Source organism: Crossiella sp. SN42 (assembly GCF_023897065.1).
In the GTDB taxonomy this organism is placed as follows: Bacteria; Actinomycetota; Actinomycetes; order Mycobacteriales; family Pseudonocardiaceae; genus Crossiella.
Window position 1 is genome coordinate 56190 of the sequence record NZ_JAMHIV010000026.1, and the last position, 109191, is coordinate 165380.

The 109191-nt window shown below is 71.5% G+C and carries 97 protein-coding genes; 44 read left to right on the forward strand and 53 right to left on the reverse strand.

Going from position 1 to position 109191, the window contains the following annotated elements:
* Positions 1-33: 33 nt before the first annotated feature.
* Positions 34-2808 carry a nitrate- and nitrite sensing domain-containing protein gene (locus M8C13_RS28990; protein WP_252483900.1) on the reverse strand — a complete coding sequence of 925 codons (2775 nt, stop codon included), beginning with the start codon at positions 2806-2808 and terminating at the stop codon, positions 34-36.
* A gap of 573 nt (positions 2809-3381) precedes the next feature.
* On the opposite strand from M8C13_RS28990, the gene M8C13_RS28995 reads away from it, so the two are divergent.
* Positions 3382-3774 carry a VOC family protein gene (locus M8C13_RS28995; protein ID WP_252483901.1) on the forward strand — a complete coding sequence of 131 codons (393 nt, stop codon included), beginning with the start codon at positions 3382-3384 and terminating at the stop codon, positions 3772-3774.
* A gap of 479 nt (positions 3775-4253) precedes the next feature.
* Here M8C13_RS28995 and M8C13_RS29000 read toward each other — a convergent pair whose 3' ends face one another.
* Entirely contained in the window at positions 4254-5186 is a 933-nt protein-coding gene (locus M8C13_RS29000; protein WP_252483902.1) for a glycoside hydrolase family 16 protein, read from the reverse strand.
* A gap of 159 nt (positions 5187-5345) precedes the next feature.
* Here M8C13_RS29000 and M8C13_RS29005 point away from each other — a divergent pair, with 159 nt between their 5' ends.
* Positions 5346-6056, forward strand: coding sequence for a GntR family transcriptional regulator (locus tag M8C13_RS29005; protein ID WP_252483903.1), 711 nt, complete (start codon positions 5346-5348; stop codon positions 6054-6056).
* Positions 6057-6120: 64 nt separating this feature from the next.
* Here M8C13_RS29005 and M8C13_RS29010 read toward each other — a convergent pair whose 3' ends face one another.
* The 3 genes from M8C13_RS29010 to M8C13_RS29020 all read right to left on the reverse strand — a co-directional run bounded on the left by M8C13_RS29010 (position 6121) and on the right by M8C13_RS29020 (position 9216).
* A complete protein-coding gene (locus tag M8C13_RS29010) occupies positions 6121-7311 on the reverse strand; it encodes a glycoside hydrolase family 64 protein (RefSeq protein ID WP_252483904.1) in 1191 nt (396 codons plus the stop codon).
* A 185-nt stretch (positions 7312-7496) separates the two neighbouring features.
* Positions 7497-8633 (reverse strand): S1 family peptidase, encoded by a 1137-nt coding sequence (locus M8C13_RS29015; RefSeq protein ID WP_252483905.1) that lies wholly within the window; start codon positions 8631-8633, stop codon positions 7497-7499.
* A 178-nt stretch (positions 8634-8811) separates the two neighbouring features.
* Positions 8812-9216 (reverse strand): discoidin domain-containing protein, encoded by a 405-nt coding sequence (locus M8C13_RS29020; RefSeq protein ID WP_252483906.1) that lies wholly within the window; start codon positions 9214-9216, stop codon positions 8812-8814.
* Between the two features lie 150 nt (positions 9217-9366).
* Between M8C13_RS29020 and M8C13_RS29025 the strand changes: the two genes are divergently transcribed.
* Positions 9367-9867, forward strand: coding sequence for a hypothetical protein (locus M8C13_RS29025; RefSeq protein ID WP_252483907.1), 501 nt, complete (start codon positions 9367-9369; stop codon positions 9865-9867).
* A gap of 50 nt (positions 9868-9917) precedes the next feature.
* Here M8C13_RS29025 and M8C13_RS29030 read toward each other — a convergent pair whose 3' ends face one another.
* The 5 genes from M8C13_RS29030 to M8C13_RS29050 all read right to left on the reverse strand — a co-directional run bounded on the left by M8C13_RS29030 (position 9918) and on the right by M8C13_RS29050 (position 15933).
* Positions 9918-11576 carry a glycoside hydrolase family 13 protein gene (locus tag M8C13_RS29030; protein ID WP_252483908.1) on the reverse strand — a complete coding sequence of 553 codons (1659 nt, stop codon included), beginning with the start codon at positions 11574-11576 and terminating at the stop codon, positions 9918-9920.
* Positions 11577-11602: 26 nt separating this feature from the next.
* Complete coding sequence (locus M8C13_RS29035) at positions 11603-12481, reverse strand: carbohydrate ABC transporter permease (protein ID WP_252483909.1); 879 nt, start codon at positions 12479-12481, stop codon at positions 11603-11605.
* A 1-nt stretch (position 12482) separates the two neighbouring features.
* The gene (locus M8C13_RS29040; RefSeq protein ID WP_252483910.1) at positions 12483-13406 is read right to left on the reverse strand and encodes a carbohydrate ABC transporter permease; all 924 of its coding nucleotides are present in this window, start codon (positions 13404-13406) and stop codon (positions 12483-12485) included.
* Entirely contained in the window at positions 13384-14745 is a 1362-nt protein-coding gene (locus tag M8C13_RS29045; RefSeq protein ID WP_374213191.1) for an ABC transporter substrate-binding protein, read from the reverse strand. Before M8C13_RS29045 ends, M8C13_RS29040 begins: the two co-directional genes overlap by 23 nt.
* Positions 14746-14883: 138 nt before the next feature.
* Positions 14884-15933 carry a LacI family DNA-binding transcriptional regulator gene (locus tag M8C13_RS29050; RefSeq protein WP_256509878.1) on the reverse strand — a complete coding sequence of 350 codons (1050 nt, stop codon included), beginning with the start codon at positions 15931-15933 and terminating at the stop codon, positions 14884-14886.
* A gap of 71 nt (positions 15934-16004) precedes the next feature.
* On the opposite strand from M8C13_RS29050, the gene M8C13_RS29055 reads away from it, so the two are divergent.
* Both M8C13_RS29055 and M8C13_RS29060 read left to right on the forward strand, forming a co-directional pair.
* Complete coding sequence (locus M8C13_RS29055) at positions 16005-16565, forward strand: hypothetical protein (RefSeq protein WP_252483912.1); 561 nt, start codon at positions 16005-16007, stop codon at positions 16563-16565.
* Positions 16553-17227 carry an endonuclease V gene (locus tag M8C13_RS29060; RefSeq protein ID WP_252483913.1) on the forward strand — a complete coding sequence of 225 codons (675 nt, stop codon included), beginning with the start codon at positions 16553-16555 and terminating at the stop codon, positions 17225-17227. The genes M8C13_RS29055 and M8C13_RS29060 overlap by 13 nt, the downstream gene beginning before the upstream one ends.
* Here the strand turns inward: M8C13_RS29060 and M8C13_RS29065 are convergent.
* From M8C13_RS29065 to M8C13_RS29080, 4 genes are all read right to left on the reverse strand, one after another.
* The gene (locus M8C13_RS29065) at positions 17224-17940 is read right to left on the reverse strand and encodes a fibronectin type III domain-containing protein (RefSeq protein WP_252483914.1); all 717 of its coding nucleotides are present in this window, start codon (positions 17938-17940) and stop codon (positions 17224-17226) included. The genes M8C13_RS29060 and M8C13_RS29065 overlap by 4 nt on opposite strands.
* Before the next feature lie 91 nt (positions 17941-18031).
* Complete coding sequence (locus tag M8C13_RS29070) at positions 18032-18634, reverse strand: hypothetical protein (protein ID WP_252483915.1); 603 nt, start codon at positions 18632-18634, stop codon at positions 18032-18034.
* Positions 18635-19048: 414 nt separating this feature from the next.
* Entirely contained in the window at positions 19049-19717 is a 669-nt protein-coding gene (locus M8C13_RS29075; RefSeq protein WP_252483916.1) for a TetR family transcriptional regulator, read from the reverse strand.
* A gap of 4 nt (positions 19718-19721) precedes the next feature.
* Positions 19722-20324 carry a TetR/AcrR family transcriptional regulator gene (locus tag M8C13_RS29080; protein ID WP_252483917.1) on the reverse strand — a complete coding sequence of 201 codons (603 nt, stop codon included), beginning with the start codon at positions 20322-20324 and terminating at the stop codon, positions 19722-19724.
* Between the two features lie 173 nt (positions 20325-20497).
* Between M8C13_RS29080 and M8C13_RS29085 the strand changes: the two genes are divergently transcribed.
* From M8C13_RS29085 to M8C13_RS29095, 3 genes are all read left to right on the forward strand, one after another.
* Positions 20498-21730: a cytochrome P450 gene (locus tag M8C13_RS29085; RefSeq protein WP_252483918.1), complete on the forward strand. Its 1233-nt coding sequence runs from the start codon at positions 20498-20500 to the stop codon at positions 21728-21730.
* Between the two features lie 44 nt (positions 21731-21774).
* Positions 21775-21969, forward strand: coding sequence for a ferredoxin (locus tag M8C13_RS29090; RefSeq protein WP_252483919.1), 195 nt, complete (start codon positions 21775-21777; stop codon positions 21967-21969).
* A 448-nt stretch (positions 21970-22417) separates the two neighbouring features.
* Positions 22418-23425: a phosphatidylinositol-specific phospholipase C domain-containing protein gene (locus tag M8C13_RS29095; RefSeq protein WP_252483920.1), complete on the forward strand. Its 1008-nt coding sequence runs from the start codon at positions 22418-22420 to the stop codon at positions 23423-23425.
* Between the two features lie 612 nt (positions 23426-24037).
* Here the strand turns inward: M8C13_RS29095 and M8C13_RS29100 are convergent.
* On the reverse strand, positions 24038-24961 hold the full coding sequence (locus tag M8C13_RS29100; protein WP_252483921.1) for a proteasome assembly chaperone family protein: 924 nt from the start codon (positions 24959-24961) through the stop codon (positions 24038-24040).
* A gap of 356 nt (positions 24962-25317) precedes the next feature.
* On the opposite strand from M8C13_RS29100, the gene M8C13_RS29105 reads away from it, so the two are divergent.
* Positions 25318-26520, forward strand: a complete 1203-nt coding sequence (locus M8C13_RS29105; RefSeq protein WP_252483922.1) for an HNH endonuclease signature motif containing protein — start codon at positions 25318-25320, stop codon at positions 26518-26520.
* 270 nt (positions 26521-26790) lie between these two features.
* Entirely contained in the window at positions 26791-27246 is a 456-nt protein-coding gene (locus M8C13_RS29110; RefSeq protein ID WP_252483923.1) for a helix-turn-helix domain-containing protein, read from the forward strand.
* Positions 27247-27503: 257 nt separating this feature from the next.
* On the opposite strand, the gene M8C13_RS29115 is transcribed toward M8C13_RS29110, so the two are convergent.
* Positions 27504-28724 carry a beta-ketoacyl synthase gene (locus M8C13_RS29115; RefSeq protein WP_252483924.1) on the reverse strand — a complete coding sequence of 407 codons (1221 nt, stop codon included), beginning with the start codon at positions 28722-28724 and terminating at the stop codon, positions 27504-27506.
* Complete coding sequence (locus tag M8C13_RS29120) at positions 28724-29800, reverse strand: epoxyqueuosine reductase (protein ID WP_252483925.1); 1077 nt, start codon at positions 29798-29800, stop codon at positions 28724-28726. Before M8C13_RS29120 ends, M8C13_RS29115 begins: the two co-directional genes overlap by 1 nt.
* A 93-nt stretch (positions 29801-29893) precedes the next feature.
* On the opposite strand from M8C13_RS29120, the gene M8C13_RS29125 reads away from it, so the two are divergent.
* Complete coding sequence (locus tag M8C13_RS29125) at positions 29894-30877, forward strand: YafY family protein (protein ID WP_252483926.1); 984 nt, start codon at positions 29894-29896, stop codon at positions 30875-30877.
* Between the two features lie 208 nt (positions 30878-31085).
* Here the strand turns inward: M8C13_RS29125 and M8C13_RS44735 are convergent, their stop codons facing one another.
* The 3 genes from M8C13_RS44735 to M8C13_RS29140 form a co-directional block, all read right to left on the reverse strand.
* Entirely contained in the window at positions 31086-31391 is a 306-nt protein-coding gene (locus M8C13_RS44735) for a DUF3040 domain-containing protein (protein WP_256509879.1), read from the reverse strand.
* A 313-nt stretch (positions 31392-31704) separates the two neighbouring features.
* Positions 31705-32553, reverse strand: a complete 849-nt coding sequence (locus tag M8C13_RS29135) for an HAD family phosphatase (protein WP_252483991.1) — start codon at positions 32551-32553, stop codon at positions 31705-31707.
* Between the two features lie 94 nt (positions 32554-32647).
* Positions 32648-34528, reverse strand: coding sequence for an ABC transporter ATP-binding protein (locus M8C13_RS29140; RefSeq protein WP_252483927.1), 1881 nt, complete (start codon positions 34526-34528; stop codon positions 32648-32650).
* A 173-nt stretch (positions 34529-34701) separates the two neighbouring features.
* Here M8C13_RS29140 and M8C13_RS29145 point away from each other — a divergent pair, with 173 nt between their 5' ends.
* Positions 34702-35103, forward strand: a complete 402-nt coding sequence (locus M8C13_RS29145; RefSeq protein ID WP_252483928.1) for a DUF2203 domain-containing protein — start codon at positions 34702-34704, stop codon at positions 35101-35103.
* Here the strand turns inward: M8C13_RS29145 and M8C13_RS29150 are convergent.
* On the reverse strand, positions 35100-35333 hold the full coding sequence (locus M8C13_RS29150) for a hypothetical protein (protein ID WP_252483992.1): 234 nt from the start codon (positions 35331-35333) through the stop codon (positions 35100-35102). The two genes, M8C13_RS29145 and M8C13_RS29150, sit on opposite strands and share 4 nt — an antisense overlap.
* 131 nt (positions 35334-35464) lie before the next feature.
* On the opposite strand from M8C13_RS29150, the gene M8C13_RS29155 reads away from it, so the two are divergent.
* Positions 35465-35962, forward strand: coding sequence for an ATP-binding protein (locus tag M8C13_RS29155; protein WP_252483929.1), 498 nt, complete (start codon positions 35465-35467; stop codon positions 35960-35962).
* 59 nt (positions 35963-36021) lie between these two features.
* Here the strand turns inward: M8C13_RS29155 and M8C13_RS29160 are convergent, their stop codons facing one another.
* Complete coding sequence (locus M8C13_RS29160; RefSeq protein WP_252483993.1) at positions 36022-38193, reverse strand: RICIN domain-containing protein; 2172 nt, start codon at positions 38191-38193, stop codon at positions 36022-36024.
* 314 nt (positions 38194-38507) lie between these two features.
* On the opposite strand from M8C13_RS29160, the gene M8C13_RS29165 reads away from it, so the two are divergent.
* Genes M8C13_RS29165 through M8C13_RS29175 form a run of 3 tightly spaced genes read left to right on the forward strand, consistent with a single transcriptional unit; the run spans position 38508 to position 42267 of the window.
* The gene (locus tag M8C13_RS29165; protein WP_374213192.1) at positions 38508-39122 is read left to right on the forward strand and encodes a (2Fe-2S)-binding protein; all 615 of its coding nucleotides are present in this window, start codon (positions 38508-38510) and stop codon (positions 39120-39122) included.
* A complete protein-coding gene (locus tag M8C13_RS29170; protein WP_252483930.1) occupies positions 39119-40099 on the forward strand; it encodes a xanthine dehydrogenase family protein subunit M in 981 nt (326 codons plus the stop codon). The genes M8C13_RS29165 and M8C13_RS29170 overlap by 4 nt, the downstream gene beginning before the upstream one ends.
* Positions 40096-42267 carry a xanthine dehydrogenase family protein molybdopterin-binding subunit gene (locus M8C13_RS29175; RefSeq protein WP_252483931.1) on the forward strand — a complete coding sequence of 724 codons (2172 nt, stop codon included), beginning with the start codon at positions 40096-40098 and terminating at the stop codon, positions 42265-42267. The genes M8C13_RS29170 and M8C13_RS29175 overlap by 4 nt, the downstream gene beginning before the upstream one ends.
* On the opposite strand, the gene M8C13_RS45575 is transcribed toward M8C13_RS29175, so the two are convergent.
* Both M8C13_RS45575 and M8C13_RS29185 read right to left on the reverse strand, forming a co-directional pair.
* Positions 42249-42863, reverse strand: a complete 615-nt coding sequence (locus M8C13_RS45575; protein WP_252483932.1) for a response regulator — start codon at positions 42861-42863, stop codon at positions 42249-42251. The two genes, M8C13_RS29175 and M8C13_RS45575, sit on opposite strands and share 19 nt — an antisense overlap.
* On the reverse strand, positions 42860-43939 hold the full coding sequence (locus tag M8C13_RS29185) for a sensor histidine kinase (protein ID WP_252483933.1): 1080 nt from the start codon (positions 43937-43939) through the stop codon (positions 42860-42862). Before M8C13_RS29185 ends, M8C13_RS45575 begins: the two co-directional genes overlap by 4 nt.
* Positions 43940-44171: 232 nt before the next feature.
* Here M8C13_RS29185 and M8C13_RS29190 point away from each other — a divergent pair, with 232 nt between their 5' ends.
* Positions 44172-45122, forward strand: a complete 951-nt coding sequence (locus M8C13_RS29190) for a pseudouridine synthase (RefSeq protein WP_252483934.1) — start codon at positions 44172-44174, stop codon at positions 45120-45122.
* Here the strand turns inward: M8C13_RS29190 and M8C13_RS29195 are convergent.
* Positions 45080-46315 carry an RNA polymerase sigma factor gene (locus tag M8C13_RS29195; protein ID WP_252483935.1) on the reverse strand — a complete coding sequence of 412 codons (1236 nt, stop codon included), beginning with the start codon at positions 46313-46315 and terminating at the stop codon, positions 45080-45082. The genes M8C13_RS29190 and M8C13_RS29195 overlap by 43 nt on opposite strands.
* Before the next feature lie 37 nt (positions 46316-46352).
* Positions 46353-46850, reverse strand: a complete 498-nt coding sequence (locus M8C13_RS29200; protein WP_252483936.1) for a MarR family winged helix-turn-helix transcriptional regulator — start codon at positions 46848-46850, stop codon at positions 46353-46355.
* Between the two features lie 85 nt (positions 46851-46935).
* Here M8C13_RS29200 and M8C13_RS29205 point away from each other — a divergent pair, with 85 nt between their 5' ends.
* Positions 46936-47196 (forward strand): cupin domain-containing protein, encoded by a 261-nt coding sequence (locus tag M8C13_RS29205; RefSeq protein WP_252483937.1) that lies wholly within the window; start codon positions 46936-46938, stop codon positions 47194-47196.
* A 10-nt stretch (positions 47197-47206) separates the two neighbouring features.
* Entirely contained in the window at positions 47207-48034 is an 828-nt protein-coding gene (locus tag M8C13_RS29210) for an arylamine N-acetyltransferase (RefSeq protein WP_252483938.1), read from the forward strand.
* Here the strand turns inward: M8C13_RS29210 and M8C13_RS29215 are convergent.
* From M8C13_RS29215 to M8C13_RS29235, 5 genes are all read right to left on the reverse strand, one after another.
* Positions 48007-48651 (reverse strand): DUF6518 family protein, encoded by a 645-nt coding sequence (locus tag M8C13_RS29215; protein ID WP_252483939.1) that lies wholly within the window; start codon positions 48649-48651, stop codon positions 48007-48009. The genes M8C13_RS29210 and M8C13_RS29215 overlap by 28 nt on opposite strands.
* An 8-nt stretch (positions 48652-48659) precedes the next feature.
* Positions 48660-51149, reverse strand: coding sequence for a DNA topoisomerase (ATP-hydrolyzing) subunit A (locus tag M8C13_RS29220; protein ID WP_252483940.1), 2490 nt, complete (start codon positions 51147-51149; stop codon positions 48660-48662).
* Positions 51150-51181: 32 nt separating this feature from the next.
* Positions 51182-53233: a type IIA DNA topoisomerase subunit B gene (locus M8C13_RS29225; RefSeq protein ID WP_252483941.1), complete on the reverse strand. Its 2052-nt coding sequence runs from the start codon at positions 53231-53233 to the stop codon at positions 51182-51184.
* 60 nt (positions 53234-53293) lie between these two features.
* A complete protein-coding gene (locus tag M8C13_RS29230; RefSeq protein WP_252483942.1) occupies positions 53294-54649 on the reverse strand; it encodes an MFS transporter in 1356 nt (451 codons plus the stop codon).
* 438 nt (positions 54650-55087) lie between these two features.
* The gene (locus M8C13_RS29235) at positions 55088-55435 is read right to left on the reverse strand and encodes a YciI family protein (RefSeq protein ID WP_252483943.1); all 348 of its coding nucleotides are present in this window, start codon (positions 55433-55435) and stop codon (positions 55088-55090) included.
* Positions 55436-55537: 102 nt separating this feature from the next.
* Here M8C13_RS29235 and M8C13_RS29240 point away from each other — a divergent pair, with 102 nt between their 5' ends.
* Positions 55538-55981, forward strand: coding sequence for a DUF6228 family protein (locus M8C13_RS29240; RefSeq protein ID WP_252483944.1), 444 nt, complete (start codon positions 55538-55540; stop codon positions 55979-55981).
* On the opposite strand, the gene M8C13_RS29245 is transcribed toward M8C13_RS29240, so the two are convergent.
* The 3 genes from M8C13_RS29245 to M8C13_RS44750 form a co-directional block, all read right to left on the reverse strand.
* Entirely contained in the window at positions 55978-57213 is a 1236-nt protein-coding gene (locus M8C13_RS29245; RefSeq protein WP_252483945.1) for a histidine kinase dimerization/phospho-acceptor domain-containing protein, read from the reverse strand. The two genes, M8C13_RS29240 and M8C13_RS29245, sit on opposite strands and share 4 nt — an antisense overlap.
* A complete protein-coding gene (locus tag M8C13_RS29250; protein ID WP_252483946.1) occupies positions 57203-57781 on the reverse strand; it encodes a response regulator transcription factor in 579 nt (192 codons plus the stop codon). Before M8C13_RS29250 ends, M8C13_RS29245 begins: the two co-directional genes overlap by 11 nt.
* A 93-nt stretch (positions 57782-57874) precedes the next feature.
* Positions 57875-58000 carry a hypothetical protein gene (locus tag M8C13_RS44750; protein WP_256509881.1) on the reverse strand — a complete coding sequence of 42 codons (126 nt, stop codon included), beginning with the start codon at positions 57998-58000 and terminating at the stop codon, positions 57875-57877.
* Positions 58001-58045: 45 nt separating this feature from the next.
* Between M8C13_RS44750 and M8C13_RS29255 the strand changes: the two genes are divergently transcribed.
* Positions 58046-58459, forward strand: a complete 414-nt coding sequence (locus M8C13_RS29255; protein ID WP_252483947.1) for a hypothetical protein — start codon at positions 58046-58048, stop codon at positions 58457-58459.
* A 66-nt stretch (positions 58460-58525) separates the two neighbouring features.
* Entirely contained in the window at positions 58526-59704 is a 1179-nt protein-coding gene (locus tag M8C13_RS29260) for a zinc-dependent alcohol dehydrogenase (RefSeq protein ID WP_252483948.1), read from the forward strand.
* 158 nt (positions 59705-59862) lie between these two features.
* Here M8C13_RS29260 and M8C13_RS29265 read toward each other — a convergent pair whose 3' ends face one another.
* A complete protein-coding gene (locus tag M8C13_RS29265) occupies positions 59863-60810 on the reverse strand; it encodes an aminoglycoside phosphotransferase family protein (protein WP_252483949.1) in 948 nt (315 codons plus the stop codon).
* An 83-nt stretch (positions 60811-60893) separates the two neighbouring features.
* Between M8C13_RS29265 and M8C13_RS29270 the strand changes: the two genes are divergently transcribed.
* The gene (locus M8C13_RS29270) at positions 60894-65696 is read left to right on the forward strand and encodes a tetratricopeptide repeat protein (protein ID WP_252483950.1); all 4803 of its coding nucleotides are present in this window, start codon (positions 60894-60896) and stop codon (positions 65694-65696) included.
* On the opposite strand, the gene M8C13_RS29275 is transcribed toward M8C13_RS29270, so the two are convergent.
* Genes M8C13_RS29275 through M8C13_RS29295 form a run of 5 tightly spaced genes read right to left on the reverse strand, consistent with a single transcriptional unit; the run spans position 65656 to position 69895 of the window.
* Positions 65656-66603: a hypothetical protein gene (locus M8C13_RS29275; protein WP_252483951.1), complete on the reverse strand. Its 948-nt coding sequence runs from the start codon at positions 66601-66603 to the stop codon at positions 65656-65658. The two genes, M8C13_RS29270 and M8C13_RS29275, sit on opposite strands and share 41 nt — an antisense overlap.
* On the reverse strand, positions 66600-66944 hold the full coding sequence (locus M8C13_RS29280; RefSeq protein WP_252483952.1) for a PadR family transcriptional regulator: 345 nt from the start codon (positions 66942-66944) through the stop codon (positions 66600-66602). The genes M8C13_RS29275 and M8C13_RS29280 overlap by 4 nt, the downstream gene beginning before the upstream one ends.
* Before the next feature lie 58 nt (positions 66945-67002).
* Positions 67003-68928: a beta-propeller domain-containing protein gene (locus tag M8C13_RS29285; protein ID WP_252483953.1), complete on the reverse strand. Its 1926-nt coding sequence runs from the start codon at positions 68926-68928 to the stop codon at positions 67003-67005.
* Positions 68929-68969: 41 nt separating this feature from the next.
* Positions 68970-69407, reverse strand: a complete 438-nt coding sequence (locus M8C13_RS29290) for a cytosine permease (RefSeq protein ID WP_252483954.1) — start codon at positions 69405-69407, stop codon at positions 68970-68972.
* Between the two features lie 59 nt (positions 69408-69466).
* On the reverse strand, positions 69467-69895 hold the full coding sequence (locus M8C13_RS29295; RefSeq protein WP_252483955.1) for a cytosine permease: 429 nt from the start codon (positions 69893-69895) through the stop codon (positions 69467-69469).
* A 46-nt stretch (positions 69896-69941) separates the two neighbouring features.
* Here M8C13_RS29295 and M8C13_RS29300 point away from each other — a divergent pair, with 46 nt between their 5' ends.
* The gene (locus M8C13_RS29300) at positions 69942-70403 is read left to right on the forward strand and encodes a PPOX class F420-dependent oxidoreductase (RefSeq protein WP_252483956.1); all 462 of its coding nucleotides are present in this window, start codon (positions 69942-69944) and stop codon (positions 70401-70403) included.
* Positions 70404-70406: 3 nt separating this feature from the next.
* Here the strand turns inward: M8C13_RS29300 and M8C13_RS29305 are convergent, their stop codons facing one another.
* A complete protein-coding gene (locus M8C13_RS29305) occupies positions 70407-70661 on the reverse strand; it encodes a hypothetical protein (RefSeq protein WP_252483957.1) in 255 nt (84 codons plus the stop codon).
* Complete coding sequence (locus M8C13_RS29310; RefSeq protein ID WP_252483958.1) at positions 70658-71674, reverse strand: LacI family DNA-binding transcriptional regulator; 1017 nt, start codon at positions 71672-71674, stop codon at positions 70658-70660. The genes M8C13_RS29305 and M8C13_RS29310 overlap by 4 nt, the downstream gene beginning before the upstream one ends.
* A 169-nt stretch (positions 71675-71843) precedes the next feature.
* Between M8C13_RS29310 and M8C13_RS29315 the strand changes: the two genes are divergently transcribed.
* The 9 genes from M8C13_RS29315 (at position 71844) to M8C13_RS29355 (ending at position 82491) form a co-directional block, all read left to right on the forward strand.
* Entirely contained in the window at positions 71844-73199 is a 1356-nt protein-coding gene (locus M8C13_RS29315; protein ID WP_252483959.1) for an extracellular solute-binding protein, read from the forward strand.
* A 44-nt stretch (positions 73200-73243) separates the two neighbouring features.
* On the forward strand, positions 73244-74116 hold the full coding sequence (locus M8C13_RS29320) for a carbohydrate ABC transporter permease (RefSeq protein WP_252483960.1): 873 nt from the start codon (positions 73244-73246) through the stop codon (positions 74114-74116).
* Positions 74113-74949, forward strand: a complete 837-nt coding sequence (locus M8C13_RS29325) for a carbohydrate ABC transporter permease (RefSeq protein ID WP_252483961.1) — start codon at positions 74113-74115, stop codon at positions 74947-74949. Before M8C13_RS29320 ends, M8C13_RS29325 begins: the two co-directional genes overlap by 4 nt.
* 12 nt (positions 74950-74961) lie before the next feature.
* Positions 74962-75351 (forward strand): VOC family protein, encoded by a 390-nt coding sequence (locus tag M8C13_RS29330; protein ID WP_252483962.1) that lies wholly within the window; start codon positions 74962-74964, stop codon positions 75349-75351.
* Positions 75352-75650: 299 nt separating this feature from the next.
* Positions 75651-76148 carry an OsmC family protein gene (locus M8C13_RS29335; RefSeq protein WP_252483963.1) on the forward strand — a complete coding sequence of 166 codons (498 nt, stop codon included), beginning with the start codon at positions 75651-75653 and terminating at the stop codon, positions 76146-76148.
* An 18-nt stretch (positions 76149-76166) separates the two neighbouring features.
* Positions 76167-77435, forward strand: a complete 1269-nt coding sequence (locus M8C13_RS29340; RefSeq protein ID WP_252483964.1) for an aminotransferase class I/II-fold pyridoxal phosphate-dependent enzyme — start codon at positions 76167-76169, stop codon at positions 77433-77435.
* A gap of 63 nt (positions 77436-77498) precedes the next feature.
* Positions 77499-78164, forward strand: coding sequence for an NAD(P)H-binding protein (locus M8C13_RS29345; protein WP_252483965.1), 666 nt, complete (start codon positions 77499-77501; stop codon positions 78162-78164).
* Positions 78165-78273: 109 nt separating this feature from the next.
* Positions 78274-80052, forward strand: coding sequence for a sigma-70 family RNA polymerase sigma factor (locus M8C13_RS29350; protein ID WP_252483966.1), 1779 nt, complete (start codon positions 78274-78276; stop codon positions 80050-80052).
* Positions 80053-80199: 147 nt separating this feature from the next.
* Complete coding sequence (locus tag M8C13_RS29355; RefSeq protein ID WP_252483967.1) at positions 80200-82491, forward strand: glycosyl hydrolase family 18 protein; 2292 nt, start codon at positions 80200-80202, stop codon at positions 82489-82491.
* Positions 82492-82539: 48 nt separating this feature from the next.
* On the opposite strand, the gene M8C13_RS29360 is transcribed toward M8C13_RS29355, so the two are convergent.
* On the reverse strand, positions 82540-83796 hold the full coding sequence (locus M8C13_RS29360; RefSeq protein WP_252483968.1) for a glycosyltransferase 87 family protein: 1257 nt from the start codon (positions 83794-83796) through the stop codon (positions 82540-82542).
* 261 nt (positions 83797-84057) lie between these two features.
* Here M8C13_RS29360 and M8C13_RS29365 point away from each other — a divergent pair, with 261 nt between their 5' ends.
* Together M8C13_RS29365 and M8C13_RS29370 are read left to right on the forward strand one after the other, a co-directional pair.
* Entirely contained in the window at positions 84058-84642 is a 585-nt protein-coding gene (locus tag M8C13_RS29365) for a DNA-binding protein (protein WP_185007607.1), read from the forward strand.
* A 62-nt stretch (positions 84643-84704) separates the two neighbouring features.
* A complete protein-coding gene (locus M8C13_RS29370) occupies positions 84705-85361 on the forward strand; it encodes an RES family NAD+ phosphorylase (protein ID WP_185007609.1) in 657 nt (218 codons plus the stop codon).
* Positions 85362-85403: 42 nt separating this feature from the next.
* Here M8C13_RS29370 and M8C13_RS29375 read toward each other — a convergent pair whose 3' ends face one another.
* The 4 genes from M8C13_RS29375 to M8C13_RS29390 are packed head-to-tail and all read right to left on the reverse strand — an operon-like array spanning position 85404 to position 90196.
* Positions 85404-85928, reverse strand: a complete 525-nt coding sequence (locus M8C13_RS29375) for a GNAT family N-acetyltransferase (protein ID WP_252483969.1) — start codon at positions 85926-85928, stop codon at positions 85404-85406.
* Complete coding sequence (locus M8C13_RS29380) at positions 85925-87187, reverse strand: glycosyltransferase 87 family protein (protein ID WP_252483970.1); 1263 nt, start codon at positions 87185-87187, stop codon at positions 85925-85927. The genes M8C13_RS29375 and M8C13_RS29380 overlap by 4 nt, the downstream gene beginning before the upstream one ends.
* Before the next feature lie 10 nt (positions 87188-87197).
* Positions 87198-89144 carry a S9 family peptidase gene (locus M8C13_RS29385; protein ID WP_252483971.1) on the reverse strand — a complete coding sequence of 649 codons (1947 nt, stop codon included), beginning with the start codon at positions 89142-89144 and terminating at the stop codon, positions 87198-87200.
* 53 nt (positions 89145-89197) lie between these two features.
* On the reverse strand, positions 89198-90196 hold the full coding sequence (locus M8C13_RS29390; RefSeq protein WP_252483972.1) for a TerC family protein: 999 nt from the start codon (positions 90194-90196) through the stop codon (positions 89198-89200).
* 245 nt (positions 90197-90441) lie between these two features.
* Here M8C13_RS29390 and M8C13_RS29395 point away from each other — a divergent pair, with 245 nt between their 5' ends.
* The 5 genes from M8C13_RS29395 (at position 90442) to M8C13_RS29415 (ending at position 98405) form a co-directional block, all read left to right on the forward strand.
* Entirely contained in the window at positions 90442-90720 is a 279-nt protein-coding gene (locus M8C13_RS29395) for an antibiotic biosynthesis monooxygenase (protein WP_252483973.1), read from the forward strand.
* Positions 90717-91022 carry an antibiotic biosynthesis monooxygenase gene (locus tag M8C13_RS29400; protein ID WP_252483974.1) on the forward strand — a complete coding sequence of 102 codons (306 nt, stop codon included), beginning with the start codon at positions 90717-90719 and terminating at the stop codon, positions 91020-91022. The genes M8C13_RS29395 and M8C13_RS29400 overlap by 4 nt, the downstream gene beginning before the upstream one ends.
* A 116-nt stretch (positions 91023-91138) precedes the next feature.
* A complete protein-coding gene (locus M8C13_RS29405) occupies positions 91139-94048 on the forward strand; it encodes an alpha/beta fold hydrolase (protein WP_252483975.1) in 2910 nt (969 codons plus the stop codon).
* Positions 94045-94938: an ABC transporter permease gene (locus M8C13_RS29410; protein ID WP_252483976.1), complete on the forward strand. Its 894-nt coding sequence runs from the start codon at positions 94045-94047 to the stop codon at positions 94936-94938. The genes M8C13_RS29405 and M8C13_RS29410 overlap by 4 nt, the downstream gene beginning before the upstream one ends.
* 323 nt (positions 94939-95261) lie before the next feature.
* Positions 95262-98405 (forward strand): BTAD domain-containing putative transcriptional regulator, encoded by a 3144-nt coding sequence (locus tag M8C13_RS29415; RefSeq protein WP_252483977.1) that lies wholly within the window; start codon positions 95262-95264, stop codon positions 98403-98405.
* A 49-nt stretch (positions 98406-98454) separates the two neighbouring features.
* Here M8C13_RS29415 and M8C13_RS29420 read toward each other — a convergent pair whose 3' ends face one another.
* Together M8C13_RS29420 and uvrB are read right to left on the reverse strand one after the other, a co-directional pair.
* Positions 98455-98883, reverse strand: a complete 429-nt coding sequence (locus M8C13_RS29420) for a VOC family protein (protein WP_252483978.1) — start codon at positions 98881-98883, stop codon at positions 98455-98457.
* 167 nt (positions 98884-99050) lie between these two features.
* Positions 99051-101192 (reverse strand): excinuclease ABC subunit UvrB, encoded by a 2142-nt coding sequence (gene uvrB / locus M8C13_RS29425; protein ID WP_308202874.1) that lies wholly within the window; start codon positions 101190-101192, stop codon positions 99051-99053.
* Between the two features lie 134 nt (positions 101193-101326).
* Between uvrB and M8C13_RS29430 the strand changes: the two genes are divergently transcribed.
* Together M8C13_RS29430 and M8C13_RS29435 are read left to right on the forward strand one after the other, a co-directional pair.
* Positions 101327-101884: a hypothetical protein gene (locus M8C13_RS29430; protein ID WP_252483979.1), complete on the forward strand. Its 558-nt coding sequence runs from the start codon at positions 101327-101329 to the stop codon at positions 101882-101884.
* Between the two features lie 130 nt (positions 101885-102014).
* Positions 102015-103535, forward strand: coding sequence for a collagen binding domain-containing protein (locus tag M8C13_RS29435; protein WP_252483980.1), 1521 nt, complete (start codon positions 102015-102017; stop codon positions 103533-103535).
* Positions 103536-103588: 53 nt separating this feature from the next.
* On the opposite strand, the gene M8C13_RS29440 is transcribed toward M8C13_RS29435, so the two are convergent.
* Positions 103589-104716 (reverse strand): DUF5685 family protein, encoded by a 1128-nt coding sequence (locus M8C13_RS29440; protein ID WP_252483981.1) that lies wholly within the window; start codon positions 104714-104716, stop codon positions 103589-103591.
* A gap of 15 nt (positions 104717-104731) precedes the next feature.
* A complete protein-coding gene (locus M8C13_RS29445; RefSeq protein WP_252483982.1) occupies positions 104732-105952 on the reverse strand; it encodes a DUF5685 family protein in 1221 nt (406 codons plus the stop codon).
* Positions 105953-106102: 150 nt separating this feature from the next.
* Between M8C13_RS29445 and M8C13_RS29450 the strand changes: the two genes are divergently transcribed.
* Together M8C13_RS29450 and M8C13_RS29455 are read left to right on the forward strand one after the other, a co-directional pair.
* Positions 106103-106639 (forward strand): DUF402 domain-containing protein, encoded by a 537-nt coding sequence (locus M8C13_RS29450; protein WP_252483983.1) that lies wholly within the window; start codon positions 106103-106105, stop codon positions 106637-106639.
* Between the two features lie 410 nt (positions 106640-107049).
* Positions 107050-107310 (forward strand): hypothetical protein, encoded by a 261-nt coding sequence (locus M8C13_RS29455; protein WP_252483984.1) that lies wholly within the window; start codon positions 107050-107052, stop codon positions 107308-107310.
* A gap of 1 nt (position 107311) precedes the next feature.
* Here M8C13_RS29455 and coaE read toward each other — a convergent pair whose 3' ends face one another.
* Together coaE and M8C13_RS29465 are read right to left on the reverse strand one after the other, a co-directional pair.
* Entirely contained in the window at positions 107312-108508 is a 1197-nt protein-coding gene (gene coaE, locus M8C13_RS29460; RefSeq protein WP_252483985.1) for a dephospho-CoA kinase, read from the reverse strand.
* Between the two features lie 19 nt (positions 108509-108527).
* Positions 108528-109191, reverse strand: a 664-nt coding sequence (locus M8C13_RS29465) for a hypothetical protein (RefSeq protein ID WP_252483986.1), incomplete at its 5' end; no start/stop codon positions are given.

Below are 109191 nucleotides of genomic sequence, written 5' to 3' on the forward strand. Positions count from 1 at the left end.
CGAGGCCGACGTCGGGCGGGCGGCGGCCATTGATCATCCTGGGAATGGGTCTGCGTCGCGTCCCTCGCGGGTCCCGCGCTGGAAGGCGGCCATGGTGTCGCGAACCTGCTCCGGCGAGCGTCCCGTGGTGGCCGGGACCTCGTTCTCACCGGTGTCGGCGGCGCCGGAGTCAGCGAGCAGCTGCGGTGCCAGGTTCTGCTGCGGCCGGCGGACCGGCAGCGCGGGCCGTTCTCCCGTGGGCGCACCGGTGCGGGCCGCTGGGGAGCTGGCGCCACGGACATCGCCCGCGGTGCCGTTGCGGGCATCCGCCCTGGTGCCGTTGCGGTCATCTGCCGCGGTGGCGGCGCGGGCGTTGACCACCGGGATCTCCCCCGTGGTGGCGTTGCGGTCGACCCCGGCCGGCACCTGGGGCTGCTGCCCGGTCGGCGTGTTGTGCGTGAGCAGTGGCGCGTGGGTGAGCAGCGCGCCCGGCCCGGTCTGCTCCAGCGGGAGCCCGCCGGTGCGCTCGGCAGGCTGTTCCGGCGGGGCCAGTTCCTCGTGCTGGTAGCGGTCCTCCGGGGTCGAGGGCTTCTCCTCCTGGATGCTGGCGAAGGTCGCCCCGCCGAGCAGGTTGATCGAACGGCCGGGGGTGTCCTCGCCGCTGCTGAGCGGGTCGGCCCAGAAGCTGTGCAGGTCCCGGCCGGGGCGGTCGTGCTCACCCTCGGCCTGCTCGTCGTCGTCCACCTGGTCTTCTTCTGCCGCGCGCTGCTGGTGGACCGGTCCGAGCGGCGTGCGAACGGGTTTTCCCGAGCTGGTCGCCCGCTCCCGCTTGGTCAGTTCGCGCAGGGTGTCCTCGGAGAGCTGGGTGCGCACGTCGGAGGCGAGGATCTCATTCGGCACCAGGATGACCGCCCTGGTGCCGCCGTAGGGCGAGTCGCGCAGCTCGACCCGCACGCCCAGGCGCAGCGCGAGCCGGGCGACCACGAACAGGCCGAGCCGGGAGTCGCCCTTGAGCGCCATCGCGTCGAACTCCGGCGGGTCGGCCAGCATCGCGTTGGCCCGGTCCCGGTCCTCCTCGCTCATGCCCAGGCCGTGGTCCTCGACCTCGACCACGACGCCCTTGGCCGCGATCGAGCCGTGCACCTGCACCTGGGAGCGCGGCGGGGAGAAGGAGGTGGCGTTGTCCACCAGCTCGGCGACCAGGTGGATGGTGTCGGCCACCGCGGAGCCGATGACCGCGGCGTCCGGGATCCGCTGCAGGCGGACGCGGGCGTAGTGCTCGGTCTCGGAGATGGCCGCGCGCAGCACGTCGACCAGCCGGATCGGCTTGCGCCAGCGGCGGCCGGGCTGCTCGCCGCCGAGGATGATCAGGTTCTCCGCGTTGCGGCGGGCCCGGGTGGCCAGGTGGTCGAGCTGGAAGAGGCCCTCGATCTGCTCGGGGTCCTCCTCGTGCCGCTCCATCCGGTCCAGGATCTTCAGCTGCCGGTGCACCAGGGCCTGGTTGCGGTGGGCGATGCCGAGGAAGACGTTGTTGACGCCCTCGCGGGCCTGGGCTTCCTGCACGGCCGCGGCGACCGCGGTGAGCTGGGCGGCGTTGAAGGCGCGGGCCACCTGGCCGATCTCGTCCCGGCCGTAGTCCAGGTCGGGCACCTCGACCGAGACGTCCACCGGCTCGCCCTTGCGCAGGCGGCGGACGATGTCGGGCAGCCGTTCGTGCGCGAGCTCCAGCGCGTCCCGCCGCAGGCTGTCCAGGCGCACCACCAGCGCCCGGTCCACCAGTTTCCGGGAGACCTTGAGCGCGACCATGATCGCCACCACGGCCAGGATGAGCGCGATGAGCGAGCCGATGAGCGCGTTGGTCAGCGAGTCGGCGCCGTCCTGCAATGCCCGGCCGGAGACCAGCTCGGCCTGCTGGATGGTGAGCTTGGCCAGCTGGTCGGCCACGCCGACGGTCAGCCGCTGCCACTCCTCCTCGCTGATACTCACCGCGCCCTGGCTGCCCCGGCCGCTGCGGGCGACCCACGGGCCGTTGCTGATCAGGGCGTTCTCAACCTCGGCGAGCCTTTTCCAGGAATCGCTGTCGCGCAACTGGCGATAACTGTCCTGGACCTCCTGACGAGCAAAGGGGATTGCGCTCTCCAGCTCGGAGTGGTATGCGCTGACCAGGTTGGTGAACTCAAGGTGGTCGGCCGCCGGAAGGCTACCGGTGGCGATGGCGCCGGCCATCAGCGAACCGGCCCTGGACATGCGGTCACCGGACCGGAAAATTGCCGTCGCGCCGATACCGCCCTGGGTGGAGGTGACATCGGGCACGATACGGGCCTGGGTGTCGAACAACCGGGCGGCGGAATCCAGCAGCCGGTTGTAGAAGGCGTAGACCTGCGCCTTGTCGATACCGGAGGACTCGATCCTGGTGCGAATCCGGGGCAGCTCCTCCAGCAGGGAGTTGAGCTGGTTGATGCGGTCGACCACCGCGGGCGGGGCGTTGCTCACCACCGGCGGCAGGGCGGCCTTCATGACCCCGAGCGCCTCGTCGGTCTGCTGCTGCACCATGCGCAGCTCGGTGGTCAGCCCCGTGGCGGGTTTGCCCAGGTAGACCATGCCGAGCTGGCGTTCTTTCTGGGCCGAGGCGAGCGCGTTGACCGCGGGGATGGACACCGCGCGCACACCGGCGGCGACCTCACGCAGGTAGTACCCGTCGAAGATCAGGTAGGACGAGCCGGACACCCACATGACGAGCAGGGCCACACTCGGGATCAGCACGGCGCCGGTCAGCCGTGTCCTGATCGACCGGTGGCTCTTCTGAGAACCGCTTTCTTCCGAGCTCACGACGCTCCACTGCTTGTGAAAGACCACCCCGGGAAACCGCGGCGGAAATTCACCGCGCCGCTATCCACCAGGGGAAGTTGGACCGGAGGGGACGGTAACGAGTTCCTGGTTGAATACGACACCTTCCATACCGAGGAGTTCTCCCGCCCAAGCGCGGGGAGATTAACACGGACGCTGGCTTCGTTACCAGCCCCAACGAATGCGCATTAACGCAGAAGACGCGAAACCTTACCAGCGCGAGCACCCGCAAGCCCAGACCCGATTGACGGGGATTGGACTGTAAGTGCCGTCACCTGCGCTTTTTCCGCGAGTAACCTACCTCACTCCAGGTCATCACCCGACCCCGGCCCGTGTCGATCACCACCAAGGTCCCCCGGACGGCGGTCGCGCCCCGCCCAGGGGCCCTACTCACCCGGCTCGGCCGCCGATGCCCGAACGGGCGCTAGCACAATGCGCAGGACGCGAGCGTGACCACGATCACGAACCAAGAGAGAATCACCACCGGCTGTTCTCCACACCCTTTCCGAATAAAACGTGAGCAGTTTTCAAGTCTCTTTGCGAGGATCCCGCACCATGAAGTCCGTCATCCGCCACATCACCGTCAACTGCGCCCCACCCCTGGAGCCCTACACCCTGGCCGAGTTCTGGAGCGCCACCCTCGGCCACCCGATCCACCCCGACGACACCCCGGGCGACGACGAGGTCCTGATCGAGCTCCCCGACTCCCCCGGCCTGCTCTTCATCCGGGTCCCCGACCCCAAGTCCCCCACCACCCGCAACCGCCTGCACCTCGACCTCCAGCCAGAACAACCAAGAGACGAAGAGGTCACCCGCCTCCTGACCCTGGGCGCCACCTTCGTCGACGACCAGCGCACCGAAGACGGCCGAGGCTGGGTGGTCCTGGCCGACCCAGCAGGCAACGAGTTCTGCGTCGAACGCAGCGATGCGGAACGCACCACGCCGTAGCCCGCACACCGTCCGGCCCGCCACCCGGCCCGCCCGATGCCCAGCCCGCACACCGCCCAAGCCGGCCGCCTCTGTCGGCTGCCTGGGCGCCCGCTGCCTGGGTCGCCCGTCGCCTGGGTCGCCCGTCGCCTGGGTCGCCCCCGTTCCAGCCCGCCTCCTGCCCGCACCACCCGCGCTCGCACCCCGGGCGCGTGCGGTGACTGTGCGAAACCGCGGTATGCTGCGGATGTGATCAGCGCAGCTCAGAGCGCTGCCCACAGCCCGCCGACACCGCCGCTTCACCCGTCCGAGTGCTTAGCCAAAACACGAAGGCAACCAAAACGCGGGTTCGAGCGTTCCGCAGAGGAACGGTGGCGGCGGCGGGGCAGAGCCGGACCAGCACCCAGCCGGCCCCGCCCCAGGAAACAAGCAGCCAAGCCCAACGGGCCAGCCCAGCGAGCCGGTCCGGTCCCGGGCGGCGGGAGCGGGGCGGGCTGGGGTCAGGTGGCCGGGACCGTGTCGATGAACTCGGTGCCGTTGGCCCGGTGGGTGTCGACCTGCTGGCGGACCTGGGCTGGGGTCAGGACCTGGTTGCGGGCGAAGTAGACCCAGTCGGCCTGTTGGTGGTACCTGCGTTCCGGGCCCGCGTCGTTGAGGTCGATGAACCAGTGGTTGAAGTTGATCAGCATGGGGGTCTCGGGGTAGTACTTGTCGCCGTGGTCGGCGATGAGCTGGCCGTCGATGTAGTACTTCATGCGACCGTTGGCGACCTGCAGGACCAGGTCGTGCCAGCCGGCGAAGCTGCGGTGGGAGCGGGTTGAGGTGTTGTCGGCCCACCACGGGTCCGCCTGGTAGGTCTCCCACGAGGTCAGGAACATGGTGTTGGCCTGTTCGCCCCAGCCGCCGTTGGGCAGGTACTCGAAGTCCTGTTCGCCGTAGTCCGGGTCGCGGTCGTGGCGGAGCGGGGTGATCGTGTAGAAGGTCTGCACCACGTGGTCGCCGTCGGGGCCGTAGGCCGGTGCGTCGGTCATGTGGAAGCGGGTGGCGTAGGTGCCCTCGAAGAACTTGCGGCCGGTGTTGAGCTGCGACTGCCTTGTGCCGCTTGGGGTTCCGTTGGTCTGGGCGCTCAGTTGGGCGACCTGCTGACCATCGACGGTGGGGAAGCTGACCAGGTTCGGGTCCCAGGTCGCGCCGCCGACTCCTGGGCCGCCGGTGCCGGAGCGGACGGTCCAGCCGCGTTGGGGCAGGCGGGGGTCGGCGCTGCCGGTGTAGTTGAAGTCGTCGAAGAGGACCTGGGTTGGCTGGGTGGCGGTGGGGCCGTGTTGGAGCGCCGGCTGGGGTGGGGCGGCGGCGCTCGCGGGCAGGGTGGTCAGGCCGAGGGTGACCAGGGTGGACAGGCCGGCGGACAGCAGCCGGATTCGTTGCGGGGACACGACTTCCTCCTCAACACCGCGGGGATGTGCGGGGTGGCGGCGGTGTCGGGCATCCTGACTTGACCAATTGGTAAGTTCAGTGACGTGAACGACCGTTGCACAGAAGCCCGGCGGCGTCAACCGGTGGCCGGGTCCGGTCGGCGTGGTCATACTGGGCCGGTGCCGAGACCGGTGGCGCGCAAGCGCGAACGCGTGCGCGACTACCTGCTGGAGCTGGTCGAGACCCGGCCGCAGGGCACCGCGATCCCCTCCGAGCGCACCCTCTGCACGCTGCTGTCGGTCTCCCGGCCCACGTTGCGCTCGGCGGTGGACGAACTGGTCAGCTCCGGGCTGCTGGTGCGCGAGCACGGGCGCGGCATGTTCGTGGCGCGGGGCAAGGTGACGCAGGAACTCCTCGGCGAGCAGGTGCCGCTGGCCGTGCCCAAGGCGGAGGGCGACTGGTCAAGTCGGGTGCTGGAACTGGTCAGGATTCCGGCTGGGGCCAGGATCGGGCGCAAGCTGGAACTGTCGCCCCGGGCCGAGATCACCTACGTGGCCCGGTTGCGACTTGTGGACGGTATGCCGATCGCGTTGGAGCAGCTGCACATCCCGGTCGCGGTGGCCCCTGATCTGTCCACAGTGGACTTTGAGCGGCCTGGACTGCACGCCGCGTTGCGGAAACGCGGGGTGGTGGTGCACGAGGCGGTGCAGTCGATCGAGCCGACGGTGACCGATGAGACCGAGTCCGAGTTGCTCGGCGTGCCGCTGCTGACGCCGGCGCTGCTGTTCGACCGGCGCACCACGGACGCCGACGGCCGTGCGGTGGAGTACGCGCGCTCGATCTACCGCGGCGACCGCTACCGGATCGTCTCCCGCCTGTCGCTGGCGTGACCCGGCCGGCCACCGCAGCAGGGGTGGCGGTGGCCGGACGGGCGCACGTTGTGGTGTGACGGGATCAGCGGAGGCGCTTGACGTCGACGGTGAGCGTGCCCGGGTCGCCGGAGCGGGTGGCGCCGCTGAAGTCCGGGCCCGGGGAGACGTCGTCGTAGGGGAAGGCGTAGCCGCGGTTGTCCGGCAGGCGCTCGTGCACGATCCGGGCGTAGTGGTTGGTGGCCGGGGTGCGGTAGAAGTTGCTCGCCACCTCGCCGTGCGGCTGGTTCGGGTTGGACAGCAACGTGGTGCGGTTCAGCGCCGCGGCCAGCCGCGGGATGATCGCCTTGCGCACCTCGCTGGCCCCGGCCAGGCTGAACGGACCGGAGTCGCAGCTGAACACGTCAGCGGTGCTGGGCTTGGTGAAGGTCTCGCCGTTGTTGAAGCGCAGCACCCCGCCGCTGACCCGGCCGGTGAGCCTGCCCGCACCGCTCTGGGTGTCCACCACCAGGTCGGTGCCCGCGTACTTGGCCCAGCACTGGTCGATGTAGCCGCCCAGGTAGTTGGCGAACGCGCTCGCCTTGTAGTGCGCGCTCATCGCCCGCAGGTTGCGGCCGTCCGGACCCTTCTGGATCAGCTGGTTCCAGGCCGAGCCCTCCTTGGACGCCTGGGCTTGCAGCGCCGCGCAGATCCCGTCCAGCGCGCCGGCCGGCAGGCCCGGCACGGTCTCCACCCGGCCGGAGAGCGAGCGCAGCGAGAGGCCCAGCGGCGCGGCCACGAAGTCCACGTAGCTGATGTTGGCGAACAGCTCGGCCTCGTTGAAGGTGAACTCGGCGAAGGTCCAGTTCTTGTTGATGTTGGGGTCGCCCGGGTTGAGGAAGCTGGGGTGCACGATGTGCGGGCCTGGGTTGACGAAGAAGTTGAGCTTCGCCCCGGTCACCACGTAGATCCGCGCGCCGTACATGCGCGGGATGGACACCGTGGTGGAGGAACCGGGACCGCCCAGGGCGATCGAGGGGTCCTCGCCCAGCGGGGTGACCGGCGAGCCGGGCGAGGGCGGGTAGTAGGAGCTGCCGTCCCGGCGGACGAACAGCGGGCGGTTGCCGGACAGGCCCACGACGTAGGCGTAGGCGGTGGCCGATCCGGAGTTGTTGACCAGGTTCAGGGTGAATCTCTGCGGCGTCGCGGCAGTGGTGGCGTGCGCGGCGAGCTGGCCGAGGGCAGGGGTGGCCAGAGCTGTCGCGGACGCGCCGAGGAAGAGGCGACGAGAGATCATGAACTTTCCTCCACGTCGAGGAAGCTGATCCATGCCACTGGCGGCTGCGACCTGGAAACTCAGCTGGTAGGGATACAGGGGGTGTGCGTGAGAGCGCTCTCGCACACCCCCTACGGTGGCCCTGGATCCCGAGGAAAGTCAAGGTGTTCAGATGGGGAACATATTCTGGGCCGCGTTATATACCGTCACGCGGTATGCAACGCCAATCCGTATACGGAGAGGATCTCGTTGATCGGCTGGAACCAGGTCCGCCCGCCGCCGCGGCAGTCGCCGTAGCCGCCGGAAGTGACGCCCTGGGCCTGGTCGCCGGTGATGAACGAGCCGCCGGAGTCACCGCCCTCGGCGCACACGCTGGTGCCGGTCATCTGGTGCACCGCGCCCTGGGCGTAGTTGATGGTCTCGTTGTGCGACAACACCTGTCCGCAGTGCCACTTGGTGGTGGAACCGGACCGGCACACCGAGGTCCCGACCGGCGCCACCCAGGAGCCGCGGACCAGGGCGTCGGAGACGGTGCCCCAGCCGAGCACCACGGGCACCGTCCACCAGCCACCGCCGGTGCGCACGAAGGCGTAGTCGTTGCCGGGGAAGGAGGAGCCGGCGAAGGTGCCCATCCAGGAGCGGTCCCAGCCATTGACCTGGGCCCCGGTCCCCGCGCAGTGCCCGGCGGTGACGAAGCCGCCGTGCACGGAGAAGCCGATGGAGCAGCGCACGTTCCCGGTGTAGTACGGGTCGCCGCCGACCACCCCGGCCGCGTAGGTGCGCGGGGTCCGGACCCCGGCGCGGTGCACGGTCACCGGGCCGCTGGCGCGGGCCTGGTCGAGGAAGTCGCGGACGGAGGCCTCCTCGGCGTCCTCGACCACGTTGACCACCACCGTGTTGGCGCGCGGGTCGACGTGCCAGCTGACCACCCCGGCAGGGGCGCGCTTGGCCGCGGCCAGCTGGTCGAGGGCGTCCTTGGTGCCCGCCAGGGCTTTCGCGGTGTGGGTGACCGGCACGGCTTCGGCTCCGGTGGCGCGCACGGCCCCGGCCTTGGCCGGGTCGGTGATCGCCACCACGAGCCTGCCGCGGCCGGGGTCGAACCAGGAGCCGCCCAGTGCCGCGCCCGCGGCGGCCTCGGCGGCCGGGACCAGCCGGGAGGCCTGGTTCTCCTGGCGGACTCGGAGTGCGGCCTGCGCCGCGGTGAGTCCGAGGTCCTGCCGCATGGCGGGCAGCAGGCCGGGTGAGAGGACGGGATCGGCCAGGGCCGCGGGCGCGACTCCGGCGGCGACGGACAGGGCGAGTGACACGGCGAGGCCCAACCGGCCTGCTGCGCTGCGGTGCATCTGAGTCTCCTTGTGGCGGAAGGAAATGTGACCCAACTGCGTGGCGGCGGACGCTCAACGTGACACGGTCGTCCAGACCGGTCAAGGGATCGGGTGCGGCTGACCGGTTCTGGACAGATGCGGGCGCGGACACCACAGGACCCCCGCCCGAACGGACAGGGCCCGGTGGCGCAGGGAATCAGGCCGGGTACACGCGCAGCTCGGCCAGCTGACCCGCCGGCCAGCCGGTGTTGCCGGTGAACCGCACCCGCAGGTACCGCGCACCGGTGGCGGCGAAGTTCGCGGTGGCGGTGTTGCCGGAGCCGGGATCGAAAGCGTAGCCGCGGGAGCCGGCTAGCTCCGTGTAGCCGGAGCCGTTGGCGCTGCCCAGGATGGCCGCGGTCTGGGTGCGGGCGCCCCAGGCCGGGTGGGGCGGCAGGGCCAGGGTGACCCGGTTGACCTGGTGGGTGGCGCCGAGGTCGACGGTGATCTCCTGCGGGAAGGCGTGGTTCGCGCTTTCCCAGTAGCTGTCGGCGTTGCCGTCCACCGCGCGGGCGGCGGTCAGGTCGTGCACGTGGCTGATCGCCTTGCCCTGCTTGCGCAAGAGTTGCACAATCGGGCCTGCGGCTCGCGTGAACCTAGTAACGCGACGCAAGGGGCTTGCTCGGATCGGCGCAAGCGGCTTGCGCGGGCCGAACGGGGTAACCGCGGCCCGGGACTGAACCGAACCCGGGTGCCGGTGCGTTGCCCGGACATGGACCACGTCGTCGAACCGCCTCGCGCCGCCTCGGTCTGGACGCCCTACCCCGACGCGGAGGACGGTCCGCGCGACCCGGCGCGGGATGTGCTGTGGCGGATCAGCGAGCTGCTGGTCGCGCACGGCGTGGCCAGCGCCGATGTGCACCTGCTGCTACCGCCGGAGCGGCAGGTGCGCACCGCGCTGCGCTGCCAGGAGGCGCGCAGGCAGGATGCCGCGCTGGCCGCCGACCTGTCGGTGTGCGAGTCCTTCGCCGCGATCTGCCCGGTGCACGATCCGTTGGTGCGCAGGGTGTTCCGCGGTCGCGGGCTGCGCTGCACCGGTCGCAGGGACAGCTGCCCGTGGCGCGGGGAAGGCTGGCGGCGGCACTGCGCGGCGCCGATGGCCGCGGTGGTGGAGCACCCGGTCACCGGCGAGCGACGGCGGTGGTGCCTGGTGCACCTGGAGGTCGAGCGGGCGATGAACCCCGGGCTACGGGTGGTCGCGGCGGCGCACTGACCTGGCCGGCTCGAGAGATGGACTTCCCGAGCCGGTCAGGCGCTGGGTCATCAGGCCAGCCAGACCGCGGTGTCGGCGGGCAGTTCGCCCTGCCCGGTCAGCGGCCCGCTGGCCAGCAGCACCCGCTCGTGCGCGGGCAGCGGGACCGGCGCGGCGGAGAGGTTCAGCACGCAGGTGAAGCCGGGCGGGCGGTGGAAGGCGAGGACCTGCTCGCCACGGTCCAGCCAGCGCATCGGGCCGTCGCCGAGCGCGGGCAGTTCCCGGCGCAGCCGCAGCGCCTCCCGGTACAGCGCGTGCATCGAGCCCGGATCCCGTTGCTGCGCCTCGGCGGTGTAGCCCGCCCACTCCTCCGGCTGTGGCAACCAGGGCCGGGAGCCCTCGGGGCCGAAGCCGAACGGGGCGGCCTGCCCGGCCCACGGGATGGGCACCCGGCAGCCGTCCCGGCCGGGGTCCGCGCCCTGGGTGCGCGCGAACACCGGGTCCTGGCGCAGCTCGTCCGGCACGTCCTCGATCTCCCACAGGCCGAGCTCTTCCCCTTGGTACACATAGGCTCCGCCGGGCAGGGACAGGCTGAGCAGGGCGGCCGCGCGGGCCCGCCGGGTGCCCAGCTCGCGGTCCACCGGGGTGCCGTGGCGGCGGTCGGCGAAGGTGAAGCCGGTGTCGCCGGCCCGGCCGTAGCGGGTGACGTGGCGGGTCACGTCGTGGTTGGACAGCACCCAGGTGGGCGGCGCGCCCACCGGCGCATGACTGTCCACAGTGGACTGGACGATGGCCTTGAGCTGTCCGGCTTCCCATGGGCAGGACAGGAAGTCGAAGTTGAAGGCGGAGTGCAGCTCGTCCGGCCGGAGGTAGCGGGCGAAACGCTCGGGGTCGGGCAGCCACATCTCACCGACGAAGATCCGGTCCGGGCCGTACTCCTCGGCGATCCGCCGCCAGGCCCGGTAGATCTCGTGCACGCCGTCCAGGTCGGAGAACGGCAGCTGCCCGTTGGCCCCGGCCACATCGGGCAGGCCGGGCGCCTTGACCAGGCCGTCGGCCACGTCGATGCGCAGGCCGTCCACGCCGCGGTCGAACCAGAACCGGAGGATGTCGGCGAACTCGGCGTGCACCTCGGGGCTGGTCCAGTTGAGGTCGGGCTGCTCGGCGGCGTAGAGGTGCAGGTACCACTCCCCCGGCGTGCCGTCGGCGTTGACGGTCCTGGTCCAGGCCGGGCCGCCGAAGCGGGACTGCCAGTCGTTCGGCGGTTCGGCGCCGTCGGCGCCCCGGCCGGGCCGGAACCAGAACCGTTGCCGCGCGGGCGATCCCGGTGCCGCGGCCAGCGCCTCGGCGAACCAGGGGTGCTGGTCGGAGCAGTGGTTGGGCACGATGTCGATGATGATCCGGATGCCCAGCCGGTGCGCCTCGGCGATGAACTCCTCGGCCTGGGCCAGGGTGCCGAAGACCGGTTCGATGTCCTGGTAGTCGGCCACGTCGTAGCCGCCGTCGGCCATCGGCGAGGGGTACCACGGGCAGAACCAGATCGCGTCGATGCCCAGCTCCGCCAGGTAGGGCAGCTTCGCGCGGGCCCCGGTGAGATCACCGATCCCGTCCCCGTCGCCGTCGGCGAAGCTGCGCAGGTACACCTGGTAGATCGCCGCCCCGCGCCACCAGGACGCCGAGTTACCGTCCACAGTGGACGAAGTGGTTGTGGTGCGCTCGGAGGAGATCACGATGCCGCCTTCCAGACAGGTGGGGTCTAGCCCTTGAGGCTGCCGGCGGTGAGGCCGGCCAGGATCTGGCGTTGGAAGATGAGGAACAGCACGATCATCGGGATGCTGGCCAGCACCAGTCCCGCGGTGAGCACGTTGAGCGCGGTGTCCGGCGCGACGCGTTCCAGTGCCACGCTGAGGGTCTGTTCGTTCGGGTCGGAGAACACCAGCAGCGGCCAGATGAAGTCCTTCCACGCGGTGACCAGCGCGAGGATGGACACCACCGCCAGGATCGGCCGGGAGATCGGCAGCACGATGCTGATCAGCACCCGCACCGGGCCCGCCCCGTCCATCCTGGCCGCTTCCAGCAGTTCGCCGGGGATCTCGTCGAAGAACCGCTTGAGCAGGTAGATGTTGAACGCGCTGGCCGCCGCGGGCAGCCAGATCCCGGCCGGGTTGTTGAGCAGGTTCACCCCGAGCAGCGGCACGTCCGCGATGGTCAGGTACGTGGGCACCAGCAGCGCCGAGGCCGGCAGCATCAGGGTGGCCAGCATCAGGCCGAGGATCACGTTGCCCAGCACCGGTCGCAGCTTGGACAGCGCGTAGGCGGCAGGCACGCACACCGCCAGCTGCACCAGCACCGCGCCGCCGGCCACGACGAAGGTGTTGAGGAAGTACCGGCTCAGGTCCAGTTCCTGCCAGGCCTGCCAGAAGGTCTCCGGGAACCAGGTCTCCGGCACCACCGACGGCGGGGTCCTGGCCAGCTCCACCGGCGACTTCATCGCCCCGGTCACCGCCCAGTACAGCGGGAAGACGAAGGCCAGCAGGAACACCACCAGGACCAGGCCGAAAACCAGCCAGTACAAGGCTTTCCCGCGCGGGGAGCGCAGGGCCGCCGGGGAGACCAGGGTGCGGGTGGACGACATGTCAGCTCCTCGTCCTGGTCAGGCGCACGTAGGTGGCGGAGAAGACGCCGAGCACCACGAACAGCAGCAGGCTCAGCGCGCTGGCCGTGCCGAAGTCGTTGTAGTAGAAGGCATACCGGTACAGCAGGAGCAGCACGGTGACGGTGGCGTCCTCGGGTCCGCCGCCGGTCATCACGTACGGTTCGGTGAAGACCTGCATGGTGGCCACCACCTGCAACAGCAGCAGCACCAGCAGCACGAACCGGGTCTGCGGGATGGTGACGTGCACCAGCCGCCGCCACAGGCTCGCGCCGTCGAGCTCGGCCGCCTCGTACAACTCGCCGGGGATGGTCTGCAACGCGGCCAGGTAGATCAGCGTGGTGCTGCCCATGTTGGCCCAGGTGGAGACCAGCACCAGCGAGATCATGGCGGTACTGCTGGAGTCCAGCCAGCTCAGCCCGGACAGGCCGACCGCGCGCAGGCCCTCGTTGAACAGGCCGGGACCGGGGTTGTAGAACCACTTCCACAGCAGCGCGGTCACCACCGGCGGCAGCATCACCGGCAGGTACACCGCGATCCGGAAGAACGAGCGGGCGTGCCGCAGCTCGTTGAGCACCACCGCGGTCAGGAACGGCACCGCGAAACCCAGCAGCAGCGCCAATCCGGTGAACAGCAGGGTGTTCCGCCAGGCCGCGCCGAAGAGCGGGTCGTTGAACAGCCGCTCGAAGTTGTCGAACCCGACCCAGGTCGGCGGGTTGACGAAGTCGACCTGCTGGAAGCTGAGCAGCACGCCGCGGATCAGCGGCCACCAGGAGAACAGCGCGAAGACCACCAGCGCGCCGGCGAGCAGTCCGTAGGCGGTGAGGTTCTCGCTGAGCTTGCGGCGCCACCGGCCCGGCACCGGTGGCGCCGCCGCGCTCAGCTCACCGGAGCTGCGCAAGAACACCGTTGACCTTGGTTTCCGCCTCGGCGAGCACCTGGTCGATGTTGACGTCCTTGTTGGTCAGCACCGCCTGCATCACCGTGTCCAGCGCGGCGTAGACCTGTTGCGCGTTCGGCGGTTCCAGGTTGCCCTTCAGGCTGGGCGCGGCGGTGATGTAGGGCTGGTAGTTGGCCACCGGGATGGTCGCGTTGGCGGCCTTGACCTTCTCCTGCTGCTCGCGCACCGGGCCGACCCAGACGTCGGCGGCCGGTGGCACGGGCAGGCCGATCGGCTGCTTCTGCTCGGCGTAGCGCTTGAGGTTGCTCTCGATCCTGGCCGGGTCGAGGAACTTCCAGCGCAGCCAGGTGAGTCCGGCCTTGATCTTCGCCGGGGTGGCCTTGGGGTTGATCATGTAGCCCTCGCCGCCGATCAGTGTGCCCTGGCCGCCGGGCAGCGGGGCCAGGCCGTAGTCCTCGTACTTGCCGTTGAACTGGTTGACCAGCACCGGCACGTTGTCCGGCGCGGCGATGTACATGCCGAGCTGCCCGGCGCCCATCAGCCGTTGCAGGTCGGGGATCTCCAGCAGTTGCTTGCTGCCCATGGAGTCATCGGTCCAGCGCATGTCGTGCAGGTGCCGCAGGACGGCCTTGCCCTTGTCGTTGTTGAAGTCGGCCTTCCAGCTCTCGCCGTCCTGGCGGGCCACCGCGCCGCCGACGGAGTTGAGCCAGCTGGTCAGGTGCCAGCCGCCCTGGTTGTTCTTGCTCAGCTCGCCGAAGCCGACCACGCCGCCGCCCAGCGCGCTGATCTTCTTGGCGGCCGTGCGCACCTCCTCCCAGGTGGCCGGCGGCTTGTCCGGGTCCAGTCCGGCCTTGCTGAACAAAGTGCGGTTGTAGAGCAGGCCCATCGAATAGTTGGCGGTGGGCAGGCCGTACTGGCGGCCCCTGCCGTCCTTGAACACCTGCACCAGCTGCGGGTTGAGCTCACCGGCGAGCGGGACGTCCTTGAGGTGGTCGGTGATGTCGGCGGCCTGGCGGCGGGCGATGATCTGCGCCGGGTCGGTGAGGTAGACGTAGTAGACGTCCTCCAACTGGCCGCCGGAAAGCTTGGTGGCGAAGGTCTTCGGGTCCATGAAGCCTTCGTGCGGCTCGATGTCGATGTCCGGGTTGGCCGCCTCGAACGCGGCCACGTCCTCGTCGAAGATCTTGCGCTGGAAGGCCTGGGTGCCCGGCGGCTGCCCGTTGACCGAGATCCTGACCTTGCCGCCTGCCGCAGGCGGGGTGTCGCCGCCGCACCCGGCCATGGTCAGGCCGAGTCCGGCGACGAGCAGCGCGCCAAGGGCGCCGCGGGTACGAGGTCTCATCATCGCTCGTGCCTCTTCTCGGTGGGAGGTCGCTCCGGCGGGACCTGTGGCGCGGCTCACGATAGGAGCCCGGTCCGCCGGAGCGCAATATCCCGATGAGATTGAGCAAGAAGTCGACTGAGCCTTGTTATGTACTGACGGTCACTTCTCCGGGGCGGGCGCGGTGGAGCCGCGCACCACCAGCTCCGGCTCGAACAGCAGCTCCTCGGCGGTGACCTCGGCGCCGTTGATCTGCGCGGCCAGCAGGTCCACCGCGGCCCGGCCCATCGCCTCAATGGGCTGGCGGATGGTAGTCAGGGGCGGGTCGGTGCAGTTCATGAACGCGGAGTCGTCGTAGCCGATCACCGAGACGTCGGCGGGCACCGCCATACCGCGCCGCCGCACCGCGCGCACCGTGCCCAGCGCGAGCGGGTCGGAGGCGCAGACGATGCCGGTGACCCCGCGTTCGATCAGCCGCGCGGCCGCCGCCTGCCCGCCCTCCAGGGAGAACATGGCGTGCCCTACCCATTCGGCAGGCACGCTGAGCTTGGCCTTGGCCGCCGCGGCGGTGAAGGCGGCCAGCTTGCGCCGTGAGGGCAGGTGGTCCGGCGGGCCGAGCACCATGCCGACCTTGGTGTGTCCGAGGGAGAGCAGGTGGGTCAGCGCCTGTTCCGCGGCGACCGCATCGTCGCAGGAGACCCGGGGGAAACCGAGCTCATCGATGCCCGCGTTGATCAGCACGGTGGGCAGCTGGCGCTCGACCAGGCGGCGGTAGTGCTCATGCGAGGCGTCGGCCTGGGCGTAGCTGCCGCCGGCGAACAGCACCCCGGAGACGTGCTGGGCGAGCAGCAGCTCGACGTAGTCGGCCTCGGAGACACCACCGGCGGTGCGGGTGCACAGCACCGGGGTGAAACCCTGCTGCGCCAACGCGTTGCCCATGATCTCGGCGAAGGCGGGGAAGATCGGGTTCTGCAGTTCGGGCAGCACCAGGCCGACCAGCCGGGCGCGTTCGCCGCGCAGCTGGGTGGGGCGCTCGTAGCCCAGCACGTCGAGGGCGGTGAGCACGGCGTTGCGGGTGGACTCCGAGACGCCGGGCTTGCCGTTGAGCACCCGGCTGACCGTCGCCTCACTCACCCCGACCTTGCGCGCCACCTCGGCGAGTCGTCGAGTCATGAGGCAATGATGACGCAAGTGAGCGCAAAATGCATACATTTCTTGCAGCTGGCTTGCAGCGTGTCGATTCCGCTCCGCAGGGTCACGGTCCCGTGCGAAAATCCCAGGCGATGTCCGAGAACAACGGTCGCCTGGCCATCGCCCTGAGCGCCATCGGCGTGGTCGCCGCGATCATTTCCGCGTCCACCGACCTGTTCGGGCTGCTCAAGGACGATCCGGCGCCGCCTGCCGCGCCCCCGGCCACGCCGAGCGGTCAGCCCGCCGCCACCGCTCCCGCGTCGAGCACCTCGGCCAAGCCGGTCCCGGAGCCGAAGGAGTACGCGTTCGTGCTCGACTTCGGGGACAACGGCGTGGACCTGGACACCGACCCGCCGGACCGCAAGCCGGACCTGAACAGGTTCGACATCCGGGACTTCTACCTCCAGCGGAGCACGGTCGAGCTGACCAGCGTCAAGATCAGCCACCGGAACGTGGTCCAGTGGACCGGGAGCCACAGCCCCACCCTGCAGGAGTGCACGGAGTTGCTGGGCGCCGAGTCCGTGCGCAGCGCGAAGCTGCACCCGGACCGCAAGTTCTGCGTGCGCACGGTGAGCGGCCGGATCGGCCTGCTGACCGCGGTCGGCCCCAAGGGCGACGGCTGGGCCATGACAGCCAAGATGTGGCCGCCCTGAACCCGCACCCCTGGCCGGAGACCGCCGACCAGGCCCGCGCGATCCAGGACCAGCTGCGCACCCAGGTCGACATCACCGGCCCCGGCCCGCAGGCCCCGGCCACCGTCGCGGGCCTGGACGTCGCCTACGCCAAGGACGACCGCACCCTGGCCGCCGCCGTGGTCCTGCTCGACTTCGCCACCCACGAGGTCCTGGCCGAGTCCACCGCCACCGGTGCCCCGGCCTTCGACTACGTCCCCGGCCTGTTCGCCTTCCGCGAGCTGCCCACCCTGCTCACCGCGCTGTCCAGTCTCCCGGCCACCCCTGACCTGCTCGTCGTCGACGGCCACGGCCTGGCCCACCCGCACCGCTTCGGCCTGGCCTGCCACCTGGGCGTGCTCACCGGGCTGCCGGTCTTCGGCGTCGGCAAGACCCGGCTCATCGGCGCCGCCCCGGAACCCGGCCCGGACCGCGGCGCCGCGGCCGACCTGGTCGATGACGGCGAGGTGGTCGGGCGGGTGCTGCGCACGCGGCGCGGGGTGAAACCGGTGTACGTCTCCGCGGGGCACCTGATCGACCTGGACACCGCCTGCGCGCACACGCTGGCGCTGACCCCGCGCTACCGGCTGCCGGAGACCACCCGCGCCGCCGACCAGGCCTGCCGCCGCGCGCTGTCCGCCTAGGACTTCCCGCGCCCGGTCCGCAGGTCCACCAGGTTGGAGGCGGGCCCGTAGTAGAACGCGCGCACCCGGTAGGCCGCGGTGCGCTCCTCCGGCAGGGTCACCAGACCGAAGGAGTTGATGTCAGGGTCCAGCAGTGCCGCGGTCCCCCACTGCGCCGCGCCCGCCGCCTTCGACTCGATCGCGTAGTGGTCCTCGTCGGTGGCGTTGTCCCGCCAGGTGAACCGGATGCCCTGGCTGGTCATCACGGTCGCCTTGACCTCGGTCGGCGCCGAGGCCGAAGCGTTGGCGCGCAAGGACTGCGTGGCCGCGGGCGCGCCGGGCAGGGTCTGCGGCACGGCCCACTCGTGCGAGTCCTCCTCCGGCTTGTCCCCCGGCTTCGGCTCGGGCATGGTCACCGACTGCTCCGGCGAGGCGGCGCCGTGGTAGGGCCGGAGCCGGTAGTAGAACCGGGTTTCCGGGATCAGGTCGGCGTGCCGGTAGCTGGTCTCCTCCGGGGCGAGGAACTTCAGCACGGTGTAGTCGCCGTTGGGCTCGTGCGAGTACTCGATCACCCGCCCGGCCACCGGCGGCCCGGAGTTCCGCCAGCGCAGCGTGATGTCCACCGGAGTGTCCAGCTGCCCGGTGAGCTGATCGGCCGGGGGCGCGGATTCCGTTGGGGCGCAAGCGCAGAGCAGCAGGGCGAGCGCGGGCAGCACGGCGCGGAGCTTGGTCACGGCGGGCCTCGAGAGGTCGGAGGGCACGCGGTCGTCCCGGCGGGTGGCACCGGGACGACCGCGCGGGTCAGGGCTGGGTGTCAGCGCGAAATCACTTGCGCCAGAAGCGGATTCCGCTCCACACCACGGTGGCCGGACCCTGACCGCTGCTGGTGCGGTAGGCGCCGAACTTGTCGTAGAACTGGCTGCCGGAGCTGGCGTAGCTGTGCCGCAGGGAACCGTTGATGTAGGTGCGGTGCTCGCTGCCGACCTGGTGCACGGTGTTGACCCGCACGGTCGCGCCGACGGTGGCCCCGGAGGCGATGGTCGCGCCGCCGTGCACCGCGTACATCCGCCCGCCGCGCTCCACCGCGAGCATGAAGAACGGTCCGGCGGTGGGACCTTCGCGGAAGGTCTGCTTCAGCGAGATCCGGGTGCCGCCCAGGCTCTGCACCCGGAAGGACCCCTCGAACTGGTAGGTGCCACCTCCATAGGTGTCGTACCTGCGTTCCGCGCGCTGATCCCCGCTCGCGGTGGAGCAGGTCAGGGTGAAGGTCAGGTTGTTCACCTGGCCGCAGCCGCGCTGCTGGACGTTGAAGCCAGGGGAACGGGAGGACCAGCCACCGCCCTCGACCTGGGCCTGCGCGGCAGGGGCGGTGAGCACCAGCCCACCCAGGACCGCGAGCACAGCAAGGACACGGCGTTTTCTCGGCATTCCAACCTCCAAGAAAAGGCGCGTACGAACGAGGAATACCGACGTTTGCAGGGGCCGGTATCAGCGTTCGAAAGCGCTTACCAGGTTGGCGGGGTGACGTCACATTAGGACACGGAACGTAGTCCGACAAGGCTTTCACATATGCGACCAGAAAGGGCCGGGAGAGCCTCCGGGCGGGTGTGGCCGACGGGCGTGGCGAAACTCCACGACGGCCTCCGGAGGCTCTCCCTTCCTCGACCCGGACCGGACTCGCCGGCGGAGAAAGGACCGACACTGCCCGCCCTGGGATCCCCGCCGCCACACCGGCCGGGGAGAATTGATCCCCAGCGTTGACGAACGCTTGTTCAGTAAGTTGCCGCGCCGATGCTAGGCAGGCGGTTACCCGCCCCAGGCTCGTTTGTGGCGCAGGTCACCTCAGAGGCTGAACGCGGTCGGCTGCACGCTGCGCTCGAACACCAGCGACATCAGCTCGGTGACGAACTCCGGCACGCTCGCCCCGTCGTAGTGCCCCCGGCTGGCCTGCGCCAGCACCACCCGGCCGAGTGCCCCGACCAGGATGAGCTGGCAGGCCAGCTGTGGCGGCACCCGCAGCGGATGGCCTGCGGCGGCGCAGGCCTCCAGCGCCTCGATGACGATCAGGCCGATCTCCATGCCGGGGCGGGTGGTCGCGCTGTCGCTCCAGGAGACGCCAACGCCCTTGGGGAAGCTCAGCAGCACGCGCTGGTGCGCCGGGTTGCCGGTGGCGAAGCACAGGTAGGCCCGCATGATCGCGCCCAGCCTGGCCAGCGGATCACCCGGCTCCGCCTCGTCCCTGGCCTGTGCCATCACCTCGGCCATCCGCCGCAGCTGATCGGCCAGCAGCGCGCCGACCAGCTCGGTCAGGTCGCCGAAGTGCGGGTAGATGCTGGCGGGCGCGATCCCGGCGGCCCTGGCCACGCCGCGAATGGTCAGCGCGTCGTCGGTGTCCAGCTCGCCGAGCAGCCGCTCGGTGGCGCACAGGATCTCCTGCCGCAGGCGGTCGCCGTGGCCCCACGGGTTGCGGACCCGCCGCGGCGGACACGACTGCTCGGAGACCTCGTCCACGGTGTCAGCGTCCCTGTTGTTCCGGTAGCGGGACCGCGCCCGCGTGCAGGAGCTTGAGCGCGTCGCGGGTGATCTCCGACAGTGGCCGGGTGCCGCCGCCGTCCACCCACTCCCGCAGCACCACCTCGATCAGCCCCATGGCGGTGGCCGCGGCCAGCGCGGCCACCAGGCGGACCGAGGGCCCGCCGATCCTGGCGGCGATCTCGGTGGCCAGCTCGTCGCGCCAGCGCCAGGTCTGCTCGGCCAGCCTGGCCTGCAGCGAGTCGGTGTGCCTGGCCAGCGCGTACACCGCGACGACCCGGTCGGAGTCCTCGGTGACCACCCGCATCAACCGGGCCAGCACCGCGTGCAGCGCCTCGGGCAGCGGGCGGTCCGCGGGCTGGGCGCGCATGACCTCGAGGGAGTCGGTGAGGTGCTCCTCGACGAAGCCCGCGATCAGCGACTCCTTGGTCGGGAAGTAGCGGTAGAGCGTGCGGGTGCCGACCTCGGCCGCGGCGGCGACCTGTTCGATCGTGGTCGCCTCGAAGCCCTGCGCCGCGAACAGCTCCAGTGCCTTGTCGGCGATCAGCAGCCGGGTGCGCTGCATCTTCACCTCGCGCAGCCCCATCGGCGCACCTCCTGACCAGCCCCTCTTCGCCCGGAGGCTAACAGCACGGACCGCACCCGCCAGGTGTTCGACACACGTGGCATAGTGGCAGCGTTGGCATAGTGGCAGTAACTGCCAGTTTTATACACATGCCCCGACGCTCGACTCCCCCCACCGAGAGGACTCCCCCGGTCATGACCGAGACCGCCGGCGCGCCCGCCACCGCCGCCTTCCCCGACACCCGGCCCCCGGGCTGTCCGTTCGACCCCGCCGCGGAGTACCGGGAGCTGCGGGAGAGCGCCCCGGTGAGCAAGGTGAGCTGCCCGGTCGGCGTGGACGCGTGGCTGGTCACCCGGTACGAGGACGTGCGCAGCGTGCTGGCCGACCCCCGGCTGAACTCGCGGGCCGCCTCGCCGTCCAACCACGTCAACACCGAGGCCGACCTCGACGCCCCGGCCAACCCCGGCTCGATCCTGCACCACGACGGCCCCGAGCACTCCCGGCTGCGCAGGCTGCTGACCCCGGAGTTCACCGTCAAGCGCATCCAGGCGATGCGGCCCTACATCGCCGAGTTGGTGGACCAGCACCTCGACGCGATGCTGGCGGGCACCGAGGCTGACCTGTACCACGACTTCGGCCTGCCGATCCCGTCGCTGGTGATCTGCGAGCTGCTCGGCGTGCCCTACGCCGACCGGGAGATGTTCCAGGCGGCCAGCGGCGTGCTGCTCAAGGTCGACATCACCCAGGAGCAGCGGCTGGCGGCCAGTGGTCAGATCCAGGGCTACATGGCCCAGCTGGTCATGACGAAGCTGGCCAACCCGACCGATGAGGACCTGCTCGGCAGGCTGATCCAGCGCGCCAACGCCTCCGGCACGCCGCTGACCGTGGAAGAGCTGGTCACTCTCGGCATCTCGCTGCTGATCGCCGGGCACGAGACCACCGCGAACATGATCGCACTCAGCGCCGCCGCGCTGCTGCGGCACCCGGACCGGCTGGCCGAGCTGCGCGCCGACCCGTCGATCGCCCCCGCCGCGGTCGAGGAGATGCTGCGGTACCTGTCGGTGGTGCAGTTCGGCGTGTTCCGCCGGGTGGTGGAGGACCTGCCGGTGGGCAACGTGGTGTTCAAGGAGGGCGAGTTCGTCATCGCCGCGCTGTCCTCCGGCAACCGGCAGGAGTCGGTGTTCGACCGCCCCGACGAGATCGACTTCAGCCGCAACGCCAGCGCGCACCTGACCTTCGGCTACGGCGCCCACCAGTGCCTCGGCCAGCAGCTCGCCCGGGTGGAGCTGCAGGAAGTCTTCGCCAGGCTCTTCACGAGGATCCCGACGCTGCGTCTGGGAATTCCCTTCGAGAAAATCGAGTTCAAGCACGACGCTCTCGTGTACGGCGTACGTTCGTTGCCGGTCACCTGGGACGTCCAGGCCTGACCGGCCGGCGGCCGCGACCCACCACCGCACAACAGGAGTTGGAAATGCGCGTCAACATCGACGAAGAAGCCTGCGTCGGCGCCGGCCAGTGCGTGCTGGCCGCCGGCGAGGTGTTCGACCAGCGGGACGAGGACGGCGTGGTCGTGCTGCTCCAGGCGGAGCCGCCGGCCGAACTGGGTGAGGCGGTGCGCGAGGCCGCGGTGCTGTGTCCCGCGATGGCCATCCACGTCGAGGACTGAATTCTCCAGCGGGTCACATATCTGAACCGACCGGCGCGCGCAGACAATTGCCGCGCCGGTCGGCGCCCAATTGCCCAAGGCAATTCCATCGCCTCCCCGGCACCGCACTCCCGGTCGCACCGTCGACATTCCACCCATCCGGCCCTAGCCATTCGGCCACACCCATTGGGCCGTAGCCGCGCGACCCGTCAATCCGCCGCGCCCGCCCTACCGGTCCGCCAGCCCTCGCCCCGGCCCCGCCTCGGACCCGGCCCCGGACCCGGCCACCGCCAATCCGCTGCCCCGCTGTCGCCAATCCGTCGGGCCCCGGCCTGCCCCGCCCCCGCCGCGGCGGAAACAGCCGCTCCCAGTGATCAAGAAACCGGCCATCCAGCGGACATCCCGCGCACATCTGACCCGGCTAGTTTCTCCTCATCCACCACCGGGTTTCGGTTTGAGGAGCGCAACGATGCATCGCCCACTCGCTCGCGCGGCCACCGCCGTCGGCGCGGCCCTGCTGGCCCTGGCCGCCACCGCCCTTCCCGCCCAGGCGAGCACCGCGACCGGAGCCACCACGGTCGGCGTGCACAACGCCTACATCCAGTCCACCTTCCCGTATCTGGTGGACGCCCTGGACTCCGGCGCGGGCATGCTCGAACTGGACGTCTGGACGAACTTCTTCGGCACCAGGGACTTCAAGGTCAGCCACGATCCCGGCAACAGCAACAACTGCGCCGCCGCGGACACCTACCAGCAGCTGCGCACCGGCGCCCGCGACCAGAACCTGGCCACCTGTCTGCGCAACATCCGCCTGTGGCACGAGAACCAGCCGAACCACCCCCTGGTCGTGCTCAAGCTGGAGATGAAGAACGGCTTCGACGGCCGCGGCGGCTTCGGCCCCGCGGAACTCGACCGCCTCATCGCAGACAACCTGGGCGCTGCCAACGTCTTCGGCCCCGCCCAGCTCAAGGGCGACCACCCCACCCTGGACGCCGCCGCCCAGTCCGGAGCCTGGCCTGCCCGCGCCGCCCTCACCGGCAAGTTCCTGCTCCTGGTCGAACGCGGCACCCTGGAGGCCGCGAACCCCTTCGACCGCTACCACACCGACGTGGAGTACGCCGACCGCCTGATCAACGCCAACAGCACCGGAACCCTGGCCACCACCATGGCCTTCCCGGCGATCAACGGCGCCGCGCCGTCCGACCCGCGCACCGGCGACCGCGGCGGCAACCGCGCGCCCTGGATCGTCGCCTTCGACGGCGACGCCAGTGCCTACGCCGGCTACCCCGGCACGTACCTGGGCGGCAAGTACTTCGTGGTCATGACCGACGCCCACCGCGTGGCCCCGGCGATCGACGGCGTGAACCCACCGGTCCCCGACGCCCAGGCCAGGGTCCGCGACCTGTCCGCCAAGGGCGCCACCATCGTCTCCAGCGACTGGCGCGCCCCAGCCATCGTCGCCTACATCACCGGCTGACCCACACCGCCCGGCGGCTCCCCGCCCACAACGGAGCCGCTCAGGCGCACGCCCGTCACCGCGTCCGAGTCCGGCATCGGACGTTGTCACCGCTTCGGCCCAATCGTAGGATGATTGGTGTCCGCACCAGCGGCCGTGGACGTTGTGCGGGCCGGCCCGCCGCCCTGGCCCGCACAGCCCGCGCCCGGGATCCCGGACCGCAAGCCGCACCAGCCATCGCGACCGGCCTCGCTCACTAGCCGCTTACCCGTTCTGCCCAAACGGATCGCGTACCGGCGGTGCGAAGTGCGACGCCCGAACCGCTACCGGGCCGCCACGGGGCAGCGACCAGCCGCCCGCGCCAGCGGTGCCGGTCACCCCAGCCACGCCGATGACGTCGGCTACCCAGCCGTCAGCACCAGTTGCCGACCACACCGGTCACACCAGGCATGCTCACTGCCCGGCCCTGCCAGTGTCGCCAACCGTGCAGTGCCGCCAACCGCGTTGTCTCGGCCTGCCCAGCCCCTGCCGCCCTCTGCGCTACCTCGGCCTGACCGGTCATCCCGGCCCAGCCGCCATCGCGCCAACCCGTTGCCCGGCCTTGGCGGCCGAACAGTCGAGGCGAGCTCGTGTTCAGTTGTCCCGGGGATCGGTGAAGCCCTGCTGCTCGGCCAGGAACCGCTCGACCTCGGCGCCCAGTTCCTCGGCGCTCGGCATGTCCTCGGCCGTTTCCAGCAGCAGGCTCTCCTTGCCCGCGGCTTCGGCGAACGCGTCGTACTGCCGCTCCAGTGCGCCCACCACCTGCGCGATCTCCTCCGACTCCACGACCTGCCGCTGCACCTCGGCGTCAGCCCGGCGCGCGGTCTCCCGCAACGAGTCCGCGGGCAGCACCAGCCCGGTGGCGCGCACCACGTGGTCGAGCAGGGTCATCGCGACCGCCGGATAGGTCGACTGCGCGAGGTAGTGCGGCACCTGCGCGGCGAACCCGATGGCGTCGTGACCGCTCTCGCCGAGGCGCAGTTCCAGCAACGCGCTCACGTTGCCGGGTACCTGCACCCGGTTGAAGAACGGCTGGTGTTCGGAGATCAGTTCCCGGCGCGTCGCGTGGGCCACCACGCCCAGCGGTCGCGTGTGCGGAACCCCCATGGGAATCCCGTGGAAACCGACGGTCAGCCGGACGCCCCACCGTTCGATCAGGCTGCGCACAGCCTGGGTGAAAGCTTCCCACCGCACATCCGGCTCAGGCCCAGTGAGCAAGAGGAACGGGGTGCCGATGCCGTCGTGCAACAGATACACCACGAGCTCGGGTCCGGCAAAATCGGCCCACCGGTCCGTCGAGTAGGTCATCAGGGGCCGCCGTGAGCGGTAGTCGATCAGGCCGTCCACGTCGAACCGCGCGATCTCGCGGTGCTCGTAGTTCTCCAGCAGGTGCTCGACCAGCACCCGACCGGCCGCGCCCGCGTCCATGAACCCGTCGAAGTGGTGCAGCAGTACCGCTCCGGTCAGGTCCGGGACATCGGAGTCCACCTCGTACAGGTTCTCCGGATTCAGCACCACAGCCTCCTGCTCGTCTTACCGTGCGTCTGTATCGAGAACGCCCAACCGGGTGACACCATTCCCGTCAGATCAATTTGACGCACCAGATACTCAAGCGGTTATATGCCATGCATGGCACCCAGAACCGCGGCGCCCCCGTCGCCAGCCCCCACCCGGCAGTCGCCCGCACCCCGGGACGCGAGCTCAGGCCTCGCCTCCCGGCAGCACCGCCACAGCTTCGAACACAGCGTCAAAAATCGCTCGTTTGTCAGCGTTTTTTCGTTACCTGACAACACAATTCACTGACCAATGGGCCACACGTTTCGCCCGTGGTGAACCTGCCATTCCCGCCCCATTCCCCACGCTGGGCTGATGCCATGTTCGAGCAGCTCGCCGTGCTCGACGCACCTCAGCCCCGGTCTGTTGACGCCACGATGGGCGCCCTCTCCGCTGATATGTCCACTTTGGACGACGACGCGTTGCTCGATCGTTTGCAGGACTGCCAACGGATCAAGGCTTTCGTCGAGTCGGTCGAGATGCAGGCCCTGGCCAGGTTCGCCGAACACCGAACCCATGACAAGTACGGAATCCACGAGTTCGTCGAGGACGAGATCGCCGCGGCGCTGGGCTGGAGCCCACGCGCGGCCGCGGTCAGGCTGGCCACCGCCCTCGACCTCCGCCGCCTGCCCAGAACCCTGGACGCGTTGACGGAAGGCCGGATCGACTACATGAAAGCCAAGGCGATCGCCGAAGCCGTGGCGCCACTCGCCGACGACCAGGCGGCCACGGTCGAGGACCGGGTGCTGCCCGACGCGCGGTCCCGCAGCGTGGGCAGCCTGCGTTCGATGCTGCGCCGCGCGGTCATCCGCGCCGACCCCGGCGCCGCCCGCAAGAGAGAGGAAAAGGCAGCGGAGTCCCGGCAGCTGTCGCTGTGGGCCGAGGACGACGGCATGGCCGTGCTCTCGGTGAAGGCGCCTGCCCCGCAGACCCAGGCCGCCTTCCGCTACGTCGACAAGCTCGCCCGAACGGTGCGGGACGAGGAGCGGACACTCGACCAGACCCGCACCGATGTGGCGCTGGACCTGTTGTCCGGCAAGGCGAACGGCGGTTCGGTCAGCACCGAGATCCGGGTGACCGTGCCGATCACCACCCTGCTCGGCGACGACGAGCCCGCCGAGCTGGCCGACCACGGTCCCATCACCGCCGAGACGGCCCGCGAACTGGCCATGGACGCCAACATCAAACGACTGCTCACCGGGCCGGACGGCTCGGTGGTCGGCTACGACGCCCGGCGCTACAAACCGCCGACCTGGATGACCGAGCTGGTCAAGGCGCGCAACCCGCGTTGCACCTTCCCCGGTTGTCGTCGCAAGGCCCACGACTCGGACCTCGACCACACCATCCCGCACGAGAACGGAGGTCCCACCAGTCCCGACAACCTCGGTCCGCTGTGCCGTCACCACCACCGGCTCAAGCAGACCACCGCCTGGCCCTGGCGGCTGAACCAGCATCCGGGTGGCCGCTTCACCTGGACCTCGCCCACCAACCGCGTCTACCACACCTCCCCGGAGCCGCGATGACCTGAACCGCAAGCCCCGCCTCGCCACCGGCCCGCGGCCCACGGCGCCGAGGGCAGGGCGGATCGCCAACCACCGCGTGCCCCGCTCAGCACGCGGAGGCCGCCGGGCACCTCACGCCGGCATGAGGTGCCACCGGCACTGTCCACAAAGGAAAGTCCACCACCAGAAGGCCGGACCGAGAAAAAGCCCGGCCAACCAGGTCAGAGCCCTGGGAGGTTCACTGGAAGCTAGAGCATTGGGTATCCAAACGGTCTCGTCTACCGTGGAGCTATGAGTTCGCCACGCCCATGTTCCATCGCCGCCACGCTGGCCGTGGTCGGTGAGAAGTACTCGTTGCTGGTGCTGCGTGAGGTGTTCTACGGGGTGTGCCGGTTCGATGGCATGGTCCGGAACATCGGGGCACCGCGCGACATTCTCGCCGCCCGGCTGCGAAAGCTGGTCGATGCGGGTGTGCTGGAACGTGTCCAGTACAGCGAGCGGCCGCCGCGGTTCGAGTATCACGCCACGGAGGCGGGACTGGAGCTACGCGGAGTGCTGCACCTGTTGCGGCAGTGGGGTGACCAGCACCTCATGGACGTCGCGCCGGTGACGTTCGAGCACAGCTGCGGTGCGGACCTGGAGACCGTGCCGACCTGCCGGTCCTGCGGCGCCGAACCGGCCGTTGGCGAACTACGCGCGAGGTTCGCCAGTCCGGAGTGGACGGCGCAGGGCCGGACGGTCGACTGAGTCGCTCGGCCGGGCGGCTGGCGTCCCCGGCGCCCCGCACGCTGTGCTCGAACCGCTCCGGGGACAGGCCTGGAGGCAGGCAACGACCGCAAGGCCGAGGCGGCCCAGGCACCTTGCACCTGAGTCTGGGCGTGGGCCTGGCTCTGGGCCGGAACGTCGGCCCGGATATGCCCTGGGGCAGCCGGTTCAGGTCTCGCTGTCCGGCTGCCCCAGGGCACGATCCCGGGGCTGGCCCGGTTGGCTCGGGCCGGGGCTGGTCAGGGCTTGCGGAAGACCAACGCGGTGTTGTGGCCGCCAAAACCGAAGGAGTTCGACAATGCGGCGTTGATGGGCAGGTTGACCGGGGTGTCCCTGGTGACCTGGATCTGGAGGGCGTCCTCCGGGTTCTCCAGGTTGCGGGTCGGCGGGGCCACGTCGTGGTGGATGGCCAGGACGGTGAACACCGCTTCCAAGGCGCCGGCCGCGCCGAGGAGGTGGCCGGTCATGGACTTGGTGGCCGAGACCAGGGGCTGGTCGCCGAAGACGTCGTAGATGGCCTTCGCTTCCAGCATGTCGCCGCCCGGGGTGCCGGTGGAGTGGGCGTTGACGTGGTGGATGTCCTTGGCGGACAAGCCCGCTTCGCGCAGGGCCGTCTCCATGGCGCGGATCTGGCCGTCGCCCTGGGGGTGCAGGCCGACCATGTCGTAGGCGTCGGAGGTGATGGCGGCGCCGGCGAAGGTGGCGTACGGGGTGCGGCCCCTGGCGGCGGCGACGTCGGCGCGTTCGATGACCAGGACGGCGGCGCCCTCGCCGAGGACGAAGCCGTCGCGGCCCTTGTCGTAGGGCCGGGAGGCGCGGTGCGGCTCGTCGTTGCGGGTGGACATGGCCTGGGCCTGGGCGAAGCCGGCCATGGTCACCGAGCGGACGCAGGCCTCGGTGCCACCGGTGACCACGACGTCGGCGCGGCCCAGCCGGATCAGGTCCAGGGCGTGGGCCAGGGCCTCGGCGCCGGTGGCGCAGGCGCTGGCTGGGCAGATGGCGCCGGCGCGGGCGTCCAGGTCGATGCTGACCGTGGCGGCGGCGCTGTTGGGCATGATCATCTGGACCATGCGCGGGGAGACCCGGCGGTAGCCGCGGCCGAGGAGCGCGTCGTAGTTGTCCAGCAGGGTGCCGACACCGCCGATGCCGGTGCCCAGGACGACCGCGACCCGGTTCGGGTCGACCGCGCCCTTCTCCAGGCCGGCGTCGGCCCACGCCTGACGGGCGGCGACCAGGGCGGCCTGGGTGGACCGGTCCATCCGGCGGGCCTGCACGCGTTCGAGCTGACTGGCCGGGTCGACCGCCATCCGGGCGGCGAGCCGGGCGGGCAGTTCCTGCGCCCAGTCGTCGGTGAGCGTCTCGACCCCGGACTGGCCCGCCAGCAGCGCGGACCAGGTGTCGGCCGTGGTGCCGCCCAGGGGGCTCAACGTGCCGAGCCCGGTGATCACAACCTCGGTCATCAACCGTCCTTCTCTTCCTGCTCTTCCTGCCGCGGCCTGGTGACGGGCAGTCCGTTGCCGACCACCTTCACCGGCTTGTGCGGGAACCGGCGTCGGGCGTAGTCCCCGGCTGGTGAGCCGGGAGTGACGTAGAGCGTCTCCACCTTGTCCTGCAAGGGCTTCACCACGGTGCTCATGAAGTCCTTCCGATCGGCGAGGTAGGGCGCGAGTACATCCTCCCCTGCCGGGCAGACGGCCAGGCAGTAGGCCGCCTTGTAGTTGGGCTTGAACGCCAGGCTCTGCCACATGGACGCGCTCTCACCCGGGCTGACGCGGGCACGGTACTCCTCGGCGTCGGCACTGTCCGCGATCGTCTCCACCCAGTCGGTGAAGCCGCCCATGAACTCGCGGTAGTTGTGCGTGGCGCAGGCGCGGAAGTCGAACTCTCCGTTCTTGCCGATTGCCCCGATCGGGCAAGCCGCGACGCACAGTTTGCACTCCAGGCAGGGGTTGTAGTCCAGCTCAGCCCCGTACGCGCTGACCTCGGCGTCCACCAGCAGGGTGGCCAGCAGGACGAAGCTGCCGAAGCGCGGGTGGATCACGTTGCGGTGGATGCCCATGGCGCCCAGGCCCGCGGCCACCGCGACCGGCTTGTGCGCGACCACCCAGATCCGGCCGGGGTAGTTCTCCATCTCCATCGGGAAGGTGGCGGAGGGGTTGAGCGCGCGGTGCCCGGCGTCTTCCAGGGCGCGGACGATGGTGCGCGCGGCCTCGTTGATGATCTCGCCGGTGCGGTGGAACTCCTGGTTGGCGACGCTGCGCGCGGGTGAGCGGACGTTGTCCCGGTTCATCCGCACCACCAGCGAGATCAGGCTCCGGGTGCCGGGCAGGGCGTGCAGGGCGGGCTCGCGTTCGCTGGCCAGGTCGGGATGGTCGAGGGGGACCACGCCCATGTCGTCGGCGCCCGCGGCCAGGCAGAGCTCGCGCAGCCAGGCCGCGTCGATGACCCGGGGTTCGCGGGGGCCGGTGGCAGCCTGCCGCTCGCGGACCGCGCGCACCGACGGGTGGCCGGCGAGACGGGCCGGAAGTCTTGCCATCACACGCTCCCAAGGTCAGGCGGAAAAGCAAACTCACCATGTCATCCGGTGAGTTTGAAATCAAGACTTACTTGGTCGCGGCAGAATGGGGCGGTGAAGGAGACCTCGGCGCGGCTGCTCCGGCTGCTGACTCTGCTGCAGATGCGACGCGAGTGGTCGGGTTCGGAGCTGGCCGAACGGCTGGGCGTGACCGGCCGCACGGTGCGGCGGGACGTCGAGAAGCTGCGGGACCTGGACTACCCGGTCGAGTCGACCAAGGGCATCGCCGGTGGTTACCGGCTGGGTGCGGGGGCGGACCTGCCGCCGCTGCTGCTCGACGACGAGGAAGCGGTGGCGGTGGCGATCGGGCTGCGCACCGCGACCAACGGCAGCGTCGAGGGCATCGGCGAGGCTTCGCTGCGGGCGCTGGTGAAGCTGGAACAGGTGTTGCCGTCCCGGTTGCGGCACCGGGTGGCGGCGTTGCAGATCTCGACCGTGCCGAGCCGGTCCTCGATGCCGACGGTGGCCGCGGACACCCTGACCGCGATCGCCGCGGCCTGCCGGGACCACCAGCGGCTGCGGTTCGACTACCGCAACCACGACGGCACCGAGAGCCTGCGCGAGACCGAGCCGCACCGCCTGGTGACCTGGGGCCGCCGCTGGTACCTGGTGGCCTGGGACGTGCACCGGTCGGACTGGCGGACCTTCCGGGTGGATCGGTTGCGGCCCAAGGTGCCGACCGGTCCCCGGTTCACCCCGCGCGAGCTGCCCACCGACGACGCGGGGGCGTTCGTGGCCGAGCGGGTGGCCCGGTTGTGGCAGTACCAGTCCACGGTGCGGCTGCCGGTGCCCGCGGACGCGCCGGAGGCGCAGAACTTCGCCGGGATCGGGCGGGTGGAGCCGGAAGGGCCGGAGAGTTGCCTGCTGCACGTGGGTGCGACGGATGTGCGGCAGCTGGCGTGGATGCTGGGCGCGATGGAGATCGAGTTCGAGGTGGTGGACGCGCCGGAGCTGGCCGCGAACCTGCTGGCGATGGCGGAGCGGTTGCAGCGGGCGGTGCCCGAGGCGGCGCGGGGGCAGGCGCGGACGAGCGACTAGCGGCCACGCGGGGAGGATGCGGGCGCGGTGGCCAGAAGCCGCGGGGCAAGCGCAGGCGCGGCGGCTGGGAAGCCGTGCGGGCGCGGTGGCTTGAAGCAGCGCGGGGCATCGCCGGGGCGGTGGCTTGGTAGTGCGGTGGTAAGGCGGGTGGGCGAAGGCGTGCGGCAGGCGGGGTGGTGGGGCGGCAGTTCGGCGGGGTGGGGTGGGGTCAGCTCAGGCGGCGCCATTGGGGGCGGGTGGTCCAGTGGTGGGCTCGGCGGACGCGTTCGCGGTAGGCGGTGACGGACCAGCCCAGGCCGAACAGGGCGACGAACAGCAGGGGCAGGGACAGGGTTGCCATGGCGATGAGGAAGGCCGTGGCGGCGATGAGGCCGGTGGCGATGACCGGCCAGCGGCGGTCGTCGCTGGGCGGGGCTGGGCGGCCGGCGCGCAGGCCCTCGGCGAAGGCGGGGTCTTCGGCTTCCAGCTGGCTCGCCAGTTCCTCCAGCCGGCGGCGGTCACCCTGGCTGAGCATGGCGGTCCTCCCGCTTGTGCGTCTGGTTTCCGCCGTGCGGGGCGGGCGCTGGGACGGCAGCGCAGGTACCGGATTTCCGCTACTGGGCCTGACCAAACGCCGGGGCGCGCCTCGTCAGACGCGGGGCGGGCCTCGTCGAACGCGGGGACCGGGGCTCGTCAGACGCGGGGGCGGACCTCGCCAAACGCGGGGACCGGGGCTCGTCAGACGCGGGGGCGGACCTCGCCAAGCGCGGGGGCGGGCTCGTCAGACGCCGGGGGCGGGGCTCATCAGACGCGGGGGCAGGCCTAGCCAAGAGCGGGGGCGGGCCTAATCAGACGCGGGGGCAGGCCTCGCCAAGCGCGGGGGGCGGGGCTTGCCAGGTGCGGCGGCGGCCGGCTACGGCGGCGGTGATCGCGGCGGCCAGGGCGCAGGTGGCCAGGATGGTGGGGAGGCCGATCTTCATCGCTTTGCGGCCGGTGCGGAAGTCGCGGATCTCCCAGCCCCGGGCGCGGGCGATCTCGCGCAGGCCGGAGTCGGGGTTGACCGCGATGGCGGTGCCCACCGCGGAGAGCATCGGCAGGTCGTTGTGCGAGTCGGAGTAGGCCACGCAGTTGGCCAGGTTCAGGCCCTCCCGCTCGGCCAGCACGCGCAGCGCGTCGGCCTTGGCCTGGCCGTGCATCAGGCCGCCGACGAGCTTGCCGGTGTAGACGCCGTTCTCGCGTTCGCCGACGGTGCCCAGCGCGCCGGTCAGGCCCAGGCGGCGGGCGATGATCTCGGCGAGCTCGACCGGGGCGGCGGTGACCAGCCAGACCCGTTGGCCCGCGGCCAGGTGCAGCTGGGCCAGGGAGCGGGTGCCGGGCCAGACGCGGGAGGCGATGCGGGAGTCGAAGATCTCCTCGCACAGGGCGGCCAGCTCGTCGGTGCGGCGACCGGCGACGAAGGAGAGGAGCTGTTCTCTGCTGTCCTCGATGCCCTGGTGGTCTTCGCGGCCCAGCACCCGGAACTTGACCTGTTTCCAGGCGAAGCCCAACAGGTCGGCGGTGCGGAAGAACTTGCGCTCGACCAGGCCGCGGGCCAGGTGGAAGATCGAGGCGCCCATGATCATGGTGTTGTCCACGTCGAAGAAGGCGGCCGCGGTGGGATCGGGGGCGGGCATCCGCTCGACCACCGTCTCGGTCATGCTGCCGACTTGCCGTCGCACCGACACCAGAACTCCTTTGTCCCCAACGTCCGCTCGCGGCGCCGCATCCGGGCGGCGCCGCGAGGCGTACAGGTTATCCAGCGATCACGGATTCCTTGCTGTCCGCGAACTGCGTGTTGTACAGCTCGGCGTAGCGGCCGCCCTTGGCCAGCAGCACCTCGTGCGTGCCGCGCTCGACCACCTCGCCGTTCTCCACCACCAGGATCAGGTTCGCCGCCCTGATGGTGGACAGCCGGTGCGCGATGACCAGCGAGGTCCGGCCGGCCAGCGCCTCCACCAGCGCTTCCTGCACCGCGGCCTCCGAGCTGGAGTCCAGGTGCGCGGTGGCCTCGTCCAGGATCACCACCCTGGGCTGGGCCAGCAGCAACCGCGCGATGGTCAGCCGTTGCCGCTCACCGCCGGAGAGCCGGTAGCCGCGCTCCCCCACCACGGTGTCCAGGCCGTCCGGCAGCGAGGCCACCAGGTCGTCGAGGCGGGCGCGGCGCAGCGCGTCCCACAGGTCCTCATCGCTGGCACCGGGCCGGGCCAGCCGCAGGTTCGCGCCGATGCTCTCGTGGAAGAGGTGGCCGTCCTGGGTGACCATGCCGACGGTGTCCCTGATCGCGTCGAAGGACAGGTCGCGCACGTCCACCCCGCCCAGCCGGATGCTGCCGGAGTCGGCGTCGTAAAGCCTTGGTGTCAGTGAGGCCAGAGTGGACTTGCCCGCGCCGGAGGAGCCGACCAGGGCGATCAGCTGACCGGGCTCGGCCCGGAAGGACACCCCGCGCAACACCTCCTCGCCGCCGCGACTGTCCAAAGTGGCCACTTCCTCCAACGAGGCGAGGGAGACCTTGTCCGCGGCCGGGTAGCTGAAGCGGACGTCGTCGAACTCCACCGACACCGGGCCTTCCGGCACCTCGCGGGCGTCCGGCTTCTCCTCGATCAGCGGCTTGAGGTCGAGCACCTCGAACACCCGGTCGAAGCTGACCAGCGCGGTCATCACGTCCAGCCGGGCCCCGGCCAGCGCGGTCAGCGGCGAGTACAGCCGGGTGATCAGCAGCGCCAGGGTGACCACGGTGCCCGCCTCCAACTGGCCGGTCAGCGCGAAGTAGCCGCCGAGGCCGTAGACCAGGGCCAGGGCCAGCGCGGAGACCAGGCCCAGCGCGACCATGAACACCCACTGCCGCACCGCGGTGCGCACGCCGATGTCGCGCACCCGCTGGGCCCGCTTGCCGAACTCGGCTTCCTCGTCGGCAGGCCTGCCGAACAGCTTGATCAGGGTGGCGCCCGGTGCGGAGAACCGCTCGGTCATCTGGGTGGTCATCGCCGAGTTGAGGTTGGCCGACTCGCGCTCCATCCCGGCCAGCCGCCGCCCGACCCGCCGGGCCGGGATCACGAAGACCGGCAACAGGATCAGCGCGAGCAGGGTGACCTGCCAGGACAGGCTGACCATGACCGCCACGGCCAGCACCAGCGCGATGATGTTGGTGACCACGCCGGAGAGCGTGCTGGAGAAGGCGCGCTGGGCGGCGATCACGTCGTTGTTGAGGCGGCTGACCAGCGCGCCGGTGCGGGTGCGGGTGAAGAAGGCCACCGGCATCCGCTGCACGTGCGCGAAGACCGACTCGCGCAGCCGCAGGATCAGGTCCTCGCCGACCCTGGAGGACTGCCAGCGCTCGGCCATGCTCAGCCCGGCCTCCACCACCGCGATCCCGGCGATGAGCACCGCCAGCCAGACCACGGTGTCCACCGGCTGCTTGTTCACGATCGCCTCGACCACCCAGCCCGCCAGCACCGGCGTGGCCACCGCGAGCACCGCGGCCAGCGCGCTGAGCACCAGCAGGATGGCCACCGCGCGGTGCTGCGGCTTGGCGAAGCGGGCGATGCGGCGCAGGGTGGCACGGGTGACCGTGCGCCCTGACTTGTCCTGCATCGCGCTTTCCAGCGCCATCCAGGCGTTCATGTCGATGTCCATGGCTCCCCACAGTGTCCGGGCCGGGGCGGTGCGTGAGGTGATGGTTGCGCACACCCCCGACAAAGTCGGCGTGAATTTCTCGCCGTGGTCCTTGCTGGACCGAAGTCGCTGATGAGGAGAGTGTGTTAGCTCGACTTAACTAGAGGTCAAGGGACTGTGGCAGGCTGGTCCGCATGGGACTGTTCACCGTGGCCGAGGCCCGGGCCGAGCTGGCCGCGCTGCTGCCGGTGCTGACCGAGGTCGTCGCGCTGCGCGCCGATGCCGCCGAGCTGGCCGTGGCGGTGGCGCCGGGTGGCGAGCCGAGTCCGCTGGGCGGGTTGCCGGAGTTCAAGGCGGCGCAGGCGCGGCTGGACGAGCTGATGACCCAGATCCAGCAGACCGGGGCGGAGCTGAAGGGGTTCGCGCCGCTGCTGGTGGACTTCCCGGCCGAGCTGGACGAGGTGCCAGTGCTGCTGTGCTGGCTGGAGGGCGACACCGAGCTGCTCTGGTACCACCGGCGGGACCTGGGGTTCGCCGGGCGCCGGCGGCCGAACCGGCGCGGCTATCGCGGGCGGGACTTTGCGGACACGCCCTAGTCGGCGCGGCGGCCGAACAGCGCGGTGCGGCCGTGCTTCTTGTGCACCGCCTGCTTGCTGACGCCCAGCGCCGCCGCCACCTCGGTCCAGGTCCGGCCCGCGACCCTGGCCCGGCGGACCAGCACAGCCTCCAGACGTTCGAGTTCGCGGCGTAGTTCCGCGGCGGCGGCAAGTCCCTCGATCGGGTCGTCCACGCCGGTCGCCCTGGTCAGCGTCATCAACCGGTCCATCTCCACCTGGTCATCCTAGGTTGACACCGGCAACAAAGTGGACGCGGAATCACCGGACGTCTACAGCGTGTGGCAGGATCCCCTATTCGAGTGACACCCGAGGCTCCCGAAATGGCGGAAGAAGGAACCCGGTGACCCCACAGACTGCACAGGTCGACGACATCCAGCTAGTCGCGCTCCCCACCGCGGTGAACTGCGCCGACCTGTTCGCTCAGTTCACCCTGCGCGAGTGGTCCCTGCGGCCGCTGTTGGAGGAGGCTTCGACCGCGGCGGGCCAGTTGGTGGCCGCGGTGGTGGAAAGCGCTGACCCGAAGCGGCCCGGCATGCTGACCGTGCGCCTGCGGATCAGCGGGGACAGCCTGGTGATCGAGGTGGCCGACGGCCGCCCGGCCGAGGCGACCCCGGACATGGAGGGCCCGAACCTGGGCGTGGTGGCCCTGGACCGGGGCCGGATGCTGTGGTGCGAGCTGCCGCTGCCGGGCGGGGTGACCGCCGAGGCGGTGCCGCTGCCGCGCCGGGAGCGCAGGCGCTCGCCCGAGGCCGAGCGGCTGGCCAACGACCCGCACGAGGTCGACCCCGAGGTGATGGAACGGCTCCTGACCGGGCTGAGCCGGGCCCAGCGCAACTGAGACCTGCCGACGGCCCGGGTCGCGCGGGTGCGACCCGGGCCGTTGGGGCTGCCGGGGAGCTACGGGTAGCTCACCAGGTTCTGCACCACCTGTCCCGGCCCCGCGGTGCCGCCGGAGTTGTTGATGACGCGGTTGATGGTGCCCGCGCCGCCGCCCAGTGACACCGTGACCATGTGCCGGAAGCGCACGTTCGGGTGGTTGGGCACCTCGAAGGCCCGCTCGGCCACCACGCCGCGGTTGACGTTGAAGAAGCAGTAGCTGCCCAGCCCGTGGGCCTCGTGGCTGGTGACGTGGTCGCCCACCTTGTAGGCCGCGTAGCCCCTGGTGGAGCCGTTCATCCAGGCCGCCTGGTCCGGCGGGTCGTAGGGCATCTCGTTCTGGTAGAAGAACGTCTTGCCGCCCTGGCCGTTCCAGATGGTCTGGTACTTCTGGTAGTGCTCGACGAAGAGCCCGTACATGCTCACGTTGTCGCCGTTGACCACCAGGCCCACGTCCGCGGTGTTGGTGTGCCAGCCGATGCCGTCGCCGTGGTCGCCGCGCCAGAGCCACAGGTGGTCGCCGATCACGTTGCGGCTGTTGATTACCAGGCTGGTGGTGGCCTTGCCCGCGACCATGCCGCCGATCCGGATGAACAGATCGTGCAGCGAGGTCGGGTTGGCCGCGTGGTTGCCCGCCGAGCCCTGCGGGCCGACCTCCATCAGCAGGGTGGAGTTGGTGGTGCCGGCGTCGATGAGCAGTCCGGCGATCTTCACCCCGGGCACGTCGGCCACGGTCAGCGCGGTGATCCCGTTATTGGGCATCAGGGTGGCCAGGCCCATGCCCAGCACCACGGTGTCCGGCCGGGTGACCCGCAGGGTCTCCTCCAGGCGGTAGATGCCGGGGGTGACGATCAGGTTCTTGCCCTCGGCCAGCGCCTGGTTCATCGCGGCGGCGCTGGTGCCGGGCTTGGCGATGAAGAAGGAGCTGATCGGCAGCGCCTGGCCGGGCTGGTTGCCGCTCTCCCAGGTGGTGCCGCGGGAGTTCTCGCGCAGCGCGGGCACGAAGACCTCATAGGCGCCGACGGCGTTGACCTGGAGGAACGGCTTCTCCCGGATCCGCGGGGTGTGGTCGATCCTGGTGTAGGGCGGGTTCGGGAAGGTGCCGGCGGGGGCGTTGTCGGCCCCGACGAAGACCATGTTCCAGTTGGACCCGTTCCAGCTGCCCCAGTTGGTGTTGCGGGACAACCACTGCTGCTGGCTGCCCGAGCGCACCTGGCCGTCGATCTTGCTGTCGGCCATGAACCCGCCGCTGGACCAGCCGTTGTCATCGAGTTGCAGGTCGCCGCGCACGTGCATGCGGCGGTAGGGCGCGGCCTGGGAGACCGCCCAGCGGTCCATGCCGCCGTTGGGGGTCACCGACAGGTTCTCCGCGGCCCGCCAGAAGTTGTGCGTGGCGTTGCCCTGGAACCAGTCCGCCTCCACGTGCACCGCGCCGCGGATGTTCACCTCGTCCGGATGCCTGCCCAGGCCGAGGACCTGGGTGTAGTAGCCGACGTTGACGTCCACGTCGTAGGTGCCCGGCTTGAACAACATGGCGTAGCGGTCCGGGCCGAACTGGGCCCGCTCCTGCCGCTGGAAGATCGTGTTCGCCCGGTTCTGGATGGTGGACCGCGGGGTGGACGGGTCGAAGACGAAGACGTTCGGGCCGAAGTCGGGGTCGCCGGGGCCGGGGTCGCCGCCGGCGAGCACCAGGGTGAAGGACTGGTTGGGTGAGCCCTCGAAGCAGGTCCACTGCTGGAACTGGACGCTGTCGGCCTGCGAGCCTTCGGTCAGGTCGAGGCACTTGCCGCTGTTGCGGTTGACCAGCCGGTGCGAGCCGTCGGCCTGTTGGACCGGCTGCCACTGCTGGTTCGCGCCACCGCCGTAGGTCCACAGGTGGGTCAGGCCGCCGTCGGCGGTGGAGCTCTCCGCCACGTCGATGACCTGGGCGGCGTCGACGCGGCTGTTCAGCCGGAAGAAGCCACCACCGCTCTCCTGGAACTGCCACTGCTGGGCGGTGGTGTCGTTGCAGGTGTACTGCTGCACGGCGGTGCCGTTGACCGCGGCCGCGCCGCGGGCGTCCACGCACTTGCCGCTGGCCTTGATCACCACCTTGTACCAGGCGCCGGGCGTGACCGCCGCGCCGGCGGCCGGTGCGGACACCAGGGTCAGCGAACTCGCGGCGACCACCGCGGCTGTCGCCGCCGTCGCCATCCGTCTCCACGTCACAGGGCACTCCTCTGCCACGATGCAGGGACGTGACACCCAGGCAGGGCAAGCGTTTTCCCGAGTGTCACGCAGGGGTGGCGGCGGCGAACTTGTCGGCGGGCCGAACGTAATGACGGCTACGGGCACAAGTCAATACATGGCTAAAAATAAGGCTTGAACATCGCATACGCAGTCTGCGACCGCGCTCGGCGTAGCACTGATAACACTTCGACCCTAGCGTCGCTAATGTCGGAGTGTTATCGTTGATCACATCGGTAGCGGATCACCGCTAACTAGAGAGCCACCGACAAGGAGGCACGGTGTCCGATCACCCACAGGTCCGGCCCAATCGAAGGACCGTGCTCAAGGCAGGCGGCGTCACCGCGGCGGGCGCGATCGCGGCGGGCGCCCTGCCCGCCACCGCGACCGCGGCACCGTCCACAGTGGATGGTGTGGAACCGGGGGCCGGCGTGCAGATCACGTTGCGCGTCAACGGCGCCGACCACCCGGTGTCGGTGGAACCCAGGGTCACCCTGCTGGACGCGTTGCGCGAACGGCTCGGGCTCACCGGGACGAAGAAGGGCTGCGACCGCGGCGAGTGCGGGGCCTGCACGGTGCTGGTGGACGGGCAGCGGATCAAGTCCTGCCTGACCCTGGCCGTGATGCGACAAGGCCAGCGGATCACCACGGTGGAGGGGCTGGCGCGGGACGGACAGCTACACCCGGTGCAGGCGGCCTTCATCCGCAGGGACGCCTTCCAGTGCGGGTTCTGCACGCCCGGACAGATCATGTCCGCGGTGGCCGCGATCGAGGAGGGGCACACCGGGTCGGACGCGGAGATCCGGGAGTGGATGAGCGGGAACCTGTGCCGGTGCAGCTGCTATCCCAACATCGTGGCCGCGGTGCGGGACGCGGCGAAGGAGGCGCGAGGATGAGGGCCTTCGGCTATGTCCGCCCTCGGGCGACCGAGGAAGCCGTGCGCGCCGCCGCGACTCCGGGAGCGGCGTACGTGGCCGGTGGCACCGAGCTGCTGAACCTGATGAAGGACGGCGTGCAGGCGCACGACCGGCTCATCGACATCAACGCCTTGCCGCTCAACGACATCCAGGTGCTGCCGGACCGGATCCGGATCGGCGCGCTGGCCCGGATGGCCGAGGTGGCCGCGCATCCCGCGGTGCGCACCCGGACGCCGGTGCTGGCCTCGGCGCTGCTCAACTCGGCCTCGCCGCAGATCCGGAACATGGCCGCGATCGGCGGGAACCTGTTGCAGCGCAACCGGTGCGGCTACTTCCGGGACAGCGGGTTCCCGTGCAACAAGCGGCAGCCCGGTAGCGGCTGCCCCGCCCAGGCCGGGCACAACCGGATGCACGCGCTCTTCGGCGGCAGCGCGCACTGCGTGGCGGTGCACGCCTCGGACCTCGCGGTCTCCCTCCAGGCGCTGGAGGCCACCGTGCTCACCCAGGGCGCGGCCGGGGCGCGGCGGATCGCCTTCGCCGAGCTCTACCGGCTGCCGGGTGACTCGCCGCAGGTGGAGCACGTGCTGCGGCCGGGTGAGCTGATCACCGGGGTGGAGGTGCCGACCGGGGCCCTCGCCGCGCGGTCGCGGTACCTGAAGCTGCGGGACCGGGAGAGCTTCGAGTTCGCGGTGGTGTCGGTGGCCGCCTGCCTGACCCAGCGCGGCGGGCGGGTGCGGGAGGTGCGGCTGGCCTTCGGCGGGGTGGCGCCGCTGCCCTGGCGGGTGCCGGAGGCCGAGGCGGTGCTGCGGGGCAGGCCACTGGACGGGCCGAGCCTGGCCGCGGCCGCCGATGCCGCGGTGCGCGGGGCCCGGCCGTTGGCGCACAACGGATTCAAGGTGGAGCTGATGCGCAGGGCGCTCACCGGGGTGCTCACCGAGCTGGGGAGGCAGCGATGAGCGGGGACCTGATCGGGCGGCCGGTGGACCGGGTGGACGGGCACGCCAAGGTCACCGGCGCCGCGACCTACGCCGCCGACCAGCGGATTCCCGGGCTGCTGCACGGCGTCCTGGTGCTCAGCACGATCGCCAGGGGCCGGCTCACCGGCATCGAGGTGGCCGCGGCCGAGCGGGCGACGGGGGTGGTGCGGGTGTTCACCCACCTCACCATGCCGCGGCTCACCGTGCCGGCCGCCGCCTACCGCAAGACCTACATCCCGGTGCAGGACGACCGGATCCACCACAGCGGCCAGCCGATCGCGCTGGTGGTGGCCAGGACCCTGGAGGAGGCCCAGCATGCCGCCACCCTGGTGACCGCCCAGTACCAGGCGGAGAAGCACCGCAGCGCGCTGCACGAGGCCGAGGGCGAGGAGTTCGTGCCGCCGGTGACCGGAGGCGAGCCCAACGAGAGCGTGCGCGGCAACCCCGAAGCCGGACTCGCCGAAGCGGATATCACGATCGACGGTATATACAGTTCGCCGATACATCTGCACAACCCGATGGAGCCGCACGCGAGCATCGCGCACTGGGCGGACGGGCAGCTCACGCTCTACGAGTCGACCCAGGCCGGCAACTTCGCCAAGACCGCGGTGGCCCAGGCGCTGGGCCTGCCGCCGGCCTCGGTGCGGGTGATCTCGCCGTACCTCGGCGGCGGGTTCGGCGCCAAGAGCGCGGCCTGGCCGCACCTGCTGCTCACCGCGGCCGCGGCCAGGGAGCTGGCGCGGCCGGTGAAGCTGGTGCTCTCCCGGGCGCAGACCTACACCGCGCACGGCCACCGCAGCGAGTTCCGGCAGCGGATCACCCTGGGCGCCAAGCGGGACGGCCGGATCACCGCGCTGGTGCACGTCTCCACCCAGCAGTGCTCGGCCACCGAGGACCGGATCTACAACGCCAGCCACTCCTCCCGCACCCTCTACGCCATCCCGAACCTGCGCATCCGGCAGCAGGCGGTGCGGCTGGACCTGCAGACCGGCAACTTCATCCGCTCCCCCGAACTGGCCGCCCACCACGGCCTGGAGACCGCGCTGGACGAGCTGAGCCACGAGCTGGGCATCGACCCGGTGGCGCTGCGGCTGCGCAACTACGCCGCCACGCACCCCGGCACCGGCCAGCGCTGGGGCAGCAAGCACCTGGACGAGTGCTACCGGATCGGCGCCCGCGCCTTCGGCTGGTCCCGGCGCGACCCCAGGGCCGGCTCGATGCGGGACGGGGACATCCGGATCGGCTGGGGCATGGCCACCGAGGCGCACTCCTGCACCGCGCTGCCCTCGGCCGCCCAGCTCACCCTGGGCACCGACGGCCGCGCCACGCTGCGCACCGGCGCGCACGACATCGGCACCGGGACCTACACCGTGCTCACCCAGGTCGCCGCGCAGGCGCTGGGCATGCCCCTGGCCGCGGTGACCACCCAGCTGGGCCACACCGACTACCCGGTGGCGACCGGCTCCTTCGGCTCGGCCACGGTGAACAGCGTGACCGGCGCGGTCGACCAGGCCGCGACCGCGGCCCGCGCCGAGGTCATCCGGCTGGCGGTGGCCGATCCGCGCTCACCGCTGCACGGCCTGCCGCCGGAGCGGATCGGCACCGAGCACGGGTTCCTGTTCGACCGGGACCGCCGTCGCCGGGACAGCTACCGCGATGTCCTTGCCCGGCACGGGAAACCGGTGACGGCCACCGGCAACAGCACGAACACGCCGAACTACACCACCGGCGCGGTGTTCGTGGAGGTGCGGGTGGATCCGCGCTACGGCAAGGTCTCGGTGAGCCGGGTGGTCGGCGCCTACGACCCCGGCCGGGTGCTCAACCGGCGCACCGCGCACAGCCAGGCCATCGGCGGCACGATCTGGGGCATCGGCTTCGCGCTGATGGAGCACGCGGTGGTGGACCCGGCGCACGCCCGGATCATGAACGCCACCCTGTCCACCTACCTGATGCCGGTGCACGCGGACGTGCCGGAGATCGAGACGCACTTCGTGGACAAGCCGGACCCGAGCAGTGCGGCGCTGGGCGCGCGGGGGTTCGGCGAGACACCGCTGACCGGGGTGCCGGCGGCGATCGGCAACGCGGTGTTCCACGCGACCGGGCGGCGGATCCGGGAGGTGCCGATCACTCAGGACAAGCTGTTGTAACCGGTCAGCCAGCCGTGGTCGGTGGCCAGGCGGATGGCGTCGACCTTGTTGCGCGCGCCGAGCTTGTCCAGCACCCGGGTCATGTGGTTCTGCACGGTGCCGGTGGCCAGGTTCAGCGCGCGGGCGACCTCCTTGGCGGTGTCGCCACGGGCCATCAGCTCCAGCACCGCCAGCTCGCGGCGGGTCAGCGGGCTGGGCGCGCCGATCCGGCCGTCGGAGGTGATCACCGTTTCGCCGCGGTGCACACGGCGGATCGCGTCCAGCACCACGGTCACCGACCGGCCCTTGGGCAGGAAGCCGTGCACGCCAAGGGAAAGAGCCTCCTGGAGCACGGCGGGGCGGTCCAGCACGCTGAGCAGCAGGAGACGGAGCCCGGGGGCGGTGGCGCGCAGCTGACGGGCCACGGTCAGGCCGTCCGCGCCGGGCAGTTCGATGTCCAGCAGCAGCACGTCCGGGCTGGTCCGCTCGACCAGCCCGGCCACGGTGTCGCCGCGGCCGGTCTCGGCGACCACCTCGATGTCGGGTTCCAGCCGGAACAGGCTGACCAGGGCCTCGCGCAGCACGGTCATGTCCTCGGCCACCGCGACCCGGATCACCGCGCCGCCACCGGCAGCTCGACCAGCAGGCGGAAACGGCGACCGCCGGCCGGTCCGGCCTCGATCCGGCCGCCGAGGGCGGTGATCCGCTCGGTGAGACCGGTCAGGCCGCTGCCGGGGCTGCCGGTGGCGGGGTGGACGCCGTCGTTGTCGACCGTCAGGCGGAACATGCCGTCCTTCTCCTCGGTGGTCACCACGCAGCGGCGCGCGGTGCTGTGCTTGAGCACGTTGGTGATCGCCTCGCGCAGCGCCCAGCTCGCCCCGGGCGGCGCGGGGGCGCGCAGGCGCAGCTCGGCGCGCACGCCGGAGTCCTCGAGCAAGGTCGTGCCGCGTTCGAGCTCCTCGTCGAACTCCGGGCACCAGAGACCGGTTGCGACCTGGCGGACGCCGTCGAGGGCGCGTTCGGTGGCGCGCTGCACGGCGAGCACCTGCTCGGCCGCGGCGGCCGGGTCGGTGGCGGTGAGGCGGGCGGCGAGCTCGGCGCGCAGGCCGGCCGCGGTGAGCTCCTGGCCGAGGGAGTCGTGCAGGTCCCTGGCCACCCGCAGCCGCTCCTCGGCGACCGCTAGACGGGCCAGCGCGTGCCGGTTGCGGGCCAGGCGCTGGGCCAGTTCGGCAGCGCGGATGGTGGCGAACAGGGCGATCGTGGCGACCAGGCCTACCGGCACCGTCTGCAGGATCAACGCCGGATGCTCCGGATTCAGGAAAAGGCAGGCCCCGGCCGCGACCACCAGGAAAGAAGTCCGGTCCCACGGTGCGGGGAGCACAACCAGCAGGGTGCAGGCGGTGAGCAGCATGGCGAAACAGCTCAGCAACGGAGACGGGATGATCAAGGCCGGGACCACGAGCTGGCCGCCGACAAAGGCGGCCGCCACAGCACGAGATGGTTGTCCACGCCGGATCCGGAACAGGATCGCACCACCCAGCAGCACCAGGCCGAGCAGAAAAACCCATTCCCGGATGACCATCGGACCGCGGTCGAAAAACACTATCGAACCGATTACCGGGAAACCGACCAGCAGCGGCACGGCGATCGCGAGCAGGCTGGTCAACAGGCCCGGCTGGACCGTTTTCGGCATGCGTTCCCCCTCCTCGGCGCACTACTAAGACGGCGCTGCCCGGCCGCGATGACGAAACCACGACAACATGAGAGCCAGGTCATAAGCAATCCATGACTTTCTCACGGTGGAATCGTGCCCAAATCCAGGCTGCCCAGTGCCGGAAATCGGTGCCAGTATCAGCCAGGGGGGAAACGGAGGGCGCGCGCCGGTGATTTCGCGGGGCGCGTCCTCCACCCCGTACGCTGACCCGATGCGTCGCAAAACCCCGCCCCCGCTACCGCAGCGCTTCGGCCTGGACCCGGCCCGGATGCGCCTGCCGGAGGACGGGAGCTGGGCGACCGTGCGCGCGCACCTGGCCGACCGGTTGCCGCTGGTCACCCCGGCGGTGCTGGACGCGATGTTCATCGAGCGGCGGATCGCCGACCTGAACGGGCCCCTGGAGCTGGACGCGCCGTACGTGCCCGGCGGGGTGGTGTGGTTCCACCGGGAGCTGCCGGTGGAGGCTCCGGTGCCTTACCCGATCGGGATCGTGCACCGGGACGAGCACCTGCTGGTGGTGGACAAGCCGCACTTCCTGGCCACCATCCCGCGCGGCAAGCACATCCAGCAGACCGCGCTGGTGAAGCTGCGCCGCGAGCTCGACCTGCCGGAGCTGAGCGCGGCGCACCGGCTGGACCGGGTGACCGCGGGGCTGGTGATGTTCGTGATCAACCGGGCCGACCGGGGCCGCTATCAGACGTTGTTCCGGGACCGGTTGGTGCACAAGGAATATGAGGCCGTCGCGCCGGTGAACCCCGGGCTGGTGCTGCCGATGACGGTGCGCAGCCGGATCCACAAGGAACGCGGGGTGATCACCGCGCAGGAGGTGGACGGGCCGCCGAACGCGGTGACCACACTGGAACTGCTGGAGCAGCGCGACGGGCTCGGCCGATATCGGCTGCTGCCGCTGACCGGGCGCACCCACCAGCTGCGGCTGCACCTGAGCAGGCTGGGCATCCCGATCCTGGGCGACGACTTCTACCCCGAGATCACCGACCGGCCCCTGGACGACTTCACCCGGCCGTTGCAGCTGCTGGCCAAGACGCTGCGGTTCACCGACCCGATCACCGGGGAGGACCGGCACCTGACCAGCCGGCAGTCCCTGGCCGCGTGGACCGACTACGCGTCCTGGGCCAGCGCGGCCAGCCTGCGCCCCAGGTAGCGGCGTTCCGCCTCGGCGGTGACCAGCTTGAGCGCGTCCCGGTAGGCCTGCGCGGCCTCGGCGTCGCGGCCCAGGCGGCGGAGCAGGTCCGCGCGGGTGGCCGGAAGCAGGTGGTAGCCCGCCAGCAGGCCCGACTCCTCCAGCTCCCGCACCAGCGCCAGGCCGGTGGCCGGGCCCTCGGCCATCGCGATCGCCACCGCCTGGTTGAGCCGCACCACCGGCGAGGGCACCCGGCGGGCCAGCTCGGCGTAGAGCCCGGCGATCTGCGGCCAGTCGGTCTCCGCCGCGGTCTTCGCGGTGGCGTGGCAGGCGCTGATCGCCGCCTGCAACTGGTACACCCCAGGGCGTCCCCTGCGCAGCGCGGTCTCCAGCAGCGCCGCGCCCTCGGCGATCTCCTCGGCGTCCCAGCGCTCCCGGTCCTGCTCCTCCAAGGTGACCAGGTCGCCATTGGCGTCCACCCTGGCGGCGCGGCGGGCGTCGTGCAGCAGCAGCAAAGCCAGCAGCCCCAACGCTTCCGGCTCATCCGGCATCAGTCCACACAGGACCCTGGCCAGCCGGATCGCCTCGCCGCTGAGGCCGCCGCGCAGCAGGTCCTCCCCCGCGGTGGCCGAGTAGCCCTCGTTGAACAGCAGGTACAGCACGCCGAGCACCGCGGTCAGCCGCTCCGGCAGCAGCTCGGCGGGCGGCACCCGGTACGGGATCCCGGCGTTGCGGATCTTGCGCTTGGCCCGGACCAGGCGCTGCGCCATGGTCGCCTCCGGCACCAGGAACGCCCTGGCGATCTCCGGGGTGGTCAGCCCGCACAGCGTGCGCAGGGTCAGCGCGACCCGGCCCTCCAGGGGCAGCGCCGGGTGGCAGCAGGTGAAGATCAGCCGGAGCTGGTCGTCGCGCACCCCGCTGTCCTCGGCGGGTTCGGGTTCCGGCGGCGGCAGGGCGGCCAGCTCGCGCAGCTTGGTCCGGCCGACCGCCTCGCGGCGCAGCCGGTCCATCGCCCGGTTGCGGCCCGCGGTGGTCAGCCAGGCGCCCGGCTTGCGCGGCACCCCGTCCCTCGGCCAGGTCTCCATGGCCTGGGCGAAGGCGTCCTGGGCGCACTCCTCGGCCAGGTCCCAGTCGCCGGTGACCCGGATCAGGGTGGCCACCACCTGCCCCCACTCGGTGCGGAAGGCATCGGCGAGGACCGTCTCCACCGTCATGGGCAGACGGTAGCCCGCACGGCCGACAGAAACCGGGTCAGCGCAGGCCGGCCAGCAGGGTGCGCATGACCTCGTCCAGCACCGCGCGCTGCTCGGGGGTGACCTTCGCGGTCAGCCGGTGCAGGTTGGCGATGTGCGCGGTGAAGGTCTCGTCGATGAGCTCGCGGCCGTGCTCGGTGAGCGCGATGAGGAAACTGCGCCGGTCGCCCGGATCCAGCCGCCGCTCCACATATCCGGCGCTCTCCAAGCGGTCCAGCCGGTTGGTCATCCCGGCGCGGGAGAGCATCAGCAGGTCGGCCAGCTCCGAGGGCGTCAGCGTGAACGGGGCGCCCGCCCGGCGCAGCGAGGTGAGCACGTCGAACTCGCCGCGGCGCAGCCCGTGCTCCAGGAAGACCTTCTCCACCTCGGCCCCCAGCAGCTGGGTGACCTGCAAGGTCCGGATGAACGGGGCCAGCGAGGACACGTCGAGGTCCGGCCGCTCCCGGCGCCAGGCCGCCAGGATCTCCTCCGCGTCGGCCATCCCGTCCATGCCCATGCGGGCACTCTAGTTTGCCCCAGGATAGTTTGGCTCCGTACTATCAGCTGTGGAACTAGTGTTCTCACAGGGGAGCCGATGACCCGTGCTGACCGCGGAGCGCACCACCCTCCCGCCCGCAACCGCCTGCCCGCCACGCCGCTCCAGGGCCTCCGTGCTGCTCTACGTGCGCTTCGGCGCGCTGGACGTGCGCCTGGGTGACCGGATGGCCTACCTGGCCAACGGCGACCAGCTGGCCATCCCGGCCGGGGTCGAGCACAGCTGGCGGACCCCGGTGGACAGCAGCGCGGACATCGTTGTGGTCACCGCGGAACTGCCCTTGACCTCCACCACGCTGGAGGTATGAGACTGCGGTCATGACTTCTCCGAAGCCACGGTCCGCCAACGACGAGTGGACCGTCGACGCGGTGGACGTGACCGCCTACCTCACCCGGATCGGCCACCCGCCGGTGCCGGCCCCGACCGTCGAGGCGCTGCGCACCCTGCACGCGGCGCACAGCCGGTCGATCCCGTTCGAGAACATCGACGTGCTGCTGGACCAGCACCCCGGCGTGGAACTGCCCGGCATCGTGGCCAAGCTGGTCGGCCGCAGGCGCGGCGGCTACTGCTACGAGCACGGCCTGCTCTTCGCCGCGGTGGCCACCCAGCTCGGCTACCAGGTGCGGCGGCGGATGTCCCGGATCGACCCGGAGAAGCCGAGCTTCCGCACCCACATGACCCTGGTGGTCACCGCCGAGGGCCAGGACTTCCTGGTGGACATCGGGTTCGGCGCGGGCATGTTCCAGCCGATGCCCTTGGTCGCCGGGCAGGTGACCGACCAGGCGGGGTGGAAGCACCGGCTGGTGCAGGACGGGCCGCTGTGGGTGCTGCAGAAGCAGGAGGCCGAGGGCTGGCGGTCGCTGCACGGGTTCGAAGAGCAGGAGCAGCGGCCGGTGGACTACCTGGTGGCGCACCACTTCGTGGCCACCCACCCGCGCTCGCCGTTCTCCCAGCAGCTGGTCGCGATGCGCCTGGAAGAGGGCGTCAGCCACCGCCTGGTCGGCGGGCAGCTGACCGTGGAGCGGGCGGACGGCAGCACCGAGACCCGGCCGGTGACCCCGGCCGAGGCGGTGGCCCTGCTGCCGGAGCTCGGCATCGAGCTGACCGAGACCGAACGTCAGTTGTTGTTGGACAGGATCAGCTGAAACAGCGGCGCGGCCGGGGCGCCGATCGCGGTCACCGCGGCGGCGACCCCGAGCGCGTACAGCCGGTCCTGGAAGGTGCGCGGCAGCAGCACAGCGGCCAGCACCCCGCAGCTGAGCATGGTGGAGCCCGCGATGACCTGCGTGTTGCCCGGCACGTCCGGGGCGATCACGAACAGCCGGTACAGGCCCTCCCACACCAGCACGCCGCCGATCACCCCGATGCCGAGGAAGGAAAAGGGCCCGAGGCAGTAGCGGCGGCAGGCCCCGGCGTAGCCGAACACCGCGCCGGCCACCGCGGCCGCGCCGAACCAGATCCCGGCCTCGCCCAGGGTGGACCAGTCGAACTCCCCGCGCACGGCCACCGACAGGTACCAGCAGGTCAGGCCGATCCACAGGGCGACGGCGCCGTAGAGCGGGGAGCGCCACAGGCTCCAGCCGGCGCACGCGCCCACCAGGTAGGCGGTGGTGGCCCAGCTGGCCGTGGAGTTGGCCAGCCAGCCGAGGTGGAACAGGTGGAACAGGAACGTCGCCCCGCCGAGCAGCAGCCCGGCGAGGGTGACGATCAACCAGTCACGGCCGACCCTGGCGGGTTCCCTGGTGGCGGCCGGAGCGAGCATCGCGGGCCTCAGTCGCGTTCGATCAGGTGTCCCACGACGTCCGGGCCGGGGTGCGCGTGCCCGGACCCGTCCCGCCGCGGATCCGCCTCGGGCAGCTCCACCGGCGACCCGTTGCGGCCCGCGCCCGCCGGGCGGGAGCCGATCCAGGCCATCAGCAGCTGGTGCTCGCCCTTGAGGAAGCGGTGCGAGCGGACCCCGCCGGTGGCGCGGCCCTTGGCCGGGTACTCCGCGAACGGGGTGACCTTGACGCTCTGCCCGGTGGAGGTGACCACCATCGGCTCGCCGTGCTCGTCGTCGTCGGTGCGGACCGCGCCGAAGAAGACCGCCTTGGCCTCCTTGCCCAGGTTGATGCCCGCCATGCCGCCGCCCTTGAGGCCCTGCGGCCGGACCAAGTTGGCCGGGTAGCGCAGCAGGGAGGAGTCGCTGGAGACGAAGGCGAGGGTCTCGCTGCCGTCGGTGAGCCAGGTGACGCCGACGACCTGGTCGCCGTCCTTGAGCGAGATGACCTCGAACTCATCGGAGCGGACCGGCCATTCCGGCGAGCACACCTTGACCACGCCCTGCTGGGTGCCGATGGCCAGGCCGGGCGAGCCGGCGGCCTGCTCGCCGAGCGGGGCGATGCCGATGACCTTCTCGCCCTTCTCCAGCGGCACCAGCTCGCTGGCGGCCATGCCGCCGGAGAGGGACACCGTGCCGGAGGCCTCCGGCAGCACCGGCAGCGGCAGCACGTCGGTCTTGAACGCCCGGCCCAGGCTGGTGACCAGCAGAACCTGGCCGCGGGCGGTGGAGTGCACCATGGCGGCGACCGCGTCGTGCTTGGTCCGGCCGTTGCGCCTGCGCGCCTCGGAGGCCTCCTCGGACTCCGCGGCGGTGCGCGCGACCAGGCCGGTGGCGGAGAGGATCACCTGGCACGGGTCGTCGGCGACCTCCAGCGGCCCGGCGGGCTTGGAGGCGGCCAGCACCTCCTTGAGGTCGCCGTCGATGAGCGCGGTGCGGCGCTCGAAGCCGAGGTCCTTGGCCACCTTGGCCAGCTCGGTGGAGACGACCTTCCGCAGCACCGACTCGTCGTCGAGGATCTTGGACAGCTCGGCGATCTCGGCTTCCAGCTTCTCCTGCTCGGCCTCCAGCTCGATCTTGTCGAACTTGGTGAGCCGGCGCAGCGGCGTGTCCAGGATGTAGGCGGCCTGGATCTCGGAGAGCTTGAACTGCTTCATCAGGCCGTCCTTGGCGGCCTGCGCGTTCTCGCTGTTGCGGATCAGCTTGATCACCTTGTCGATGTCCAGCAGCGCCCTGAGCAGGCCCTCGACCAGGTGCAGCCGTTCCTGCCGCTTGCGGCGGCGGAAGGAGGTGCGCCGGGTGACCACCTCGTACCGGTGCGCCAGGAAGACCTCCAGGAGCTGCTTGAGCCCCAGGGTCTGCGGCTGGCCGTCGACCAGGACGAGGTTGTTGATGCCGAAGGACTGCTCCAGCGGGGTGAGCCGGTACAGGTCGGCCAGCAGCGCCTGCGGGTTGACCCCGACCTTGCACTCGATCACCAGGCGGGTGCCGTTCTCCCGGTCGGTGAGGTCCTTGACGTCGGCGATCCCGGTGAGCCGCTTGGACTTGTTCACCTCGTCGGTGATCTTCTCGATGATCTTCTCCGGGCCGACGCCGTAGGGCAGCTCGGTGACCGTGATCGCCTGCCTGCCGCGGCTGCCCTCCAGCGGGCCGGTCTCGACCTTGGCGCGCATCCGGACCACGCCGCGGCCGGTCTCATAGGCCTTGCGGACCTCGTCAAGGCCGAGCAGCATGCCGCCGGTGGGCAGGTCCGGGCCGGGCACGAACTCCATCAGCTTGTCCAGGCTCGCGCCGGGATGGGTGATCAGGTGGCGCGCGGCGGCCACCACCTCGCCCAGGTTGTGCGGGATCATGTTGGTGGCCATGCCGACCGCGATCCCCGAGGTGCCGTTGACCAGCAGGTTCGGGAACGCCGCCGGCAGCACCGTGGGCTCTTCGAGGGAGCCGTCGTAGTTGGGGCGGAAGTCGACGGTGTCCTCGCCGAGCTCGCCGACCAGCAGCATCGCCTCCGGGGACATCCGCGCCTCGGTGTAACGCGAGGCGGCGGGTCCGTCGTCGGGGGAGCCGAAGTTGCCGTGCCCGTCGACCAGCGGCGCGTTGAGCGCGAAGTCCTGGGCCATCCGCACCATCGCGTCGTAGATGGCGGTGTCGCCGTGCGGGTGGTACTTGCCCATGCAGTCGCCGACCACGCGGGAGGACTTCACGTAGGCGTGGCTGGGCCGGTAGCCCTGCTCGTTCATGGAGAACAGGATGCGGCGGTGCACCGGCTTGAGGCCGTCCCTGGCATCGGGCAGGGCGCGGGCGTGGATGACCGAGTAGGCGTACTCGAGGTAGGAGTCCTCGATCTCGGTCTTGAGCGAGTTGTCGAAGACCTTGGCGCCTGCCCGGTCGAAGGCGGCCGGGTCGACCTTGCTGCTCGTGCTGCCCTTGCGGCGTGCCATAGCTGTCTGGCTCCTCTGACGAAAACGTGCGCTCAGGCGTCGATCGCGGCCCGGTCGACCCGCGCTGCCGAGTCGACCAGCCAGTTGCGCCTGGGCTCGACCTTCTCCCCCATCAGCAGCTCAAGGGCCGCTTCGGCGGCCTCGGCGTCGTCGAGGGTGATGCGGCGGACCGAGCGGGTGGCCGGGTTCATCGTGGTGTCCCACAGCTCGTCGGCGTCCATCTCGCCGAGGCCCTTGAACCGGGGCACCGGCGTGACGATCTGCTTGCCGGCCTTCTCCAGCTTGGTGACGGTGTTCTCCATCTCCCGCTGGGTGAAGGTGAAGATGGTCTCGCTGTTGCGGCCCTTGGTGGTGATCTTGTGCAGCGGCGGCATGGCGGCGTAGAGCCTGCCGTCCTCGATCACCGGTCGCATGTACTTGGCGAACAGGGTGATCAACAGGGTGCGGATGTGCGAGCCGTCCACGTCGGCGTCGGCCATCAGGATCACCCGGCCGTAGCGCATGGTGCTCAGGTCGAAGGTGCGGCCGCTGCCCGCGCCGAGGACTTGCACGATGGAGGAGATCTCGGCGTTGCGCAGGGTGTCGGCCAGGCTGGCCTTCTGCACGTTGAGGATCTTGCCGCGCAGCGGGAGCAGCGCCTGGTACTCCGAGACCCGCGCCATCCGGGCCGAGCCCAGCGCGCTGTCGCCCTCGACCAGGAACAGCTCGCTGCGGGCCACGCCGGTGCTGCGGCAGTCCACCAGCTTGGGCGGCATGGCCGCGCCTTCCAGGGCGGTCTTGCGGCGGGCGGCGTCCTTCTGGTGCTTCTGGGTCAGCCGGACGCGGGCGGCGTCGACCACCTTCTGCAGCACGGTCTTGGCCTCGACCTTGCTGCGCTTGTCCTCGGTCCAGGCCTTGATGTGCCGTTCCACCACGTTCTGGATGACCTTGGTGATGCCGGCGGTGGAGAGCTCGTCCTTGGTCTGGGAGGTGAACTGCGGCTCGGGGATGCGCACGTGGATGACCGCGGTCATGCCTTCGAGCACGTCGTCGAGCTGGGGCAGGTCCTCCTTGGGCTTGAGCAGCCCGCGGGTCTTGGAAATGGCTTCCTGCAAGGCTTTCAGCGCGGCGCGGTCGAAGCCGCGGCGGTGCGTGCCGCCGTGCACGTTGCGGATGGTGTTGGTGAAGCACTCCACGGTGCGCTCGTAGCCGGTGCCCCAGCGCAGCGCGACCTCGACCTGGGCGACACGCTCCACTTTGGACCGCATGACGCCGTTCTCGTCGGCGGCGTTCTCGGTGTAGGTGCCCTCGCCGTTGGCGTAGATGATCCCGGAGACCGGCTTGTCACCCGCCGGCGTGAGGAACTCGACCATGTCGGTGAGGCCGTGCGGGTAGTGGAAGGTCTCCTCGGCGGTGCCGCCCTCGGTGACGTCGCGGAGGATGTAGGTCACTCCGGGCACCAGGAAGGCGGTGTTGCGCAGCTTGGTGCGCACCGCCTCGCGGTCCAGCGCGGCGCCGTTCTCGAAGTAGCGGGCGTCGTGCCAGTAGCGAATGGAGGTGCCGGTGGACTCGTTGCGCTTCATCTTGCCGGTGACGTTGAGCCCGGAGCGGCGGGTGAACTTGGCCTTGGGCCCGGGTCCGTCGAACTCCCCCGGCACACCGTGCGCGAAGGACATCTGGTGCACCTTGCCCTCGCGCTTGACGGTGACGTCGAAGCGGTGGGACAACGCGTTGACCGCGGAGGCGCCGACCCCGTGCAGGCCGCCGGAGGTCTTGTAGCCGGAGCCGCCGAACTTGCCGCCCGCGTGCAACCGGGTGAGCACCAGCTCGACACCGGAGAGGCCGGACTTGGCGTGCACCCCGGTGGGGATGCCGCGGCCGTTGTCGTCGACCTGGACGCTGCCGTCGGCGTGCAGGGTGACCACGACCTTGGTGGCGTGACCGGCGATGCCCTCGTCGGTGGAGTTGTCGACGACCTCGGTGAACAGGTGGTTGACACCCCGGCTGTCGGTGGACCCGATGTACATGCCGGGCCGTTTGCGCACGGCCTCCAGACCCTCCAGGTGGGTCAGGTCGTCGGCCCCATAAAGGGTCTCAGCAGTCACAGGGTCGTTCTCCCGGATCGTGGCACAAGGTGATTCGCCAGCATGACACCGTACTTGAGCCTAGCCGGGGGCTCTGACAGTCCTGGTGGCGACCGGCACGGCGACGACCAGCGTAGCCAGCAAGGCTGTGATTGTGCCGAGGGTGAAGAAGAGAGTTAGGCCACCGAAGGCCGCCAGTGCGCCGAAGACGGCGCTGGCCACCGAGCTGCCCAGGGTGCGGGCGAGGGAGTTGAGACCGTTGGCCGCGGCGGCGTGTTCGGGCGGGGTGGCGTCCAGGATCAGCGCGGGCATCGCCGAGTAGGCCAGGCCCGCGCCGCCGGAGATGATCGTGGTGGCCAGCACGACGTGCCACAGCGAGCTGTCCAGGACCAGGCGCGCGGCGAAGCCCAGCACCACCCCCGCCGAGCCCAGGAGCAGGGTGAACCGGGCGCCGCGGCCGGAGATGAGCCGGGCGGCCACCGGCGACAGCGCGGCCATCAGCAGGCCGCCGGGCAGCATGTAGAGGCCGGAGGCGACCACGGAGAGCTCGTAGCGGGTCTGCAGCACGGTGACGGTGCCGAGGAAGTTGACGAACAGCGCGAACCCGGTGAGGAACGCGGACAGGTTGGTCACCAGCACCTGGGCGCGCACGGCCAGCCGGAGGTCGACCAGCGGCGCGCGCCTGCGCAGCTCGACCACGCCGAAGACGGCCAGCGCCAGCGCGGCGGTGCCGAGCAGCCCCAGCACCAGCGGGGAGTCCCAGCCCCACTCCGCGCCCCGGCTCAGCGGCAGCAGCAGCGCGGTGAGCCCGCCGATGAGCAGGGTCGCGCCGACCAGGTCCACCGGGGCGCGCTCGGCGCCGGGCTCCACCGAAGGGACCAGCCGCCACACCGCGAGCAGCGCGGGCGCTCCGGCGGCGGCGCAGAACCAGAACAGTCCGTGGAAGCCCCACACGTCCGCGATCAGCCCGGCCAGCGGCAGCGCGACCGCCCCGCCGATGCCGAGCATGGCGCTGATCAGCGCGATACCCCCGGCCCTGCGCTCCGGCGGGACCAGCGCGGCGAGCAGGCTGATACCCAGCGGAATGGCCACTGTGGACAGTCCCTGGACCGCCCTGCCGACGATCAGCAGGGTGAGGTCGGCGGTCAGCGCGCACAGCACGGAGCCGAGCAGGAAAGCGCATACCGCCAGCAGCAGCACACGTTTGCGGCCGAACAGGTCGGCCAGCCTGCCCAGCACCGGGTTGGCCACCGCGCCGACCACCACGGTGATGGTGACCAGCCAGCTGGTGGCCGCCGGGGAGGCGCCGAGGCGCTCCGGCAGGCCGGGCAGGACCGGGATGAGCATGGTGTGGGTGAGCAGGGTGACCAGCGCGGTGAACGCGAGGACCGTGGTGAGCACCCCGGTGCGGGTGGGGGTCTCGCGCAGTGTGGTCACCCGGCCACCCTACGTCCGAGGGCGGCGGGGGTGGAGCCGGTCGGCGGGAGCTGCCCGAACCGGCGACCGGTTGGCCGGTTCGGGCACGCGCGGCTGGGCGGCTGCTCAGCTGGACCGGCGCAGGTGCGGCCCGCCCGGCGCTCGGCTGGCCCGCCCCGCTCGTCCCGACCGGCGCTCGGCTGGCCTGGCGCATGCCTGCCCGGCCCGGCGCGGCGGTCGGGGCGGCGCGGCGGTCGGGGCGGCGCGGCGGTCGGGGCGGCACGGCACGTCGGGGGAGGCGGCGGGGCGGTTGAGCGGGGCGGCAATGGTGCGGCGGCGGGCTGGCAGCGGCAGTGGGGCGGCGGGTCGGCGCGCGTGCTCGGCTGGCCCGGCGCCCGCCCGCCCCGCCCGGCACTCAGCCGATCCGGCGCACGCCCTCCCCACCCCTCCCGAACCGCGTCAGCCCTTGTCCATCCCGCCCGCGAGCACCGGCCGGATCTCCACCGACCCGCCCGCGACCGCCCCCGGGTGCGTGCTGGCGATCTTCACCGCCTCGTCCAGGTCCGCGCACTCGATCAGCGCGAAGCCGGCGATCTGCTCCTTGGTCTCGGCGAACGGGCCGTCGGAGAGCAGCACCTCGCCCTGGCCGCCCAGGCGGACGGTGGTGGCGTCGGTGCTCGGGTGCAGGATCGCGCCGCCGGTGACGATGCCCCGTTCGGCCAGGTCCTCGCCCCAGGTGCCGCAACCTTCGCTGGGGCCGCTGTCGGCGCGGGTCTCGTCCTGGCAGATCAACAGCAGGTACTGCATGGGTGTTGTCCCTTCTCGCGAACCTCGACTACGCCCCCACGACGAACGGCCCGCCCGGAAATCGACCGGCCCGGCGACGAGATGTTCCTCTACGTTACGGCCGTGTCCGACGACCTCACCCTGCGCTGCGCCCGGGACCCGCGCGTGTCGATCACCTTCGCCGACCGCGAGCTCCGGCCGGACCCCCAGGACAGCGTGCTCACCTTCGCCGTCACCGTCGAGGCTCCCGGCCTGCGGGCGCGGGCCGGGAGCGTCACGCACTACGTGGACGGAATGGCCGTGGCCCAGTTCGTGGAGCGGCTCGACCTGCGCGGCTGGGACGGCGAGCTGTCCTGGACCAGCACGGACCGCGATATATCCGTGTGCGCGCTATATGACGGGCGCGGATATATGCGGCTGACCTGGTCGTTGTCGCCGTGGCGGAAGTCCGAGCAGGGCGAGTGGACCGCGTCGGTGACCCTCTGGCTGGAGGGCGGCTCCCGGGACCGGTTCGTGGCCGACCTGCTCGCCTTCCTCAGCCAGGGGGACCACCGGGGCGAAAATTAGCTCTTCGGGTACAGGTACTGCTCGGCCGGGATCACCGTGCCGCGCGCCCAGGCGTCGAAGAAGCCGCGCAGGTCCTTGCCGCTGACCTGCTGGGCCAGCGCCTCGAACTCGGGCCAGCTCGCGGTGTCGCCGTTGTGCTCGCGGACCCAGCGCATGAGCAGTCTGAAGAAGGCCTGGTCGCCGACGGTGCGCCGGAGCGCGTGCATCATCGCCGAGCCCAGTTGGACACCGGCGGCCTCGGCGGCGGCGTGGTGCGCGGCGACCAGTGCGCCCAGCAGGTCGGCCACCCGCAGCTGTTCGGGGTGCACGCGCAGCTTCCCGGCATCGGCCATGGCCAGGTCCTGCAAGTCGTCGATGATGCGCTGCAGCTGCCGGGACTCGGCCAGCAGGAAGGAGATCAGCGCCGCGTCGGGCTGGGTCACGCCGTCCTCGGCGGCCTCAAGCCAGCCGCGGATGTTGGACAGCGGGGTGCGCAGCTCGTGCGCGATGTCGCCAACCATGGCCTTGCGCAGCTCCTCCACCCGCGCCCGGCTCTCCGCCATCTCGTTGAAGGCCGCGGCCAGCCTGGCGATCTCGTCCCGGCCGGTGACCCGCACCCGCGCGGCGGCGTCGCCCTCCTTCATCCGCTGGGCCGCGCCGGTGAGCGCGCGCAGCGGGCGGACCAGGCGCAGCCCGGCGAGCACGGTGACCGCGACGGTGAACAGCAGCACCAGCGCGGCCACCCAGGCGATCCGGGCCTGGTCGGCCGGGGACAGGTCGAGCGCGGTGGCCGGGGCGCCGCTGGGGGTGGTGAGGTAGAGCAGCGCGGGCGGGGCGACGAACGGGTCCAGCTGTTCCTTGCGGGCGGCGGCGAGACAGCCGTCGAGGACCTCCTCGGGGGCGGCCACGGCCGGGCGGGTGGCGTACCAGCTGAGGTCCAGGCGCAGGGCGAGCGGGCCGATGCCGCGCCGGCCGAGGCAGTCGTTGAACAGGCCGGTGAGCTGGTTCAGCGCAGCCAGCTCGATGGGGCCGGGCTTGCCGAGGTCGAGCTGGGAGCAGCCGTTCACCGTCGGCGGGCTGACCGTGTCGATGATGGTGCGCCCGTTGGGTTTGGTGACCAGCTCGCCCGAGCCGGCGCGCTGCCGCACGCAGGGCAGCGCGGCCCGGGCGGCCAGCCAGGCGGTGGCGCCGACCGCGCACACCGCGATCAGCACGGAGGCGGCCAGCAGCCGCGCAAGCAGGCTAGTGCGCACCGCTGCGCTCGGTGTCGTCGGAGAGCTTGTAGCCCACGCCATAGACGGTGACCAGCCAGACGGGTTTGCGCGGGTCGGGTTCGAGCTTGCGGCGCAGGTTCATCACGTGCACGTCGATGGTGCGGCTGGTGATGTAGCGGTCGAACCCGTGCAGGCGTTCCAAGAGCTGTTCCCTGGTGAAGACGCGTTCCGGTTGCGCGGCAAGGGCTTCCAGCAGCCGGAACTCCCCCGGCGTGCATTCGATGAGCTCGCCGTCGCGGCGCACCTCGTGCCGCCGGGGGTCGAGTTCGACCGCGCCGACCTTCAGCACCGGTTCGGCTTCCGGCCTGCCGGTCCGGCCGCGGCGCAACAGGGTGCGCACCCTGGCCATCAGCTCGCGCGGGCTGAACGGCTTGGTCATGTAGTCGTCCGCGCGCAGGATCCGGCACACGTCCAGGCCGTCCAGCTCGGGCAGCATCACGTCGAGCACCAGCAGGTCAGGCTGTTGCCGCCGGACCTCGGCCAGCGCGGCGCGCCCGTCGCCGACCACCACGACCGAGTGCCGGTCGCCACTCGCGGGTGAGACCACGGGATCACGAACGGATCCTGACAGGTTCCTGACATTCCGGACGACGGCGACTTCCGTCCACTCAGGACTATTCCTGACGCCGAACCCGCTGGCTCAGGCGGGCTGGATCAGGTCGAACTTGTTGCCGTACAGGTCCTCGAACACCGCGACCGCGCCGTAGGCCTCGTGCCGCGGCTCCTCCGGGAACCGCACCCCGGCCGCGGTCATCCTGGCCGGCATGGCGGCAGTCTGTCACAGTCCGGGGGGCTGCCTCGTCCTGTGGTCATGCGACCGATTCTCACCCGCCTCGCCCTGGCCCTGTCCGCGCTCGCCAACGCCGTCGTCGGCCTGTGGGCCCTGCTGTGGCCGACCGCCTTCTACACCGAATTCCCCGGTTTCCGCACTGGCTGGGTGTCCGCCGACGGCCCGTTCAACCTGCACCTGCTGCACGACTTCGGCGGCCTCAACCTGGCACTGGCCATCACCGCCCTCGGCGCGCTGCACCTGGGCAGCCCGGTCGCCGCGCGCTGGGCGGGAGTGGCGATCCTGGCGTTCAACCTGCCGCACGCGCTGTTCCACACCCTGCACCTGCACCCGTTCCCGGCGCTCACCGACCAGGTGCTGATCATGGCCGCCACCTGGGGCGCGGTCGCGCTGGGCCTGGTGGCGCTGCTGGCGCCTACCCGGAGTACCACCTGACCGGATGGGTTTGCCCGCGCGAGCACCGGGAACGCCAGGTGCTACAGCGAATCCGCGGAGGCGAGCATGAAAGCTGTGACCTGGCACGGAAAGCGCGACATCCGCGTGGACACCGTGGCCGACCCGGCGCTCACCGAGCCCGACGACGTGATCGTGCGGATCACCTCATCCGGGATCTGCGGCTCGGACCTGCACCTGTACGAGGTGATGGGCCCGTTCCTGGACCCCGGTGACGTGCTCGGACACGAGCCGATGGGCGTCGTGCAGGAGGTCGGCCCGCAGGTGACCGCGGTCCAGCCCGGTGACCGGGTGGTGGTGCCGTTCAACGTCTCCTGCGGCACCTGCTTCATGTGCGGGCAGGGCCTGCACTCCCAGTGCGAGACCACCCAGGTCCGCGAGCAGGGCTCGGGCGCGGCGCTGTTCGGCTACACCAAGCTCTACGGCCAGGTGCCCGGCGGCCAGGCGGAGTACCTGCGGGTGCCCTTCGGCAACCAGCTGCCGATCAAGGTGCCGCAGGGCCCGTCGGACGACCGGTTCGTCTACCTCTCCGACGTGCTGCCCACCGCGTGGCAGGCGGTGGAGTACGCGGCGATCCCGCCGGGCGGCAGCGTCGCGGTGCTCGGGCTCGGGCCGATCGGCGACATGGCCACCCGGATCGCCAAACACCGTGGAGCGGAAAAGGTCTTCGGCCTGGACCTGGTGCCGGAACGGCTGGAACGGGCCAGCCGCAACGGGATCGAGGCCATCGACGTGCGCTCGGCCGACCTGCTGGAGCAGATCCGCGACCGCACCGACGGCCGCGGCCCGGACGCGGTGATCGACGCGGTCGGCATGGAGGCGCACGGTTCCCCGGTCGGCAAGGTCGCCCAGCAGCTCACCGGTCTGCTGCCGGACGCGCTGGCCGCCAAGCTGATGCGCACCGCGGGCGTGGACCGGTTGCACGCGCTGCACCTGGCCATCGAGCTGGTGCGGCGCGGCGGCACCATCTCGGTCTCCGGCGTCTACGGCGGCATGGCCGACCCGCTGCCGATGCTCACCCTGTTCGACAAGCAGATCCAGCTGCGCATGGGCCAGGCCAACGTGCACCGCTGGGTCAAGGACATCCTGCCGCTGCTGGGCGACGACGATCCGCTGGGCACCGAGTCCTTCGCCACCCACCGCGTCCCGCTGGCCGACGCGCCGCGCGCGTACGAGATGTTCCAGAAGAAGCAGGACGGCGCGATCAAGATCCTGCTGACGCCTTAGGCCGTGTCGCCAGAGCCCCGTCTGCGGGAGTCGTGATCGGCTTGGCCGCTGGCGGTGCGGCCGGGACGCCCTCATACCGGACGTATTCGGGCGTTCCGGCCGTGCCGCCAGCGGCCAAACCGGCGCGGCTACCGCGGGCGGGGCTCTGGCGACACGGCCTAACCCCAGCCCAGTCTGCCGCGCAGCCACTCGACGGCTGTGACGCCCTGCGCGCCTTGAAACGCGCGCAGGGTCGGCAGACCCGGCGGGTCCGGTTGCAGCGCACCGCGGACGAAGTACCCGGCGAGCCCGGCCAGCACCGCGTTCACCGCGTCCGGATCCGCCGTCGCCGCAACGGGATGAGCCAGGAACACCGGGTCCAGCTCCGGACCACCCTGCATGCGCACGCTGGGCAACAGCGCGAGCAGGTCGATCCAGGCCGCGCCCCGGCAGGCGTGCGGCCAGTCGACCACCACCACCCGGTCCTCGGTCAGCAGCAGGTTGTCCGCGCGCAGGTCCCCGTGCAGCAACGTGTTCCCGGCCGCCGCCCCGGGCCAGCGCGACTCCAGCTCGGCCAGCCGGTCCAGGTTCCGCCGCGACCACGGGTCCAGGCGGTCGTCGGGTTCGGCGGCCAGCCTGCGCCAGCCGGTGAAGTTGCGCGCGAACTTCTCCTGCGCGGTCGGCACTTCCAGCGGGCAGGGGGTGAGCGCGTCGGCCAACTCGGCCACCGCGGCCAGCACCCGGTCCAGCTCCCCGGCCAGCCAGGGCACCGAGGGCTGTCTGCCGTCGACGTCGGCGAACAGCAGCAGGGTCCAGCCGTCCTGGTCGAAACTGGCCAGCAGCTCCGGCACCGGGGCCACTGTGGACAGTCCACTGGAGACGATCGCCTCGGCCCGGTGCATCGGCGCGGCGAGTTTGTTGGTGTGCCAGTCCACTGCCTTCACGAACACCCGCCGCCCGTCGGCCAGCCGCAGCCGCGCCGCCACTCCAGGGGAGAACCCGCCGGTCTGGCTGGCCGCCTCGGCCACCGGCGCGCCGAGGAACTGCTCGACCGCGGCCCGCAGCGGGGCGGCCACCTCGGACCAGGCTCGGCGGCGACCGGTGGCGGCGGGGGCTGGCTGGCTCATGCCTCCATGGTGCCGGTACCGCCAAACAGGTTTCTTTCCGCCATTCCGGCCCGTGCTCGCGGCGCAGCAGCGATGATCAGGCGGTGACAGCGGGCTGGCAGCGGATCAAGGACGAGGCTCGGGTGCTGCGCGGCGAGGGCAGGCACGCCCGGCTGCGCAGACTGCTCCGCCAGGAGCTGCGGCGACACCCCGAGGACCCCGAGCTGCACGTCCAGCTCGGCCGGGCCGCCCTGTACCTCGGCAGGCTGGAGGAAGCCGAAGGGCACTTCCGGCGGGCCGCCGAGCTGGCCCCGGACTCCCCGCGCCCGCACGGCTGGCTGGCCGCGGTGCTGCACTGGCGCGCCCGCTACGACGAGGCGCTGGCCGGGCTGGCCACCGCCCGCGCCCGCTGGCCGGAGGACGCCGAGCTGCGCACCGCCCAGGCCCGGCTGCTCTACGGGCTCGCCGACTACCGGGCCGCGCTGGCGCTGACCGAACCGGTCGACCCCGCCGCGCCCGGCGGCGAGAGCTGCCTGGAATGGCGGCTGGCCGCGCTGCGCGCCCTGCACCGGCACCCGGAGGCCGAAGCGCTGGCCAGGGACTACCTCGCCGAGCGGCCCGAGGCGCTCGGCATCCACGAGGAGCTGGTGACCAGCCTGCGCGGGCAGGGCAGGCACACCGAGGCGGTCACCTGCTCCAGCGCGCTGCTGGCGCGGTACCCGCGCTGGATCACCGTGCTGCTCAACCACGCCGACACCCTCAACCTGGCCGGTCAGCGCCAGGCCGCGGCCGACCTGCTCGCCGAGCGGGTGCGCGAGCGGCCCGGTCAGCCCGCGCTGCGCAAAGGTCTCGGCACGGCCCTGGCCCGCCTGGGCCGGCCCGACCTCGCCGCCGAGCAGTACGCCGTCTCGGTCCGGCTGCACCCTGGGCAGACCTCCGCCTGGTGGCTGTGGGCCAGCTCGCTGCGCCAGGCCGACCGGTTGCCCGAGGCCCGCGAGGTGCTGGAGCGCGCGCTGCGCCTGCACCCGGCCGAGGTCGACATCCGCACCGAGTACGTCGAGCTGGTGGAGGCCGAACAGGACGCGGCGGCCGCGCTGCCGATCGCCGAAGCGACCCTCGGCCTGGACCCGGCCGACGACTGGGCGCCGCGGCTGGTGGCCAGGCTGCGCAAGCGGTGCGGGCAGCGGGAGGAGGCCGAGGCGCTGCTGCGCGAGCTGCTCGCGGCCCGGCCCGAGGATCCCGACTGCGTGCGCGCGCTGGGCTGGCACCTGCAGTCCACCGGCCGCACCGAGGAAGCGGTGGCGCTCTACCGCGCCACCCTGGACCGCACACCGTCCAATGTGGACATCAGCATCGCGCTCGCGCTGGCGCTGCGGGCACGGAACCGGGCCAGCGAGGCGGTCGCGGTGCTGCGTGCCTGCCTGACCCACCGGCCCCAGCACGCCGAGCTGTGGCAGGAGCTGGGCAGCGCACTGGAACTACACGGCGACCACGAGGCCGCGGCGCAGGCTCACCGCACCGCCACCGAGCTCGCGCCGTGGGAGGCCGACGCCTGGCACGCCCGGATCGGCCATCTGCTCACCCGCGGCCGTCACGCCGAAGCGGTGCCGCTGCTGACCACCGCGCTCACGCACTGCCCGGACGCCCCGCAGCTGCACCGCAAACGCATCGCCCTGCTACAGGACACCGCCGCCGACGAGGTCACCGAGGCGGCCCTGCGCGCGGCCATCGAACGCTTCCCCGACTCGCCGGAGTTCCCGCTGGACCTGGTGCGGCACCTCAGCTGGGCCGGCCGCCAGCAGGAAGCACTGTCCGAAGTGGACAGTCTGCTGGCCGGGGACCCGCGGCACGAGGACCTGCTGTACTGGCGGATCCAGCTGCTGTTCCAGCTGTACCGGCGCGGTGAGGGCAGGGCGGCCGCGGTGGCCGCGCACCAGGCCCTGCCGGAGTCCGCGCGGCTGAGCTTCCTGCACGCCTGGAGCCTGATCGAGATCGACCAGGAGGCCGAGGCCGAACCCGCGCTGGCCGCCGCGCACGCCGCGCACCCCGACGACCAGGTGATCCTGTGCGGCCTGGTCCGCTGCCTGCGCAGGCTGGGCCGCTGCGCGGAGACCGAACCCCTGCTGCGCACCGCGCTGGCCACCGCGCCCGCCGAGATCGACCTGCACCTCGAGCTCGCCTGGACGCTGGAGCAGCTGTTCCGCTTCGACGACGCGATCCTGGCCTGCGACCAGGCCCTGACCCTGGATCCCGAGCACAACGAGGCCTTCGGCGGCGCGATCCGGTTGCGCTACCAGGCAGGCCGGGCCGCCGAGGCGGACCGGATGGTCGCCGACGCGGTCAGCCGCAGGCCGTGGGATGCCGGGCTGTGGCAGGAGATCGCCACCGCCCGCCTGGCCGCGCGCAAGCTCGGCGAGGCGGTCGAAGCGGCCAGGAACGCCGTGGAGCGGACACCGGGCGACGCCACGCTGTGGCTGCTGCTGGTGCGGACGCTGACCGAGGCCGGCCGCCCGGCCGAGGCCGCCCAGGCCGCCGCCGACGGCATCCGGCTGCACCCGCGCAACCCCCGGCTGCGCAACCGGCAGGCCGGCGCGGTGCGCGCGCAGGGCCGGGAGGCCGAGGCGGAAACCCTGCTGCGCACCGCCTTCGCCGAACTGCCGGAGGTGACCTCGGTCGGCGTCGACCTGGTCAGCCACCTGCGCAGGCAGCACCGGCACGACGAGGCACTGGCTCTGCTGGATGTCTTGTCCGCCAAGGATCCCGGCCACCACTGGCTGCACTGGCTGCGGATCTGGACGCTGCGCGAGGCCCGCCGGTTCACCGAGGCCCGCGCCGCGGCGGACACCGCGCTGGAGCGGTTCCCGTGGTCCACCGAGCTGCGGGCGCAGCACGCCAGGCTGCTGGTGCGGGAAGGCCGGATCGAGGCGGCGCTGGCCGAGTACACCGAGATCAACCGGATCGACCCGGCCAACGAACAGGCGCTGTTCGGGCGGCTGAACTGCCTGGACTGGCTGGGCCGCACCGAGGAGGTCACCCGGGTGCTGCGCGCGGGCGCGCGGGCGCACCCGGACTGGGAGACGCTGCGGCTGGACGTGGTGCGGCTGGCACAGCGCCTCGGCCGGATCGAGGAAGCCTTCGCCGAGCTGGACCTCATCACCGCGCAGCTGCCGCCCAGCAGCGAGATCACGCAGGCCCGCGCCCGGTTGCTGTTCGACCGCAAGCGGTTCACCGAGGCCACCGAGGTGGTCGAGGAAGGGCTCCGGCGCTTTCCCCAGGACCACGACCTGATGCTGTTGCAGGGCAGCATCCTGGACGGCCAGACCCGCTACCCCGAGGCGCTGGCCTGCTTCGACCGGCTGCTCACGCTGGACCCGCTGGCCGCAGGCGCGATCACCGCCAAGTCCGCCACCCTGCGCTCCCTCGGCCGGTTCCGCGAGGCCAGGGAACTGGTGGAGACCGCGCTCGCGGCCCGGCCCAAGCAGCCCGAGCTGCTTGCCGAACGCGGCTGGGTGCACCGCGACCAGGGCCGCACCAGCCTGGCGCGCAAGGACTTCAGCCTGCTGCTGGAGCTGGCCGAGGACCCGGAGGACCGGGCCGAGGCGCTGCGCGGGCTCGGCTGGGTGGCCTTCGCCGACGGCGACTTCCCTGCCGCCGAGACCCACTTCCGCGCCGCCGCCGCGCTGGAACACGAGGACGCCGCGGTCAAGGGCGGCCTGGCCTGGACCCTGGTGCGCGGCGGCGAGCTGGAAGACGAGGAGGAAGCCGAACGGCTCTGCCTGGACATCCTGGCCCGCGACCCGGCCAACCTGCTCGCGCACACCTGCGCCGGCGTGCTCTACGCCCGCCAGCGCGACTATCCCCTCGCTGAGCACCACCTGCGGCGCACGGTGGAGCTGGACCCGTTCAACGGCAGCTACGTCGACCTCGGCGCGCTGCTGGCCCAGCTGGAACGCTTCGACGAGGCCGAAGAGCTCTTCGAGAAAGCCCTGGCGCGCAACTTCTACGACGCGCAGGCGCACATCGAGCTGGGCAGCCTGCTGCTGCAACGCGACCAGGACGGCACGGAGCCCGGCGCGGACGCCCGCACCGCCGCCCAGCACTTCCGGCAGGCGCTGCTGTGCGAACCACGCAGCGGCTCCGCCGCCATCGGCCTCGCCCTCGCGCTGGCCCGCTCCCCCGGCGACCTGGTCGCCGCCGAACGCGTGCTGCGCGAGGCGCTGGACCGCACCGACTGCGACCACCCGGCCTGGCGGCTGCACCTGACCCTGGCCCGGCTGCTCATCGAACGCGGCGACGCCACCCAGCGCCGCGAGTTCCACCTGGAGGCACTCGCCCTGGCACAGCAGGCGATCAGCGCGGCCAGTGCGGAGGCCGAACCGTACTTCGTGGCCGGGGTGGCCGCGTTCAAGATCGGCGAGGGCAGCCCCGAGGTGCAGGCCCGCCCGGCGCAGCGCCGTCGTGCGGTCCGGTTCCTGCGCCGCTGCCTGGAACGCGACCCCGGCCACGTGGAGGCGCGGCGGCTGGTGGAGCTGGCCACGCACAGCCTCGTGGTGGCCCGGCGCAGCCTGCTCGGCAGCGCCGCGCTGGTGCTGGTGGCGACCAGCCTGCTGGTCGCGCTGTGGGCCGGGTTCTTCTTCACCGCCAAGGTGAACACGGTCGTGCTGGCCACCCTCACCCCGGTGCTCATCGGCCTGGTCGCACTCGGCTTCCTGCTGCCACTGCTGGTGAAGCTCAAACTGCCCGGCGGGGTGGAGGCGGACCTGGCGGCCAGCATGAACCAGCTCTCCGCCGGACCCACCGGCGAGCTGAGCTACGGACCCGGCCGCCTGGTCGGGCACCGGGCCGAAGGCCGGCCGGACCGCTCGCTCAACTCCGGGCCACGCGGCGAGCTGCCCCGCCTGGGCTGAGCAAAGCCAAGCCCGCCAACACGATCGCCACCGCCACCGTCGCGGGCACGTGCGGCATCAGGGCCGAGGTGTACACCAGGTCGGTGACCGCGTGCGCCAGCGCCAGGATCGCGGCCAGCCAACTGCCGGCCAGCAGCAGCCACGGCCGATCCCTGGCCACCACCAGCGCGGCCAGCACCACCGCGGCGGCCACCGTCCAGATGACCGGGGCCCAGAGCTCGCGGGGCAGCATCACCAGGAACTGCGTCTGCGCCACCGAGGCCACCGTGGCCACCAGCACCGCGAACCCCCAGCGCCGCGGCCGCCCCGGCACCGTCAGCGGCGCCCGCCGCCAGGCGAGCACCGCCGCGAGCAGCGTGCAGACCAAGAGCACCCGGCCGGCCCAGGCCAGCCCGAGCGGGTTGTTGACCACCTGGAGCACCAGCGGCACCCCGGCCAGCGCCACCGCCAGCGGCGCGGCGTACCGGCGGCTCCGCAGCAGCCCGTGCAGCACCGCCAGCCACCCGGCCGCGAACACCAGGTCGCTCGCGATCCGGCCCGCGATCTCCTCACCCAGGCTGAACGACAGCGGCAGGCCCTCGAGCACTGGCGGCGTCCACAACTGACCCAGGAACAGCGCCGCGCCCACCGACCCCAGCAGCAGCGCCACCAGCGCCATCCCGGCCTGGACGAGCACCAGCATGCCCACCAGCGCCGCCGCGGCCGGACCGGTCACCGGCGTCACCACCCGCAGCCGCACCGCCAGCGCGAGCACCGAGAGCCGCTCCCGCAACGGCAGCACCCCGCGCTCGTCCACCGTGTCCAGCAGCGTCACCACCAGGTCCTCGCCGTGCGCGGCCCGGTAGTCCGCGGGCAGCACCCGCACCAGCCTGCGGCAGCTCTCCTCGGCCGGCTCCCCGATGTTCACGCCAGCCTCCCGGTGGCCCGGAACAACCGCCGCCGCACCAGCCGCTGCTTGGCCAGCTTCGCCCCCTCGGCCATCCGCTCCGCCGCGGTGCGCACCGCCTCGGCCCCCTCGTCGGTGAGCCGGTAGTAGCGCCGCAGCCGGGAGTTCTCCACCTCTTCCCGGTCCAGCGCGACCAGCCCCTGCCGCGCCAGCCGGTCCAGCAGCCCGTACAGCGTCCCCGCCGCCAGCTGGACCCGGTCGTCGGAGAGCGCCTTGACCTCCTGGATCAGCCCGTACCCGTGCCGGGGCTCGTCCGCCAGCGCGGTCAACACCAGAAACGCCTGCTCAGAGAGACTCTCCATGTCCCTGAATATACAGCGCGCCGATATATACGCAACCAGCTGATACCCGGTGGTGCGATCAGGTGAAGGGGATCCAGGACTGGTCGGCCAGGGAGTTGAGGTCCTGGCGTTTCACCCCGGAGGCGGACAGGGTCCACAGCGAGCCCGCGGCGACCAGGGAGCGGCGGACCGAGGCGTCCGAGCCAGCTGAGCGGTCCTGCGGGTGCGCCACCTGACCCACCTCAGCCACGGTCCCGCCACTGAGCCGCAGCACCAGTGCGCCACCGGCCGGGGGCAGCGCGCGGTCGCCGCGCGGGGCCGCCCAGCCCCGGCTCACCGGCAGCACCAGCAGGCCGCTCTGCTCCCAGTACAGGAAGGCGTGCGGGTCGAACTCGGCCTCGGAGAACGCGCCCGGCAGGTGGTGCTGGGCGATCCGGCGCGGGTTGGCCCGGTCGGCCACGTCGAACAGCGACACCTGGGTGCCCAGCGTCCGGCCCTGGTCGCTGGCCTCCTGGCCGACCCCGATCAGCCTGCCGTCGCCCGCGCGGTGCAGGTAGGCCGAGTAGCCGGTGATCTTGAGCTCGCCGACCGCGCGTGGTCGGCGCGGATCGCTGAGGTCCAGGGTGTACAGCGGGTCGGTCTGCCGGAAGGTGACCACGTAGCCGGTGTCGCCGAAGAAGCGCACCGCGTAGATCCGCTCCCCCTTGCCCAGCCCGTCCACCTTGCCGATCTCGGCGAGCTTGTCGCCCTGCCTGGCCAGCACGGTGACCGCGCTCTGCGAGTCGGGCACCTGGCGCGGCTGCGCGGTGCCCCGGGTCAGCGTGGTGGCGATCCGCAGGTTCCCGTTGTGCTCCGAGAGCGAGTACTGGTTGAGCAGCGCGCCCGGCACCTGCCCGGAGGCCAGGTACTTCGGCGGCGCGGAGCCGTCCACGCTGAACTGGTGCACCTGGGTGCGCGGCTCCGGCTGCGGCGCGACCTCCGCGCCCCCGCGCAACGGCACCGCGCGCGGCCACTGGTCGTCGGCGACGTAGAGGCTCTTCTCGTTGCCGTACACGGTGTTCCCGTCCGCGGCCACGGTCACCGGATCGCCCTTGCCCAGCGGCTTGTCCAGCGGCAGGGTCAGCACGGTGAGCATGGACCCGCCGCTGAACTTGCCAGGGTGGCTCACCTTCGCGCAGTCCACCAGCTGCCCCGAACTCTCACCGTCCGAAGTGGACAGTCGATAGCGCGGCAGCCAGTCGCCGATCGCGGAGTCCCGCACGATGTCCTGGTTGCGCCGCAGCGCCTGTTCGGCGGAGAGCGTGCCGTCCGGGTAGGCGAAGGGCAGCCGCGGCATCGAGCGCACCACCACCCTGGCCACCCCGCCGACCTGCCGGGCGTCCACATAGGACCCGTCCACATCCAGGCTGCCCAGGATCTTCGGCGCGCCGGAGAGGTCCACCAGCACCAGCTTGGCCGACCCGGTCGGCCAGTCCTCCCTGGGCGCCACCCTGGGCTGGGCCAGGCTCACCCCGGAGGTCATCACCAGCGCGCGGTCGCCGTGGGTGAGCAGTTGGGTGGCGGGCCCGTCCGGCAGTTCCAGCGTGCCGGTGACCTTGGCACTGGCCACATCGATCACCCGCAGCTTGCCGCCGACGATGGAGACCAGGCGTTTCCCGTCGTTCTTCACCAGGTCCGGCTCATCGGCGCCTGCCTCGTGCCGGTTGGTGGTGGAGAAGCCCTGGTCGGCGGACTTCTGACCCGAGCTCCGGTCCTCGACCGCGCCGGGGGTGTTCAGCTCCGCCCCGGTGCGCGCGTCAATGCCCGGTCGGCCCTGCTGGGCCAAGCCGTAGGCGCTGACCACCGCGGAGGCCGCGTCCCGGAACCCGGTCAGCGCGGCCGGGCAGGAGTCGTAGGCGACCAGCCGGACCGCCGCGTCGGACATCGCGGGCGGCGAGGTCTGGGCCAGTGGGCCGGACGCGGAGACCGCACCACCGGCCAGCACCCCGGCCACCACCGTCGTCACGCCGGCGCGCACCCAACCCGTTCTCGCTCCGCCCAGCTGTCTCATGTCCTCTGGACGGAGGACACCCCGGTTCGCGTTGCCTGGCGGCGCGAGAAAACCAGGTACAACCCGGCAGGCACGGCCAGCCCGAGCAGCCAGGCGATGTCCGCGCCACCCAGCAGCGGGGCCAGGAAACCGGTGAACACGCCCGGCACGTTGGCGAACGGGATCTGCACCAGCACCCCGGCCGCGTAGGCCATCAGCGCCGGTATACCCCACCGGCCGTATATACCGTCGGCGTCGTAGATCGCGGCCAAGTCGTAGCGCTCCCGGCGCACCGCGTAGAAGTCGATCAGGTTGATCGCGCTCCACGGGGTGAGGAAGTAGAGCAGGAACTCCAGGAACAGCACGAAGTTCTTCAGGAACTCGCCGCGGCCGAGGATGGCCAGCACCGCGCCGAGCACGGTGCCGCCGTAGGTCCACCAGAACGTGGCCCGCACCGAGGTCGCCGAGGGCAGGTAGCGGGAGGTGTCGGAGGTCTGCTTGCCAGGACCGACCGTTATACGGCCACGTAGGGCCTGAAGGTCAGCTGCCAGGAGGCGGTGAGCGAGAGCGCCAGCAGGAACTTGCCGAACTCCAGCCGGGGCGCGGCCAGCACCGCGCCGAGGTCCTGGGTGCCTACCAGCCGGATGGACAGGTACACGAACACCACCACCGACAGCGCGGAGGCCAGCCAGCCGAACCGGTGGATCAGCCAGTAGCCGATCACCGCGAACATCCCGGACAGCGCGGCGTAGAGCGCGATGCTGACGTCGATCGGCAGTCCGCTGAGCAGGGTGAGCGCGCCGGTGACGGCGGCGGTGACCTGCATGTTGGCCGCGAACCACAGCGTGAACAGGCTGCGCGGCCTGCCGTGCCGCTCCGCCTCGGGCACCGGGTCGATGGACCGCCCCTCGAACGCGGCCGCGGCGCGCACGCTCACCGTCATCAACACCTCCGAGGTCTGGACCGGCTCAGAGCCTATGCTCGAACCCGTGCCCCGACCCATCGCCACCAACACCCAGGTGGACCGCGACGCCCTGCTGGAGTTCCTCCGCCCCCGCCACCACGGCCTGCTGATCACCACCAGGGCCGGCGGCGGCCCGCAGGCCAGCCCGGTCTCCTGCGGGGTGGACACCGAGGGCCGGATCGTGGTCTCGACCTATCCGGACCGGGCCAAGGCCCGCAACGCCCGCCGGGACCCGCGCGGCAGCATCGTGGTGCTCTCCGATGACTGGAACGGCCCGTGGGTGCAGGTCGACGGCACCCTGGAGGTCATCGACCCGCCGGACTCGGTGGAGCCCCTGGTCGAGTACTTCCGCTGCATCTCCGGCGAGCACCCGGACTGGAACGAGTACCGCCAGGCCATGCGCGAGCAGGGCAAGTCGCTGCTGCGGCTCACGCCGGAGCGCTGGGGCCCGGTGGCCACCGGCGGTTTCCCGGCGCACCTGGCCTGAGCCTCAGTCCTGCCAAGGCGGTAGCTCGACACCGTCCTTGCCGAAGACCCGGTACTCCAGCACAACCTGGTGCCCGTCGCCGTCCTGGAACAGCCAGATCGTCAGCTCAGGTCCGGCGGAGAGCGAGAACTGGACGCCATCCCCGGCGACGATGGTGAGCTCGTCGCCGGGTTCCAGCCAGAACTGGCCGGGGTACGGCTCGATGTAGACGGCCAGCCGGTCCGTGCCGTGGTTGCGCACCGGCAGCCGCACGCTCATCCGGCGGCCCGGCCCACCGTGCTTTCCCTGACCTCCAGGGTGAACCCGGCCTGGAACTCCCGCGGCGGCATGTCCGCGCCGTTGATCCGCTCCAGCAGCATGCGCACCGCGACCGTGGCGATCTGCGCCTTGTCCGGTCGGATGGTGGTCAACGTCGGCGTGCTGAACCGGCCGTCCTCGATGTCGTCCACGCCGACCAGCGCCACGTCCTCCGGCACCCGCAGTCCCCTGGCCAGCAGGGTGCGCAGCGCGCCGAGGGCGAGCAGGTCGTTGAAGCAGAACACCGCGTCCGGCGGTTCGGCGCGGTCCAGCAGCGCGGCCATCGCCTGCGCGCCATCGGGGCGGTGGTAGCGCGGCACCGGCATGACCAGGTCCGGCTCCAGGGGCAGTCCCGCCGTGCCCAGCGCCTGGGCGTAGCCGGCCAGGCGCAGGTTGGAGGTGTCCTGGCCGATCACCGCCCTGGCCCCGATGGCGCCGATCCGGCGGCGGCCCAGGCCGATCAGGTGTTCGGTGGCGGCGCGCGCGGCGGCCACGTTGTCGATCACCACGTGGTCGGCGGCGCCCGGCCCGATCCGCTCGCCCAGCAGCACCACCGGCAGCTCCGCGCCCAGCCGGGCCAGGTCCTCGCCGTCGAGGGCGAGCGGGCTCAGGATCAGGCCGTCCACGGTGCGCGAGCGCAGGCCGGAGGCGATCAGCAGCTCCCGCTCCCGCCGACCCTCGGTCTGCTCGATCAACACCGCCCAGGACTGGGCCTCCGCGCTGCTGATGACCGATCTGGCCAGCTCGCTGAAGTAGGGTATGTCCAGTTCGGGCAGGGCGAGTGCGATGATGCCGGAGCGGCCGTAGCGCAGGTGCCGTGCGGTCAGGTTCGGCTGGTAGCCCAGCTCGGTGATGGCCTGCCGCACCTTGGCCCTGGTCTGCTCGCTGACGTGGGCGTAGTCGTTGACGACGTTGGACACCGTCTTCACCGACACGCCAGCGAGCGCGGCGACGTCTTTGAGGCTCACGCCCATGGCGGAGTACTTTACATCGTTGTAAAACGGTCGGGACGCGGGATCGTCACAATTTCACGCCTGTTCGGGTCACGTCCCCCGGAAGCATCTTTACATCGTTGTTTACAACGCTGTAGAAACCAGGTCGCGGCCGAGGGGGATTGGTCGTGCTGGGGGTTCTGGAGGCACCGTGTGGAGACGCAGTCGGGGGGCCGGCCCGCCGGGCAGCAGGGCGGACGGGTTTCTCGACCGACGGCGGTTCCTCCAGGGGACCGCTGCGCTCGCGCTGGGGCTGGGGACCGCCGGCGCGGGCGCATGCGGTCCGCCCCCGCCAGGAGCCGGGGCGCCGCTGAAGTTCTGGAACCTGTTCAACGGCGGTGACGGCGCCCGGATGGTGGAGCTGGTCGAGGCGTACCGCCAGGCCCGGCCGGGCACGCCGGTGCAGGCCACCACGCTGGCCTGGGGCACCCCGTACTACACCAAGCTGGCCATGGCCGCCGCGGGCGGCCGCGCGCCCGATGTGGCGGTGCTGCACCTGTCCCGGCTGGCCGGGTACGCCCCGGCCGGACTGCTGGACCCGTTCGACCCTGACCTGCTGGCCGAGTTCGGGCTCACCGCCGCGGACTTCCCGGCCACGGCGTGGGCCCGCGCCCAGCACCAGGGCCGCGTCTACGCGCTGCCGCTGGACACCCACCCGCTGGTGCTGTTCTACAACACCGAGATCTGCGGCCGGGCCGGCCTGCTCGGCCCGGACGGGCGGCTCAAGCCGATGCGCGGCGAGACACAGGTTTTGGACGCCTTCCGCGCGGCGAAGCGGGCCGGGGCGCAGCAGGGACTGGTGCTGGCGGTGTCCGCGGACATCAACCCGTGGCGGCTGTTCTGGACGCTGTACCGCCAGCAGGGCGGCGAGCTGTTCGACCCGTCGGCGACCAGGCTGGTGCTGGATGAGGCCAAGGCGCTGCGCGCGCTGCGGTTCCTGCGCACGCTGACCGTGGAGTCCGGGGTGGCCCGCGGCGATGTGAACAACAACGCCGCGGTGGCCATGTTCGGCAGCGGCCAGGCCGGGTTCTTCTGGAACGGGGAGTGGGAGCTGCCCACCTTCGTCGAACAGGACACTCCGTTCGACGTCATACCCTTCCCGGCGATATATGACACGGCCGGAGTGCACGGCGACTCGCACGCGCTGGTGCTGCCGCACCGCGACGACCGCGACCCGGCCCGCACCAGGGTCGCCCTGGACTTCGCCCGCTTCCTGCTCCAGCACAGCCTGACCTGGGCCAAGGGCGGCCACATCCCCGCCTACCGCCCGGTGGCCGAGAGCACGGCCTACGCCGAGCTGGGCCCGGCGGCCCGGTACGCCTCGGCCGCGGCCGACCTGGAGTTGGACCCGCCGTGCTGGTTCGGCGGGGCCGCCTCGGACCTGCAGAACCAGGCGGGCGCGGTGTTCAGCCAGATGTGCGCGGGCGGGCTGAGCCCGGAGGCGGCGCTCGGGGAGTTCAGCTCGGCCATGCGCACGCTGCTGGCCACACCGAGGCCGCAACTGTGAGCGGGCGCCGGCCGGGAGCCGCCGGGAGCCGGAGTCGATCTGCCGTGCGCGGCCGTCAGTGGTCCGGTTTCTGGTTCGTGGCCCCGTTCCTGCTGCTGTACCTGGCGTTCCTGGTGCTGCCGCTGCTGCTCGGGCTGAAGATGAGCTTCACCAACCAGAGCATCACCGGCGCGGGCTCGGACGCCTGGGTCGGCTTCGGCAACTACACCGAGCTGTTCGGCGATCCGGCGGTGTGGCGGTCGCTGTGGAACACGCTGGTCTTCACCCTGCTCAGCACCCCGCCGCTGGTGGCCATCGGCCTCGGCCTCGCCCTGCTGACGCACCGCAAACTGCCCGCCGCCTGGCTGTTCCGGCTGGCCTTCTTCGCCCCGTACGTGCTGCCGGTCTCGGTGGTGGTGCTGATCTGGACCTGGCTCTACCAACCGGGTTTCGGCCTGATCAACGACACCCTGGTGTGGCTGGGCCTTGGCGAGGTGGGCTGGCTCAGCGACAACGGCGTGCTGATGGTGTCCATTGTGGTCACCACGGTCTGGTGGACGGCAGGCTTCAACTACCTGCTCTACCTCGCCGGGCTGCAGGAGGTCCCGCGCGAGCTGCACGAGGCGGCCGCGCTGGACGGGGCGGGCGGCTGGGCGCGGCTGCGCTCGATCACGCTGCCACTGTTGCGCCGCACGCACGTGCTGGTGCTGGTGTTGCAGATCCTGGCCTCGCTCAAGGTCTTCGACCAGGTCTACCTGCTCACCGGCGGCACCAACCCCGAGGTGCGCAGCATCGTGCAGTACATCTACGAGAGCGGGTTCACCAACTTCCGGGTGGGTTACGCCGCGGCGATCTCCTACCTGTTCTTCGCGCTGATCCTGCTGCTGGCCGTGGTGCAGTTCCGGATCCTGCGGGCCAGGCAGGAGCGGATCACGTGAGCGCCTTCGACCGGGAGCGCCCGGCCGCGCGCACCGCCCGGTTCTCGGTGGCGCTGATGCTGGCGCTGATGTGGTTGCTGCCCTTGGGCTGGGCGCTGTCCACCGCGCTGCGACCGGAGGCCGACACCACCAAGATCCCGGTTAGCTGGCTGCCGGAACGCCCGACACTGGAAGCTTTCGGCCGGGTGCTGACCGAGACCGGGCTGCTCGGCTGGTTCGCCAACAGCCTGGTGGTCGGCGTGCTGGTGACCCTGCTGACCGTGCTGCTGGCCAGCATGGCCGCCTACGGCTTCGCGCGCACCGAGTTCCGCGGCCGCCGGGTGCTGCTGTGGGTGGTGCTGGCCGGGATCGTGGTGCCGCCGCAGGTGCTGATCGTGCCGCTGTTCAGCCAGCTGGTGGGGCTCGGCCTGGTGGACACCTACTGGGGCCTGGTGCTGCCGCAGATCGTGTTGCCCGCCATGGTGTTCGTGCTGAAGAAGTTCTTCGACGGCGTGCCGAGGGAAGTCGAGGAGGCGGCGCTGGTGGATGGCGCGAGCCGGTGGCGGATCTACTGGAGCATCATGCTGCCGCTGGCCCGTCCGGCGCTGGCCGCCGTCGCCATCTTCACCTTCGTCACCACCTGGAACAACTTCCTGTGGCCGTTCATCGTGGCCACCGACCCGGAGATGATGACCATCCCGGTCGGCCTGGCCTCGGTGCAGAGCAGCTACGGTCTGCGTTACGCCCAGGTGATGGCCTCCAGCCTGCTCGGCGGGCTGCCGCTGCTGCTGTTCTTCCTGGTGTTTCAGCGGCAGGTGGTGCGGGGAATCACCAGCGCGGGGATCAAGGGCTGAGGGAGGTCCGGCGTGCACCCGATCAACAGCCGCGTCATCCTGCGACCGAGGGATCCTCGGCGCAGCACCGAGTTCTACCGGGACACCCTCGGGCTGGCGATCGCGCGGGAGTTCCCCGGCGGCACGGTGTTCTTCCTCGGCCAGGGCTACCTGGAGGTCTCCGGGCACGGCGGTGAGGGCGGCGGCGGTGGCTTCGCGCTGTGGTTGCAGGTGCGCGACCTCGCGGCCACGCACCGGGAGCTGGCCGGGCGCGGGGTGGAGATCACCCGCGAGCCGAAGTGCGAGCCGTGGGGCCTGCACGAGATGTGGATCAGCGATCCGGACGGGGTGCGGATCGTGCTGGTGGAGGTGCCGGAAGGGCACCCGATCCGCAAAGACACCCGGCCGCCCGCTGACGAATGAGAAAAGCGATTCGCGGGCACCCGAAATAGCCCGGAGAATGTTTTTCGACCGGGTGGGGGAATTCCTCTCACATGGTGGGCGCTTTCCGCCGGTCACCCCGGGGCGCTGCTAGCCTCGGCACCGTGACCCTCCTGGTGTCCCGTATCCACGTCGACCTGCGACGTGTGACGGCCATGGCCTGTCGCCGCTCTCCCGCTGCCTGACCTTCTCGCGGGCCGCCGCGCCTTGCCGCACCTTGACCGGGCGTCGTCGCGGTCAGCACGATTCGGTATTCGCTCAATTCCCCCGGGAGTGCCGCCATGTCGTTGACCGATGTTTTCGAGGCCACGCGCAGCGCGGTCGCCGAGGATCCGTACCACGCCGGGGCGGTCTTCGACGCGCACTGCGCGGTGGTCGCCGGGACGGACACCAGGGTGCGGGTGCGCATCCGCGGCCACGAGCAGACCGCGGACGAGTGCGTGGCCCGCGGCGGCGCGGACGCCGGGCCGAACCCGGTGGAGTACGCGCTGGCCTCGCTGGGCTCCTGCCAGGTCCTCACCTACCAGTTCTGGGCCGCGCGACTGGGTATCCGGCTCAGCTCGGTGTCGGTGGAGGTCACCGGGGAGCTGGACCGGCGCGGGTTCTTCGGGCTCACCGAGCACACCAGGCCCGGGTTCACCGGCATCACGGTGCGGGTCCGGCTGGACGGGCCGGAGGCCAGGGAGCGCTACGAGCTGCTGCGCCAGGAGGTCGACCGGCACTCCCCGGTGCTGGACCTCTTCCGCGCGGAGACCCCGGTGGGCACCGAGCTGCGCTGAGCGCGGAAAATGCGGGGCATGGAACTGACCAAGCTGGACGCCGGCGAGCTGCCCGCCCCCCTGGCCGATCTGCGCAAGGCCTACGAGGAGCTGAAGGCGCAGAACCTGAAGCTGGACCTCACCAGGGGCAAGCCCGCCGCCGAGCAGCTCGACCTGGCCAACGAGCTGCTCACCTTGCCGGGCAAGGACATCTTCTCCGCCGGGGGCACCGACACCCGCAACTACGGTGGTCTGCTGGGTCTGCCGGAGCTGCGCGAGATCTTCAGCGGTCCGCTGGGCGTGCCGGTGCCGCAGCTGCTGGCGCTGGGCAACTCCAGCCTCGCGGTGATGCACGAGGCCATCGTGTTCTCACTGCTCAAGGGCCCGGTCGACGGTGAGCCGTGGGTGGGTCAGCAGGTCAAGTTCCTCTGCCCGGTGCCCGGTTACGACCGGCACTTCTCGCTGCTGGCGCAGTTCGGCATCGAGGCGGTGCCGGTGCCGATGACCGAGCACGGCCCCGACATGGACGTGGTGGAGCCCCTGGTCGCACAGGACGCCTCGATCAAGGGCATCTGGTGCGTGCCCAAGTACGCCAACCCCACCGGCGCGGTCTACGCCGAGGACACCGTGCGCCGCCTGGCCTCGATGCCGGCCGCGGCCAAGGACTTCCGGCTGTTCTGGGACAACGCCTACGCGCTGCACCACCTGACCGAGGAGTCCATCGAGATCGCCAACGTGCTGGAGCTGGCGACCGAGGCCGGGAACCCCAACCGCCCCTTCATCTTCGCCTCCTCCTCGAAGATCACCTTCGCCGGCGCGGGGGTGGCCTTCTTCGGCGGCTCGCCGGAGAACGTGGCCTGGCTGACCAAGAACCAGAGCTTCGGCACCATCGGCCCGGACAAGGTCAACCAGCTGCGGCACGTGGCCTTCCTCAAGGACACCGACGGCCTGCTGGCGCACATGGTCAAGCAGCGCGAGGTGATCGCGCCGAAGTTCGACATGGTGCTGCACATGCTCGAGAAGCGCCTCGGCGGCACCGGGGTGGCGACCTGGAGCAAGCCCAAGGGCGGCTACTTCATCAGCCTGGACGTGCTCGACGGCACCGCCAAGCGCGTGGTGCAACTGGCCAAGGAGGCCGGCATCGTGCTGACCCCGGCGGGCGCCACCTTCCCCGGCGGCAACGACCCGCGCGACCGCAACATCCGGCTGGCGCCGACCTTCCCGGAGATCCGCGAGGTCGCGCTGGCCATGGAGGGCGTGGTGACCTGCGTGCTGCTGGCCGCGGTGGAGAAGCTCAGCGGCAACTGATCCCCCGGCTCCCGCCCCGGTCGCGTCCGGCGCACCGGGGCGGGCCGGATTAGCCTTGGCCGCATGCGCGTCGTCATCGCCGGAGGCCACGGCCAGATCGCCCTCAAGCTCGAAGCCCTGCTCGCCGCCAGGGGCGACAGCGTGGCCGGGCTCATCCGCAACCCCGAGCACGCCGCGGACCTGCGCGCCGCCGGGGCCGAACCGGTGGAGCTGGACCTGGAGTCGGCCACCGTCGAGCAGGTGGCGGCCTGCCTGGCCGGGGCGGACGCGGTGGTCTTCGCCGCGGGCGCGGGCGGCAAGAAGTCGGCCGACGGCAGCGACCGCAAGCAGAACGTGGACCTCGGCGCGGCCGCCCTGCTGGCCGAGGCGGCCGAGCGGGCCGGGGTGCGCCGGTACCTGATGATCTCCTCCTACGGCGCGGACACCGACCCGCAGGGCGACTACCCGGCCAGCTTCGCCGACTACCTGCGGGCCAAGGGCCAGGCGGACGAAGACCTGCGCGGCCGGGACCTGGACTGGACCGTCCTGCGCCCGGTCACCCTGACCAACGAGGAGCCGACCGGCCTGGTCACCCTGGCGGCGAAGGTCGAACCCACCCAGGTCAGCAGGGCCGATGTGGCCGCGGTGCTGCTCGCCCTGCTGGACACCCCCGCCACCGCCGGTCTGACCGTGGAGCTCACCGCGGGCGATACCCCGGTCCAGGAGGCGGTCGCCACGATCGCCGGCTAGCCCGCGCTCCGGCATGACTTAGCTCGCAGTCCCCCGGGTTCGCGTCATGAACCCGGGGGAACGGGGTCACCCACTCAGGCGGACCCTGCCCCCGTTCGGAGGACGAGCAATGTCGGAGACACCCCCAGGAGCCGAGGTGCCCAGCGACGCTGAGCTGATCACCATGGTGAGGGCCGGTGTCACCGACGGTTACGGCGAGCTGTACCGGCGGCACGTCGGCTCCGCGACCGCCTTCGCCCGCCAGCTGGCCAGCGCCGCCAGCGAGGTGGACGACCTGGTCGCCGAGGCGTTCACCAAGGTCCTGGACGCGCTGCGGGCAGGCAAGGGCCCGGAGCTGGCGTTCCGGTCCTACCTGCTGACCACCCTGCGCAACATCGCCTACGAACGGCACCGGCGGGCCAAGCCGGTCACCCTCAGCGACGACCTGGGCGAGGTCCCGGACCAGGTGGAGACCCAGGCCAGTGTGTTCGAGGACATCGAGCGCTCACTGGCCGCCAAGGCCTTCCAGCGGCTGCCGGAACGCTGGCAAGCGGTGCTCTGGTACACCGAGATCGAGGGCCACAACCCCGCAGAGGTCGCGCCCCTGCTCGGCCTCAACCCCAACGGCGTCTCCGCACTGGCCTACCGCGCCCGCGAGGGCCTGCGCCAGGCCTACCTGCAGGTCCACCTGGCGGACACGGACAACGGCCGCTGCCGCGCCACGGTCGAGCGACTGGGCGCCTGGACCAGGAGCCGGTTGTCCAAGCGCGAGGCGGCGCAGGTGGAGACGCACCTGGACACCTGCGAGCAGTGCCGGGCACTGGCGGCGGAACTGGTGGACCTCAACGGCGCGCTGCGGGCGGCGGCTGGGCCGTTGGTGCTGGGTGCCGGGGCGGCGGGATATCTGGCGGCCGCGGCGAGCGACGGCGGGCTCGGCGGGGCGGCCGGCGCGGGCGCGGCCGGAGCGAGCGGCGGCGCGGCTGGCACGGGCGGAGCGGGCAGTGCGGGCAGCGCGGGCGGCAACGGAATCGCGGGCGGCGGGGGCGCTGGCGGTTCGGGCGGCGGTGCTGGCGGCGCGGGCGGGGCCGGCGGCGCGAGCGGGGCCGGCGGTTCCGGCGGCGGCGCGGGCGGGGCTGGCGGGTCCGGCGGTGGGGCAGGCGCGGGCGGGGCTGGCGGCCCACTGGGCCAGTCCTGGTCGGCGCTGGTCGCGGTCGCGGCCGGAGTGGGCGCGGTGAGCATCGCGCTCGCCGCCCAACCCTCCGAAGCCGCCCAGCCCCGGGTCCAGACCCCCCTGATGTCCCTCCCCACCCCACCAAGCGTGGCCCCCTCCACCCAGCCCACCACCCCACCACCCCCGGCCACTCCTCCGTCAACCACCACCCCACCCACGCCGACTCCCACCACCTCACCCACCACCCCGCTCCCACCCCGGACGCCGACCAGCGCCGCAACCCCCACCGCGCCTCCCCCGACCACCACGCCTCCCCCGACCACCATCACGCCTCCGCCCACCACCACCCCGCCACCGACCACCACTCCCCCGCCGCCGGCCCAGGCCCGGCTGGTCGCCAGCGCCGAGTCCACCCGGACGCATCCCGGTGGCACCGCGCGGTACTCGCTGACCGTGCGCAACCTCGGCACCGCCGCCTCCGAGCCGGTGCGGGTCCGGTTGTCCCTGCCCGAGTGGGTCATCGCGCGGGGCGGCGACGGCACCCGGTGCGCGCAGCAGGGCCGGGTGGCCGTGTGCTCGGTCAGCGGAGCGCTCGCCCCGGGCGCCCAGGTGACGGTGCGGATCTCCTTGCACGTCAGCGTGTTCAGCCCCGGGGGCGAGGTGTCCGGGACGGTGTCGGCCGGGGACCTGCGCGCGCCGGTGGCCCCGGTGCGGGTGGGTAGCCGGTTCGGCTTCTGAGCCCGGACCCGAATGGTCTAGACCCATTGACGTCCGTGGCCGGTCGTCCTAACTTCGGTGCAACGTCGGGAACTCCGATCCGCCGCTGGTTCTTCAGTTCCGCCGCGCGCTCCGCCGAGCGCGCGCGAATCCCTGTGAGGGAGAACCATGTCCAGGATCAGCTCCGCCCTCGCCAGGAGCCGCCGGGCGCTCGCCGCCGGCACGGCCCTGTTGCTCCTTCCCCTGCTCGGACTCACCGCCCTCGCCCCCGCGGCCAGCGCCGCCGCCGGGCTCACCGCGACCTATTCCGGCGCGGACCGGCAGGGCAAGTACGTCATCAGCAACCCCACCGCCGCGGCGATCACCGGCTGGAAGATCGAGTTCGACCTGCCGGCCGGCACCACGGTGAGCAACACCTGGTACGGCAAGACCACGGTGTCCGGCAACCGGGTCACCATCGACCACGAGCACTACAACGCCAGGGTCAACCCGGGCGCGACCACCGAGCCGTACAGCCCGACGTTCCAGCTCACCGGGACCGGGGCGCCCGCGAACTGCCGGATCAACGGCAACAAGTGCGACGGCGCGGCCGACCGCGGCCCGGAGGCCCCGACCGGCCTGCGCGGCACCGGCAAGACCACCAAGACCGTCACCCTGGCCTGGACCGCCTCCGTGGCCGGTGACTTCCCGGTCGCGGGCTACGAGATCACCGGCGGCGCCGGCGTGGTGCCGGTGACCGGGACCTCCGGCACGGTGACCGGGCTGACCCCGAACACCGACTACTCCTTCACCGTCAAGGCCCGCGACACCAGGGGCAACCTCTCCCCGGCCAGCGCGGCGGTCACCGTGCGCACCAACAACCCCGGCGACGACACCCAGCCGCCGACCGTGCCCGGCAACCTTCGCAGCACCGGCAAGACCTCCACCAGCGTCGCGCTGGCCTGGAACGCCTCCACCGACAACTCGGGTATCGCGAACTACGACATATATCGCGATGGTGTATATACCGCGACCGTGACCGGCACAGCGTCCACTGTGGACGGTCTGTCGCCGAGCACCGCCTACCGGTTCACCGTGCGGGCAAGGGACAACTACGACAACCAGTCCGCGCTGAGCAACGAGGTCGCGGTGACCACCGACGACCTGGTCGGCAACGGCAAACACGCCAGGGTCGGCTACTTCGTGCAGTGGGGCATCTATGGCCGCCAGTTCTTCGTGCGCAACCTGGACACCAGCGGCGCCGCAGCCAAGCTGACCCACATCAACTACGCCTTCGCCAACATCGACCCGGTCAACCTGACCTGTCTGCAGGGCGTCACCAAGGGCACCAGCGCCGACCCGCAGGACCCGAACCAGGGCGACGGGGCGGGCGACGCCGAGGCCGACTACAGCCGTCCGTTCGCCGCCGGGCAGTCGGTGGACGGGGTGGCCGACACCGGCTGGGAACCGTTGCGCGGCAACTACAACCAGCTCCGCAAGCTCAAGGCCAAGCACCCGCACCTGAAGGTGTTGATCTCACTGGGCGGCTGGACCTACTCGAAGTACTTCTCCGACGTGGCCGCCACCGACGCGGCCCGCAAGAAGTTCGTCAGCAGCTGCCTCGACATCTACATCAAGGGCAACCTGCCCACCTACAACGGCGCGGGCGGCCCTGGCTCGGCCGCGGGCATCTTCGACGGCATCGACCTGGACTGGGAGTGGCCGGGCGCCGAAGGGCACGCGGGCAACCACATCAGCCCCAACGACAAGCGCAACAACACCCTGCTGGTGGCGGAGTTCCGGCGGCAGCTGGACGCGCTGGGCCAGCAGACCAAGAAGCAGTACCAGCTGACCGCCTTCACCCCCGCCGACCCGGCCAAGGTCGACGCGGGCTGGGAGATCTCCGGACCCGACCACGTCTTCAAGTACCTCGACATGGCCAACGTCCAGGGCTACGACTTCCACGGCGCGGGCAGCGACAACTCCTGGGAGCCCAAACGAACCGGCCACCAGGGCAACCTGTACACCGACACCGAGGACCCGTACAACGTCCACTTCAGCGTGGAGAACGCGGTCAACCACTACCTCAAGGCCGGGGTGAACCCCCGCAAGCTCACCATCGGCTTCGCCTACTACGGCCGCGGCTGGCAGCAGGTCACCGACGGCGGCAAGAAGGGCGAGTGGCAGGCCGCGAACGGGGCCGCGCCAGGCCAGTTCGCCGAGGAGGCCGGCACCAGGGGCTACAGCAACCTGCTCGCCAGCGTGCCCGGCATGACGATTCACCACGATGAGCAGTCGGTGTCCACCTACGGCTACACCGGCAACAACGGCCAGTGGTGGAGCTTCGACGACGCCTGGTCGATCGGCAAGAAGACGGCCTGGCTGAAGAGCAAGAACCTGCTGGGCGCGATGGTGTGGGAGATGTCCGGGGACACCGGCAACGGAGCCCTCACCACGGCGCTGGACAACGGGCTGCGCTGAGCACGCGGCGGGGGCGGGCCGGTCCGGCTCGCCTCCGCCGCCAGCGAGCTAGGCCGCCCGCGCCGGGTCCGCCTGCAGCGGCGGGGGTTCGGCGGGGCTGGTCAGCCGCAGCGCGTACACGCAGCTCACCACGATGAACACCAGCGCCACCAGCACATAGCTGTTGCCGAGCAGGTTCTGCCCGAGCGTCCACTTCAGCTCTTGGTCCTCGCCCTTGGGCAGGTACTGGTGCGGTCCGAAGCCGAAGATCAGCGCCAGCGGCAGGCCGATGGCCAGCAGGCGGACCCTGGCGGCCGCGGTCTGGGCGATCTTGACCGCCAGCAGCACGACCACCGGGCCGATCCACACCCAGTGGTGCGACCAGGACACCGGTGAGGCGAGCAGGCCGGCGGTGGCCACCACCAGCAGCGCGTGCAGGTCCTGGCCCGCGGCGCGCAGCCGGTAAACGGCCAGTGCGGCCACCGCGGCGATCGCCAGCGCCAGGACCAGCCACAGCACCGAGGAGTCCAGGCCGATGCGGGAGATCACGCCGCGCACGGACTGGTTGTTGGCGTAGACCGGCGAGCCGATGCGGCCCGGGTCGATCAGCGTGTGGAACCAGTACTGCACCGAGTTGCCCGGCGAGAGCAGGAAGCCGAGGGCGCCGAAGCCGAGGAAGGAGCCGACCGCGACGAACATCGGCCGCCACTGGAGCTTGACCAGGAAGTACAGCAGGAAGGCCAGTGGGGTGAGCTTGATCGCGGCGGCCAGGCCGATCATCATGCCGCGTGGCCACGGGGTCTTCTTCATCAGGCAGTCGGCCGCGATCATCACCATCAGGATCAGGTTGACCTGGCCGAACATCAGCGTCTCGCGGATGGGCTCCAGCACCACGCAGGCCAGGCCGATCACCGAGGCGACGTACCACGCGGTGCGGGGCTCCAGGCCCAGTCGCCTGCCCACCATCGCGCCGGTGCCGAACAGGGCCAGCAGGCTGAGCACCGCGAAGAGCACCGCGCTCACCCAGAACGGCAGCAGGCCCACCGGCGCGAACAGCACCGCGGCCAGCGGCGGGTAGGTGAAGGGCAGCGGGAAGTCCAGGTGGAACGGGCGCGGGAAGCTCGGTTCGTACAGGCTCAGCCCGTTCAGCCAGGTCAGCCCGCCGGCGCGGTAGACCTGCAGGTCGAGGTAGAAGAACGGCTTGCCGATGTTGAACAACGTGATGAGACCGAACCCCGCGGCCAGCATCAGGGCGACCGCGGCTGGCAGACGCCAGGCGGGCGCGGCGTTCGACGCTGAAATGTTGACCTTGGAGATGTCCCTCACCCCGAACTTCTGGCGGCGCTGCTACTCCGGGCGAGGGTACCCAACACCGGTTTCACACCCGCGTCATGGTCGCCGTGCTGGCCCGTCACGTAGTTGTGACCGCGGGAACACCGCGGGTCATGGGACCCTGACAGGATGCGTGACTTTCCCACGAGGTGCCGTGCACGGGCCGTAATCTACCCACTCACGGTTGGCCTAGGAAACTAGTTCTCCTCAGCGACGAAAGCGCACGTTTGCGCACACATGAGCTACTCTGTGCGCATGAGCATTGCGTTGGAGGATGTCTTGGCCAGAGCCGGACTGCGGGTCACCGCCACCGAGTTCCTGTCCCTGGTGGAGGACGCCGCACGCAAGCTGGCACCGCCGCACCCGGACCCCGGGGCGTACTTCTCCGCTGATCAGCGCGCTGCGCTGGCCGCGGTCGGGGTCGACCTGAGCCCGAGGGCCGACGGCGAGCGCGACCCCAGGGCGAAGGCGGTGGCCTCCCAGGCGGTGCTGCGCGACTCCGCGATGACCGTGGCCGAAGCGGCCGAACGGGTGGGCGTGGACACCAGCCGGATCCGGCACCGGGTGAGCGCCGGTCGGCTCACCGGGTGGAAGGACCGCGGCGGCTGGCGACTGCCCGCCTGGCAGTTCACCGACAGCGGGGTGCTGCCCGGTCTGGGTATGGTGCTGGCGAAGGTGCCTGCCGACCAGCCCCAGATGGTGGTCGCGGCGTTCATGACGACCCCCCAGGAGGACCTGCTGCTCGGCGACCGGCCGACCTCCCCCCGCGACTGGCTGCTTGCCGGTGGTGACCCGCGCCGGGTCGCGACGCTGGCCTCGACGCTGGGGACGCCGGCCTGATGGTCCACTGAGACCACCCAGGTAAGCGACTTCACGCGAGACCAGCGAACAGGACACACGACTTGGCCCGGCTTCCTCCGCCGCCGACTCCGGCTGCGCTGCAAGCGTTGCTGCGCCGAACCGAGGACGTCGTCGCCGTACACCGCGCGACCCGTCTGGTGCGCATCTTCGCCGCGGGCGGCACCCACCCACAGCGGTGGAACTCCTTCCGGTACGCCGGACCGCTCCCGCACGCCCGGTTCGACCCGCACCCGGCCACCCTGGACGGCCGCCCGATCGAGACCCACGAGCACGGCGTGCTCTACTTCGGTCTCTCGGTGCGCACCAGCGTCGCCGAGGTCTACCAGGCCACCTCCACGGTGGACCGGCGCACCCGCAGCCCGCACCTGGTGGTGCTGCGCCCGCGCCGCACGCTGCGCCTGCTGGACCTCTCCGGCCTCTGGCCCACCAGGGCGGGCGCCTCGCAGTCGATCAGCACCGGCCCCAAGGACCGCACCCAGGCCTGGGCCAGGGCGATCCGCGCGGCCTACCCGGAACTGGACGGGCTCTGGTACCGCTCCTCGATGGACACCGGCAACCCGGCGATCTGCCTGTGGGACCCGCCGGGCATGAGCGCGCTGCCGATCGCGCCGGACGTGCTGCTGCCGCTGGACCACCCGGGCCTGGACCTGCCGCTGGCCCGGATCTGCGAGGAGCTCAACTACACCCTGCTCGGCTGAGGAAAGGGCCCCGGCGGGGAGGCCGGGGCCACTGGGCTGGAATCAGGCCGTGCGGGGCAGGTAGCTCGGCAACCTGAGCCGGTAGCGGCAGGTGGGGATCTCCTGCTCCTGGAGGCAGTCGGCGCGGACCGCGCCGTCGGGGCGCCAGCCGTGCGCCCGGTAGAAGTTGCGGGCCAGCATGTTGGCCTGGAACACCCACAGCTCGGCGTGGGTGTGGCCGAGCGCGGCGAGGTGCCGCAGCCCGGCGTGGTGCACCGCGCGGCCCGCGCCGGTGCCCCACAGTTTCGGGTCGCCGTAGTGGGCGACCAGTTCTCCGGTCCCGTTCTCGTTCTCCCGGACCGCGCAGTACGCGCCGATCCGGCCGGTCCGGTCCTCGGCGACGAAGACCGTGTCCGCTCCTGGCCTGCTCAGCCAGGTTTCCCAGCCGGGGGCCCGGCGCTGCGAGCTCATTTGGTCGAGCAGCTCGTCAGCGACGATGCCTCGATAGGCGTACTGCCAGCTCAGCACGTTGATACGGGCGATCTCCGCCGCATCCGCCGGTTCTGCCTGGCGCACCGTCCATGTCATGACAAGAGCCTGCGGGACGGCACCGGCTCCAGGCCAGGCATTTTCCCGCTCTCCCGCCGCAAGTGCACGGTGACCAGCACCAACGCGCCCACGAAGATCAGCATGAACACGTTGCGGGTGAGCACCTGCAACGGACCGGAGTCCCAGGAGAACAGGCCCTTGCCCGGTTCCTGGGAGGACCCGAACGGCGTCCACTGGGTGAACCAGCAGAAGGCCAGCAGGTACCCGCCCGCCAGCAGCGGCAGGCCGAGGGCGCGTTCCCCGGTCAGCACCAGGTTGAGCGCGAAGACCAGCAGCGGCACGAACCACACCCAGTGGTGCTCCCAGGAGAACGGGGACACCGCACAGCCGGTCAGCCCGACCACCGTCCAGCTCAGCAGCGTCTCCCCGCGCCGGTGCGCCTGCCAGGCGACCGCGAACCCGGCGATCCCGGCCAGCCCCGCGGCCAGCAGCCAGGGCCAGCTCGCCGGCTGGTTGGTGCCCGCGAAACGGGCCAGCGTGCCGGCCAGGGACTGGTTGCTGCTGGATGCCAGGTCGCCGATCCGATTGGCGTTGAAGAAGGTGCTCGTCCAGTACTGCCAGGCGTCGGCGGGCACCACCAGGAAGCCGAGCGCGACCGTGCCGAGGAAGGTCAGCACCGCCGTGCCCGCGGCCCGGAACCGGCCGGTGACCAGCAGGAAGGCGATGAAGATCACCGGGGTGAGCTTGAACCCGGCGGCCAGCCCGATGCCCACGCCTTGCCAGCGCGAGCCCGCGCGCACCGAACGGGCGTCCCAGAGCACCAGCAGCATCAGCAGCAGGTTGACCTGGCCCAGCGCCACGGTCAGCCACACCGGCTCCAGCCACAGCGCGAACCCGGCCACCAGCACCGAGACCAGCCACGCGGTCCGGTCGGCCCGGTAGCCCAGCAGCAGCCAGCACTGCCGCACCACCAGGACCAGCAGCGCGAAGTGCGCGAGCAGGGTGAGCACCACCAGCGGGATGATCGGCAGCACGGTCAGCGGCACGAACACCAGCGCCGAGATCGGCGGGTAGGTGAACAGGTTCTGGTAGGTCACCGGCCCCTGGTAGAGCGCCCTGCCCTCCCAGACGGCCAGGCCGCCGGCGCGGTAGATGTTCATGTCCACCCCGACCGGCGCGGCCTTGGGCCAGAGCAGGAACATCGCCCCGTGCAGCAGCACCGCGCCGACCAGGGCGAGGGCGGCCCAGCGGCCCAGGTGCGGTATCCGGCCGATCGAGCGTTCGGACAAGCTGGTCACGACCGGCACCCTAGAGCAGGTGGCGGGACCACCATTCCAGGACCGCGTCGAAGCGCTGCACCCGGTGCTTCGGCCGCCCGCTCCTGGTCAGCTCGTGCCCCTCGCCGGGGAAGAGCAGCAGCTCCGAGGGCGTGCCGTTGCGTTGCAGGGCCACGAACATCCGCTGGGCCTGCTCCACCGGGCAGCGCCAGTCCTGTTCGGAGTGCGCGATCAGGAACGGGATGGTGATCTTGTCCGCGTGCGTGAGCGGGCTCTGCCTGCGCCGGGTCTCCTCGTCCTTGCCGTAGGCGTCGGCGAACCACCAGCCGATGTCGGAGGAGCCGACGAAGGAGTCCCAGGCGTTGAGCGCGCGCTCGCTCCAGGCCGCGCGGAAGCGCTCGCCGTGGTGCGCGGCCAGCCAGCCGGTCATGAAGCCGCCGTAGGAGCCGCCCATCACGCCCACCCGGTCCGCGTCCAGCTCCGGCGACTCCAGGGCCGCGTCCAGCAACGCGAGCAGGTCACCGGTGTCCTCGGCCACGCCAAGGCCGGTGCCGGCCACCACCGCGCCGTGCGCCTCGCCGTAGCTGGCCGAGCCGCGCGGGTTGCCCAGCACCACCGCGTACCCGGCGTCCGCGTAGACCTGGGCCTCGTCGAAGAAGCCCCAGCTGTAGAAGCGGAACGGGCCGCCGTGGATGGACAGCAGCACCGGATGCGGGCCCTCGCCCTCGGGCAGCATGACCCAGCCGTGCACCGGGTAGCCGTCCGGCGCGGTGGTCTCGATCTCCCGCCAGCCACGCAGCCCCTTGGCCCGCAGCTCGGCGTTGAAGTCGGTCAGCGTCACCGGGTTCTCGCCCAGCAGCACCACCTCGCCGGGGTTGTCCACAGTGGACACCACCGCGACGGCGCGCCCGCCGTGCGCGGTGAAGCCGAGCACCGCGGCCCGCTCGCCGGCCAGCAGCGGCAGTTCGGTCAGCGGCGCCTCCTTGGCGCCCGAGGGCACCAGGCGGACCTGCACCGCGCCCCGGTGCGCCACCGCGACCAGCACGCCACCCTCGACCACCACGGGCGGACCGGGCGCCCGCTCAACCGCGACCGACTCCGCCTCGGTCAACCGTAGCACATGCTCCGGTTCGCCGTCCAGTCGCAGCGGGGCCGACCACAGGCCCGGGTTGACCGCGACCCAGCGGCCCGGCCGGAAGTGCTCGCCGAGGAAGTACACGGTGTCCCCGTCGGCCACCGGGTACTCCGCCGAGCCCTCGGTGCGCACCACCAGCACCGGCTCGCCACCGGCCACCGGGACCGCGTAGATGTCGGTGTGGAAGGTGGGTCCCTCCGCGCCGAGCGCGCGGTGGGCGGTGAACAGCACGTGCCGCCCGTCCGGGGTGAAGCTGACGTCGGCGGCGTCCACGGTCAGCTCGGTGAGCCGCCGGGGCGGGGTGGTCGCGCCATCGGGTCCCGGCAGGACGGCCACGTGCACCTGGGCCGGTCGGTCGCCGAGGAAGCCGATGCCGTCGAAGCGGTAGGTCAGGCCGGTGATCCGGCGCGGCGGCTCGGCCTCGGGCCCGACGCCCTTGGCGGTGCCGTAGCGGCCCGGCTCGGGCACCCTGGCGGTGAAGGCCAGCGAACCGGAGTCCGGCGCCCAGGCGGGCACACCGGCGCCCAGCGGCAGCTCGGTGAGCCGGACCGGCTCGCCACCGGCGGTGGGCATGACGTAGAGCTGCGGCCTGGCCTCGGTGCCGGAGTCACCGGCCACCCGCAGGAAGGCCAGCCAGTTGCCGTCCGGGGAGATCCTCGGCTGGGTGTCGGCGAGCCCGGTGCTGATCCGCCTCGGCGTGCCGCCGGCCAGCGGCACCCGCCACAGCCCGCCCCGGTAGGCGTCGGCGGCGACGTCCGCGCTGGAGACCGCCACCACCAGGTGGTCGCCGTGCAGGGCGGGGATACCGGGAACTCGCAGAAAAGGAAGATCCTCCGGGCGCATGCGGGCCAAGCTACCCGCCCGGAGGACCTTCCCACGAGCCTTTCAGTTCGCCGTCACTTGGCGGCGGTCGCCTCGTCCTTCTTGGCGTCGTTGCGGGTCTTGAGCAGGCTGGCCACGGTGGTGATGATCAGCACGCCGATGATGAACGGCAGCGAGACCTCGATGCCGATGTGCGGGGCCCACTCGATCGGCTTGCCGTCGTTGAGGAACGGCAGGTTGTTGGAGGCCAGCGCCTCGAACACCAGCTTGAAGCCGATGAAGCCGAGGATGACCGCCAGGCCGATGTGCAGGTACACCAGGCGGTTGAGCAGGCCGCCGATGAGGAAGTACAGCTGCCGCAGGCCCATCAGCGCGAAGGCGTTGGCGGTGAAGACCAGGTACGGCTCCTTGGTCAGCGCGAAGATCGCCGGGATCGAGTCGACCGCGAAGAGCAGGTCGGTCAGGCCGATCGCCAGCATCACGATGAACATCGGGGTGACCCAGCGCTTGCCGTCGATCTTCACGAAGGACTTGGCGCCCTGGTAGTCCTTGGTCACCGGCAGCACCTTGCGGGCGTAGCCGACGAGCTTGGGCTCCTTGAACTCCTCCTCGTTGCCCTCGCCCTGCCGCGCCTGCTTGTAGGCCACGAAGAGCAGGAAGCCACCGAAGATGTAGAAGATCCAGCTGAACTGCTCGATCAGCGCCGCGCCTGCCGCGATGAACGCGCCGCGCATGACCAGTGCCAACAGGATGCCGATGAGCAGCACCTTGTGCTGGTGGATCGAGGGGACCGCGAACGTGCTCATGATGATCACGAACACGAACAGGTTGTCGATACTCAACGAGTATTCGGTGATGTAGCCGGCAAAGAACTCCCCGGCGTACTGGGATCCGGAGAAATACCAGAGCCCTAGTCCGAAGAGCACCGCGGCGGCCACGTAGAAGATGACCCAGCGGGAGGCCTCCCCGACCGTCACCTCGTGCGGTTTGCGGTCGACGATCACGAGGTCGATCGCGATCAGGGCCAGTAGTCCGACCACAGTTGCGATCCACAGCCAAGCGGGGACGAGCACAGTTCACCTCCGGTTCATGGGCACACGCCACCAGACACACGCCACTGACCGGAGGTCTCTTCCACCGGACCAGAGGCCGGTCGACGGCACCGGGACGTCACTGGGGACGGCCGTGATGACGATGTCGCCGCGAAGGAATACTCCCCTCCAAGCGGTGTAACGTTCTCATGTGGACCCTGAAGTCCACCAGTAGGGGTGATCCGGGGCACTGTTGGAGGCCCCCTTGGGGTGAAAAGATCTCCCCCATGGTGCTGGAGATCACCGAGCTCCTGCTCCGTCCGGGCGCAGAGGAGCGGTTCACCGCGTTCGCCGAGGTCACGGTGCGGCGACTGCTCACCGAACCCGGCTGCCTCTCGGCCAGGCTGACCAGGGGCCTGGAGAACCCGAGCCGGTTCGTGCTGCTGGTCGAGTGGGAGACGATCACCCGTTCGGCTGCGCCCACCCGGCAGTGGCCGCCGGAGCTGACCCCGCTGTTCGCCGCCCCGCCGCTGATCGAGCTGTTCGACCCGGCGGGTGCGCCGTGATCCTGACCATCACCGAACTGCTGGTCGTGCCGGGCGCGGAGGCGGAGTTCCTGATCGCGGTGGACAAGGCGCTGCCCGAGCTGCTCGCCGCCGCCGGCTGCCACTCCGCCCGGCTGGTCCGCTGCACCTCCGCGCCGGAGCGGTTCGTGCTGCTCTCGGAGTGGGCCTCGCTGGAGGCGCACACCGAGGACTTCTACCGCTCGGAGGCGTTCCTGCGCTGGCGGGACGCGGTCAGCGAGCACCTGCGCGAGCCGCCGAGGGTGGAGCACGCCGAGGACCTCACCGGACTGATCACCCGGTGATCGACATCTCACCCGCGCCGGACCCACAGAGTTGCGGTTTCCCCCTGCACACCGGATCTATACCGATTCGGCTGGGCCACACACTCCCCTGACCAACGTTGGCATAACTTGGCGTTGTGCCCCGGCCCTCCCGTGCCCGCAGGACATGGTCCCTGCTCGCTGTCGTCGCCCTGCTGCTGATCGCGGCAGGCGGCTTCTGGTGGTCCCAGCGTGACGAGGTCAAGCCCGCCGTCAGCCAGCGCGAGCTACGCCTGGACGTGGTGGACGGACCGCGCAAGGACGAGCCCGTCCAGCTCGATGCCACCCTGTACCTGCCGGAGCGGACGCCGGCCCCCGCGGTGATCGTCGCGCACGGCTTCGGCGGCAACAAGAACAGCGTCGCGCAGGAGTCCCGCGAGCTGGCCGAGCGCGGGTTCGTCGCGCTGGCCTACTCCGCGCGCGGCTTCGGCGCCTCCACCGGGCAGATCGCGCTCAACGCGCCGGAGTACGAGGTCGAGGACGCCAAGCAGCTCGTCGACTGGCTGTCCCGGCAGCCGGAGGTGACCAAGGACGGCGACAACGACCCCAAGGTCGGCGTCACCGGCGGCTCCTACGGCGGCGCGCTCGCGCTGATGCTGGCCGGCTACGACCGCAGGGTGGACGCGATCGCGCCGGTGATCACCTGGAACGACCTGGGCCAGGCGCTGCTGCCCAACGCCGGGTCCACCCAGCCGCTGGCCGCGGGCACTCCCGCGGCAGGCGCGTTCGGCACCGACGGGGTGTTCAAGCGGACCTGGGCCGGACTGTTCTTCTCCGCCGGGCTCGGCCCGGCCTCGGTGGCCGGTGGCGAACCGCGCGGCGAGGCCCCCGAACCCGGCAGCAGCACCACCAGCCAGCCCGAACCGCTGCCCGGCGCCGGTGACGCGGGCCAAGGCCAGGACCGTGGTCAGGGCGTGGGCCAGCCCGGTGAGGGCCAGCCGCGCGGGCAGGAGCTGACCTGCGGCCGGTTCCGGCCCGAGGTGTGCGCGGCCTACCGCGAGGCGGCCACCACCGGCCGCGCCTCCCAGGCCACCGTGGACCTGCTGCACCGCTCCTCCCCGGCCAGCGTGACCAACCGGATCACGGTGCCCTCGATGATCGTCCAGGGCGAGGCGGACACCCTCTTCGGCCTGGACCAGTCCGACGCCAACGCCCGGCAGATCGCCGCGGCCGGCGGCAAGGTCAAGACTGTCTGGTACGCCGGTGGCCACGACGGCGGCGCGCCGGGACCGGCGCTGCGCGCGGAGATCGGCCAGTGGTTCGACTTCCACCTGGCCGGCCGCGGCGCGGACCCCGGCACCGAGTTCGAGTACGCGGTGCAGGGCTCGTTCCGGCGCACCGGCGCACCCGCGGTGCGCACCGTCTCGGCGTCGAACTACCCCGGCCTCGCCGGACCGGACAACGCCCCGGTGCAGCAGCAGAAGATCGCCCTGACCGGGCCGGAGCAGCCGGTGCTCAACCCGGCGGGCGGCAACCCGGCGGCGCTGAGCGCGGTGCCCGGCCTCAGCGGCCGGGTCGGCGGCGGCAGCGGTGGCAGCGCCATCGCCACCAACCTCGCGGTGGACATCCCCGGCCAGTTCGCCGCCTTCGGCTCCGAGCCGGTGACCGAGCAGGTGCTGATCGCGGGCGCGCCGCAGGTGCGGCTGAAGGTCAGCGGGGTGCCCGGTCAGCCGAACCCCGGCGAGGCGGTGCTGTTCGTCAAGCTCTACGAGGTCGCCAAGGAAGGCCAGCGGACCCTGGCCGGTGGCGCGGTCGCCCCGGTCCGGGTGAAGGGCCTGCCGCAGGACGGCAGCCCGGTCGAGGTCACCGTGACCCTGCCCGGCGTGGTCCGCCCGGTGGCCGAGGGCAACCGGCTGATGGTGGTGGCCGCGACCACTGACCAGTCCTACGCGCCCAGCGTGGACCCCGCCGTCTACCGGGTCGGCCTGGCCGGGGACAACGCGCTGGCGGTGCCGCTGGTGCCCGGCCAGCGCTCGGCGGGCGTGGTCCCGTGGGGCACGCTGGCCGGGATCGGCGGGGTGCTGGCGGTCGCGCTGATCGCCTCGGCCGTGGCCGCGATCCGCCGCCGCCGGGCCGACGACGTGGACGAGGAGTTGCTGGAGACCCCGCTGGTCATCCGCGACCTCACCAAGTCCTACCCGGGCAAGCTCACCGCGGTCGACGGGCTGTCCTTCACCGTCGAGCGCGGTCAGGTGCTGGGCCTGCTCGGTCCCAACGGCGCGGGCAAGACCACCACGCTGCGCATGCTGATGGGCCTGGTGCAGCCCACCGAGGGCGAGATCAGGGTGTTCGGGCACCTGGTGCACTCCGGCGCGCCGGTGCTGTCCCGGACCGGCTCGTTCGTGGAGGGCTCCGGCTTCCTGCCGCACCTGTCCGGCACCGCGAACCTGCACCTGTACTGGGCCGCCACCGGCTGCCCGGTGGCCGAGGCCAGGTTCGCCGAGGCGCTGGAGATCGCCGGGCTGGGCACCGCGGTGCGCCGCAAGGTCGGCACCTACAGCCAGGGCATGCGGCAGCGGCTGGCCATCGCCCAGGCCATGCTCGGCCTGCCGGACCTGCTGGTGCTCGACGAACCGGCCAACGGGCTGGACCCGCCGCAGATCCACCACATGCGCGACGTGCTGCGCCGCTACGCCGAGACCGGCCGCACCGTGGTCGTCTCCAGCCACCTGCTCGCCGAGGTGGAGCAGACCTGCAGCCACGTGGTCGTCATGCACCGGGGACGGCTGGTCGCCGAGGGCGAGGTGGCCGAGATCGTGGCCGGTGGCGGCGAGGTCAGCTTCCGGGTGGACAACCCCTCCGACGCGGTGATCGCGCTCAAGGCGGTCGACGGCGTCGGCGAGGTCAGCGCCGAGGGCAGCACGGTGCACGCCGACCTGGGCGCGCTGCCGCGCTCGGTGGCGGTGAACGCGCTGGTGCACGCCGGGGTCGCGGTCGAGCAGGTCGGGCCGCGCCGACGGCTGGAGGACGCGTTCCTCCAGCTGGTGGGAGAGGAGACCGTGCAGTGAGCGAGGAAACGGCTGTGACGCACCCGCTGACCGACCGCAAGGTCGCCGCGGACGGTTCCATCGAGGGCTACAAGGCCTCGCGCACGCTGCCGATCAGGGTGGAGCTGGCCCGCCAGCTGCGCCGCCGCCGCACCCAGGTCACCCTGGCGCTGCTGGCGGTGCTGCCGGTGGTGCTGCTGCTGGCCTTCGAGCTGGGTGCCAGCCAGAACGCCCGCCGCTCCGGCGGCCTGGTCGACCTGGCCACCGCCAGCGGGCAGAACTTCGTCACCTTCGCGCTGTTCGCCTCCTCCAGCTTCCTGCTGGTGGTCGTGGTCGCGCTGTTCTTCGGCGACACCGTGGCCAGCGAGGCCTCCTGGTCCAGCCTGAAGTACCTGCTGGCCATCCCGGTGCCGCGCGGGCGGCTGCTGCGGCAGAAGGCGATCGTCTCCGGCATGCTGGCCATCGCCGGGCTGATCGTGCTGCCCGGCATGGCCCTGATCGTCGGGCTGATCTTCTACGGCGGCGGCGACATGGTCACGCCCACCGGCGAGTCGGTGGCGCTGGCCGACGGGCTCAGCGCGCTCGGGCTGGCCATGCTGTACCTGATGATCCACCTGTTCTGGGTGGCCGGGCTGGCGCTGTACCTGTCGGTGTCCACCGACGCGCCGCTGTCCGCGGTCGGCGGGGCCGCGCTGGTCTCCATCGTCTCGCAGATCCTGGACCAGATCACCGACCTGGGCAGCCTGCGCAACTACCTGCCCACGCACTACTCCTTCGCCTGGGCCGACCTGCTCAGCACCGACATCGACTGGACCGGCATGGCCAGCGGAGTGTTGTCCGCGCTGGTCTACGGCACGGTGTTCCTGATGCTGGCGGCCCGCCGGTTCGCCACCAAGGACATCACCAGCTGAGCGGGACCGGCGCGGCGCCGGGCAGACGGAAACGGCGTGCGGAGGCCCCTCCGCACGCCGTTCGCGTCACAGCCCAGCATTGGAGATCTTGTGCAACACCCCCTGTTGCAGCGCCTGCGCGCCTAGGCTGGTCCAGATGAGGCGGTGACCCCCAGTCAGGAATCGCGACCTGCCGAGGGCCACCCGTCCTCCCCAGAACGGTCCGGCTGGCCACCTACGAGTCCTCCACCCCGGGTGGCCGGGCGAGCCCGTGCCGAACCATGAACAGGATGCCCCGGACCGGTCCAGCGCCGGTCCAGCGGGAGTCCACTGGGGGTCCGTGGATGTTGTTGCACGTGCTCGGTCCACTGACGGCGAGGGGGCCGGACCGGGAGCCCGTGCACCTGGCCGCGCGCAAGCAGCGGCTGGTGCTGGCCACCCTGGCGCTGCACGCGGGCGCCACCGTCTCGACCGAGGCGCTGGTGCACGCGGTGTGGGGCGAGCAGCCGCCCCGCTCGGCGCCGGGCAACCTCAAGACCTACGTCTGGGAGCTGCGCCGCCAGCTGCACCCCGACCTGCGCATCTCCAGTCAGCCCGGCGGCTACCGGCTGGACCTGCCGCCGGATGCGCTGGACCTGTCGGTCTTCAGCGAGCTGCTGCACAACGCCAGCGCCGCGCTCAGCGCCGGTGACGCCGAGCTGGCGCTGCGCCTGGCCGGTGAGGCGCTGGAGCTGTGGCAGGGCACGCCCTTCGGCGAGCTGGACACCGACCAGGCCCGCTCGGCCGCCGCGGCCGCGCTGGACCAGCGCTGGCTGGTGCAGGACGTGCGGGTGGCGGCGATGCTGGCCGCCGGCCAGCACGACGCGGCCACCGCGGTGCTGCGCGGCCTGCTCGGCGAGGACCCGCTGCGGGAGAAGCTGTGGGCGCAGCTGCTGCTCGCGCTCTACCGGGCCGGCCGGCAGGCCGAGGCGCTCTCGGCGTACCGGCAGGCCCGCGCGGTGGTGCGGGCCGAGCTGGGCATCGAGCCGGGGCTGGAGCTGCGTGAGCTGCACCAGCGGATCCTGCGCGGCGATCCCAGCCTGCTGCACGCGGCCGAACCGGCTGGCCCGGAACTGGTGGTGCCCCGCCAGCTGCCCCCGGCCACCGGCAGCTTCACCGGCCGGGAGGCCGCGCTGACCTGGCTGGACGGGCTGCTCGACGGCCTCGACAGCGGCAGTCCGCTGGGCACGGTCACCGGCAGCGCGGGGGTCGGCAAGACCACCCTGGTGGTGAACTGGGCGCACCAGGTCCGGGACCGGTTCCCGGACGGGCAGCTGTACGTGAACCTGCGCGGCTATGCCCAGGGCCCCGCGCTCGGGCCGACCGAGGCGCTGGCCAGGTTCCTGCGCGCGCTGGGCGTGCGGGCCGAACGGGTGCCCGCCGAGCTGGACGAGCAGGCCGGCCTGTTCCGCTCGCTGCTGGCCGAGCGGCGGGTGCTGATCGTGCTGGACAACGCCAGCAGCGCGGACCAGGTCCGGCCGCTGCTGCCGGCCACTCCCGGCTGCGCGGTGGTGGTGACCAGCCGGGACGCGCTGCGCGGGCTGGCCGCCTTCGACGACGCCCGCACCCTGACGCTGAGCGTGCTGCCCACCGCCGAGTCGGTGCGGCTGCTGTCCCGGATCATCGGCGCGGACCGGGTGGCCGCCGACCCGGCCGCCACCGCCGAACTGGCCCGCCGCTGCGCGCACCTGCCACTGGCGCTGCGGATCGCGGCCGCCGACCTGGCCGTGCACCCGGAGCAGGAGGTGGCCGAGTTCGTCGCCGAACTGGGCTCCGACGGGCTGATGGGCCGGCTCACCGTGCACGGCGACGAACAGGCCGCGGTGCGCACCACCTTCGGCCTGTCCTACGGCGCGCTCCAACCGGAGACCGCGCACGTCTTCGCCTGCTTCGGCCTGATGACCGGCGACGACCTGACCGCGCCCGCGGTGGCCGCGCTGGCCGGACTGTCCGAGGCGCAGGCCAGGCAGCGGCTGGCCGAGCTGCGCACCGCGAGCCTGGTCGAGCAGTCCGGGCCGGGCCGCTACCGCTGCCACGACCTGCTGCGGCAGTACGCCAGGGAACGGATCGAGGCCGAGCGCACCCAGGAGGAGCGGGACCGGGCGGTGCGCGGCCTGATCGGCTGGTACCTGCGGCACGCCAGCGCCGCGGTCGAGCTGCTCGGACCCGGCCTGGCGCAGCTGGTCGGCACCGCGCTGTGGGCGGAGGACTTCGCCGGTCCGGTGGCCATCGACAGCACCGACGCCGCGATGGCCTGGCTGGACGACGAGCGCGCCAACCTGATCGCGGCCATCCACCACGCCGCCCAGCACGGCCCGCACGACGGCGCCTGGCTGCTGGCCGACGCGCTGCGCGGCTGCGCCATGACCTTCCGCGGCCTGCTCCCCGGCTGGCTGGGCGCCATCAACGCGGCCCTGACCGCGGCCACCGCCGAGCGCAACACCCTGGCCATGGCGGTGCTGCACGACATCCTGGGCGAGACCTACTGGAGCCTCGGCGAGTCCGGCCGGGCCGAGGCGCACTGCCAGTCCGCGCTCAGCGGCTACCGCACCCTGGGCGTCGTGCCCTCGGAGGCCAGCGTGCTGCACATCCTGGGCCTGCTGCGCTGGGACCGGGGTCAGCTGGACGAGGCCGATGACCACCACTCCAGGGCGTTGCGCGTGTTCGAGGAGCTCAACGACCTGCCCAACCAGGCCCTGGTCCTCTCCGGCATCACCGGTGTGGCCTACGCCCGCGGCGACCTGGCCCGCTGCCTGTCCCTGGCCACCCACACCGTGGAGCTCAGCCGCAAGGCCAAGTCCCCACTGGCCGAGGCCTTCGGCCTGATCGAGCTGGGCTGCGCCCTGCACGAGCTGGGCCGTTACGAGGAGGCCCAGGCCGCCAACACCGAGGCCCGCGACTTCGGCGCCCAGTTCCAGATGGCCTACATCGAGTCCATGGCCCTGCGCGGCCTGGCCCAGCAGCGCTCCGCCCAGCGCGACCACGAGGGCGCGCTGCTCCTGTGCCGGCAGGGCCACCGGGTGGCCACCGAGGCCGGCCTCGGCGTGGTCGCGGTGGAGCTGCTCAACACGATGTCGCAGTGCCTGCGCCTGCTCGGCAGGGACGAAGAGGCCATCCAGCACGGCGAACGCGCCCTGTCCATGATCCGCCAGGCGGAGTTCCGCGTCGGCGAGGTCACCGTCAGCACCGAACTCGCCCTCACCCACCTGTCCATGGGCGAGCTGGCCCCCGCCGCCGCCATGGCCCACAACGCCCTGACCGTCGCCCAGCGCTTCGGCTTCGGCGTCCTGGAAGGCAAGGCCTGGCACACGGTGGCCCTGGTCCGCCAGGCACAGGGCGAGCTGTCAGCGGCGAGGGAAGCCGCGGAGGCGGCCCTGGCCGTCTTCACCGAACGCGGCCACCCCCTGGGCATCGAACAGTCAACGGCCCTCCTGGCCGCCCTGCCCTGACCCCGCACCCGCCATGCCCTGACACGGTTCGCGGCTGGCCGCCAACGTCTCAGGCCACGCAGAACTCGTTGCCCTCGGGATCGGCCAACACGGTGCACCGGCCCGCGGGCTCGTCGACCTCCCACAGCACCCGGGCACCCGCCGCGACCAGCCTCGCGACGTGCTCGCCGACCAGACGAGCCCGCTCAACCTCGTCCTCAGCGCCCTTGCTGGCGCGGATGTCCAGGTGCACGCGGTTCTTGCCCGCCTTTTCCTCCGGCACCCGCTGGAAGTACAGCCGAGGCCCAAGCCCCTCCGGGTCGACCAGGGCGTCACGCTCGCCGAGCAGGTGGGCCATCCCGTTGACCTCGGCGAAGGCCTCCCAGCTGTCATGACCCGGTGGCGGCGGCTGCCGCACGTACCCCAGGGCCAGCGCCCAGAACTCGGCCAGTCCGCTCGGATCACTCGCGTCCATGGCCACCTGAACTTCCAACGCCATCCCAGTTCCCCCTCGCCACCGCCGTCATCACCCGGCCCAGCGCCGCCGCCGAGCCGGCTCCTCGGCCTCCTACCAGTTCCCGCTGAGCCGAGCGCCCGCGGCGAACCCCGGCAGTCGGGCGAACCGACCGAGCGTGCGACCGGACCGCGCCACCACCCGGCGCGCGGTCACTGCACCCCGGCCGCGTCCATCCCGCGCAGCTCCTTCTTCAGGTCGGCGATCTCATCGCGCAGCCGACCGGCCAGCTCGAACTGGAGCTCGCGGGCCGCGTTCATCATCTGGTCGGTCAGCTGCTGGATCAGGTCGGCCAGCTCAGCGCGCGGCATGCCCTTGACGTCCCGCTCGACCAGCACGCCGCTGGTGCCCCGCCCGCCGGTCGGCTTCTTGCCGCGGCTGACGTTGCGGCCGGAACCGCCGATCTCCACCGAGTCGGTGTCCTCGGCCTCGGCGTAGACCACGTCCAGGAGGTCGGCGATCTTCTTGCGCAGCGGCTGCGGGTCGATGCCCGCCGCCTTGTTGTAGGCGATCTGCTTCTCGCGGCGGCGGTTGGTCTCGTCGATGGCGTGCCGCATCGAGTCGGTGACCTTGTCCGCGTACATGTGGACCTGGCCGGAGACGTTGCGGGCGGCCCGGCCGATGGTCTGGATCAGGCTGGTGCCGCTGCGCAGGAACCCTTCCTTGTCCGCGTCCAGGATCGCCACCAGGGACACCTCGGGCAGGTCAAGGCCCTCCCGCAGCAGGTTGATGCCGATCAGCACGTCGAACTCGCCCAGCCGCAGCTGCCGGAGCAGCTCGATCCGGCGCAGGGTGTCCACCTCGGAGTGCAGGTACCGCACCCGGATGCCCAGCTCCAGCAGGTAGTCGGTGAGGTCCTCGGACATCTTCTTGGTCAGCGTGGTGACCAGGACCCGCTCGTCGCGTTCGGCGCGCAGCCGGATCTCGTGCACCAGGTCGTCGATCTGGCCCTCGGTGGGCTTGACCACGACCTCCGGGTCGAGCAGGCCGGTCGGGCGGATGACCTGCTCGACGAACTCCCCGCGCGCCTGCCCCATCTCGTACGGGCCCGGCGTGGCCGACAGGTACACCGTCTGCCCGATCCGGTCGCAGAACTCCTCCCAGTTCAGCGGCCGGTTGTCCAGTGCGCTGGGCAGCCGGAACCCGTGCTCCACCAGGGTCCGCTTCCGCGAGGCGTCGCCCTCGAACATGCCGCCGACCTGCGGCACCGTCACGTGCGACTCGTCGATGACCAGGAGGAAGTCCTCCGGGAAGTAGTCGATCAGCGTCGCGGGCGCCGAGCCGGGGGGCCGGTCGTCGATGTGCCGGGAGTAGTTCTCGATGCCGGAGCAGAAGCCGACCTGGCGCATCATCTCGATGTCGTAGGCGGTGCGCATGCGCAGCCGCTGCGCCTCCAGCAACTTGCCCTGCTTCTCCATCTTGGCCAGCTGGTCGGCCAGCTCGGCCTCGATGTCCCTGATCGCCCGCTCCATCCGCTCCGGACCGGCGGTGTAGTGGGTGGCCGGGAAGACCCGCAGCTCGTCGACCTCGCGCACGATCTGGCCGGTGAGCGGGTGCAGGTAGTACAGCTTGTCGATCTCGTCGCCGAAGAACTCGATCCGGACGGCCAGCTCCTCGTAGGCCGGGATCACCTCCACGGTGTCCCCGCGCACCCGGAACGTGCCGCGGGCGAAGGCGATGTCGTTGCGGGCGTACTGCACGTCCACCAGCGCGCGCAGCAGCTCGTCCCGCACGACCTCGTCGCCGACCTTCAGCCGCACCGACCGGTCCAGGTACTCCTGCGGCGTGCCGAGGCCGTAGATGCAGGACACCGAGGCGACCACGATGACATCGCGCCTGGTCAGCAGGCTCATCGTGGCGGAGTGGCGCAGCCGCTCGACCTCGTCGTTGGTCGAGGAGTCCTTCTCGATGTAGGTGTCGGTCTGCGGGACGTAGGCCTCGGGCTGGTAGTAGTCGTAGTAGCTGACGAAGTACTCGACCGCGTTGTCCGGGAAGAACTCGCGCAGCTCGTTGGCCAGCTGGGCGGCCAGGGTCTTGTTCGGCGCGAGCACCAGCGTCGGCCGTTGCAGCCGCTCCACCAGCCAGCCGGTGGTGGCCGACTTGCCGGTGCCGGTGGCGCCGAGCAGCACCACGTGTTCCTCGCCCGCCTTGATCCGCCGTTCCAGCTCCTCGATGGCCGCGGGCTGGTCACCCGCGGGCTGGTAGTCGGCGACCATGCGGAATCGCCCGTCGGCGCGGGCGATGTCGCCGACGGGACGGAACTGCGAATGTGCGATCACGGGTGCTTCAGCCACGTCTGCGACTGTAGGCGCAGGGACCGACAGTCGGCGATCCCGCCCACCGGGGCCTGTGGATAACTCCAGCCCTCGGCCGGCCCTGTGGATAACTGATTTCACCGCTGACCAGGCCCCCTGTCATGGTGGCCAACGTGAACACAGCGCCCCAGCACCAGCTCCGCCACCACGACTCAGGCCAGTGGCTGTCCCACTTCGTCGGCCACGTCCTCATCGTGTGCCCGCGCTGCGGCGGCCGCGCGGCCGTCGTGCCCAGACCCGGCCTGCCGAAGCCGGAGTCCTGGGCCGAGCTGGTGTTCACCCCGCGGCGACTGGTCTGCGCGGGCTGCGGCACGACCGCGGACTGGGACCACGCGGCCAAGGGGTCGGCCGGTGTGGCGCTGGGCGGCGCCGAGGACCCGTACTTCAGACGACCGCTGTGGTTGCGGACGCGGTGCGCCGGAGAGGTCCTCTGGGCCTACAACCTCGACCAGGTGACCGAGCTGACCGCCTACGTCGGCGCCCGATTACGGGAACGCGGCGAGCCCCGGTCGAACCGGTCGATGCTCTCCCGGTCACCACCCTGGATGAGGGCGGCGGCCAACCGGACCGAGGTGCTCGCCGGTCTGGCACGCCTGCGCGAACTGGCCACCCGGTCCGCGCCCGCCGACCGCTCCGACGCCGTGGACGGCTGGGGCGAGGTGTGCCGATGACCCGCGACGGCCTGGGTGTTCCCGCCACGTCTCCTCACCTGGCCGAATGCGTCCGACTGGCCCTGGAGGGAACCAGAGGGCGCCAGTAGCGTTCGCCCGGGGATTCGCGACATTCAACTGTGGGGGATTCATGTTCGAACGAAGATCGCTTCGTGCTGTCCTTTCCGTCCTGACCGCGGTCGCGCTGCTGCTGGGCATGACCGCGGTTCCGGCGGCCGCCGCCGAGACCGGTTCGATCTCCGGCAGCTTCCTGCGGGGACCGGGCAGGCCGTTGGTAGTCGGGGTGCGGCTCAACGACCTCAACGGCAACCAGCGAGGGTGGACGGCCACCGACACCGAGGGCAGGTTCCGCTTCGAGGGCGTGCCGGTCGGCGAGTACCGGATCGGCTTCTTCGGACCCGAGCGCGCGGTGCAGTACTGGCCGCAGCAGGTCGAGGAGTACCGAGGCAGCACCGTCACCGTCACCGCGGGCGGCACGGCGGTGGTCGAGGAGACCGCGCTGCCGCTCGGCGACCTGGAGTTCACGGTGACCGACCAGGCCACCGGGCAGCCGATCCCGGGCGCGCGCCTGTCCTCCCGCGACGGCCCCTACGCGATCTACGCCACCACCGACACCGCGGGAGTGGCGCGGTTCGGCCCGATTCGCGCGACCACCTGGTCCTTCGGCATTCAGGCCGACGGTTACCAGTACGACATCGTTGGCGAGACGGTCGTGCGCGCCGACCAGACCACCAGCCTGCCCAAGACCCTGGCCAGGGTGGCGGTGCTCAAAGTCGAGTTCGCCTCCGCGGTCACCGGCGCCGCGGTGGGCAAGGCTTGCGTGGGTATCGCGGACGCGGACCAGCGTGATCTGGATCAAGATGGCCAGGATTGCGCGCACGGAACCGGACGGGCGGAGATCACCTACCTGGCGCCTGGGAAGTACCGCCTGTTCGCCATGCCGGGCGACAGGTCCGGCGGTGACGGTGTGCACGGCAGTCAATGGGTCGGCCCCGAAGGCGGCACCGGCGACCCGGCGCAGGCGAAGCTGGTCGAGCTGAGATCCGGTGAGACCACAGAGGTGCGGGTCCGCTTCGACGGGGCCGGTTCGATCACCGGTTCGGTCACTGACACCAAGACCGGCACGCCCGTCTCCGGGCTCTGCCCCGGCACCACGCCCGCGTCCTCCGGATCCCGAGGCCAGTGGGGCGTGCAGTGCACCTATACCGAGGGCCGCTACACCATCGCCGACCTCGGCCCCTACGACTGGCGCGTGCAGTTCCCGGACATGAAGGGCAAGTACGCGTGGCAGTGGTCCGGTGAGGCGCCCGATCGCTTGGCCGCCACCCCGGTGCGCGTCACCGCGGGCGCGGCCACCACCCTCGACGCTCGGCTGAAGCCCGCGGCCAAGGTGACCGGGAAGGTCATCGGCAACACCATCCCGTTCCGCTACGTCTCGGTGAATGCCTACAACGCGCGCACCGGTGACGCCGCGGGCCCGGACGGGCGGGTCACGCTGAACGGCCAGTACTTTCTGTCCGGCCTGGCCAGCCAGGAGATCAAGATCGGCTTCTACGCGACCCGGCACCAGGACTGGTATCCCAAGCCGGTGCACGTCACCGCCGGACTCACCCTGTACGGCCTCGATCTGCACGCCACTCCGGAGAAGTGACCATGCTCTGGGGGCCGTACGCCGGCGCGGCCCCCAGAGCGGCGGGGCTGCGTCTAGCAGTCGCAGGAGCAGTTGGAGCAGCAGCCCTCGCAGCAGTTGCAGGGGTTGCAGCACTCGCCGCAGCAGTCGTTGCAGCAGTTGTCCCGGTGGCACCAGCCCTCTTTGCGCTCCCCGGTCCACGGGTCGTGGTACTCGGCGGCGCAGCAGGTCTGGCAGGTGAACAGGGACAGCGCGGCCACCCCGCAGCCCAGGACCAGTCCGCGTTGCTTGCCCTTGGTCTCGGGGGCCTCGTGCTTGTTCGGGGTGTCCCGTTCGGGCGCGTGCGGGTCGGCTTGGGCGAAGGTCCGCCGGACCGCCTGGTCCAGCTCGTGCGCCAGCAGGGCGTGCACCAGCCGCTGGTCGGTCAGCTCGGCCTCCTTGAGCGCGAGCCGGACGCCCAGCACCGCGTCCTCGCACAGCCGCCGCGCCTCGGTCAGGTCCACGCCGGTGGCCAGCAGCGGGTTCCAGGCCCCGGCCGCCCGGTCGGCTTCCAGGTCCTCGACCGCGTCCAGCAGGTGCACGATCCGGCCGAACAGCCGGCCGGCCTCGCCGAGGGGCGCGGCGTTGTGCGGGCGACCGGCCAGCACCGCGGTGTGCGCGAACGCGGCGCCGGTGGCGGTCTCGGTCGGCTCGGTCACCGCGAGCACCGAGCTGCCCAGCCCGGCCGCAGCCTCCACCTCGGGCTGCCGGTGCACCGCGTCCAGCAGCACCGCGGTGTCGAAGCCAAGGCCGGTGCCGGTGCGTCCGGCGCGCTCGGCCCAGCGGGCGGTGAGCCTGCGGGCCACCCCGGCCACCGGCCGGGCGGCGAAGACGCCGTCGGCGTCGGCGACGTGATCGGAGATCTTGGCCGAGGCCAGGATCAGCGACACCACCGCGGCCAGCCGGGCCCCGTCCCCGTTGGCGATCTCCGCGCCGCGCATGCCGCGCAGCGGGCACGGGCCTGCCTTGCGCCGGGCCCGGGCGCCGTTCTGCTGGGCCTCCACCAGCGCGGAGATGACCAGGCCGTCGTAGTTGGTCGCGGTGCGCGCGACCTGACCGTGGTCGTCACGCAGGGCCAGGCACAGGCCGCACAGGTGCGCCCACCAGGCCGCGCGCAGCGACTCGTCCAACCGGTGCCGGCACGGCCGGATGATTCCGAACATCGTCAGTCCCCCTCGTCAACACTGACACTGGCAACCGCCGGCGCAGTTGCCGCAGGCATCGCCACAGTTGCCGCAGTCACAGCTGCCGCAGTTGCAGTTGCCGCAGTTGCAGTTGCCGCAGTCACAGCTCGAGCAGCTGTTGCAGCAGCCACCGCACTGGCCCTGGCACCACTGGTTGCACCCGGCCACACACCGGTCCCAGCCCTCGGTGTTGCAGCGCAGCCCGTCGGTGCGGCAGGACCGCGCGCAGGCCGCGCAGCCACCGCAGACGGCGAGCGCCAAACCAGAACAGCCAGCCACCCACGGCCACCGGGCGCGCTTGCCCCTCGGGACCTCCCCGGGTGGTGGTTCCGGCATCGGGATCGGCTCGGTGGGTGGGTCCTGCTGCTGGGCGAAGACCCGGTCGACGGCGTGTTCCAGCTCGTGCGCGAGCAGCGCGTGCACCAGCCGCTGGTCGGTCAGCTCGGTCTCCTTGAGCGCGAGCCGGACGCCCCGCACCGCGTCCTCGCACAGCCGCCTGGCCTCGGCGAGGTCGGTGCCGGTGGCGGTCAGCGGGTTCCACGAGCCGGTGGCCGCGTCGGCCGCGCTGTCCTCGACCGCGTCGAGCAGGTGCACGATCCGCCCGAACTGGCGTCCGGCCTCGCCGAGGGGCGCGGCGTTGTGCGGGCGACCGGCCAGCACCGCGGTGTGCGCGAACGCGGCGCCGGTGGCGGTCTCGGTGGGTTCGGTGACGGTCAGCACCGAGCTGCCCGGGCCGACCGCAGACTCCAGTCCGCTCTGGCGGTCGATCGCGGCGAACACCAGCTCGCTGTCGAAGCCGACGATCCGCGACTCCGCGGTGCTCTGCCGGTGCCAGCGCGCGGCCAGCCTGCGCCCGGCGTGCGCGCCGGCCCGGGAGGCGAACGGGCCGTCCCGGTCGGTGACGTGGTCGGCGATCTTGGCCGAGGCCAGCAGCAGGGACACCGCGGCGGCCAGCCGGGCGCCCTCGCCCACCGCGACCTCCGCCCCACGCATGCCGCGCAGCGGGCAGGGGCCCGCGGCGCGGCGGGCCTTGGTTCCGGTCCGCTGGGCTTCCACCAGCGCGGAGATGACCAAGCCGTCGTAGTTGGTGGCCGCCCGCGCCAGGTGACCGTGTGCGTCCCGCAGGGCGAGGCACAGCCCGCACAGGTGTGCCCACCAGGCCGTGCGCAGCGGTTCCGGCAGCCGGTGCCGGCAAGGCCGAATGATCCCGAACAAGCCCCTGCCCCCAGTACGAGGCCACCGGTCCCACACCGGTGGCTGGGCGGGATCTTAGGTCGGCAGGACCAGCCAAGTTCACCGTTTCGTGTAACCAGTTTGGTTCCGTCAGCGGAATCATCCGCAACCTGGCCTGGGCAGGATGGCGGCATGATGAGCGCAGCCGCCGAGAGCCCGCACATCCATCCGCCGAAGGTGGAGCTGTTCGACCTCGCCGCGATGACCAACACCGACCCCAAGGGGTTCGTGCGGCGGGTCGAGGAGTACCGGGTCGAGCCGTTCGGCCTCTACCTGGCCCGCCCGGTGGTCGACCACCCGAAGATGACCTACCTGCAGAGCTGGCTGCTGCCGGAACTCGGGCTGCGGGTGTCGAACTGGACGTTCCGGCCGGAGCGGGTGCGACGGCACTACCTCTACCTGGACATCGTCGACGTCGAGCGTGGCCCCGGCGTGTGGCGCAGCGTGGACCACTACCTGGACATCGTGGTCTATCCCGGGGAACGGCTGGAGGTGCTGGACACCGATGAACTACTGGCGGCGGTGAACGCGGGCCTGATAAACACTCCAACGGCCGAACGGGCATTGCAGACAGTGCATCACTCGGTGGAGGGCATCACCCGATATGATTACCTGACCGAGAAGTGGCTGGCAGCCGAAGGTATTTCCCTGACCTGGCGAACCGAATAGCCCATTAGTCGCCGTGTGTCAGCGCGGTCAACCGCCGTTGGTCGCGTGTCGGCCACCCCCACCCGATCGATACCGATTCGCTTACCAGCCGTGATGTAACAAAACGACCCGGCTTGTCACGGCTCGCACCCCTCCCACTACTGTCTGGGGTTGTGGGCGCGGTCATCACTCCGCAGCTGGTCGACGTGGTCGACACGTTCACCGCGGTGCGCAGTTATTCGTCGGGAACAACCCGGGAACTCTCCGAGTGCCGGGTGGAACCGTGGGGTCTTCGTACGGAATGCTGGACTCCGGAAGATCCATTCGCTGAGGCCGAGGTGACCTGGTTGCTGCCAGATCTCAGTCTCCGGCTGACTCATTATCGGCCGCGTTCCCGCCATGCGCGGACCGCGCCGAGTGTGCTGACCGCGGTGCGCGTTCAGCGGGACACCCGCGCGTGGCGCACCACCGACCTGTTGCTCGGGCTCGCCGTGCCTGGCGGCACCACCGCGCGCATCGTGCGCTCGGAGGAGTTCGCCGCCGCGGTCGCCGGTCAGGTGCTGCGCTCCGCGGACGCCGACCTGGCGCTGCGCGTGGTGCACCGCACCCTGGAGGAGATCAGCAGGCACCGGCACGACCTGGGCACCTGGCTGACCTCCCGGGGCGTCTACGAGATCTGGCCGCCGCTGTAGCTCAGACCGGCGACCAGCCGCTGTCCTCGGCCCAGAGGTTCGCCCGCTCGAACGCCTGGTCGAACCACGGCTCCTTGCTGAGCGCGTACTCCCTTGTCGTGGGCTCACCGGCGAGGCGTTCGGCCAGCTCCCGCTTCAGCTGCTCGTAGGCGACCCGCTCGGCGGGCACGGCGCGCAGCCAGTCCCGGAACAGCAGGGCGAAACGCTGGTTCGGCATGCCCGCGACCCGGATGTGCAGGTTGGCGGCGAGACCGGGGTCGGATGAGGAGTGCAGGCGCTTCTGCCAGCGGGTCACATCGGGGTCGGTGGGCTTGGGGTTGTCCCGGTCGGCCCAGGGCACCGGGGCGAACCCGGCTTCGGTCAGCGGGGCGGCCAGCTCGTCGGCGGTCTCGATGGCCGCGACGGTGAGCTGCAGGTCGATCACGTCCTTGGCGGCCAGGCCGGGCACCGAGGTCGACCCGATGTGGTCCACCCGCAGCGCCCGCTCCCCCGCGACCGCGCGGATCCGGTTGATCAGGCGTTCGGCCCGCCGCGGCCAGTCGGGGCGGTAGTCCACGATGTGGGCGCTGCCGCGCTCGGCCCTGCGGCGCAGCCGGACGTTGGCCTCGAACGGGACCAGCCGGTCGGTCCACAACGCGTCGATCACCGGCATGAGCAGGTCGGGCGAGCCGGTGTTGTCCAGCCACACGTCGGCCACGGCCAGCCGCTGCTCGTCGGTGGCCTGGGCCGCGATCCGGGCCCGCGCGTCCTGTTCCGGCACGCCGCGGGAGGTGACCAGGCGGCGGACGCGCTCCTCGACCGGGGCGTGCACCACGATGGTCAGGTGGAAGCCGGGGGCTAGGCCGTTCTCCACCAGCAGCGGCACGTCGTAGACCACGATCGCGTCGGCGGGGGCGGCCTCGATCAGCTCGGCGGTGCGGGCGCCGACCCTGGGGTGCACGATGGCGTTGAGCCGCAGCCGGGCCGCCTCGTCCTGGAAGACGATCCCGCCCAGCGCGGCGCGGTCGAGCGATCCGTCCCCGGCCAGCACCCGGTCGCCGAACTCCGCGATGATCTCGGCCAGCCCGTCGGTGCCGGGCTCGACCACCTCGCGCGCGATCCGGTCGGCGTCGATGACCACCGCCCCGTGCTCGGCGAGCCGCCCGGCCACCGTCGACTTGCCGGCCCCCATGCCACCCGTCAGCCCAATGCGCAACACGGTAAGGCAGTCTGCCAGGTCAGCGCGGCGCGCCCGCCGCGACCTTGGCCGCCAGCTCGGCGAGCGCCGGACCGGCCCGGTCATCGGGCACCACACCGCTGGGCAAGGTCAACGCGATGGTGCTGCGCCCGACCGCGTAGACCAGCGTCCGCTGCTTCTCCGCCACCACCAGCACCGCCTTGTCCGACCCCACCTGCACGTCGTTGACCGCGGCTCCCTTGCCCCGCTCGGTCTCCACGGTGGCCCGGACCCGCTTCAACGCCGCCGCCTCATCGGCATAGGTCGCCAGCCCCAGCTCCACCAGCGCCGAACCCGCCTGCCCCGCCGGCGCGTCCCTCGGCGGCACGTCCTGCGGCGGCCCGTAGTAGCAGCCCAGGCGCCCGGTCCGCCCGATCTTGGGCTCGGGCACGCCGACCACGGAGCGGACTCCGGTGCCGCCGTTGGTCTTGCCGAGGGCGGTCTCGACGTCGGCGGCGGTGAGGACGTCGGCGCAGTCCTTGGCCAGCGGCTTCGGCGGCGCGGCACTGCTGGGACTGGTGCTGGTGGCCGGCGCGGGAATGGGCGGGGCCGGGTTGTCCTTGGGCGTTTCGCCGCTGGAACAGGCGGTCAGCGCGGTGAACACAGCGGCGACAGCGAGGACGAGCACCCTGGTCATGGGATCAACGTAGTGCCGGGAGCGGGTG

What these genes read in the sequence shown, in the direction of transcription:
- M8C13_RS28995 (WP_252483901.1), top strand. Translation starts at nt 3,382, where the DNA reads ATGAAGTCCGTCATCCGCCACATCACCGTCAACTGCGCCCCACCCCTG.
- M8C13_RS29010 (WP_252483904.1), bottom strand. Translation starts at nt 7,311, where the DNA reads ATGATCTCTCGTCGCCTCTTCCTCGGCGCGTCCGCGACAGCTCTGGCC.
- M8C13_RS29015 (WP_252483905.1), bottom strand. Translation starts at nt 8,633, where the DNA reads ATGCACCGCAGCGCAGCAGGCCGGTTGGGCCTCGCCGTGTCACTCGCC.
- M8C13_RS29025 (WP_252483907.1), top strand. Translation starts at nt 9,367, where the DNA reads ATGGACCACGTCGTCGAACCGCCTCGCGCCGCCTCGGTCTGGACGCCC.
- M8C13_RS29035 (WP_252483909.1), bottom strand. Translation starts at nt 12,481, where the DNA reads ATGTCGTCCACCCGCACCCTGGTCTCCCCGGCGGCCCTGCGCTCCCCG.
- M8C13_RS29045 (WP_374213191.1), bottom strand. Translation starts at nt 14,745, where the DNA reads ATGATGAGACCTCGTACCCGCGGCGCCCTTGGCGCGCTGCTCGTCGCC.
- M8C13_RS29050 (WP_256509878.1), bottom strand. Translation starts at nt 15,933, where the DNA reads ATGTATGCATTTTGCGCTCACTTGCGTCATCATTGCCTCATGACTCGA.
- M8C13_RS29055 (WP_252483912.1), top strand. Translation starts at nt 16,005, where the DNA reads ATGTCCGAGAACAACGGTCGCCTGGCCATCGCCCTGAGCGCCATCGGC.
- M8C13_RS29070 (WP_252483915.1), bottom strand. Translation starts at nt 18,634, where the DNA reads ATGCCGAGAAAACGCCGTGTCCTTGCTGTGCTCGCGGTCCTGGGTGGG.
- M8C13_RS29080 (WP_252483917.1), bottom strand. Translation starts at nt 20,324, where the DNA reads ATGGGGCTGCGCGAGGTGAAGATGCAGCGCACCCGGCTGCTGATCGCC.
- M8C13_RS29085 (WP_252483918.1), top strand. Translation starts at nt 20,498, where the DNA reads ATGACCGAGACCGCCGGCGCGCCCGCCACCGCCGCCTTCCCCGACACC.
- M8C13_RS29090 (WP_252483919.1), top strand. Translation starts at nt 21,775, where the DNA reads ATGCGCGTCAACATCGACGAAGAAGCCTGCGTCGGCGCCGGCCAGTGC.
- M8C13_RS29095 (WP_252483920.1), top strand. Translation starts at nt 22,418, where the DNA reads ATGCATCGCCCACTCGCTCGCGCGGCCACCGCCGTCGGCGCGGCCCTG.
- M8C13_RS29105 (WP_252483922.1), top strand. Translation starts at nt 25,318, where the DNA reads ATGTTCGAGCAGCTCGCCGTGCTCGACGCACCTCAGCCCCGGTCTGTT.
- M8C13_RS29110 (WP_252483923.1), top strand. Translation starts at nt 26,791, where the DNA reads ATGAGTTCGCCACGCCCATGTTCCATCGCCGCCACGCTGGCCGTGGTC.
- M8C13_RS29115 (WP_252483924.1), bottom strand. Translation starts at nt 28,724, where the DNA reads ATGACCGAGGTTGTGATCACCGGGCTCGGCACGTTGAGCCCCCTGGGC.
- M8C13_RS29120 (WP_252483925.1), bottom strand. Translation starts at nt 29,800, where the DNA reads ATGGCAAGACTTCCGGCCCGTCTCGCCGGCCACCCGTCGGTGCGCGCG.
- M8C13_RS44735 (WP_256509879.1), bottom strand. Translation starts at nt 31,391, where the DNA reads ATGCTCAGCCAGGGTGACCGCCGCCGGCTGGAGGAACTGGCGAGCCAG.
- M8C13_RS29135 (WP_252483991.1), bottom strand. Translation starts at nt 32,553, where the DNA reads ATGACCGAGACGGTGGTCGAGCGGATGCCCGCCCCCGATCCCACCGCG.
- M8C13_RS29140 (WP_252483927.1), bottom strand. Translation starts at nt 34,528, where the DNA reads ATGGACATCGACATGAACGCCTGGATGGCGCTGGAAAGCGCGATGCAG.
- M8C13_RS29145 (WP_252483928.1), top strand. Translation starts at nt 34,702, where the DNA reads ATGGGACTGTTCACCGTGGCCGAGGCCCGGGCCGAGCTGGCCGCGCTG.
- M8C13_RS29150 (WP_252483992.1), bottom strand. Translation starts at nt 35,333, where the DNA reads ATGGACCGGTTGATGACGCTGACCAGGGCGACCGGCGTGGACGACCCG.
- M8C13_RS29160 (WP_252483993.1), bottom strand. Translation starts at nt 38,193, where the DNA reads ATGGCGACGGCGGCGACAGCCGCGGTGGTCGCCGCGAGTTCGCTGACC.
- M8C13_RS29170 (WP_252483930.1), top strand. Translation starts at nt 39,119, where the DNA reads ATGAGGGCCTTCGGCTATGTCCGCCCTCGGGCGACCGAGGAAGCCGTG.
- M8C13_RS29175 (WP_252483931.1), top strand. Translation starts at nt 40,096, where the DNA reads ATGAGCGGGGACCTGATCGGGCGGCCGGTGGACCGGGTGGACGGGCAC.
- M8C13_RS29185 (WP_252483933.1), bottom strand. Translation starts at nt 43,939, where the DNA reads ATGCCGAAAACGGTCCAGCCGGGCCTGTTGACCAGCCTGCTCGCGATC.
- M8C13_RS29190 (WP_252483934.1), top strand. Translation starts at nt 44,172, where the DNA reads ATGCGTCGCAAAACCCCGCCCCCGCTACCGCAGCGCTTCGGCCTGGAC.
- M8C13_RS29195 (WP_252483935.1), bottom strand. Translation starts at nt 46,315, where the DNA reads ATGACGGTGGAGACGGTCCTCGCCGATGCCTTCCGCACCGAGTGGGGG.
- M8C13_RS29200 (WP_252483936.1), bottom strand. Translation starts at nt 46,850, where the DNA reads ATGGGCATGGACGGGATGGCCGACGCGGAGGAGATCCTGGCGGCCTGG.
- M8C13_RS29210 (WP_252483938.1), top strand. Translation starts at nt 47,207, where the DNA reads ATGACTTCTCCGAAGCCACGGTCCGCCAACGACGAGTGGACCGTCGAC.
- M8C13_RS29215 (WP_252483939.1), bottom strand. Translation starts at nt 48,651, where the DNA reads ATGCTCGCTCCGGCCGCCACCAGGGAACCCGCCAGGGTCGGCCGTGAC.
- M8C13_RS29220 (WP_252483940.1), bottom strand. Translation starts at nt 51,149, where the DNA reads ATGGCACGCCGCAAGGGCAGCACGAGCAGCAAGGTCGACCCGGCCGCC.
- M8C13_RS29235 (WP_252483943.1), bottom strand. Translation starts at nt 55,435, where the DNA reads ATGCAGTACCTGCTGTTGATCTGCCAGGACGAGACCCGCGCCGACAGC.
- M8C13_RS44750 (WP_256509881.1), bottom strand. Translation starts at nt 58,000, where the DNA reads ATGCCGGCCAGGATGACCGCGGCCGGGGTGCGGTTCCCGGAGGAGCCG.
- M8C13_RS29255 (WP_252483947.1), top strand. Translation starts at nt 58,046, where the DNA reads ATGCGACCGATTCTCACCCGCCTCGCCCTGGCCCTGTCCGCGCTCGCC.
- M8C13_RS29260 (WP_252483948.1), top strand. Translation starts at nt 58,526, where the DNA reads ATGAAAGCTGTGACCTGGCACGGAAAGCGCGACATCCGCGTGGACACC.
- M8C13_RS29265 (WP_252483949.1), bottom strand. Translation starts at nt 60,810, where the DNA reads ATGAGCCAGCCAGCCCCCGCCGCCACCGGTCGCCGCCGAGCCTGGTCC.
- M8C13_RS29280 (WP_252483952.1), bottom strand. Translation starts at nt 66,944, where the DNA reads ATGGAGAGTCTCTCTGAGCAGGCGTTTCTGGTGTTGACCGCGCTGGCG.
- M8C13_RS29295 (WP_252483955.1), bottom strand. Translation starts at nt 69,895, where the DNA reads ATGACGGTGAGCGTGCGCGCCGCGGCCGCGTTCGAGGGGCGGTCCATC.
- M8C13_RS29305 (WP_252483957.1), bottom strand. Translation starts at nt 70,661, where the DNA reads ATGAGCGTGCGGCTGCCGGTGCGCAACCACGGCACGGACCGGCTGGCC.
- M8C13_RS29310 (WP_252483958.1), bottom strand. Translation starts at nt 71,674, where the DNA reads ATGGGCGTGAGCCTCAAAGACGTCGCCGCGCTCGCTGGCGTGTCGGTG.
- M8C13_RS29335 (WP_252483963.1), top strand. Translation starts at nt 75,651, where the DNA reads ATGTCGTTGACCGATGTTTTCGAGGCCACGCGCAGCGCGGTCGCCGAG.
- M8C13_RS29340 (WP_252483964.1), top strand. Translation starts at nt 76,167, where the DNA reads ATGGAACTGACCAAGCTGGACGCCGGCGAGCTGCCCGCCCCCCTGGCC.
- M8C13_RS29345 (WP_252483965.1), top strand. Translation starts at nt 77,499, where the DNA reads ATGCGCGTCGTCATCGCCGGAGGCCACGGCCAGATCGCCCTCAAGCTC.
- M8C13_RS29350 (WP_252483966.1), top strand. Translation starts at nt 78,274, where the DNA reads ATGTCGGAGACACCCCCAGGAGCCGAGGTGCCCAGCGACGCTGAGCTG.
- M8C13_RS29355 (WP_252483967.1), top strand. Translation starts at nt 80,200, where the DNA reads ATGTCCAGGATCAGCTCCGCCCTCGCCAGGAGCCGCCGGGCGCTCGCC.
- M8C13_RS29365 (WP_185007607.1), top strand. Translation starts at nt 84,058, where the DNA reads ATGAGCATTGCGTTGGAGGATGTCTTGGCCAGAGCCGGACTGCGGGTC.
- M8C13_RS29375 (WP_252483969.1), bottom strand. Translation starts at nt 85,928, where the DNA reads ATGACATGGACGGTGCGCCAGGCAGAACCGGCGGATGCGGCGGAGATC.
- M8C13_RS29385 (WP_252483971.1), bottom strand. Translation starts at nt 89,144, where the DNA reads ATGCGCCCGGAGGATCTTCCTTTTCTGCGAGTTCCCGGTATCCCCGCC.
- M8C13_RS29395 (WP_252483973.1), top strand. Translation starts at nt 90,442, where the DNA reads ATGGTGCTGGAGATCACCGAGCTCCTGCTCCGTCCGGGCGCAGAGGAG.
- M8C13_RS29415 (WP_252483977.1), top strand. Translation starts at nt 95,262, where the DNA reads ATGTTGTTGCACGTGCTCGGTCCACTGACGGCGAGGGGGCCGGACCGG.
- M8C13_RS29420 (WP_252483978.1), bottom strand. Translation starts at nt 98,883, where the DNA reads ATGGCGTTGGAAGTTCAGGTGGCCATGGACGCGAGTGATCCGAGCGGA.
- M8C13_RS29435 (WP_252483980.1), top strand. Translation starts at nt 102,015, where the DNA reads ATGTTCGAACGAAGATCGCTTCGTGCTGTCCTTTCCGTCCTGACCGCG.
- M8C13_RS29440 (WP_252483981.1), bottom strand. Translation starts at nt 104,716, where the DNA reads ATGTTCGGAATCATCCGGCCGTGCCGGCACCGGTTGGACGAGTCGCTG.
- M8C13_RS29450 (WP_252483983.1), top strand. Translation starts at nt 106,103, where the DNA reads ATGATGAGCGCAGCCGCCGAGAGCCCGCACATCCATCCGCCGAAGGTG.